Raw genomic sequence first — 115,343 nt, forward strand, 5'->3', positions numbered from 1 at the left:
CAGTGTCCAGGTGTCAAATGGGACGGCGCGTAGGAACTCGGGCAGGATACGGTTGTCGATTTGTCCAATGTTGTCGCTGTTCGGCTCAATGAGCCGGTGGCGCAGAAGCGTCGTCTTGAGTTCCTTGCGCACGGTCTCGGTGTCCACTTCCAGACCGGACACGGGCTGCTGGCGCAGTCGCTTCGCCGCGATGGTGTGGGGTTTGAAGTTCAGTTTGTAGCGCTCCATCACCGCCGTGTTGTCGGCTCCGACCCGGTAGGCGGTCTGCACAACGTCGCTGGTCGCCAGTTTGCTTAGCGAGTAGTAGGAGTCCTCGCGCACGCGCGTGGTGCGCGGGAACAGGAACGACACGTCGGCAAAGCGCTCCATGATTTCAACCACGGCGGGTGACGTCGGCGCGGGGTGCCACTTATCGGCCGGCGTGCCGTCACCGCCGAGTTCGCGCAGCGTGGCCACCGGGGCTGGGTCTACTGCTGGGGCTGGGGCTGGGGCTGGGGCTGGGACTGGGGCAGGGGACGAACCGGCACCGTCTCCGCCACCCGGCTGCGGCGCGGGGTCCGGGTCTGTTGTTGGTGCCGGGTCCACTGCGGGGGCCGGGTCCGGCTGCGGTGACGGGTCCGGCTGTGGCACCTGCACCTGCACCTTCTCCACGCCAAACGAGCGCAGCACCTTCTCGCTATCGAGCAGGCGACGGAACGACTCGTGTGCCACCACGTCGAGCGTGTCGATGGGTTCCTCGTCCGTGTACGTGCCAAACGGTAGTCGCAGGCCACGGCCCAGGGTCTGCTGGGTCAAAATGTCAGAGTCCATTGCGCGCAACGTCACCATCACCGCAATAGAGCGGGTATCCCAGCCCTCCTTGAGTTTGTTGACACTGACCACCGCGCGCACCGGCGAGTCCGGCGAGCCCAGTTCGTCCAACAACGTGGCCTTCTCGTCGGTCATCGAGTCCGAGTCCACGCGCAACACCGCGTACGGGTCGCCGAAGAAGTCGGGGGATACCAACATTTCCTCCACGTTTTTTGCGTGCGCAATGTCCTCGCACACCACCAGCATGACCGGCGTAATTGGTGCCTTATCCGGGTGCGTACTCGCATACGCCGCGTAGTGTCGGGCTTTGACGTCGAGCAGGGTGCAGGCGTCTTTGAGTTGCTGGTACCTGCCGTTGTCGCCGTAGCCGTCCTTGCGGTAGGCAATCACGGGCTGTTTGACCGACTTGTCGGCAATGGCCTCGCGCAGCGTGTAGCGGAAGACCACGTCGTCCCCATCGCCTGCCGACGCGGTAAAGCCCACGGACACTGCCGGTTTGAGGTCACGAATCGCGGCGTTGAACGCCTTGGCGCTGGCTGAATACAGGTGGTGTTCGTCCGCCAGAATCACGAGGTCGTCAAGTGCGGCAAGGTCGTCGTAGAGCACGCCGACGTACTCGGAGAACTTGCGGATACCACGCGCGGTGGCCTGCCTGCCACCGCTTTTCGTCTCACCCTCCAAGGTGTTCGGTGCAATGAGTTGCTGCACGTTAAACACGTAGATGTTGCTGGCGCCGGACTCGGTGAAGTCGGCCTGGGCCGTGTGCGTGGTGGTGTAGTTGTCCGGGGTAATCACGTTGGCTTCCACAGGTGCGCCCGCAATGTACTTGCGCGAGCCAGCGGTGAAGTTCGCCACGGTCTTCTTCTGCACCACAAGGCCAGGGGTGACAATCATGACGTTGCGGTGTCCCTGACGGCGCAGGTACTCGATGAACGCGGCCATGACATAGGTCTTTCCCGCACCCGTTGCCATGTCCATTACGACGGGTTCGTCCCTGGTGTCCTGGTGTTCGAGTCGCTTGGTCAGCGCGTCGAGTGCGCGGATATTTGCCTTGCGCAGCCCGAAACTTGCGGCCAGTTCAGCCACCAGTGCCGGGTCGTAGGTGAAGTTGGAAAGTGTCATTGTGTTCGTCCTTTACGCCTTGTCCGACAGTGTGGTGAGAAACAGCCCGTCCGGTATGACAATCACACGGGACCCGCGGCATTTCTTCGCCAGGTACTCCGCGACCTCGGGTGACGCCGACGTGGCCGCGACTGTGACCGCTTCATCTTCTGCAACGTAGCCAAGAATCTCGTCAATGAACTCGGTCGTGACCGGCTGGCGGGTCACGGTGAGGTACATGTTGGCGCGCTTCGCCGCGAACACCGGGTGGTCCGGGGTCATGGCAAACCGCAGGTGCGCGGCGACAGCACGCGCCAGGTTCGCAGCGGTGGCGTGGTCGGTGAGCATGGTGGTGCCGGTGTCCTCGTCCACGTCGAAACACGGCTCCGACAACCGCGCCACAGTAAACCCGCCACCGCCGCGCCAGTTGACTGTGTCCGGTGCCTTCTTCGTCTTGACTAGTTGCTTCACCGCGCGTAGGTCCGCAGACTTTTTCAACTCCGGTTCGTCCCTCATTGCCTTGTTCAGCAGCGACGTGAGTTTCTGCGCGTCCTCCGGTGTTAGCCCCTCCGGCAACCCGTCGGCGCTCGCGTCCACGCGCTCGCCCTTCGTCACCGTGATACCGCCTAAGTCCTCGCCGCGTACCACCTTCTCCAACCGTGGCCGGGTAAAGCGGTTGAAGGTGTCCTCCACCAACTCACACGTCACCCAACGCCTGCCCATCTTCTGCGCCACCGCCGCCGTTGTACCGGACCCGGCGAACACGTCCAACACAATGTCGCCAGGGTCCGTGGCGATGTGGATAATGCGCTCTAGCAGACGCTCCGGCTTCGGCGTGGCGAACGCGGCAGTGCCGGGGAACAGGGCGCGAATTTCCTTCGCGGCGGTGTCGGTGTGGCCGACCTCGCTATGGGGCAGGAAGTTCGTCGCAAGTCGTCCTGTGTCCACGTCCTTGAGGTAGGTCTTGCGCCTAAACCCACCCGTTCCACCGCGTGTTGGGTAGAACTGGGGCCAGTTTCCCTCCTTGTATCGCTGCTCCGCTTGCTTGCGGTTCGTCTCCCAATCACGCATGACAAGCGGTGGTACATCGGTACGTGCTTGCACGGTGTGTCCTGCAATTTCCTGCTGGGCCGCAATTTCTTCGTCGGTAATCTCGCCGCGTTCGTACGGCCCCCAGCCGGAGAAAATATCCAACATCTTGTCCTGTGAGTATCGCCAGCAATTTCCTTTGGACGGGTACATCATCTCGCCGGTGATGGGGTGTTGGATACCGTAAATCATGCCCAGGTGGGTTGCCGCGCCCGGTGCATTAGCGTTATCACTCGTCCAGGGGCCACGTGGGTCATTGTCGGGGTTTTTGTAGATGGAGTTCATCTCCGCTGTTCGCGCCAGCCGGTTAGGGACGAACCCGCCCTTGGAATACACCAAAATCACGTCGGTTACAGCAGGTATTCCCTTGGAGTCATTGCGCGGGGAGTACGTTTTCTGCCACACCACTTCCGCCACGAAGTTCGCCGCCCCGAACACCTCGTCCATCAACATGCGCATACGGTGGTTTTCCACGTCGTCGAGGTGGACCCAGATGGAACCGTCGTCGGACAGCAGTTTCTTGAGGTGCAGCAGCCTATCTCTCATCATGGTCAACCAGATTGAGTGCTCTAGGTTGTCCTCGTAGTTAGCGAAGGTCTGCGCGGTGTTGAACGGCGGGTCGATGTAGACACACTTGACTTGGCCGACGTACTTGTCTGCCAATTCCGGCACGCGGGTCAACGCTTCGAGTACGTCGCCGGACTCGCCCAGGATAAGCAGGTTGTCGTCTTGCGGGTCCAGGTCCGCGCGCTCGGAGTAGGTTCGTCCCTCTTACTTGGGCTGTTGTTCACCGCGTACCACGTCGCCGTACTCAAGGAAGTTGGTCTGGCAGTAGCGCGGGTCCGTCGGGTCCACCCACGTGTAGCCGTAGCGGCCGCGCGTGGTGGGAATGAGCGCCTTGTCCTTGTTGTGCCACGTAATTTCGAGTTTCTGCTTAGACATTGTGGTTGTTCTCGCTTAGTCGGTATCGGTGTCGCCGGAGCGGGCGGGGGAGGACAGTTCGGGGGACGTGACGGAAATCGGCCCGTTCCACAGCCGTCGGCCAGCCAGGTGCTCGAAGCGGGCGACGGTGACAGAATCGGGCCATACTTCGCCGCGTAGTACCTTGCTCAAGGTGGCTTTGGCGACGTCGGCGCGGCGAGCCAGTTCGGCCTGGGATACGCCGTGGCCTGCTTGTTCGTTCACGTATGCGGCCAGGTTGCGCACGAACACCTGCACCAGCGCGTGCGCACCAATGGCGGCGGGGTCCTCGGGCCATGCGGGGTACAGCGCGCGTGGTTTTTGCCGTGCCGCGCGCCCGTGAGTTGGCTTGGTTTCCGTCATGTCCCCAACACTACCGCTCGTGTCCCGAAAGAAACGGGGTGGCGGTTGTGGCGTGGCTGTGGGCAAGAGAAAACCCCGCTGCGTTGGGCGGGGCTGCGTTGCTCTAGTCGATTGGTGCTACTCGGAGGAGATTGCCGTCCGGGTCGGTCGCTACGAATGTAGTACCGAAAACTTCCTCGTACGGTTCGCGGACAATGGTGACTCCCTGCTCTTTCCATCGCTCGAACACGGAGGATACCTGGGCGGCCGGAACGTTCATGCACACTTCCGATGTGCGTCCTACCGCTCCCTCCAGGGCGTCTGCGTTGCCGGTCCACAACGCGAGCGACACACCATCGCCCAATGAGAACGTCACATAACGCGGAGAGACGAAGTCGGTCTTTAGTTCGAGTAGGTCGCTATAGAAACCGACGGAGGTGTCTATGTCTGATACGTAGATGATAAAGACGGTTTCGCGGTTCATGTTTTCCTTATTTGAGTGTCGGGGCCGTGGGTGAAACCCAGGATAGGTCAGTTATGTAGCACAATGCTTTCCGGCTCGCCGGAAGGTGGTCGTGTGTGCTAGTTATCTCGCGGCTCGGTGGTCACTGTGGAGGTATGCGAAGTTTCTTCTCCCGAACCCTCCACAGGCGCGTGTTGGTGCCGTGCTCCAACTTGGCAAGTGTGAGCGTGCTCGGCCACGCAGCGCCGCGTACTACGCTCGACACGGTGGCTACCGGCACGTTGCACTTGCGTGCCACATCACTTGTCGAGGTCTGTAGTGTCAGCCGTTCCACAGCGCGGGCAAAGCGCTGTACGACCTCGTGGGCGGGGTTGGTCACGTGCTCGTCATGCGGCCATGCCGGGTACAGGGCGCGGGGTGACTTCGGTGACTCTGGCACGGCCACTGATTATGCCTCGGGGGACACGAAAACGACTGCCAACACGCCGAATCGGGTGCGAGTATGTCAGAACTAGGAACCCTGGAACAACAGGCCCGTCGTTACCGGCCACGGCGCAACAAGGTCACCGATGATGTGGCCGAGGTGACACAGCACGTGCTGCTGTGTGGTGTGGCCTTCGGGCATGACGGACCAGTACGGGGGATTGATACCCGCAAGCGGTTGCAAACCGTCGGTGGTTTGCTTGCGCGCTATTTGACCAGCGTGAAGCAGGTCTGGGGCAGTGTCAATGAGGGCGACGTACACGACCTGTTTGGCCACGACCTCGTGGACTGGTGGGTGGCCGAACAAGTGCGAGAACACCCAGCGTCGCGGCACGAGCGCTCCCTGCTTCGGTTGTGTTGGGCGTGGACATCGCCGGACCCGCGCATGGCGGCACGCGAGTTGTCGGAACTGCCGCGAACACGACCGTTTCAGGTCCACAAGACTGTGCCAGAGTCGCGGCCGCTTTCGCCGGACGAGTTGCGCAAGGTCTGTGACTGGTTGGAAGTCGCACCGACGACACAGAGCCGCGAGCGGGCCACGTTTGCGGTGGCACTGACCATCGGCGCGGGCTTGCGGACCTCGCAGCGTAGAGCACTTAGGACCAGCGACCTCGACTCGCACGGCGAGTTCGTGCGCGTGGACGGCGAGCAGGTCCCGGTTCGTCCCGAAGCACGTGCGGCCGTGGCGAGTCTGTACGAGCGTGGGGTCAATGGTGCCAGCCAGGCGTTTCCATTTACAAACATGCAGCCACTCGGGTTCGACCCGAAACCGACAAGGCTCATTGACACGTGGGTGGTCATGCAGTTGCGCGATGGGGTGGAGGTTGCCGAGTTGGAACCGCGCTCGAACTACGCGCAGATTTGCCGGGCCGCGATTGTGGCCTTGCGATTCGACGCCGACTGCTCCGGCATTGTCGTCCCGCCGTTGGAGGGCCACACGCGGCCCGGTTATGGGCACCTTCGCGTGGTCTCCGACACAGGGGAGGTTGGCAAATGACCCCGTTGAGCAGGCATGTTCTAATCGGTGTTCGAGTAGTTCGTCCGGCGTCGGGGTTGCCGTGTAGTGTTTCTTTTAAGAAACGTTGCAGGGCAAGGGGAGTGACCAACATGGGAACTAGGGACGAACTACGCGACGCGGCGCTGCACTACACACCGCGCTCGATGAACAAGGACGACTGGGTACAGGTCCGCGACTTCACGCAGTCCGTGACCCTCGAACACGTGATACCAACCGAACCGGACCGGGCCACGCTGCGATTAACCATGCTGGCGGTGGCACAGGCAGCACACGTGACACTCAACCAGGTCGGTGGGGAACTGACCTACGCGGACGTGTTCGACCCGCTGGTGGTGGAATACGTCGTCTCGCAGACCGGATTGACCGACAGGGCCAAGGGCGTGCGCCGGTCCCTGCTGTACCGACTGGGCCGCGAACTCAACCCGAACTGGCCGTTTGACGACCGCACCACCAAGTACGGCTACAAGGCACCAGACGCGCCGTACACCGAGCAGGAGCAGGACTTCCTGCGCCAGTGGGCACAGGGGCTGTCCACTGACTACCAGCGCGCCGGTGCCACGCTCACGCTCGCGCTGGGGTTAGGTGCCGGGCTTCGCGCCGGTGAAATGGCACGACTGCGCGGGCGCGACGTCACCGTCCACAGCGACGGCGGTGTCACCATCACCGCCCACGGCTACCGCGACACCGCGCCGCGTGAGGTACCGGTGTTAGCCGAGTGGGAACAGGTTGTGCGCGACGCGGCGGGCGGTGCTGGGACGAACGGGTTGGTGCTTTGGCCTAACCGCGCACACGCCACCACGGAGTCCGTGGCCGCGATTCTTGGCCGTATTGGCAAACCGCACGCGGTGGCACTGGATACGCGGCGGCTGCGCACAACGTGGATTGTCGGCCACCTCCACCACAACGTGCCCGAGGCCGTGGTCTGCCAGGCAGCGGGACTGACGGACCTACAGCACTACGCGCGGTGGTACCACACCGCCGAGGTGCCAGCCGAGCAGGCGCGTGCGCTGCTGCGGCGAACGCCGTACCCAAGCCTCCGCATCGCCGAATAACCGAACACAGACCAGGGACGAACCACACAACCGAGGGAGGTGAACACCATGACAACGCACAACCCGGCAACCTACGAGGGCACCATTTCGCTCGATATGCTGAAAATTGCAACCGACGTGGTGGACACCTCCGGTGTGGTTGAGCAACTAGCCGAATGGGATAGCGCGGACCGCGCCGGGCGTGGCCTGGGTGGCCGACCCGCGCACATTCCGGTGCGCGCCGCGTTGATTCTGTTCATTCTCCCGGCACTGCTGGGCAAGCCCATGTATGTGCGTGAGGCCTCCGAGATTCTGCGCTACCGTCTCGACGGCAAGGCGTGGAATGCCCTCGACATTGACCTGCGCAAGTGGGACTCTCGCACTGCGACCACGTGGTACGACCGGCTCTGGCGGACCCTGCGATACCGCGTGCGCGACGTGATTGACCCGTTCCCGGAAACCCCACACTGGCGCCGGTTGACCAAGGAAGAATACGCCGAACTTGAGGCCAGTCGGGACCCCGAGTTTGTGGCGTCGCGCCACGCGCGTACCTCGATTTTCATGTCCATGCTGGCACTGGCGAGTGCGAAGGTCCTCAACGAGAACATGTTTGACGGCTGGGACGGGGATATTGCCATTGACGGCACACCAATTGAAGTCACCGGCTACGGGCGCACCGCTCGTTCTCGCCGTGAACCGTCTACGCCGGAAGCAGGGTGGTATATCCGCAATGGCGACCACAAGGGCGATGGTGTTAGCGGTGTTGAGAACATCAAGAAGTCTGCCTGGGCGTTTGAGGCCACCGCCGTTGTTGCTGTCGGTGGTGAGTTCGGCACAACCCTGCCAGCGCCGGTGGTTGGGTTGTCGTTGGATAGGCCGGGCTACAAGCCGGGCTACAACGCTCGTGTGGCGCTGGCCCACTTGGAAAGGACGAACCTGCCCCGGCGCTACGCTGTCACTGATATGGCCTATTATCCGCTGGCGAAGGCCGAGCACTACCAGGTTCCTATGAGGGAGAAGGGCTGGAAATTGGTCGGTGAAGTACCAGACAGGCCCGAAGCCAAGGGCGTGTCTGCTGCATATCGTGGCGTAACGCTGGTGGACGGCACTGGGTATTGCCCGGCGATTGCCAAGCGCAAGGACCTACTCGACCCAAAAGGCGAGTTCGATAAAGGACACATTACAGAGGAACAGTTTGCGCAAGCACTAGCACAGCGCAAGCGGTTGCAACTCGACATTAAGGAAGTCGAAAAAGACGGCACCGTGCGGTTTTCGTGTCCCGCATTATCTGGCAAGGTGGCGTGCCCGCTGCGTAAAAACGACGAGCAGGCGAAAAAGAACGCGGCGCGAAAAGGTGCTGTCGGCAACCCGGCGCTTCCATTGTCGGCGCGTCAGGTACCAAGCCAAAAGTCATGCGGTGATGTGTGCCGTCAAAAGTCTGTCTCCGTAGGTGTCAACGACCCAGACGCCACGCGCTTTAACAAGTACCACCAGCAAGGACCTGCTGCCTACACCGACGAGTGGCGGGCGCTGTACAAGCCCTACCGTGCAAGGAATGAGGCGGCGAACGCGTTTATCAAGGGCGAGTCGCACCTTGGCACAGGGGATAGAACCAAGAAGGCCATGCGTGGTTTTAACGGCGTGGCGCTGCGTACTGTGCTGGCGGTAGTGGCATCGAATGTTCGTCTTTACATCAACTACCAGCGCCGCCTTCGTGACGGGCTTATCACTCCGCCACCGACAAATCCGGGCGGTGGCAAACCGTGGAAGAAACAGGCGGTGGACTTTATCTCCATTGCCGGACCCAACGCTCCGCCACAGCCAGGCCACACGGCCGCTTAAGACCAGGACCGTCGCCCACTAAGGCCACGGTCTCGAAGTGCTGGCTAGGTACTGAAAATAGCCCGGTTCGTCCCAAAACCCGCCCCCGATTCCACGGCCAGCAACGGCGAAACCCCCGGTTTCCATGTTGGATACCGGGGGATTGCTGTTTCTGACCAGTTTCGCAAATAACACCAGGTCAGTTACGCAAAAGTCCCGTGAGCTTTAAACGTCGAAGTACAGCTCGTACTCCAGCGGCGTCGGGCCGAGGCGGGACGGGGCGATCTCGCGGTCGTGCTTGAGCTTGATGTAGGTCTCGATGAGGTCTTCGGTGAAGACGTCGCCTTCGGTGAGGAACTCGTGGTCCTCTTCGAGTGCGGCGAGGGATGCCTCGAGGGAGGTCGGTGCCTGCGGGATGGACTTGGCTTCCTCCGGTGGGAGCTCGTAGAGGTCCTTGTCCACTGGCTCGTGTGGCTCGATGCGGTTTTTCACACCGTCCAGGCCCGCCATCATCATGGCCGCGAAGCCCAGGTACGGGTTGCCGCTCGGGTCCGGGGCGCGGAACTCGATGCGCTTTGCCTTCGGGTTGGAGCCCGTGATCGGGATGCGGATGGCGGCGGAGCGGTTGCGCTGGGAATATACCAGGTTGATGGGAGCCTCAAAGCCAGGGACGAGACGGTGGTAGGAGTTCAGCGTCGGGTTGGTAAAGGCCAGGACAGCGCCAGCGTGGTGCAGGATGCCGCCGATGTACCAGCGGGCAATGTCGGACAGGCCACCGTAGCCAGACTCGTCGTAGAAGAGCGGCTTGCCGTCCTTCCACAGGGACTGGTGGGCGTGCATACCGGAGCCAGCCTCATTAGCCAGGGGCTTCGGCATGAACGTTGCGGTCTTGCCCCACTGCTGAGCGGTGTTTTTGATGATGTACTTGAAGGTCTGCAGATCATCCGCCGCGTGCAGGAGGGTGTTGAACTTGTAGTTGATTTCCTGCTGGCCGCCGGAACCGACTTCGTGGTGGAAGCGCTCAATCTCAAAACCAGCCTCAGCCAGTTTCAGCGTCATGTCATCGCGCACATCCAGCGTCTTGTCGTACGGCGGGACAGGGAAGTAGCCACCCTTCATGCGGGTCTTGTATCCCAGGTTCGGGGAGCCATCGAGCTCAGCCTCACGGTCGCGGTTCCACCAGCCTTCGATGGAATCAACCTCGTAGAAAGCGCGGTGCGGTTCGGAGGAGTAACGCACGGAGTCGAAGAGGTAGAACTCAGCCTCAGCGCCGAAGAAGCAGGTATCGGCGATGCCGGTGGAATCCAGGTACTCTTCAGCTTTGCGGGCCACATTGCGCGGGTCGCGGGAGAACGCTTCGTGGGTGAACGGGTCGTTCACAAAGAACTTCACGTTCAGGGTCTTCGCCTTGCGGAAAGGATCGATCTGGGCGGTGGCAAGGTCCGGCATGAGGATCATGTCGGATTCCTCAATCGTCGTAAAGCCACGAATCGACGAGCCGTCGAACGCCAAACCTTCTTCTACGACGTCCTCATCAAACATGGATGCAGGAATGGAGAAGTGATGCTCGGTTCCCGGCACGTCCGTGAAGCGGACATCTACAAACTCGACCTCCTCATCCTTGATGTACTTCATGGTGTCTTGGATGTTGTCGAAGGCCACGGGTGGATACTCCTTGAATACAGATCGTGTGCTCTTTTTTCGATCGTACATTGATTTTTCATTTCCCCGCGCAAACGCTTTCGAGCTTGGCAAAAAGTGCACTATCGTGAGGTCATGCCGAATAATGCTCGCGATGCTGCCTACCCCTACGCCCCACAGGAGTGGCCGGGCCAAAACCTGGGCCTTCCGGAATCAGGCCCTGGTGCGCAGGCAAGCGTGATGCGCCGTGCCATTGGAGTCCTCATTGATTGGTTTATCTGCTGGGGTCTAGCCGGATTCATTTCCATGTACACCCACGCTTTCGGCGGAACAGCGACGTTGACCTACTTGCTGTGGGTGGTGCTGGGCATCATCACCGGCTGGTTGTTTGCTCGCACGCCAGGCATGGCCATTCTGGGCATGGGCATTGCGCGTATCGACGAACCCGGCCACACCGTCGGCCTCTGGCGCGCCGCGCTGCGCACCGTCCTCACTGGCTTCGTCTTCCCAGCAGCAATCGTGGATGAGAATGGTCGCGGGATGCACGACCGTGCCACGGGCACGACAGTGATTATGAGCAGATAATAGGCTGATCAGCGAGGATGATGTGTCCCGCCGAGTTTCTTGTTGAAGTCAATGTGGTGCGCGAATGCCCAGGTCTTATCCGTAATCATGCGAGCAATGGCGAGCCCACCACCGATGTAAAGGACGACAAGAACCACATCGGTCATCCTTGTTAGTGCCAACGCAGTTTCACCGAGCGCAAAGTTGTACACGGAGGCATAAATTGCTGGCCTCGGGATCATCACCACTGATGCCGGAATAGTCACGCTGACACGGGGGATTCGGGCAGCGCGACCAGCCACGCTCCCCACGACGCCGATGAACAGTGCTGCGAGGAACGCAGCAAGAAACCCACGCACGCAAGCCCCGCCGCGAGCATGCTGGTGACAATTCCCCAGCGCGGTGAGGGGATACTCTCGCCCCAGTCGAGGTATGCATCAATCTCTTCGGCGGTGTGATACTCCTGCAGGATCCCGTGTGAGCCGGACTCCAAAGCCTCAATCCGCGAGGCATTAACGCAGGGTGGCCGTGGCCTCCGCGGCCATGTTGGAGTGTTGGTTCTGCCTCACAGATTCCTCACTCTAGGCCAGGTGGCGTACCCCTGCGAGGCCTGCGCGCTATTTACCTTGACGCTGCTGCATGCGGCGCATCCGGCGGTTCATGCCCGCCATGTTTTGCGCCTGGTGGGGCATTGGCCCCTTGGGCAATCCTGCGCGCTGTCCGCCACGGACGTTGTCCATGGCATCCAGCTTGGCGTTGAAGGCGTACACGTCATTCTTCTGGTAGTTCTTCGGCAGCTTGAGCAGGTGGCGCTGCAGCTTCTGTGGGGGCACCTGACCTTCGCCGGAACCGACGTACACCTCATGGATCGGCACACCGGCGAGCAGGCGGTCAACGCGCTTGCGCTCCTTATCCATGAGCGGCTTCAAACGCTTCGGGTCACCTTCGCCCACGAGGATGACGCCTGGGTTACCCACCACGCGGTGGACCGTGTCCATGTTCGTGTTAGCCGCCACCGCTGTTTTAGTCAGCCAGACGATGCCCATGGAGTTACGCATGTTCTCCAGCGTCCAACCGGCAGCACCCGGCGTGTCACCGATCTCCTCATACATAGAGCTTTCAAGGCGGCGGGTGAACAGGAACATAGCTAACAAGAAACCGAAGCCGATGCCCGGAACCAGCATGAACCACTGGCCGTTGAACAACAGACCAATGAGGAAGAACGCGAGGGCCACACCAACAATGGCCAGCAGCATGATCGGGATGAGCATCTTGTCCCGCTTGCGCTGCATGTTAAAGGCCTGCCACACCTGCGAGCGCGTCTGCTTACGCTTGGAGCGCTTAGCGGCGCGCTGTTCCTTCTTTGCGGCTGCCTCAAGGGCGCGTTCGTTTTTGTCCTTAGCCATGCCCACAAGACTACCCACCAGCACTGGGCCTTTCGAACTGGCACTCGCTCAAAGGGAAACCCCGCGCCGTATTTAGACGCGGGGTGAGCGGAGAAGGGAGCCGGGCTTAGAGCGGAGCGACCTCACCGTTGAGGTGCAGCTTCTCCGGCTTGGAGGAGCTACGCAGCTGGATGTCGTAGGATCCATCAGCTTGCTCGGTGGTCCACAGCGCCACGGAGGCCGGTATGACCACGGGCTTTACAAACTCCACGGAGTAGCGCAGTGCCGGCGGTAGCTTGCCTTCCAGCGGTGCCAGCACGGATGCTGCGGAGAGCATGCCGTGCGCGATCACTGCCGGGAAACCGAACAGCTTGGCGCCGATGTTGGAGGTGTGAATCGGGTTGTGGTCGTTGGACGCCTTAACGTACGCGTTGACGTCGCTGCGGGTCCAACGGAAGCGCGCGTTCGGCTTGAACTCCGGCAGCTCAGCGGGTGGCAGAACCTTGCCGGAATCTTCCGCCCGGGTGGTCACAGAAGTGTCCGCGGACTTGGCAAACTTCGCGCCCATGCCCAGGAAGCTCGAGGTCTGCTTCCATACCGGTGCGGATTCGCCTTCGGGGGTGACCTCCGTGATGACGTCCACAAGCAGGCCACGACGGTGCGGACGAACATTCGTCGCGTACGCGCGCACGCTGAACGTCTCATCCACAGTGAGTGGGCGAGTCTGCTCGATGACGTTGGAGATGTGCACCGCACCCACCGCCGGGAACGGGAAGTCCGGGCGGGAGAGCAGCTCCATGGTCAGCGGGAAGCCAAGCACGAAGAAGTAGGTCGGCGGCAACTCATTGCTCAGACGCAGGCCAGTCGCTTGCGCGTAATCAGCAAGATTTTGCTTATCGACGGTCACCCCGTCCACCTCAATCGCCGACGTCGGATCCTGCTTTGCTTCGCGGGTACCACCGAGGCCAGGGACGGCGCTGAGGAAGATCTTCCGGTTGATCGCGGACAGATCCGGGATCTGCTTCAGCTTCTCAAACTGACGCTCACCGGTAGCCTTGATTGGCTCAGCCTTGGGAGCTTCAGCCTTCGCGGCCTTTGCCTCCTTGGCCTTGCTCTTCACGTCGTCGACAGCGTCTTTGACCTTGTCCTCGACCTTGTCGGCGAGTTCCTCGATGGCGTCCTTCGCATCTTCGAAGGCGTCTTCGACCGTGTCTTCTACCTTGTCGGCGATCTCTTCAGCCTTCTTCTTCAAGTCTTTCGCGGTGTCCTTGGGGGATTTCTCGCTCATAATGCTTACGCCCCCAGGAGGTTCTGGCCACAGACGCGGACGGTGTTGCCGTTGACTGCCACGGAGGACGGTGCGGAGAAGAACGCGACGGTCTCAGCGACGTCAACTGGGCGACCACCCTGGTTGAGGGAGTTCAGGCGGCGGCCAACCTCACGCGGGCCGAACGGCATAGCTGCGGTCATGTCGGTTTCAATGAAGCCCGGTGCAACAGCGTTGATGGAGCCGCCCAGGGCAGCGACCTTCTCGGCCAGTGCGTCGACGAAACCAACGACACCAGCCTTGGTGGTGGCGTAGTTGGTCTGGCCGCGGTTACCGGCAATGCCAGCCATGGAGGACACACCGATGATGGCTGGGGTGTCAGCAAAAGCATCAGCCTCAAGCAGAGCCTCGGTGATGCGCACCGGTGCAACAAGGTTGATGTTCTGAACCATGTTCCAGCGGCCCTCATCCATGTTGACCAGCAGCTTGTCGCGGGTCACGCCTGCATTGTGGACGATGGTGTCAATCTTGCGGCCGTAGCGGTCCTGGGCGTGTTTGATGATCTCTTCGGCAGCCTTCGGATCCGTCACGTCGAGCGGGAGGGCAGTGCCCTTGACCTTGTTGGCGGTCTCCGCCAGACCTTCGCCTGCTTGCGGGATATCCACGCAGATGACCTTTGCGCCGTCACGTGCCAGGGTTTCGGCGATGGTTGCACCAATACCGCGAGCAGCGCCGGTCACAACAGCGAGACGGCCCTCAAGTGGCTTGTCCCAATTTTGGGGCAACTGAACGTCAGCCGGGGTGATGCGGATGACCTGTGCGTCAACGTAGGCAGACTTGCCAGACAGGAGGAAGCGCAGGGTGGACTCCACCTTGTCAATCTTGGAGCCATCGATGGACGGATCCACGTACACCAGCTGGACAGTGGCGGACTTCCGCATTTCCTTCGCCAGGGAACGAGTGAAGCCTTCGAGGGAGCGGGCGGTGATGCGTGCATCAGCATCGTCGATAAGCTCCGGCGTGGTGCCAATGACCACGATGCGAGCGTTGTCCAGGACCTTCTTCAGCTGCGGGTGGAAGAAGGCGTACAGCTCCTCCAGCTCCTCCGGCTTGGACAGGGAGGTCGCGTCAAACACAATGCCCGCGCGCTTCGTATCAGCTTCAGCCTTCAGGAGCTTGTATGGGCCCTCGAGGAGTGTGGTGAGCTGCTCCACCAGGCGACCATTGCCGCCAACCACGACGGGGCCGTGCAGAAGTGGCTCGCCCTGCTTGTAGCGACGCAGCGGGTAACCCTGCGGGACGCCCAGCTTTGCCGCGGCGGGGGAGTTGATGAACTGTTCGAGGAGGCCTTTAGATGCCACTATTTTCTCCTTATATAGATAGGCATTCTTGTCTGCAGCGCGCACCGCTTTCAAAGCGGTAGCTCTGTGTCGGATACTATTATAAGATCACTAAGGTGACGAACCTTACAAAGGATTAACTTTGTAAAGTACAGTACATACGTCCTCAGATAATCGCGGTGACACATCGGATTATCGCAACCATTCATCGGAAGAGCAGGAAAAACAAGCATGAATGTACCCCGTAAAGTAGCCATCCTTGGTGGTAACCGTATTCCCTTCGCGCGTTCCAACAAGGAATACGCAAACGCTTCCAACCAGGACATGCTCACGTCGGCCCTCAACGGCCTCGTGGCACGTTACGGTCTCCAGGATGAGGAGCTAGGGCTCGTCGTCGGTGGCGCAGTGCTCAAGCACGCCCGTGATTTCAACCTTGTGCGTGAGTCCGTGATTGGTTCGGAGCTTTCTTCCACCACCCCGGCATTTGATCTGCAGCACGCTTGCGGTACCTCCCTGACCTCCGCTATTCAGGTGGCTGACGCGATTGCCCTCGGCCGCATCGAGTCCGGTATTGCGTGTGGTGCGGACACCACTTCGGATGCTCCGCTGGCTGTCAACGACCGCCTGCGTAAGACCCTGATCCGTCTGTCCAACGCAAAGTCCACCAAGGATCAGCTCAAGCTCGTCGGCTCCATCCGTCCGAACCAGCTTGCTCCGGAGCAGCCGCAAAACGGTGAGCCGCGCACCGGCCTGTCCATGGGTGAGCACGCAGCGATCACCGCGCGCGAGATGGAGATCACCCGTGAAGCACAGGATGAGCTCGCAGCAGCATCCCACCAGAACCTGGCTAAGGCGTATGAGGAAGGCTTCTTCGACGACCTGCTGACTCCGTACCTGGGTGTCAACCGCGACACCAACCTCCGTCCGGATTCCACGGTGGAGAAGCTGGCTGGCCTCAAGCCGGTCTTTGGCAAGAAGGACGCAGAGCAGCACGGTGGCACCGCCACCATGACGGCTGGTAACTCCACCCCGTTGACTGACGGCGCAGCATCCGTGCTGCTCGCTTCCGAGGAGTGGGCAAAGGAGCACAACCTGCCGGTTAAGGCGTACTTGGTTGACTCCGAGCTGGCTGCAGTTGACTTCGTGTCCGGCAAGGACGGCCTGCTCATGGCTCCGACCTACGCTGTCCCGCGTCTGCTGGAGCGCAACGGTCTGACCCTCCAGGACTTTGACTTCTACGAGATCCACGAGGCATTCGCTTCCCAGGTGCTGGCCACCCTCAAGGCATGGGAAGACGAGACCTACTGCCGCGAGCGCCTCGGCCTGGATAAGCCGCTCGGTGCCATCGACCGCTCCAAGCTCAACGTCAAGGGTTCTTCCCTCGCAGCTGGCCACCCATTCGCAGCAACCGGTGCACGCATCCTTGCTTCCGCAGCGAAGATGCTGGAGGAAAACGGTGGCGGCCGCACCCTCGTATCCGTCTGTGCTGCAGGTGGCCAGGGCGTCGTAGCAATCCTCGAGCGCTAAGCACCTCGAAATAACTTCATCCCCGTCAATCTCTTCGTCAGTAAAGGAATGAGAACCTATGACCTCTCCTGAAGAAAAAGGTGGCCGTAAGGCCAAGCCGGAGTCCCGCTCACCGCAGACTCTTCCGGAAACTCCAGACACCGCTGTTGCGGGCAAGCTGAAGTCGCTTCTCGACGGCGCGTGGGAGACCGAGAAGGACAACATCCGCGAGCAGCTCAACCGCGAAGAAGCTCTGCCGATGATCGAGGGCTCCATCGAGGAGATCCGCGCAGCGCTGCTGGAGAAGGTCAAGATGGTGGCCACCTCCGGCATGATGCAGACTGCCTTCTCCAAGGCCAACGGTGGCTCTGGTGAGGCCCACGTGGGTATCTTGGGCCTGGACCTGCTGGGCCAGTTCAATGGCTCCCTGGCTATTAAGTCTGGTGTGCAGTTCGGCCTGTGGGGTGGCGCTGTTGACGTGCTGGGCACCGAGCGTCACCGCGAATACGCGCAGGGCGCGATGGACCTGTCCAAGCTTGGCTCGTACGGCATGACCGAGCGCGGCCACGGCTCCAACGTTCAGGATTTGGAGACCACGGCTACCTATGACCCGGAGACCAAGGAGTTTGTCATCAACACTCCGACTCCATCCGCCACCAAGGTCTACATTGGCAACACCGCGCGTGATGGCCGTTGGTCCGCTGTCTTTGCTCAGCTGTACACCCCGGGCGAGGAAGAGTCCCACGGCGTGCACTGCTTCGTGGTGCGCATCCGCGAGGATGATGGTTCCCCGGTTGAAGGCGTTGTTATCGGCGACCACGGCCACAAGGGCGGCCTCCTCGGCGTTGATAACGGCACCTTGACCTTCGACAATGTCCGCATCCCGCGTGAGGCGCTGCTCAACCAATTCGGTGACGTCGACGAGGAAGGCAACTACACCTCCCCGATCGAGTCCAAGAACCGCCGCTTCTTCACCATGCTGGGCACCCTGATTCGTGGACGTATCGCCGTGGGTGCTGCTGGCGCAGGTGCCACTAAGTCCTCCCTGGCTATCGCAGTGAAGTACGCACACCAGCGTCGCCAGTTCGACTACGGCGACACTGGTACTGAGGACAAGCTGATTGATTACCGCGCGCACCGTCGCCGCCTGATCATTCCGCTGGCTCGCACCTACGCCATCCAGATCCTGCAGAATCAGCTGACCCAGCGTTATGCGGATCAGACTTCCCGCCAGGCAACGGGTGAGTGGTCTGTGACCAACCCGACCAAGCAGCAAGAGCTCGCCTCCCGCGAGATGGAAACCTTGGCTGCAGCCTTCAAGGCAATGGCAACCGAGCACGCAACCGACACCATCCAGGAGTGCCGTGAGGCATGTGGTGGTGCCGGCTTCATGTCGGAGAACCTCCTGACCACCTTCCGCGCAGACACAGACGTGTACAACACGTTCGAGGGCGACAACACCGTTCTGCTGCAGCTGGCCGGCAAGAACCTGCTCACCGCGTACACCAGTGAGCTGGCTAACCCATCCGCCATGGACATTGTGAAGTTCGCTGCCACCAACGTCAGTGACATCGTCCGCAGCCGCGCTGGCCTGGGCTCGACTGTTCAGACCGTGGTGGACACCTTCTCCGGCGAGGAAGCATCGCTCTTCGACGCTGACTACCAGCTCAAAGTTGTCCAGCTCCGCGAGCAGCTGGTCATGCGCTCCCTGATCCGCCGTATCCAGGGCGCACGCAAGCTGTCCCGTGAAGAAGGCGCAAAGGTCATTGACAAGGCTCAGGACCACATGCTCAACGCCGCATGGGCCTACATTGAGAACCTCATGGTTCAGGCAATGATCGAGGCTGAGCGCTCCCTGCCGGTCGGCTCTCCTGAACGCGCAGTGTTTGAGCAGGTGCGTCACCTGTTCGTCTTCGACACCATCATCCGAAACGCTGGCTGGTACCAGGAGCAGAACGTTCTCTCCTCCGGCCGCGTCAAGGCTGCTCGCGCCGCGATCAATGACCTGGTCGACTCCCTCGGCCCATGGTCTGAGGTCCTCGTGGACGCCTTTGATATCCCGTCTGTGGTTTTGGACCGTCCGCTGTTCAAGGACGGCGGCACGGACATCAGCCGCGACAACCCGGATGCCTGGAAGATCGGCTCCAACATCCCGGTGTCTAAGAAGTAAGGCTTACCGCTAGCCTCTACTAACGCAGCAGCCCCCACCCGAGAAACTGAACTGCTCTTGGGTGGGGGCCGTTCTGTGTAAAACCCGCTTTTTAGATCCAGCTTTTGACCCGTTTTGGGCCGATAAGCTGGTTCTTAAAAGCTAGATTTGGCGCTGAAGGAGGCTCGCTAGACCCTACTTAGCACCGATGCCCGGCAAGCCAAGCCCGACAGCCGGGCGACCAGCGGACACGACGGGGGTGTCCTGGGACGGACCGTACTTGTTCAGCAGGGTCTCGGCTTCCTGGTCGGCAGCGCCCTGGGAGGTCTCCGCGAGGTGCTTGAGGTTCTTCGGCAGTTCGCGGCCGTGGAACTTCATGGCCTCGACGTAGAGCTTGCCGGCGCGGTAGGAGGAACGCACGAGCGGGCCGGACATGACGGCGGCGAAGCCCATGTCATAAGCAGCATCGCGGTACTCGATGAACTCCTCCGGCTTCACCCAGCGTTCAATCGGGTGGAACTGCGGTCCGGGGCGCAGGTACTGGGTGATGGTGATGATGTCAGTGCCGGCATCCTGCATGTCCTCCAGCGCCTGCAGGACCTCCTCACGGGTTTCACCCATGCCGAGGATGAGGTTGGATTTGGTGATCAGCCCGTAGTCACGCGCTGCACGAATGACCTCCAGTGAACGGTCGTAGCGGAAGGCAGGGCGGATGCGTTTGAAGATGCGCGGGACTGTCTCCAGATTGTGGGCGAACACCTCCGGCTCGGCTTCGAAGACCTGAGCCAGCAGATCGGGCTTGCCGGAGAAGTCCGGGGTGAGGTTTTCCACGCCGGTGTGCGGGTTGAGCTCGTGGATCTTGCGTACAACCTCGGCGTACAACCAGGCGCCTTCATCTTCCAGGTCATCGCGGGTCACGCCGGTGATGGTGGAGTAGTTCAGCTGCATCTCGCGCACGGATTCCGCGACGCGCTGCGGTTCTTCCACGTCCAGCGGCTCCGGCTTCGCGGAGTTGATCTGGCAGAAGTCACAGCGGCGGGAGCAGTTGGCTCCACCGATAAGGAAGGTGGCCTCACGGGATTCCCAGCACTCATGGATGTTGGGGCAGCCAGCTTCTTGGCACACGGTGTGCAGCGAGGCACCCTTAACCTTGCGGCGCATGTCCTCGTATTCGGGGCCGGTTTTCACCGCGTTGCGGATCCAGCGTGGCTTGGATTCGATCGGGGTTTGCGCGTTGCGCTTTTCTACTCGGCGTAGCTTGCGTCCTTCATTTGCTGCAGTCACGCGGTCCACCTTATCCCTTGGCGTTGCCAGAAGCGATTGTGTGGTCCGTTACCTGCAGCTTGCCACTAAAAGCGCTGGCCAGCTTATCGACGACATTCGGCGCCACATCCCCCGGCGTCACCTCCCGCCCCGTTTCGAGGCTAAGCGTGGTCACGTCTGCGTCGTTAATGCCACAGGCCACGATGTGCCCGAAGTAGTCCAGAGTGTTATTGCAGTTGATGGATAGACCGTGCATGGTCACTCCGCGGGTGATGCGGATGCCAATCTGGGCGACTTTGCGGTCGCGGCGGTATTCGTCGGCGGGGACCCAGACGCCGGAGCGGCCGTCGACACGCCCGGCCTTTTCCACACCAAACTCGCGGATGGTGGCGATCATGGCTTCTTCGATGCGACGGACGAAGTCAACGACATCGACTGGATCGGCGAGTTTGATGATCGGGTACACCACTAGCTGGCCCTCACCATGCCAGGTGATGCGCCCGCCACGGTCAACCTGGACCACAGGCAGCCCATTGTCCGGCATGTCTTCCGGTTGTGTGCGCTTTCCGGCGGTGTACGTGCTGGGGTGCTGGAGCACGAGCAGAGTGTCACCGATGGCGTCATCGGCGCGTTGAGCGGCGAGTTCGGCTTGGAGGTGCCACGTTTCCTCATAATCAACAAGCCCCAGTTCCCGCACGTCAAGTGGGGAATCTGAGGCTCGGATTGACCTATCGGCCGGAAAGAATGGTTCGCGGGGGGCTGTCATGCACTACATGGTAGCCCCCGCGGAAACTTACACGCCGTTAGCGGCAGCGTACTCATCCGCAGTCAAGAGCGGACCAGCGGACTCGACCTCAACCTCGAACAGCCAACCTTCACCGAAGGGGTCGTTGTTGATGATCTCGTAGTTGTCCTCAATCTCCTCGTTGACTGCGGTGACGGTACCGGTGACAGGGGAGTACAGGTCGGAGACGGACTTGGTGGACTCCACCTCACCACACGTCTCACCAGCCTCCACGGTGTCGCCGACGGCCGGTAGCTCAGCAAAGACAATCTCACCGAGACGCTCCGTAGCAACAGACGTGATGCCGATGCGCACGGTCTGGCCTACCACTGCATCAGCAGCAGCATTGATCCATTCGTGGTCCTCAGAGTAGGAGAATTCCTGGGGCAGATCAGACATAGTTACTTGTCCTTTCGGGAGTAGAAGGGGGTGTCGCTGATGGTGTAGGCATACCGCTTACCCCGGATGTCCACATCCACCTTAGTTCCCACAGTGGCATGGTTGGGCGCAATGTGCGCCAAAGCTACCGGGTGGCCCAAAGTGGGGGAGGGCTGACCAGAGGTGACGGTGCCAATCTGCTCGTCCGTACCGGCGAGGAAGATTGCCGCGCCTTCACGGGCTGCACGGCGTTCCTCCGAGGTTAGGCCAGCAATGACCACGGACGGCTCGCGGCCAGTCAGAGCGGCCTTGCCCACGAAGTCAGCTTCTTTCTTGGCAAAGGCACGGCTCATGCCGGCTTCCACTGGAGTGATGGCCAGGGAGAGTTCATGGCCGTAAAGCGGCATGGAAGCCTCCAAGCGCAGGGAATCACGCGCTGCCAGGCCACAGGGGGTGCCGTGGTCGATGACAGAATCCCACACGGCCTGAGCGTCGTCGTTCTGGCAGAACAGCTCGAAGCCGTCCTCACCCGTGTAGCCGGTGCGGGCAACGAAGACCTCAACGGTCTGACCGTTAGTTGCGTTCAGGTTCATCCAGGCGCCGGAGTAGTAGGCGAGGTCGGCCGGGGAGCCGTCGAGAAGCGGTTCGAGCACCTCGAGTGAGCGCGGACCTTGCACTGCGACGAGCCCGATGGCCTGAGAATCATTGCGGATCTCCACATCGAAGCTGTCTACGCGCTCCTGGAACGCAGCCCACACCACATCCGAGTTCCCTGCGTTGGGGACAACGAGGTAGTGGTCATCAGCGAACTTGTAGGTGATCAAATCATCCAGGATGCCACCATCCTCGTTGACGATCATGGAGTACTTCGCCTTGCCAACCTGCAGGTTGGACATGGAAGAAATCAGTGCGTAATCCAGGAACGCGCCTGCTTCAGGGCCCTTCACATCAATCTCGCCCATGTGGGACAGGTCGAAGATACCCACGCCCTCGCGCACAGCGCGGTGTTCTTCGAGCTCCTTGCCGTACTTCAGCGGCATAGTCCAGCCACCAAAGTCAGTGAAGTGTGCCCCCAACTTTTCATGGGTGGCAAACAAAGGTGATTGCGGCATATCAGTTACTCCTTGTCTTAATCCGTGTTCAACAGCGGTGGTTAGGCTTCGGGCTGCTCAATGTCGAAGGCTTCCGGCGGCGGGCAGGCGCACACGAGGTTGCGGTCACCATAAGCCTCGTCGATACGACGCACTGGCGGGAAGTACTTGTTGGTCAGCAGGGTGTCCACTGGGTAGGCGGCCTTTTGGCGGCTGAACTGGTAGTCCCAGTCACCCGCGATGAGGCTGCGGGCGGTGAATGGTGCGTGGTGGACCACGGAGTTCTCGTAGGCAACCTTGCCGTCGATGATCTCCTGGATCTCCGCGCGAATGGAACGCATTGCGGTGATGAAGCGGTTGAGCTCCTCCAGATCCTCCGACTCAGTTGGCTCAATCATGAGAGTGCCGGCCACCGGGAATGCCAGGGTAGGGGCGTGGAAGCCGTAATCCACCAGACGCTTAGCCACATCAGCGGCAGTTACGCCAGACTGCTCGGTGATCTCGCGCAGGTCAATGATGCACTCGTGGCCCACCAGGCCAGCGTTGCCTGTGTAGAGGACCGGGAAGGGCTCATTGAGCTCATGTGCTACGTAGTTGGCGTTGAGGATGGCGTTGCGGGTTGCAGACGCCAGGCCGTCAGCGCCGGACATGGCGATGTACGCCCAAGAAATCGGGAGTACACCAGCCGAACCGTAGGTGGTTGCTGCGATCGGCACACCAGCACCCTGCGGGGCCTCATCGCCAGCATTGCTGCCATCCACTGCCTGCGGGTCAGACGGCAGGAACGGTGCCAGGTGGGCGCCCACACCAATCGGGCCAACGCCCGGGCCACCACCACCGTGCGGGATGGTAAAGGTCTTGTGCAGGTTCAGGTGGCTGCAGTCACCACCGAAATCACCCGGACGGGCCAGACCAGTCAGTGCGTTCATGTTGGCGCCGTCGATGTAGACCTGGCCACCAACAGCGTGGACCTTGTCAGCCACCTCTTTCACCGTGTCCTCGTACACACCGTGGGTGGACGGGTAGGTGATCATGATGGCAGCAACGTGGTCGCCGTACTGCTCCAGCTTCTTGTCCAGGTCCTCCATGTCAATAGAACCATCCGGTGCGGTTGCCACAACCACGACGCGCAGGTTTGCCAGCGTTGCGGACGCCGCGTTCGTGCCGTGCGCGGATGCCGGGATGAGGCAGATATCGCGCTCGGTGTCGCCGTTTGCCACGTGGTAGCGACGCATAGCCAGCAGACCAGCGAGCTCGCCCGTTGCGCCGGAGTTTGGCTGGACAGACACTGCGTCGTAGCCGGTGATTTCCACGAGCCAGCCCGTCAGCTCATCGATGAGCTCGCGCCAGCCCTCCGTGTACTTGTCCGGCGTGAACGGGTGGACATTGGCAAAGCCCGGCCAGGTGATGGCCTCCAGGCCTGCAGTCGGGTTGAGCTTCATCGTGCAGGAGCCCAGCGGAATCATCGTGCGATCCAGCGCCAGATCCTTGTCACCGAGCGAGCGAATGTAGCGCATCATCATCGTCTCGGAGTGGTGGGTGTTGAACACCTCGTGCGTGAGTAGATCCGTGGTGCGCTCCAACTCCTGTGGCAGGTGCGAGCCCGCTTCAGCAGTCGGCGCATCCTTGATGCCAAAGCCAGCGAGCAGTGCCACCAGATCAGCCTCATCAGTGTCTTCGCCAAAGCTCACGCCGACGGTATCTGCATCAATCGCGCGCACCAGGTAGCCGTTTTCTGCCAGCTCATCCACAATCTGCTGCGCACGGCCAGGCACGGAGACAGCTACCGTGTCAAAGAACTTCTCGTGCTTCACGTCAAGGCCGCCGGCGCTTATCGAGCGCGCAAAGCGCCCCGCCCACTCATGTACCGCTTGCGCAATCTCCTTGAGGCCTTCCGGGCCGTGGTACACGGCGTACATGGAGGCAGTGACCGCGAGCAGCGCCTGGGCGGTACAAATATTGGAGGTCGCCTTCTCACGGCGAATGTGCTGCTCACGAGTCTGCAGGGACAAGCGGTAGGCAGGGTAACCCTCCGCGTCGACGGACACACCGACCAGGCGGCCAGGCATCTGGCGCTTCAGCTTGTCCGTCACAGCCATGTATGCGGCGTGCGGGCCACCGTAGAACAGTGGCACACCGAAGCGTTGCGTGGTGCCCACAGCAATGTCTGCGCCCATCGTGCCCGGGGCTTCCAAGAGCAGCAGCGCCAACGGATCCGCCACAACGGTGGCCAGACCACCGCGGGAATGGATGGCCTCGATCACCGGGCGTGGATCAGCAATGTCGCCCTCCGTGCCCGGATATGCGATCACAACACCAACAAAGTCCTCTCCCACGAGGTTGGAATCCAGTGCGGTGACCTCAACCTCAAGGTCGAGTGCGCGAGCACGCTCCGCAGCAACATTGATCACCTGCGGGTGCAGGCGAGAATCCAGCAAGACACGGCGGCCCTTTTTCACCGCACGTGCCATGAGACCAATGGCTTCAGCCACCGCGGAAGCCTCATCCAGCAGCGACGCATTCGCCATCGGCAGACCAGTCAGGTCCTGCACCATCGTCTGGAAGTTCAGCAGTGCCTCAAGGCGGCCCTGTGAAATCTCCGGCTGGTACGGCGTATAGGCCGTGTACCAGCCAGCATCTTCCACCACGCCACGGCGAATCACCGGCGGAGTCACAGTGGAGGAGTAGCCCTGGCCATGGAAGGCGCGCAGCACCGTGTTCTTAGCAGCCAGCTCACGCAGGCGGTTCTGCGCTTCCTTCTCCGTCAATGCGGGCGGAAGGTTCAACGGCTGTTTGGCAAGAATCCCTGGCGGCATCGCTGCGTCGACAAGCTCCTGAATCGAGCCGTACCCCACGATGTCGAGCATCTTTGCGCGTTCGCTATCCGTCGGACCGATATGGCGAGAGATGTAATCCACGCTGACTGCACTCCTTGCATGTAGTTAGTTGCGATCACTGAACAAGTGTAGAGACTCTCTCATGCGAGCGTGCAGAGAACCTCAAAGGGAGTTCACAACATGAAAAGTGCCGGCCCCACGACGGGGAACCGGCACTTACTTAGGAGAAAGCGAAACCCTAGAGATCCAGATCAGCCTCGAAGTCGCCCACCTCAATGCGGTCCACGATAGTGGACACGAAGCGACCTGCATCCGCACCATCAACCAGCTGGTGGTCGTAGGTGAATGGCAGGTAGCACATCTGGCGGATAGCAATCGAGTCGATGCCCTCCTCCGTCACAATCACCGGACGCTTCTGAATAGCGGCGGTGCCCAGGATGCCGGCCTGCGGCGGGGTGAGGATCGGGGTATCTAGCAGTGCACCCTCGGAGCCAATGTTGGACACCGTGAAGGTTGCGCCGGCCAGGTCAGACGGACGCAGCTTCTTGTTGCGTGCACGCTCAGCCAGATCCGCAATGCCCTTGGCAATATCAGCCAGAGACATGTCCTGAGCATTCTTCAGCACCGGAACCAGCAGGCCCTGCGGGGTATCCACAGCGATGCCAATGTTGACCGTGTCGTGGTAGGTGATCTCCTTGGTCTCCGCGTTGTAGGACGCATTGACGTTCGGGTGCTGCACCAATGCCTCGGCCGTGGCCTTCACAAAGAAGTGCAGGTACGTGATGTTCACGCCATGCTTATCGACGAATGCCGGCTTCACACTCTTCCTCAGCTCCGCCACGCGAGTGACGTCTGCCTCCTGGACGTGGGTGAGCTGTGCAGTGGTCTGCAGCGACTCAACCATCTTGGAAGCCGTGATCTCACGGATACGGTTGACCTTCTGCGTGGTGCCAATGAGCTCAGCCTTGGCCGCGTCCACGGACTTGGTGGACCAACGTGCACGCGGACCAGAATCCTTAGCCTCAGCAGCACCAGATGCAGCAGTTGCGCCACCCTCAGCAGCAGCGATGACATCCTGCTTACGGATGCGCCCGCCAACACCGGTGCCCTCAATGCTGTTCAGGTCCACGCCATGCTTCTCTGCGAGCTTGCGCACCAGCGGAGTGACGTACGGAACCTTGCCACCGTTGTCCACGGTCTTCGGCGCTTCAGTCTTCGGTGCCTCTGCCTTCGGTGCCTCGGCAGGCTTCTCTTCCTGCTTCGGAGCTTCTTCCTTCGGTTCCTCTGCCTTCGGCCCTTCCTCGGCAGATTCGTCGGCCTTGGGCGCGTCTGCCTTCGGCTTTTCCTTGGTGGGTGCTGCGTTGGCGTCGCCGATGCGGGCGATGACTGCGCCGACTTCGATGGTGTCGTCTTCCTCGGCGAGGATTTCCACGATGGTGCCTGCAACCGGGGATGGGATTTCGGTGTCGACCTTGTCGGTGGAGACCTCGAGCAGCGGTTCGTCGACCTCGACAGTGTCACCAACAGACTTCAGCCAGGTGGTGATGGTGCCTTCGGTGACCGATTCGCCCAGCTCTGGCATCTCCACATCGGTGGCGTTGCCGGAGCCGGCAGACGGAGCTTCTTCCTTCGGTTCCTCTGCCTTCGGCTCTTCCTCGGCAGGTTCGTCGGCCTTTGGCTCGTCTGCCTTCGGCTTTTCCTTGGCGGGTGCTGCGTTGGCGTCGCCGATGCGGGCGATGACTGCGCCGACTTCGATGGTGTCGTCTTCCTCGGCGAGGATTTCCACGATGGTGCCTGCAACCGGGGATGGGATTTCGGTGTCGACCTTGTCGGTGGAGACCTCGAGCAGCGGTTCGTCGACCTCGACAGTGTCACCAACAGACTTCAGCCAGGTGGTGATGGTGCCTTCGGTGACCGATTCGCCCAGCTCTGGCATCTCCACATCGGTGGCGTTGCCGGAGCCGGCAGACGGAGCTTCTTCCTTTGGTTCCTCTGCCTTTTGCTCTTCCTGCTCCGGCTCTTCCTCGGCAGGTTCGTTGGCCTTGGCGGAATCGCCGGAGTCATCGGAGGACGGCTTCTCATCCGCGTCCCCCACGATGGCGATGACGGAACCCACCTCAACGGTGTCATCTTCCTCTGCCTTAATCTCAAGCAGAACACCCGATACGGGGGAGGGAATTTCCGTGTCGACCTTGTCTGTGGAGACCTCGAGCAGCGGTTCGTCGACCTCAACAGTGTCACCAACAGACTTCAGCCAGGTGGTGATGGTGCCTTCGGTGACCGATTCGCCCAGCTCGGGCATCTCAACTGAGTGAGCCATTATGTTTGAGTCTCCTCTACAACTTTGCAGACGTTTATCCGCACCTAGCGTACCCGCTTCGCCATTTTCGTGTTCGAATAGTGAGGGGTTGGGAATCACGTGGCATAAGATGTGGTGCGTGTTTAATCTCTTTGGCTCCCGCAAGAAGCCCTCTGCTTTCAAGCCGCCGCGTGGTCCGGGGGAGACCGTGCGCCCGGAAGATGCCCAGTATCTGAAGGCGTGGGTGGCGGATAAAGGGTTCGTGGAGGGGTTTGTTGAGCCGGAGACGATGGTTAATGAGATGTCTGTCGTGCTCGTCGCTGAAAATGGGGAGTACACGCGCCGCAAAATTGGGGGTCCGAAGGGAATTGATGCGGTGAGCAAGTTGCTGGGCATTCCGCTTTACGACGTCGAAGAGACCGGCTACCCCGACCGCATGCGCAAACGCATTGAACAGGAGCGCATCCTGCGCAAGAGGGCTGAACAAAGGGAACGTCGCGCTAAGTTTGAGCGCGGCGAGGACCCTAATTCATAGAGGTTCTACTCGGCAGAAAGCTGGGGTTAGGTAGCAAAAAGTGCATCTAACCCGCTGGAGACACACTTGCAAACAACTAGGGCCTGGCGCTCCTGTGCCACGGTTAGCCTTGGGTGCCCATTCCCGGTGTAAAATCTTACATTGCGCCGGAAACTATTGAGCTATAGAAATTGTCTACCAGGGGTTTCATTCGAGCCGATTTTTCGCGTTGTAAATTTTTACACACCCCCGGAGAAGGAAAGCGGCCAAGGATCCCCTGGTCCCCTTCATCCTCCACGGTGGCCACGGTGGCAGACACACTTTTTACTTCTTAGCGGCCAGCTGCGTGAGCGTATCCACGATGGTGCGGACTGGTACACCCGTTGCGCGGGCCGGCGTGAAGCCGTAGGCGCCGCCGGTGTTCCAGGCGGGGCTGGCAACGTCGATATGCGCCCACTGGATACCTTCACCCACGAACATGGCTAGGTATGTGGCGGCGAACTCCATCCCGCCGAAGCGGTCCGGGTTGGTGTTCTTGATGTCAGCGACGGCGGACTTAATCTCCTCATCGTGCTCTTCCAACATCGGCATTGCCCATCCCGGCTCGTCTAGTTCACGGGCAGTTTCTGCGATGGCATCGCGCAACTCGTCCGAACCCATGACGCCGAAGGTGCGCTTACCCAGCGCCACCATCTGCGCACCGGTGAGCGTGGAGGTTTCGATGAGGTAGTCCGGGTTGTCCTCACTGGCCCGCGCAATCGCATCGGCCAGAACCAAACGGCCCTCCGCATCGGTATTGATCACTTCGCTGGTGATCCCCCCGTAATGGGTAATCACATCGCCGGGGCGCTGGGCCGAACCAGACGGCATGTTCTCCGCCATGGCCATCCACGCATCAATACGGACCGGTACATTCAACGCAGCGGCAGCACACGTGGCGGCAAGCACAGCAGCAGAACCGCCCATGTCCATGACCATCTGCTCCATGCCGGACGCCGGCTTCAGGGAGATACCGCCGGTATCAAAGGTGATGCCTTTGCCGACGAGCGCCACCGACGTCTCAGCACCCTCCGGTGCCCAGGTCAGGTGTACCAAGCGCGGTGGGTTGTCCGATCCCTGGCCCACGGCCGTGATGCCGCCGAAACCCTTGTCCTCCAGGTCCTTCTCGTCGAGGACCTCCACTGTCAGACCAGCTGCTTCACCCACGGTGCGTGCGAGCTCTGCATAGTTGGCGGGGTAGAGCAGGTTGGAGGGGGTGTTCACTAGATCACGGGCGAGTGCCACTGCGTGGCAGATGCTCACAGCAGCCTCGAAGTCAGCGCGGTCCTCTTTTTTGCCCACGACGGTGACGAGCGTGGAGTTGTTCGTCTCATCCCCGTCTGTGTTGTCCTTGGTTTTCAGGCCCTCGTAGGCGTACCCGCCCAGCAGGAGACCCTCCACCACGGGACGGACACCAAAATCGGCAGTCACAACAGCGTGCTCCGAGCCCTTGAGTGCACGTGCAGCAGAACCCATCGCGCGGCGCACGGCAGTTTCGGTGGAATGCGGCCCATCGGTATCACCCAGACCCACAGCAATGAACAGAGTGCCGTCCACCACAGTCTTGGTCACTTCACCTGCGGAACCTTTCGCGCCAAGAGCCTCCAATGCATCAAGGAGACCCTCCGTGGTCAGCTGGGAGACTGGCAGCTCCAGGCCCTCACCGGCTGACACCGGGATGATGCGCGCGGCGCCCTCGGGAACGTCGATAGCAAACTCGATCTGTGCGAGACGGCCGTGCGAGGGCAAGACGTCAGTGAAATGGGGCAAAACAGTCATGGGGTGCTGGATCCTCCTTGTAATAAAGGTCTTTCTTCTTGGCCCCGATACTACTGACGCTGGTGGTATTCACCCGCGGAGTATGCTTCAAAGGCATGACACAGCTGGAATTCACCGTGACCAAGAATGAAAACCCGGCCACCGCTGAAGAGCGCGCCGCTATCCTTGCCAACCCTGCGTTTGGCAGGCAGTTCACCGACCACATGGTCACCATTGACTGGACCGAAGACAAGGGCTGGCACAACGCGCAGGTCCGCCCCTATGAAAATCTCTCTTTTGACCCGGCCAGCATGGTGTTCCACTACGGCCAGGCCATCTTCGAAGGCCTGAAGGCATACCGCCATGCCGATGGCACCATTGTGACCTTCCGACCGGAGCAGAACGCGCAGCGCATGCAGCGCTCCGCAGAGCGCCTGGCCATGCCGGAGCTGCCGGAGGATGTGTTTATTGAGTCCCTGCGTCAACTCGTGGACATCGACCAGGACTGGGTGCCCGCCGCTGGTGGGGAAGCATCCCTGTACCTGCGTCCGTTCATGATTTCCACACAGGTAGGCCTGGGCGTTCACCCGTCAGATAGCTACACCTATATCCTCATCGCTTCGCCGGCGGGTGCCTACTTCTCCGGTGGTGTGAGCCCCGTCAAGGTGTGGATCAGCGAGGACTATGTTCGTGCCGCGCCGGGTGGAACCGGTGCTGCCAAATTCGCTGGTAACTACGCTGCTTCTCTGCTTGCTCAGGCGCAGGCAGAGGAGAAGGGCTGTGATCAGGTTGTGTGGCTTGATGCGATTGAGCGCAAGTACATCGAAGAAATGGGCGGCATGAACCTCATGTTCGTATACGGCTCCGGCGATGACGCCAAGGTGGTCACTCCAGCCCTGTCCGGCTCCTTGCTGCCCGGTATTACACGCCAGTCCCTGCTGCAGGTCGCGCAGGACCTTGGTTACGCCACCGAAGAAGCCCGTATCTCTGTTGAGGACTGGAAGAACGACGTGGCCTCCGGCGCCATAACCGAAACCATGGCGTGCGGTACCGCCGCAGTGATTACCCCGGTGGGGCACGTTGTGGGCAATAACGTCGACTTCACTATCAATGGCAACGAGGCAGGGGAGATCACCATGAAGATGCGTGAGCGCCTGACCTCCATCCAGCGTGGTGAATTCGAAGACACCCACGGGTGGCTGCACATCCTCGTTCCTGCGAAGTAGGCGGAACGCTTAGGGGGTTTCGCTGCGCATCTCATCGCCGACCAGCTCAACGGCGGAGATGATTAGTGGCAGAACCGCCGCAGCGCCAGCACCTTGGCCGGTGGACATGTTCAGCGTGGCCACCGGTGTCAGGTCGAGTGCCTGCACACAAATAGTGGTGCATGGCTCGGGGCTGACCTGCCCCGCAATGAGCCACTGTTTGGTGCCCGGTGCAACACGTTCGGCGACGTAGGCGGCGAGGGCGGTGTAGGCGCCGTCGATAAGCACGGGTGTACGCCGCACCGCGCATTGCGCAATGAACGCGGTAAGCGCAACGAAGTCCGGCGCGGAGATGGCTTGCAGAACGCGGGCAACATCATCCCGGAAACCACGTGCGCGGAACATGGCGTCGCGCACCGCAGCAACCTTGACCTTCCACACCTCATCATTGATCCCGCTGCCGCGTCCCACAGCGACAACCGGTTCAGTGAAGGTGAGCGTGCCTAAAACGGCGGCGGCGACCGTCGTATTGGCTACGCCGAGGTCACCGGCGACCAGCAGGTCAACGCCAGAATCAATCTCCCGATCCGCCGTGGCGGCACCGAGCTCCGCGGCGGCAAGGAATTCTTCTTCCGTCATCGCATCGGTGACATCAATGCCGCCGGAACCTGAACGAATGGCTGCGGCGTCATGGTTCAGACTCACATCAACCAAGTGCACCGACGCGTCTGCGCGCTGCGCCAAGGTGTTGACGGGGGCCGCGCCAGAGTTAATTTCCTCCGCCTGGACAAGAGACGCCTCCGGGGTAAACGCGGACACACCACGCTCAGCTATCCCGTGATCACCGGCGAAAATGATGACACGTGACGTTTTGATTGGGCGTGGAGGAGCCTCACCCTGGCACCCGGCCATCCACGCGCCGATGCTGGCCAAACGCCCAAACGATGCACCGCGTGGGTTGAGCGTCATCGCTTCCTTCGCACGTGCTTGTGCAGACAGATCCGGGGAGGGGACCGGAGGGAAAGTGAAGCCGTCAGTGAAACGCACGGTGAGTCCTAGACGTTGTCGCCGATAGCCACCTGCGGTTTCGGTGTGCGCCAGTTACGCGGCTGGAAAGCGCGTGAAACGGCATACATGCCCAAACCGAAACCAGTCTCCGTGGAATCCGGGAACTTGGCGCGCACTGCCTTGTTAGCGCGCTTGCCAATGAAGATGCCTTCCGTGAAGGTGGCAAGAATGAACACCATCGCAGCCACTGACAATGCCGCTGCAACCTCCGGGAAGAACTGGCCCAATAGCATGATCACCAGCATGATAAGCGCACCCGGCATGACAAAGTTGGACAGGAAGCGCCTGGAATCAACCCAGTCACGCACGTAGCGGCGGACCTCACCTTTATCGCGGTCCAGCAAGTAGCGCTCATCGCCAGCATCCATCTTCGCCTGGATGTCCTTGTTCTGTGCACGGCGCTGCGCGCGCTCCTGCTTCTTGTATTCCTTCCACTCCTCCTTGGACATGGAAGCTTTCATTTCCTTGCGCTTCTGGGAAGCCTGAGCTCGACTCATCGCGTTCGGATCACGCACAACACCACGCTTGATCTCCTGCTCATGGCGCTTCGGTGTCGGGCGTCCCTTCGGTGGGGTGTAGCCCTTCGGCAGCTTCTTCTCCGACTCGCTAGCTGTGGTGGGCTCAGCGGTAGAGGAGCTGTTAGTCGCGGGCGCCTCGGGCGCATCAGATTTCTGCCAGGGGAGTTTCACGCTCTCTAGGCTACAAAATCAATTCATCCGATTGGGAATACGGGGCAGGGACCCGTGCGTTATGGGGTACAAAGGGGTCTCACCTGGACAAATTAGGGTGGACTAGCATCCGAACGGGAAGCCAGCGTAGGCTCGGGACCCAACACGATAAAGGCAAGGAGAGACGATCCATGACTGCACCGACTTCCGCCACTGGCGTAGAGCTCACCGAGGCCGCAGCAGCCAAGGCTAAGGCGCTGCTTGATCAGGAGGGCCGTGATGACCTGTCTTTGCGCATCGCCGTCCAGCCTGGTGGTTGCGCCGGCTTGCGTTACCAGCTGTACTTCGACGACCGTGACTTAGACGGCGACAAGTCCGACGTTGTCGGTGGTGTCCGTCTTGTCGTGGACAAGATGAGCGTGCCTTACCTGTCCGGCGCGAAGATCGACTTCGCAGACACGATTGAGCAGCAGGGCTTCACCATTGATAACCCGAACGCCGGCGGTTCCTGCGCCTGCGGCGACAGCTTCAACTAAGCAATAGCTTGTCGACGCCAACACCCCGCGCCCACCTCATTATTGAGGGGAGTGCGGGGTGTTTTGTCTGCGTGGATTATTGGCAGCCGTGCTTGGTCGCAAGCCACTGCTTCGCTTGCTCTAACGACGCATCGGTTTCGACGTCCGGCTGCACCGGATCTTCAGCGAACTCCTCACCAGTGCGTGCCTTGTCCTTCGCGATGGTGAGCATCAGCAGGCTGCCATCCGGGAAGTCGTACACCATATTGGCCGAGGCGTAGCCCGCGGTAGGGGAGCCGAAACTCTGTGAGCGCTCAAGTCCCCGGAACGACAGCATCGTGGCCTCGCCCGACGAAGCGGTGTCACCATCGACCAAGACTGCCACCGGCGCCTCCCACTTCCCGCCAGTTGTCGTGAGCGGCGTGCCCCCGCCGCTCACCGAGTTTCCCTCGACCGTGACCTGGCTGGTGTTCGTCCGCGATACGAACTCGAGCACCGTGCCATCCGGCAACAGCGACGAGAGTCCAGCGACCATCGGCCCCATGTCGCCACCGTCGTTGCCACGCAGATCAACGACCGCAGCACAGGCCCCGCCATCACGCGCGGCGGCAAGACCTGTTGCGAGCGAGTCTGCGTACCCCTGCACATCCGAGTGCCGATCGACGCCAGGCACCGTTGCCACCGCGACACTGCCTTCGACGCTGACTGCGGGCTCCGTCTTCTGCCCGATAGCCCAGCCGAGGTTAGGGTTATCAGGTTCAATCAGCCGGGAGTGCTTTCCTCCAGCAGCTTTGACGGCGTCCTCCAGGGCGGGATAGACGTCGTAAAGCGTGTCTGCCTGCTTGGCAGCCTCCTTTGCGCGGGCTTTCGCTTCCTCGAACTCCTCCGAGTCGGCGTAGATGCCCTGTTCGGCGAGCGCGAGCACCGTCGTGCTATACCGCTTCGGCGTCTGCGTCCCTGCGAAACGAGCGGTGCCCGTCAGCATCGCGGTGAGCGTCGGCCCATAGACGAATACCAGGGCAGCCACTGCGAGGAGCAGCGCACTGAGCATCGCGACGATGATAGTCAGTACTCGTTTCTTGGTCCACATGAGCAGGTCCTCCTTAGAGCTGGACCGGGTAGTCCTTGTGCTCAATGCCCGGATCGATGCGGTGCTCGACAAAAATGCCGTGCCAGACCATGAAGGCCAGGACGGTCCACAGACGGCGTGAGTGGTCAGAGACACCGTCACGGTGCTCCTTGAGCATTTCTAGTACCTGGTCCTTGGCAAAAATGTCCTCGGTCTGGGACTCGTTGATAGTGTCCTGCGCCCAGCCGTACAGTTCATCGCCTGCGAGCCAGTGGCGCATGGGCACCGGGAAGCCGAGCTTCTTGCGGTGGAGGACATGCGGGGGAACGATCTGCTCCATGGCCTTGCGCAGCGCGTACTTCGTCGTGCCGTGAGCGATCTTCAAATCTGCTGGGATGGTTTCAGCGACGGCGAAGACCTCCTTGTCCAGGAATGGGACGCGTAATTCAAGGGAGTGCGCCATGTTGATCTTGTCGGCCTTGACCAGGATGTCGCCACGCATCCACGTGAACAGGTCGAGGTGCTGCATCCGCGCAACCGAGTCCATGTCCGTCGACTCAGCGTAAATCGGGGCGGTCACCTCACGGTGGTCCCATTCCGGCTTCGCCCACGGCAGAACTCGTTCTAGCTGCTGGTAGTTAAAGGAGCGTGCGTTGCCGTAGTAGCGGGTTTCCATTGGGGTCGTGCCACGCTCGAGCAGGGACTTGCCCTTCATTCCTTCCGGCAGGACCTGGCTGAGCTTGTTGAGCCCCTTCAGAAGAGGGGAGGGGAGCTTCTCAAACGGTGCGAGTGAGAGTGGCTCCTTGTAAATGGTGTAGCCACCGAAGAGCTCATCCGCGCCCTCGCCGGACAGCACCACCTTCACGTGCTTACGGGCCTCCTGTGCCACGAAGTACAGCGGTACCAACGAGGGGTCAGCCACTGGGTCATCGAGGTACCACATGATTTTCGGGATCGCGTCAGCATATTCTTCGGGCGAGACGATTTTGACGATGTGCTCCACACCAATCGCGGCCGCTGACTCCGCAGCCACGTCAACCTCGGAGTAGCCCTCACGCTCAAAGCCAGTGGTGAAGGTCAAAAGGTTTGGGTTGTGGCGTTTGGCTAGCGTTGCAATCGCTGTCGAATCGATGCCACCAGACAAGAAAGAGCCCACAGTCACATCAGCACGCATGTGCTTTTCGACGGAATCCTCCAACACCGCCGCAATCCTGTCGAACAGCTTCTGCTCCTCGCCGGACTTCACCGGAATGACGTTGAACTTCGGGGCGAAGTAGCGCTTCGCCTCGACGGTGCCACCGGGTGTGAGGGTGACGGTGCAGCCGGACTCGACGCGTCGAATAGCAGCGTGCAGACTTTCTGGCTCCGGCACGTATTGAAGGTCGACGTAATGCTCAATGGCGCGGTAGTCCAAGTCAAGGTTCAGGCCGAGTTCCGGAGCCATTTCTAGGATGGACTTCTTTTCGGAGGAGAAGACTGTGCCGGCTTCCGTGGTGGCGTAGTAGAGGGGCTTGATGCCGAACTGGTCGCGCGCGGCGAACATGACCTTGTCTTGGGTATCCCAGATGACAATGCCGAACATTCCACGCAGGTGGTTGACTACCTCCTCTCCCCAGTGGTGGTAGCCCACCACAATGGTTTCGGAGTCACCCTCAGTATTAAAGGTGTAACCGTAACCAGATAGCTCCTCGCGCAGCTCAACGTAGTTGTAGATCTCACCGTTGAAGGTCAGCGCATAACGCTCCGGATTATCGGCCGGCCCCCAACGCAGTGGCTGGTGGGAATGCTCAAGATCAATGATGGCCAAGCGGTTAAAACCAAAGACCGCGTCATCATCATGCCATGTGCCCGCAGCGTCCGGGCCGCGGTGACGGAAGCAGGGGAGGGCCCTCTGTGCAGCGTCGACAAAGCGGGGCGCATCTGAGTTGCTGGTCAGCATTGCGAGTAGACCGCACATGGGTGGGTAGCTCCTTAACTCACGGAAGAATTGGGTGATTAGCTCCCCCAACAATAGAAGCCAGATAGGCGGGTAGCAGAATCACCGCGCGGGTGGCGCATGAATGGTAATGATCGCCCCACCTTTAGCCCGTCCCCGATAGGGGTGCAACTTCCGGTTGATCTTATTGAAGGCATTTGTGATCACGGTTACGTAATGGCCTGTAAAGTGCGCCATCTGTCCATGTCGGGGGTGTGCTTTGGCCTTAAACTTCACGGGGAAAGCGTGGGCGGGGGCAACGCGCTTATGGGGCAGGTTAAACATGCGCGAATGATCAACTATTCTGACTGGGTAGGAATATTCTGTTTTGCTGCATGCAGCTCTTCTTACGAAGGGGTGAACGGAGCATGGAGGGTATTCACAGCTTTAATTAGCTTTCATACAGCGTTCAAAAGCGTTTAACAGCGTTCATCAGTGTGGACAGGAAGGCAGACACACGTGGAAACGGTAAAAAACCGCGGTCTAGCTAAGAAGTTCGGCGTCGCCGGTCTTCTGGCTGTGGCTGGCATTGCTCTTACCGGCTGTGAGGTCGCACCGCCGAGCTCCATGTCGAAATTGCTCGACATGGGCTTCCCGGATCCGGTGACCCCAGAGGCTCACAGCATGTACAACTTCTGGGTCTGGGTCTGGCTCGCAGCCTGGATCATCGGCATCATCATGTGGGGCATCTTCATCTACGCGATTTTTGCCTGGAACGGCAAGCGTCGTGAGAAGAAGGGCCACGGGGAGTTCCCGAAGCAGCTGCAGTACAATGTGCCACTGGAGCTCGGACTCACCATTGTTCCGATCATCATCGTCATGGTGCTGTTCTTCTACACGGTTCAGGCGCAGACCAAGGTTGTCGCACTGGACAAGAATCCAGAAGTGACGGTTGACGTCACCGCGTACCAGTGGAACTGGAAGTTCGGCTACGCACAGGTTGGTTCCTCGCTGTCGCCGACTGGCTCTGACTATGACGGTCAGGATGTTGAGCGCCAGAAGCTCGCGGACGAATCCAAGTTCGACGACGAGTCGATCCACAACGCAAACCCGATCCACGGCCGCTCCATGAGTGACCAGTCGTTCCTGCGTTACAACCTAATTGAGACGATTGGTACTACCGAGGAGATTCCGGTTCTGGTTCTGCCGACCGAGACTCCGGTGGAGTTCCGTCTCGCTTCTGGTGACGTCTCCCACTCCTTCTGGGTTCCGGAGTTCCTGTTCAAGCGCGATGCTTATGTCCACCCGGAAATCAACCAGCAGCAGCGTAGCTTCCAGATCGAGCAGATTGAGAAGCCAGGCGCCTACGTCGGTCGCTGTGCTGAAATGTGCGGTACCTACCACGCAATGATGAACTTTGAGATCCGCGCGGTCACGCCGGACCAGTTCCGTGAGTACATGCGCTTCCGTAATGAGAACCCGGAAGCCTCAAACGCTGACGCCCTTGAGGCGATTGGCGAAGCTCCGTACGCAACGTCCACCCGTCCGTTCAACTCTGACCGCACCGGCACCCGCGATGGCAACAATGCTGTCGACAACAATGCCGTGCAGAACGTCTAAGAGAGGCTAGGGAAAAGAAATGGGAACTGGAGCAAAGATCTTCTACGCGCTCGGCACCTTCTTTGTCATCGTGGCTGTCATCTACGCAGTGGCAACCAGCTACATCGGTGACGATGCTTACCTCTCGGGTTACGAGTGGGCAGGCGGTGTCGCTCTCGTCCTGGCCACGGCACTGGCCTTCATGCTCGGCGGCTACCTGCACTTCACCGAGCGCCGCATCGATATCCTTCCGGAGGATTGGGAGGAAGCTGAGATTGAGGACGGCGCAGGTGTCCTTGGTTTCTTCTCGCCGGGTTCCATCTGGCCGGCCGCCATGACTGGTGGTGTTGGCCTCATGGCTCTGGGGATCGCCTTCTGGCAGCTGTGGCTGCTGGCTCTCGGCGCAGTCGTGCTCATCTGGGCAACGACGATGCTGAACCTGCAGTACGGTATCCCCCGCGAAAAACACTAACGCTGTACTGGAACGCTGGCCCCCGCACCCCTTGTGGTGTGGGGGTTTTCCTTATTAAATAGGGCGAGGCCCAACAAAAGATGGTGCGAAGAGGGGTCAACCGAAAGTTCGCACCGAGCGGGGTTTTGCCAGGCAGAAAATGTGAATCCCATCACACTTGGGAACTACTTTGAATTTCTGGGAACTCCAATTCTGGGAAGAGGCGTAATGCGAAAAATGGGCTGAGGGAAATCAGCCAATATTTGGCGCGCCATGACCTGCAGGGATGTAAGGAAAAAACTCGTGCCAGCAAGTTCTTCATCGAAAGTTGGACACCAACACGCCAAATTTGCAAAGAAAATCGGGAGGTTAACTGCCGTGTTCACATGAAAAACTCGGGGGTAAACAAGGTGACTTTAGGCTTCAAAAGGGAGATACTAGATTCCGTGACGACTGCAACAACTAACCCAGGTATGGCGACTTCACCCGAGCGTCTCCCTGCGCTGAACCGTCCGAACATGGTCAGCGTGGGAACGATCGTGTTCCTCGCCCAAGAATTGATGTTCTTCGCCGGACTCTTCGCGATGTACTTCACGTCGCGCGCGAACGGCATGGAAACCGGCGATTGGGCCAACCAGACGGCCAATCTCAACGTGGTCTTCGGACTCATCATCACTATCGTGCTGGTGACGTCTTCGGTGACCTCACAGTTGGGCGTGTTCGCCGCCGAGAAGGGCGATGTCTTCGGACTTCGTAAATGGTTTACGGTAACCATCCTTCTTGGTGTGGTGTTCCTGGGCCTCGTCGCCTTCGAGTGGGCCGAAATGATCATGCACGGCGTTACCGTGCAATCGAGCGTTTACGGTTCGGTGTTCTACATCATCACCGGCTTCCACATGGCTCACGTGACTGCCGGCATCATCGCCTTCATCGTGGTGATGCTCCGCGTGGCTAAGTCGAAGTTCACCCCGGCGCAGGCAACTGCCGCCATGGTGACCTCGTACTACTGGCACTTCGTCGACGTTATTTGGATCGGCGTGTTCGTTACTCTCTACCTCGTTCAGTAGTCGCGCCCAGCGTGCAGATGAAGCTGAACACCGATTTTCGCTAAGGGATCAACATGGATAACACCCCAAAGAAGGCGCGGAACCGCCGCAAGTTGCGCCGGTCCGCAGCTGGCGCCATGGCGCTGACCTTCGGTCTCACGGGTGCTGGCCTTTTGGCCGCAGCCCTGACTCCGGATGCTCAGGTTGCCACCGCACAGCGCGACGACCAGGCGATGATCCAAGAGGGCAAGGATCTTTACGATTACGCCTGCATTACCTGCCACGGTGCAAACCTGCAGGGTGTCAAGGATCGCGGACCGTCGCTGATCGGCACCGGTGAAGGTGCTGTCTACTTCCAGGTCAACTCCGGCCGTATGCCGATGAAGTCCAACGACGCACAGGCTGAGCGTAAGAAGCCGCGTTTCACTGAGGCGCAGACCCTCGCTATCGCCGCGTATGTTGCAGCTAACGGCGGTGGCCCAGAGCTCGTGTACAACGAGGATGGGTCGATTGCTATGGAGGAGCTCCGTGGTAAGAACTACGACGGCACGATTCAGGCTGCCGACGTCGCCCGCGGTTCAGAGCTCTTCCGTCTGAACTGTGCCTCCTGCCACAACTTCACCGGTCGTGGTGGCGCACTGTCCTCCGGTAAGTACGCGCCGGTGCTGGACCCTGCTAACGAGCAGGAGATCTACCAGGCCATGCTCACTGGTCCGCAGAACATGCCTAAGTTCTCCGACCGTCAGCTGACCGCTGATGAGAAGCGCGACATTATCGCCTTCATTAAGTCCGCTAAGGAAACCCCGAGCCCGTCGGGCTGGGCACTTGGTGGCATCGGCCCGGTTGCTGAAGGCCTGGCAATGTGGATTATCGGTGTCACTCTTGTTGGCGCCGCTGCTATGTGGATTGGATCGCGCTCATGAGCAATGAAGTGAAGAAGAACTACACCAAGGCTGAGCTCGATAAGATGAGCAATGCCGAGCTCGCTGCTCTGGGCACCGAGCTCGATGACGTGACGGTTGCGTACCGCAAGGAGCGCTGGCCGATCGAAAACGACCCGGCTGAGAAGCGTGCTGCCGCAGGCGTCATGGCTTGGCTGATCATCTCCATTGTTATGGGTATCGCCTTCTTGGGCGTCTACCTGTTCTGGCCGTGGGAGGCAAAGTTCCATGGTGATGAAGGCCTGCTCCTTTACTCGCTGTACACCCCGCTGTTGGGTCTCACCTCCGGTCTCTCTCTTGCTGGTCTTGGCTTCGCCATTATCCAGTACGTGAAGAAGTTCATCCCGGAAGAGGTCGCAGTCCAGCGTCGTCACGATGGTCGCTCCTCCGAGTTGGATCGTCGTACGACCACTGCTCTGCTTAATGATGCATGGCAGACCTCCACTCTTGGTCGCCGTAAGGTCATGAAGGGGCTGCTTGGTGGCGCTGGCCTGATGGCTGGTTTGGCTATCATCGCTCCGATGGGTGGCCTGATCAAGAACCCGTGGCGTGTGCGTCATGACATGAACTACCTGGGTGACGGCACGCTGTGGACCCAGGGTTGGTCGATGGCCCGCAACGGCACCAAGCTGTACCTCGGTCGTGACACCGGCGCTATTGCGGAGCTGCATGAGACCGGTAAGGGCGACCACTACAGCACCGCTGGTGTTTCTCGCCTGGTGCGTATGCGTCCGGAGGATCTGGATGCTGCTTCGATGGAGACGGTGTTCCCGCTTCTCGAGGAAGACGTCAACGATGGCGACAAGTACGACGCTGAGCGTGACGTCTACGAGCAGCACATGCACTCACTGCACGGTCCGCGTAACGCCGTCATGCTGATCCGCCTGCGCTCCGCTGATGCCGAGAAGGCAATTGAGCGTGAGGGCCAGGAGGACTTCCACTACGGCGACTACTACGCGTACTCGAAGATTTGTACTCACATCGGTTGTCCGACGTCTCTGTACGAGGCGCAGACCAACCGCATCCTTTGCCCCTGCCACCAGTCGCAGTTCGACGCGTTGCAGTACGGCAAGCCGGTGTTCGGCCCGGCAGCACGCGCTCTGCCGCAGCTGCCGATCGACATCGACGAAGACGGTTACCTCATCGCCCGCGGGGACTTCATTGAGCCCGTTGGCCCGGCATTCTGGGAGCGTAAGTCCTAATGAGCACGAAACTCGCAAAAGCCGCGGACAACGCTGATTCGCGGTTCACAATCGCGGGCGTTCTCCGCCCACAGCTGAACAAGGTTTTCCCGACCCACTGGTCCTTCATGCTCGGTGAGATGGCGCTGTACAGCTTCATCATCTTGCTGCTGACTGGTGTCTATCTGGCCCTGTTCTTCGACCCTTCCATTACGAAGGTTATCTACGAAGGTGGCTACCTGCCGCTGAACGGCGTTGAGATGTCTCGCGCCTACGCAACTGCCTTGGACATCTCGTTTGAAGTCCGCGGTGGTCTGTTCATCCGCCAGATGCACCACTGGGCCGCGCTGATGTTCATGATGGCGATGTTCGCCCACATGATGCGCATCTTCTTCACTGGTGCGTTCCGTCGCCCACGTGAGGCTAACTGGATCATCGGTTCCACCCTGATCCTGCTTGGTATGGCCGAGGGCTTCATGGGTTACTCGCTGCCGGACGACCTGCTCTCCGGTGTGGGTCTCCGTATTATGTCCGCCATCATCGTGGGTCTGCCGATCATCGGTACCTGGCTGCACTGGGCTATGTTTGGCGGCGACTTCCCGTCCGACCTCATGCTGGATCGTTTCTACATCCTGCACGTGCTGATTCTCCCGGGCATCATCCTCGCGCTCATTGCGGCGCACCTGCTGCTCGTCTGGTTCCAGAAGCACACCCAGTTCCCGGGTCCTGGTCGCACCGAGAACAATGTCGTGGGCATCCGTATTATGCCGGTGTTCGCAGTCAAGGCAATTGGCTTCGGCATGGTGGTCTTCGCAGTGCTGGCTTTGATGGCAGGTGTTACCACTATTAACGCCATCTGGAACATTGGTCCGTACAACCCGTCCCAGGTTTCCGCTGGTTCACAGCCTGATATCTACATGCTCTGGACTGACGGTGCTGCTCGTGTCATGCCGGCATGGGAGCTCTACCTTGGCAACTACACCATCCCTGGTGTGTTCTGGGTTGCGCTCCTGGCAGGTGCCATGGTCGTCGCACTGATCGCGTACCCCTTCATTGAAAAGAAGGTCACCGGCGACGATGAGCACCACAACCTGCTGCAGCGTCCGCGCGATGTTCCGGTTCGCACGGGCATTGGCGTTATGGGCTTGGTCTTCTTCCTGCTGCTCACGCTGTCAGGTGGTAACGACCTGTTTGCCTACCACTTCCAGATTTCGCTGAATGCTATGACCTGGATTGGTCGCATCGGCTTGCTGGTGCTGCCGCCGCTGGCATACTTCATCACCTACCGCATCTGCATCGGTCTCCAGCGCTCTGACCGTGAGGTCCTGGAGCACGGTATTGCAACCGGTGTGATCCAGACCCTTCCGAACGGTGCGTTCGTGGCAGTTCACCAGCCCATCGGTCCGGTGGATGAGCACGGCAACCAAATTCCGCTTGAGTACGGTGGCGCACGAGTACCGAAGCAGCTCAACGAGCTTGGCTACGCAGACTCCGAGACCTCCGGTATCTTCAAGGCTGACGATCCGGAAATCACAGCACGCCGTAACGAGATTGCCCGCAACAACCACCATGAAGAGGTGGAGACCCTGCGCGCACTTGAGGCGGAGAAATCCGCAACTGACCGCGACGCCGGTAAGTAAAAAACGGTTTAGCAAAGGCCCCTTTCCCCGAGTGGGAGAGGGGCCTTACGCGTATAACAAAACGATAAACACGATAATGTGACTAGAATCACAGTAAGTTTTTCTTCAGGTTGACCATTTCTAAAGTTCGCATTGAGAGTTTTGGGAGAAGGGAAGATAACTGCAGGTAGGAATAGGTAGGTTGTTGATTCGTGTTGGCACTGCATTAAAGGGGGGCAACGGGCGTTCGCGGTGTTTTCGGTAGATTTTTTAAATAACGAGAAAATAACGGGCGCGCCGTTAGACAATCATCGTGTCCATTTCGTAACCTATTCGAGACCTTGCAGCCACCAGGCGGCAAGCGAAACCTAGACATCGTAAATACATACAGCCGAGTTCCTTTTGTTTCACCACATGACATGAGGAAGCCGGGGAACCGAAAATTTCCCTGGGGTGAACGGGAAACAAGGAGCGCCACCTCGGCGCCGGAGTTTCTTGTAGGTGATCTCTAGCACCGAACCCGACAGCTAACCCGGTAGGCGACTGGAAGATATGGAGTTACATAGTGGCTAAGCATCGCCGCCAGACCACGTCCGCGTCCAAACGCGGTCTTACTGCTGCATCCGCCGTTATCGCTGGCGCTACCCTCGTTAGCCCGGCCACTGCTGGCGCTGCTGAGGTGCGTGTCCCGAACACTAACCTTTCTGCATACGTCCCGGGCATTGACACCGTGCCGGGTATTGAGAACGTGCCGGGTATTGATCAGTGGGTTCCGTCCCTCGCTGGCAAGGCTGCTCCGGGCGCGAACTTCAACGCTGCTGTGAAGGGTGCTGTTCCGGCCCCAGTTCAGCCGCAGGGCCAGCGCATCGTTGAGATTGCCAAGTCGAAGATTGGTTCCCCGTACGTCTACGGCGCTGCCGGCCCGCAGGCTTTTGACTGCTCCGGCTTCACCTCTTGGGTTTACGCCCAGGCGGGTAAGTCTATTCCGCGCACCTCCGGCGCTCAGGCTTCCGCTGGCCAGCGCGTGGACATCAACGCTCTGCAGCCAGGCGACATCGTGGTGTACTACGGTGGCGCTTCCCACGTTGGCATCTACGCTGGCAATGGCCAGATCATCGATGCATTGAACTCTGGTACCCCCGTGGGTTACCGTCCGCTGAACTACATGCCGATCCACTCGGCAGTGCGCTTCTAAGCGGTAGAGATTTCGAACCCGGCTTCGGTCGGGTTTCTCAATTTTCACACCTGTAACAACCAGTGGATTTGTACTTATTCGCTGCTTGACCGCAGAGTTCTAGCGCTGTACCTTTGTTTAAGGTTCTTGAGCTACAGGCTTGTTATTTTTGACCGAAAAGAGGTCGCTTTAAGTGGACATGCGTCGCGCTTCCTTCCGTTTCCGCCCGATGGTTGTGGCGGGTCTCATTGCTGGATTTTCAGCGGTGAACCTGGCGGTGCCAGCGCAGGCTGATGAGATTGAAACGATCATCAAGGAGCTCAGCGACATCTCTGAGGAAGCGACTGCGAAGTCGGAAGAAGTAAAGAAGATCGAGGACGAGATCACCAAGGGTGAGGGCGAGGTCTCTGCGCTTCGTGAGTCTGCAGAGGATGCACGTCGTGATGCTGAGGAGGCCAAGGCGGCGCGCTCTGGTGCTCAGGGCGAGGTCGATGGTACGGCTCGGACCCAGTACCGGAACCTGTCTAATGATGCGCATTTGAACGCACTGCAGTCTGCTAACCCGCAAGAGGCGATTGACCGTTCTTCCTATCTTGGTTCCTTGTCGCGTTCCGCGCAGCGCACGTTGGAGGAATCCCAGCGTTTGAATGAGGTCGCTGCTTCGCGTGCGACGGACGCGGACATCGCGGTCGCTGTAGCTAACTTCCGTCAGAGTGAGCTGGAAAGCAAGCGCGACAAGCTTCAGCGTGAACGCGAGGAGCTGGATGACAAGGTTAAGGAGATAGAGGCCAAGGTTGATGGCTTCACGCCGGAGCAGCGTGCGCGCTGGGAGGCGAAGAACGGCCCGGTTGCTCTCAATGTGCCAGCCTCGGCGCATGCTTCTGGTGTTGTGTCGGCTGCTTTGGCTAAGTTGGGTTCGCCGTATGGCTGGGGTGCAGCTGGTCCGAGCCAGTTCGATTGCTCTGGTTTGATGGTCTGGTCCTATGCTCAGAACGGCAAGTCGATCCCCCGTACGTCCCAGGCGCAGCTTGCGGGTGGTACACGCGTGTCCATGTCGGAGCTTCAACCGGGTGACATCATTGGTTACTACCCAGGCGTGACGCACGTGGGCATGTACATCGGTAACGGCCAGGTGGTTCACGCGTCGGATTACGGTATTCCGGTTCAGGTTGTTCCATTGAATTCGATGCCGGTGCAGGGTGCAGTCCGCTACTAGCCGGGTCCTGCTTGTTACGAATGATTTCCCGCCGACAGTTGGTGGGATTCAGTCGTATCTAGAGCAGTTTGTTTCAGAGGTCGTCGCGCGTCGGGGCCGCGATTCGATAGTCGTATTCGCGTCGACGCAGGATGTGGAAGCTGCGAAGCTTTTCGACGCTGCCCAGGAGTACCTCGTTCACCGCTGGCCCCGCACGGTGATGCTTCCTACGCCGGCCGCAGCCCGTGAAATGAAGCGGATCATCCGGGAACACAAGATTGATACCGTGTGGTTTGGTGCGGCGGCGCCGCTTGCACTTTTGGCCCAAGAGGCACGCAAGGCTGGTGCCATGCGGATCGTGTCCACGACACATGGGCATGAGGTTGGCTGGTCCATGCTGCCCGTGGCAAGGCAAATGCTGCGCCGCATTGGGAAAACGACAGACACGTTGACGTATGTGTCGGAATACACGCGACGTCGATTTTCTTCTGCATTTGGTGCTCATCCGGACTATGTTGCTTTGCCTTCCGGTGTGGACACGGAGTTTTTCCGCCCTGCAACCTCAGCGCAAAAAGTGGGCACGCGCAGTGAGTTCGGCTATGGGGATGAACCACTCGTTGTGGTGGCCTCCCGATTGGTCGCACGTAAAGGCCAGGATCAACTGATTCGCGGGTGGGGCACAATACAAGAGGCTTTCCCAGATGCCCGTCTTGCCGTTATTGGGGAGGGGCCGTATCGGAAGAAACTTGAGCAGCTCGCGGTGTCTTATGCGCGGGCAGTGACGTTTCATGGGCGTCTGCCACGGACAAGCATGCGTGACCTTGTCGCAGCGGCAGACATTATGGCCATGCCGGCGCGCACCCGTGGAGGCGGGTTGGACGTGGAAGGTCTTGGCATCGTCTACCTTGAAGCTCAGGCATGCGGAGTTCCAGTCATTGCAGGTACCTCAGGCGGAGCACCAGAGACTGTTACTCCAGACACTGGCATTGTCGTCGATGGATCCCGAGCTCAGACGGTCGCGGAAGCGGTGGTGGAGCTGTTGGGGGACGGGGCACGCAGAAAAGCAATGGGCCTCAATGGGAGACAGCATGTGTCTGAGATTTTCTCCTGGCAAGCCTTGGGGGACAGGCTCGAGGGCGTGCTATTCGGAGAGCAGGGCTAGAATAATGCCCTATGTCTGAGACAAAGCTGACCATCGGGTTCGATATCGGGGGCACAAACACCCGCGCCGGTGTCGTCGATGAGGGGGGCCGCGTCCTTGATGTTGAGTCCACGCGAACCCCGCACACGCCTGAAGGGTTACGCCATGCCATCGTGGGCATGGTAGATACGCTGCGTCATCGCAGCCCAGCTGGCGCGATTGGCTCTGTGGGGCTTGCTGTCGCTGGATTCCTCGATCCCGAGTGTGAAGTGGTTCGCTTTGCCCCTCATCTTCCGTGGCAGGACAACGAGCCGGTAAGGAAGATCCTGCAAGGTGAGCTCGGGCTGCCCGTGAGATTGGAGCATGACGCGAACGCGGCTGCCTGGGGTGAGTACCGTTTTGGGGCTGCGCAAGATGCGAAAACGTGGGTGCTGTTTGCGGTTGGTACTGGGATCGGTGCAACGCTCATGCATAACGGTGAGATCTACCGTGGTGCTTTTGGTACTGCCCCAGAATTCGGTCACGTGACTGTGGTTCCTGGTGGGCGCGCATGCTCATGTGGCAAACAGGGCTGCTTGGAGCGCTACGCATCGGGCACTGCGCTGGTAGATACCGCAGTAGAGATTGCCACTAAGGGTGGTTTTGAGTCCTGTGAGCTGTACCGCAAAGCCGTGGATAAACGGGCAACGGGCAATGATGTCGTCGCGGCAGCGCGCGCCGGCGACGCATTGGGCCTAGCCACGATGGACCATTTCGCCATGTGGCTTGGTCAAGGTCTTTCCTTGGTGTGCGATGTGTTGGATCCGGAACTCATCGTCTTGGGTGGGGGAGTGAGCCGCGATGCGGATTTATTCCTAGATACAGCACAGCAGACCATGGCACGTTCAGTGGTAGGCGCTGGCTTTCGGCCCTTGCCGGCACTTCAAACAGCCGTTTTGGGCTCGCAGGCAGGTATGATCGGCGTTGCTGATTTGGCCCGACACCAGATGTAGAGGAAATATGAACAACAAGTGGTACAAGTTCTTTAAGTACATCCTGATTGGGCCGTGGCTGCGTTTGTGGAACCGCCCGGAGACCCAAGGTTTGGACAATATCCCGCCGGAGGGCACCCCGGCGCTCATGGTGTCCAACCACCAGGCAGTCATGGATTCCTTCTACTTCCCGCTGGTGTGCCCGCGCCAGCTGGTTCATCCAGCGAAGAAGGAATACTTCACATCCCCGGGTTTTTCTGGTGCTGTGCAAAAGTTTTTCATGACGGCGGTGGGGCAGGTTCCCATTGACCGTGAGTCCAAGGACGCGGGTTCGGCGTTGTTGAAGGTGACCAAGGAGGTCTTCGGCAACGGCGATTTGTTCTGCATCTACCCGGAGGGCACGCGTTCGCCGGATGGAAGGATCTACAAAGGCAAGACGGGTATGGCTCGCGTTGCCATGGAATCGGGTGTGCCGTGTATTCCGGTAGCCATGATTGGTACCCGTAATGCGAACCCGATTGGTTCATGGATACCCCGTCCGACGAAGGTGCGCGTAAAAATTGGTGAGCCAGTTGACCCGCACCAGTGGGCGCGTGACAACGGTTTTGAGCCAGATGATCCAGCCGTGTGGCGTCCGTTCACGGATTTCTTCATGGAGCAGCTCGTTGAGCTGTCCGGCTACTCCTATGTGGATGCGTACGCCGCCGATGTGAAGAAGTCTCTTGAAGCCGGCAAGGGGTACCCGAAGGGCACTGAGCCCACGGGGAACACGCTGGATTAAGGCTATTTGTGCGGTACTTCTACGACACTGAATTTATTGAGGATGGTCAGACCATCACGCTCGTGTCCATTGGCATTGTTGCGGAGGATGGGCGCGAGTACTACGCGGTTTCAACCGATTTTGATGGGACACGCGCGAACCGGTGGGTGCGCGAAAACGTGCTAGCTAAGCTGCCTAATCTGGATAATCCAGTGTGGAAGCCGCAGCGCCAGATCCGGGACGAGGTTTATGAGTTTCTGACCTTTGGCGGGCACCGTCCGGAGCTGTGGGCGTGGGTGGGGGCTTACGACCACGTGGTGTTTGCTCAGCTCTGGGGGGATATGACGAAGCTGCCCAAGGATTTGCCGCGCTTCACCCGTGAATTGAAGCAGTACTGGGATATGGCTGGTCGCCCGTCCTTGCCACGGACGCCGAAGGATAACCATGATGCACTCGTGGATGCACGCCATAACCTTCACAAGTTCCGGGCTTGTCAGCGTGCTCTCCCCCTCGATCGACGTGGCTTTGTATTAAATAGATAGGCATACCGTCTACGACGTGCTAGAACTTATAGAATGAGCTGGACAGTAGACATCCCCAAAGAAGTGCTCCCTGATCTTCCGCCTTTGCCGGGCGATATTTTTGAATCCTTCCAAGAGGTTGTGAACCTCCCTGCAAAGCAGCAGCCCACGTGGGATGAGAACGCAGCCCTTTATGTTCGTAAGATCCTTGAATCCGTGCCGCCGGTTGTTGTGGCGCCGGAGATTCACAAGCTGAAGCAGCAACTGGCCGAAGTTGCAGAGGGTAAGGCTTTCTTGCTGCAGGGCGGTGACTGTGCTGAGACGTTTGAGTCCAACACTGAGCCTCACATTCGCGCCAACATTAAGACATTGCTGCAGATGGCAGTTGTGCTCACGTACGGTGCATCCACCCCGGTGGTGAAGCTGGCTCGTATTGCTGGCCAGTACGCCAAGCCGCGTTCGTCTGATCTGGATGAGAATGGTTTGCCCAATTACCGTGGTGACATTGTCAATGGTGTGGACCCGACACCGGAGTCACGTGAACATGATCCGGCGCGCATGATTCGTGCGTACGCAAACGCATCTGCTGCGATGAATCTGGTCCGTGCGTTGACCACCTCTGGTACGGCTGACCTGTACCGAGTGGAGGCATGGAACCGTGAGTTCGTGGCTAATTCCGCTGCCGGTGCACGCTATGAGGCGCTGTCCCGTGAGATCACCCGTTCGCTGCACTTCATGGATGCCTGTGGGGTGAACGACCGTGAGCTGCGGACATCAGAAATCTACGCTTCCCACGAGGCGCTTCTCGTGGATTATGAGCGTGCGATGCTGCGTTTGGCCAAGGATGAGAATGGTGACACGAAGCTCTACGACCTCTCGGCACACCAGCTGTGGATTGGTGAGCGGACGCGTGGCCTGGATGACTTCCACGTTAACTTCGCAGCGCTCATTGATAACCCGATTGGCCTCAAGCTCGGCCCGACCGTGACCCCGGAAGAAGCTGTCCGGTACGCCGAGAAGCTCGATCCGAACCGCCAGCCGGGTCGCCTGACCTTTGTGGCTCGCATGGGCCACGACAAGGTGCGCGATGTTCTGCCGGGTATTGTCCAGGCAGTGGAGCGTGAGGGCCACAAGGTTATTTGGCAGTCTGACCCGATGCATGGCAACACGTTCACGGCATCGAACGGTTACAAGACCCGCCACTTTGACAAGATTATCGATGAGGTGCAGGGCTTCTTCGAGGTTCACCGTCACCTGGGCACCCACCCGGGTGGTATCCACATTGAGCTCACGGGTGAGCATGTCACCGAATGCTTGGGTGGTGCTCAGGACATTACGGATATTGATCTGCCGGGCCGCTACGAGTCTGCATGTGATCCGCGTCTGAACACCGAGCAGGCTTTGGAGCTTGCTTTCTTGGTAGCGGAGATGCTCCGTAACTAGAACGCCGGCCGGATGAGTGCGGGGATCTCCCCGTAGAATCCGGACCCGTACCACCAGCCGCCGACGGCAACAGCCGCGGTGGCTGCTGTCATGAGAAGCAACGTGAGCGCCAAGCGGAGTCCCGACCTGTTGGTCTCCGGCTCTGGGATGGGTTGTGGTCGGCGTGGCTCAACAACCTCTGGAACCTCGACGCGTTCCGGAACCACTGGAGCATCAGGCATGTCCTCCGGGACTTCAGTGATGCTCGTGGGAATAGCAGCAACGCGGTGCGCGGCCGACTGCGTGGGCAGGGGAACCACAAAGTGGGGGAGGCGCAAGCTCGCGGAGACGTCCTCGATGGCGTCCAAAAACTCGTGGGCGCCGGTGAAGCGATCGTGGGGGTTGCGGGCGGTGGCGGTGGCCGTCAATTCGTCGAAAAGCATGGGAACTCCAGCAATTCGGCTGCTGGGTGGCGGTACGTCGTAGTTGAGGCGTGCCATGGCGTGGGCAAGCGGGGTGTCGCCGTGGAAGGGGACGGTGCCGGTGAGGAGTTCGAAGAGCACGATACCGGCGGAGTACACGTCTGTGGCCAGGTTTAGAGGTGAGCCATCAACCTGCTCCGGGGCGATGTAGGCCACGGTGCCCACGATCTGGTCGGTGGACCGGTTTGATTCACTCGCGGCGCGCACTAACCCGAAATCTGCCAGTTTCACGGTGTGATCACCGGCGATGAGGATGTTGTCTGGCTTGATGTCGCGGTGGACAAGGCCCCGATCATGCGCAACCGCAAGTCCGGTGAGCATGCCCCGCATGACTTCAGCAACTGCATGTGGTGGCATGGGGCCACGTTCAGCCAGGAGTTCGCGCAGGGTCCCGCCGGTGATGAGCTCCATGATGAGGAAGACATCCTCACCATCCGCAGAGAAGTCATACACGCCCACGAGATTCGGGTGGGAAAGTTGCGCCATCGCGCGTGCTTCGCGGGAGAAGCGGTTCAGAAACACATCATCATCGAGATAGCGCGCGTCCATGACTTTCGCCGCTACTTCACGGTCCAGGCGCGTATCTAAACAGCGGTACACGGTGGACATTCCGCCACGCGCGATGGGGCGGTCGATCACGTACCGGCCTTCCAGAACATCGCCGGGCTGAAGTTCACTCATGTCTTCCAAGTATGGTGCACGGGTGGAATGAAGTGGTAGCTGACGTAGAGTATTCACCGTGAGTACAGAGAATTACGACCTTGATGCACTGCTCGCCGGCGAGACACTTTTGACGTTCCCTGAGGTTGCGGAGCAGCTTGGTGTGCCCGTGACCAAAGTGCACGACTATGTCAATGCAGGCAAGCTTCTGTCCTGGAAGAAGGAAGGGGTAAAGGTCGTTCCTTCAACGCTTCTCGACGACGGGGGCCTATCCAAATTCATCTCCGGCGCCATCACCGTATTGCTAGACGGCGGTTTCACTCAGGATGAGATTTTGGGGTACCTCTTCACCGCTGATGAGAGTTTGCCGGGGCGGCCTATCGACGCGCTTCATGGGCACGGTGCGCGTGAGGTTATTCGGCGTGCTCAGGCAATGGCCTTCTAGCCGCTAGCCATGCAGCGATGGCGGTGAGCATCATCCACCAGCCGTCGTAGAAACGGTGGTTGCCACTACCCATGAAGGACAGTGCAACCACAACAGATGCCGCCACCGTGAGCTTGATTAGCCATGGCCGGGGTTTGAACGTGCCCACAAGGGTGAGAGATGAGGCGAAGTACCACGGCAGCGTGACGGCGTTGAACAGGAATGCGACTTGGTAGGCCAGCGTGATACCCATGATTGCGCGCCGGTCTGACTGACGGAAGATGGCCCACACTGCCACCAATCCGGCGAGCATGAGCAAAGAACCAACTGTGCGGGCGCCGGTGAGGATGGTGTTGTACCTAAAGGTTTCGTCGATAAGCTGAATGAACGGCGCGACCGCATCGGCCATGAGCGTGGCACCTGACAGGGGATTGACCACCTTGGAGTTGCCGGAGATCTGCGCCAACCAGCCCCACGATGTGCCAGATGCCCATGTGACGGCTGCAACAACTGCAACAGAGATGCCCACGGTAGCTGCCCCGCCGAGAAAGAACACGCCGCATCGTTTCGCCAGGGGAGTGCCCTTTGGTGCGTACCGGGCCAGCATCATCCACACGACGAAAGGTAGCGCGATAGCTGCGGTGGCCTTGAGCGATACCGCCACGCCGATGAGTGCAACGCCAAAACCGAACCGGTCGCGCAGGCAGGCCAGCAAACCAACGGAGACGAGCCCGACCATCACGGATTCGTTGTGCATGCCACCCACCATGTGGATGATCATCACTGGGTTAGCTACACCCAGCCACAGTGCAAGAGCGGGGTTCCCACCAAGGTGCTCCGCAATGCGTGGGACAGCAAGAGCGATGGCTACAAATCCTGCGAGGGAGATGATTTTGTACACGATGAGACCGGCTGTGACATTATCGCCAACCAGCGTGGTCACCCCATCCCCGATCCACAAATGCAGGGGGCCATATGGCGTTGTGGTGTTCCGCCAGTCGTGGGAGACCTCCAACAAATAAGGCCCAGGGTTGACGGCAGCGCCTTCCGAGTACGGGTCGAATCCGTCACGGACCATTGCCCCCTGCATCAGGTAGGAGTACACATCCCGTGACATCAGCGGCGCGGCAAGAACCAAAGGTGTTGTCCACGCCCACAGTGCTGTGCGAACAGCCTTCTCGCGACGTTCGCTACCCAGCAATACCCATGCCGCCACCAGCAGGAATATGCCCGTTGTCAGCATCACATCCATGAGGCCGCGCGCGTGACCATAGCTGAGTGATGACCAACCGAGGGCGTCTAGCACACCACCGCGGTTACGCGTCGCGCCAGCGCCAAAAGAACCCAACATCATGAGCACTGAGCCCACGGCGCCGAGCGGGATGATCCAGGAGCGTGCTGCCAACGAACAATCCTTTACATACGTCGTGCAGTGGCTTTCTCAGCCATTGTCTTCAATGCCTCTGCGGCACTGTGGTCCAGCTGCGCGTGGTCTAGGAAGGAAAGTCCGGACTCCGTCAGGTGCGCAATTCGCTTTTCGACGTCCTCCACCGCCCCCGTCCCCTCCACAATCGCCGCGAGCTCCGCGATATCCTTTGGGTCCTGTACCACTCCGATCCCAGAGCGTAGCTTCTCAGCGGACGCTGGATCAGTCCGATCCGCGGCCTGTAAAGCAAGCGAGTACAAGACAGTGCGCTTTCCTTCCCGCAGATCATCACCAGCAGGTTTACCTGTAATCTCCGGGTCTCCGAAGACCCCCAACAAATCGTCCCGCAGCTGATACGCCACACCAATGTCGCGACCGTACCCGCGCAATGCGGCAATCGTCGTCTCATCTGCACCGGCAACTGCGGCACCCAAGTGAAGTGGGCGCTCAATGGTGTATGCGGCGGTCTTATACACATTCACCGCGTTAGCCAGCTCCTCACTCTCTGAGCCCGCCGCCTCCAAGGAGATGTCCAGAATCTGGCCACCGATGACCTCACTGCGCATCCCACGCCACGGTTCATGCGCGCGGTCACGGGCAGCGGTGCTCAGCCCTGAGCCATGCCACATGTCATCTGCCCACACCAACGCTAGGTCCCCGATGAGGATAGCCACGTTCTGCCCGAAGACATCTGCGTCACCGTGCCACCCGCGTGCCCGGTGGTTAGCTGCCGCTGACCGGTGAACAGTAGGGTTGCCGCGCCGGGTATCGGAAGCGTCGATGATGTCATCGTGGATCAGCGCACATGCCTGGATGAACTCGAGCGCACTGACAGCCCGCAGGACAGCCAAGGGGTCTTCCGTGCCTCTGTCCAAGCCCCCAACAGCGGTATAGCCCACCCAGCCAAAAGTCGGGCGAATGCGCTTTCCGCCGCCCAGAACAAAGTCACGCAAAAGTCCCACGGCATCTGCGACAGGACCACCGATCTGCGCAACGGGTGGGGAGACCTCATTGAGAAAAGCGTCCAGTTGGCGTTCTACCGCCGCTGGAACATCATCGAGAGTGGGGACGGAACCGAAAGGGGGTTGTTCCACGAAACATGGCTCCTTTAACCAGTTGCGGGCGGTTAGCAATACCGCTCACTTTACAGCTAGGCGCGGGCGATCAGGCCAGAGGCAGTTTCCTGCCCAGGATGGCAAAGGGCCGACTGTCGCCGTCGTAGGTGAAATGGCGCAGAACGTCCAGGAACCCGAGGGAACGGTAAAGCCCAAACGCAGCATTATTCTCACCTGGCACCTCCGGTGTGGATAGCAATGCGTAGGGTTCCGTAGTTTGCTCCAGCAACAAGTGCATGAGTTTCCGGCCAGTTCCTTTGCACTGCAAATAAGGCGCAACATGAATTTCGGCGACCTCAAAATAGTTCCGTATCACCGTGATCATGGCTGGCGTCATTGCCTGTCGCTGAAACAGGCCTCTTCTCAATTGGAGGTCCCACCACCGGTCACGTGTGCCTTTGAAGCCATAAGCGATACCGGCTAATGAGTCGCCTTCATAGGCAGCCACGGCAACAAAGCCTGGGGAAGTGGCATCACGGCACCACACAGCGATGCGCTGCTCACGAATCGCGGGTGGATATTTCATCGCCGCGATGTATAGGTCCACGAGTTCCGGCACCATCTCAATGAACTGTGGCGCCGTTAGGTGGCGGAATGTCATAGGCACTCCACTATCGAACCATGACGTGATCTCGAGTGGAGTGAAAATATGAAACTTAGAACAGATGTTCGAATTTTGGGGGAGGGGTGTCGCACGGGCTTTCTAATGTGAAGGCAACAAAGCAGGTCACAGTGAGGTGTTAAAGATGAACAGCATTATTTCTGCCACGACAGGCGCTACATATGGCACGGTTCCGCGGCCTACACGCCACGATAAATTTCTTGATTCTGCACGGGAGCTTCTCGCGGATGCTCACTTGCGAATTGCGCATGGCGAGTACGACCTTGCGGTTGAGAGTGCTTATCGCGCGGCCTTGCGCACGGCGGGTGCGGTTATTGCGGAGTCAGTGGCCGTGGCTAAGCGCAAGAGGCTACCTACGAGTGCATGGGACAAGTTGCGTATTACTGGCCCCCAAGGCGAGATGTGGGCTGATGTTTTTAGTGGTTACTCCACGCTGCGCGGGCGGGTTGCGTCCGGCATTGAGCTTCGCCCAAACCCGCTAAAGGCGACAGCACTTGTTGCGGATGCTGCGGATTTCTACGCTGAAGTTGCGGGCGAAGATCAATCCTTGGCTGCAGCGTAGAAGCGATTTTTGGGCTGAACTGTTATCCTGAGGAACAAAACTGCCCACTGAATCGTTATATCCTCAAAGTGGACATCAAGTGCACGGCTGGAGGAATCGTGGCCCTTTCTGAGCAAGAACAGCAGCTGCTCCGCGAGATCGAGGAGTCGCTCCTTGCGGATGACCCGAAATTCGGGGCATCCGTCGCTTCCGCGTCCCGTTTCCAAGATGGCACTGAATCTGGGCGTCTAACAATGCGTTCTTTGGCCCTCATCGTGTTGGGGCTGTGCCTGCTTGTCGGTGGCGTGGCATTGGCAACGCAGAGCTTGTGGTTTGTCAGCCTGAGCATCATGGGCTTCGTAGTCATGTTCGCGGGTGGGGTTTGGGCCCTTCGCACTCCAGCTGAACCGAACGCACGTCAGGCGGGCCGCGCCAAGCATCCGTCGCAGCGCGGTGGCATGAGCTCCCGGATGGAAGAGAATTTCCGTCGCCGGTTTGAAGGCCAATAGGTAACGCATCAGTCCCCGCCAGTTGGCGGGGATTTTTTCGTGCGCTCATTTTTGGGAGTTAAGTGGCAGCAAGTGTACCTGGAGGGTGAAGGGGAAGCGAGGGGTGTCCTTGGTCGCTTTCCTTCGCTGGGTCCGTGTGGGAAGTTCCATTGCGACGAATCGGCCCGGATGAAATCCCGCGTAGGAAATTTCTCCCGTTTGGTAGTTGCCAGTGCAATGCAATCTTCTGCTTCGATGTGTGTAGGGGGGCGGCTTAGCCCCACTTTCACCCACTCGCGTCCCCCACTTTCACCCACCTCCACAATTTGCCTTAGGTTTCTTGGCTTTATTCTTGGATTTGGATTTGTGCGGATGGGGGTGATTTGCACTTGAGGGGGTTAAGTTAACTCTTGTTAATCATGTGTGCGGGTGTGTCCACCACTAATTTTTATGTGAGTTGACCTCGAAAAATATGAAACGCGGAAAGAAAGTTTCGCGTTAAAGTGGCGTTTGTGGGGGATAGTGGGATAAAGTGGGGCGCAGTGAGAGGTTAGTGGGACACTTCTGGCCTTTCGCGGACAAAAGTTCACAACCGGAGTCATTGAGCAAGAAAGGTGGGGCGCCGGATGTTTCTAGGCACCTACACCCCAAAGCTGGATGACAAGGGGCGCCTGACGTTGCCCGCTAAATTCCGTGAGGGTTTGGCGGACGGGCTGATGGTGACCAAGGGGCAGGACCACTCTTTGGCGGTCTATCCCCGCGAGGAATTTGCGGCACGCGCACGTAAGGCAGCCGCAGTTTCGCGCACGAACCCGAAGGCGCGTGCCTTCATTCGTAACTTGGCAGCAAGTGCGGATGAGCAGACGCTTGACGGATCTGGTCGCATCACGCTGTCGCCGGCGCACCGGGATTACGCGCAACTGACTAAGGAGTGCGTGGTTATCGGTTCAGTGGATTTCTTGGAGATCTGGGATGCAGAGTCCTGGGCGAAATACCAAGAAAATACGGAGGCCGCTTTCTCGGCGGCTGATGAGGACGATATTCTCTCGGGTCTGCTCTAAAGGGCGGGCGATTAGCGGAGAGCGTGTATGACCTCTGCTCGGGGCGCGAGTCGTTCTGGTGTACTTCCCCGATATCAGAATGACCGCCCCGGGTAGGGCTCTATACGTTCCCCGCGGATGCACGTAAGTGAACAACAAAGCCGCGATTAAAGGGGGTGGACCCGGTGGCAACGAGTACGGCACATGACGTCAGCCACGGGCATGTCCCTGTCATGCGTGATCGCATGGGTGAGTTGCTGCGTCCCGCGGTGGAGGCTTTCGGTGAGAACGCTGTCATCGTTGATGGCACGCTGGGGGCTGGGGGCCACACGGAATACTTCTTGGACATTTTCCCGCATGTTTCTGTGATCGGAATTGATCGCGATGGGGAAGCGCTGCGCAATGCCACGGAACGGCTTGCGCCTTTTTCACATCGGTTCCTGCCGGTGCAGGGGCGTTTTGATTGCCTTGAAGAGGCGTTGGTAACCGAGGAAGGGTCGATTGCGGATAAGGCACGGGAGTATGGGCTTGCCGGTGCTTTCTTTGACCTCGGTGTCTCCTCAATGCAGCTGGACCAAGCCGAGCGTGGTTTTGCGTACAAGGTTGATGCACCACTGGATATGCGGATGGATTCCAGTCAGGGGATCACTGCCGCTGATGTCTTGAACACGTACTCGCACGGTGATCTCGCGCGGGTGTTGAAGACGTATGGGGATGAGCGTTTCGCTGGCAAGATCGCATCAGCGGTGGTGGCTGAACGTGAAAAGGAACCGTTCACACGGTCGGGCCGTTTGGTTGAGCTGTTGTATCGGGTCATCCCGGCCGCGACGCGACGGACTGGCGGGCACCCGGCGAAGCGAACTTTCCAGGCGTTACGCGTAGAGGTGAACCGTGAGCTTGATGCGCTGCAGAACGTTCTCCCCATGGTGGCTGAAGCGCTCGGGCCGGGCGGGCGTGCGGTGTTTATGAGCTACCAATCCCACGAGGACAAGTTGGTGAAGAAGGCGTTCACCGAACTTACTACCTCCAAAACCCCGCCGGGGCTACCCACCGAGCTGCCGGGGATGGAAGCCAAGTTCAAAGCTGTCACTCACGGGGCGGAGAAAGCCTCTGAAGCGGAAATAGAACAAAACAGGCGAGCTGCCCCTGTCCGGGTACGCGCCATAGAAAAGATCAGCAACTAACCCCAACCAACGATGAGCACCGCGAAGGAAACAAGGACAATGGGAGCAAGCCGAGATCTCACCGCAGGCAACGCCGGCACTGCGCTGCTTGAACGTGGTCGTGGTCGTACTACGCTCACCCCGCCGAAGCCCCGTTTTGCGCCGCACGTTCCGCGCCCAAGCAGGTTGGGGTCGAAGCAGGTCGTGTCGGTGCGTGGGCGCCGAATTGCCACGACGGATACGAAGTGGAAGTTTTCACGGATGTCCATCTTGTCGCTGCCACTTTTGGTGCTGGGCATTTTCGGGGCGATGTTGTTGTCCGCATTGTCCACGCAGCAGACTTTCACTATTCAGCAGCTGCAGAGTGAAGAGCGCGTTTTAAAGAATGAGATTGAAACCTTGAGCCGTAACGTCGAGGATTCTCGTGCTGCTGCGGGAGTTGCTGCGAAGGCTGGGCAAGCGGGAATGGTTGTCCCGGGCCAGGCGGGCATTATCACCGTGAATGACCGCGGTGAGGCAACAGAGGTCGGCCCGGCTGATGCGGCGAAGACCCTGCGTGTGGTGGATGTCAATGGTGACACAATCCGCGTGGATCGTGCAACGAGTGACCGCCGCGAAACCGCTGATGTTGCTGATAATCTCTCGCCGCTGCCGGCACCTGTCGTGCTGCAGTCCCTGCCGGGTGTGCAGTAATCCGATTTGTTTTCCTATCGCCGTGTGGCGGTGAGCTTCCGGTGTGCGGTTGCCGGGCAAAATGAAGGGCGATTAAGCCTGAAAACTGAGAGGTAGGTGACCTGCGCCGTGACACGCATGGATCCGCAGCGGCGCCAACAACGTGGTGAGCCGCAGAAAGTCATCACGGCTAAACGCATGCAGTTGCTGACCGTGGTGTTTCTCGTGGTCGCTTTAGTTCTTGTTGGGCGTCTCGCTTGGGTGCAGCTGAAGTGGGGGCCACAGTTGCAGACTGTTGCGGCTGACCAACGGACGCGCACGTTTGTGGATCCGGCGCGGCGAGGGGAGATCGTCGATAGGCAAGGCAACGTGCTTTCGTACACGATGCAAGCACGTTCTCTGACTGTCTCACCGGTGATTCTGCGCCGTGAGCTGGGGGAGCAGGCGCGCAATGACATGGTTAATGAGGGTGCTACTCGCGCGGAGGTCGAAGCCCAGGAGGGCGCACGCGTGGAAGACATGCTCCGCCAAATGGCCAATGAGATCCCCCGCATGATTGGTCAAGGGGACGACGATAAAGATGAGTCGGAAGACAGCGACAACAGGGTCAAAACCCAGAAGGTGAACTCCAAGGACATTCTGGAGAAGTTGCATGCGTCGACTGACTACGAAGTGTTGGTCCGCAACGTTGATCCCGATGTAGCTGCTGAGGTGGCTAAGAAGTTCCATGGTGTTGCGGCTGATCACCAGGACATCCGCGAGTACCCGAACGGCGCTGTGGCGGAGAACATCATTGGACGAGTGTCCATGGACGGGCAAGGGCAGTTCGGCCTTGAAGCTTCGAGTGACTCCATCTTGACTGGTATTAATGGCCGTTCCACCCTGGATGTTTCTGACAAGGGGCAAGTGATTCCGGGCACGCTGCGTGATGTTGTGCCGGCAGTCAACGGTGCGAAGATTGAGCTCACCATTGATCTTGATTTGCAGGCATACGTCCAACAGTTGTTGGAACAGGCAAAGGAGAACTCCCGAGCCAAGGGTGCTGAGGCGGTTGTTCTGGATGCAGCTACCGGTGAGGTGCTGGCTATGGCCAATACGGACACGATTGATCCAAATGGAGATTTAGAGAAGCAGCTCAAGAACGGGCGCAGTTTTGACAACCCGTCGATCTCGCACCCATTTGAGCCGGGTTCCGTGGCCAAGATCATCACGGCGACTGCCGCGATTGAGGAGAGGCTGACAAACCCGGATGAAGTTCATCAGGTTCCTGGACAGATTGAGATGGCTGGCGTGACAGTGGCTGATGCTTGGGAGCATGGTGTGGTTCCGTACACCACCACGGGCATCTTTGGTAAGTCCTCCAACGTGGGCACACTCATGCTGGCGCAGCGCGTGGGGGAGGAACGCTTTGATGATTATCTGAAGCGCTTTGGCCTCGGACAGGCAACAGGAGTGGAGTTGCCCAATGAATCGGCTGGTTTGGTGCCCACCCGTGAGCAGTGGTCTGGCGGTACCTTTGCCAACCTGCCGATTGGTCAGGGTATGTCCATGACGACGCTGCAGCTGGCGAGTGTCTACCAGTCGCTGGCCAACGGTGGTGAACGGATTGAACCCCGCATTATCAAAAACGTGACCGCGTCGACAGGGGAGGAGATCCCACAGGAGGAGCCCCGTCGCACCCGGGTTGCCAGCGAGGAAACTGCCCGCACGGTTGTGAACATGTTCCGGGCACCGTTCCAGGAAGATCCCGCCGGCTTCAATAGCGGTACCGCCCAAGGGAACAACATTCCGGGCTACCAGCTTTCGGGTAAGACCGGCACGGCACAGCAGGTCAACCCGGATACAGGCGCGTATTCTAATTCGGATTACTGGATTACTTTTGCCGGCATTGCGCCAGCAGATGATCCGCGTTTTGTTGTTGCAGTGATGCTGGATGATCCGGAACGCGGCCCGCTTGAAGGCGGTGCTGGCGGCCAGTCTTCAGCACCGGTGTTCACCCAGATTGCTAACTGGCTAATTGCACGCGAAAACATTCCACCTAGCCGGGACCCGGGCGAGCCCATGGTCCTCCAGGCTCAGTAGAGGGGGAGAGAACATGACCAACCACATGTTTATCAGCACCATCGCGCAGATCGCGGGTGGTCGCGTTGAAAATGCTGCGGCCGTAGAGATCAGCGGTATCAGTCTGGATTCGCGTGCCGTGGGAACCGGTGCGATGTTTGCGGCACTGCCGGGAACCCGCACGCATGGGGCGACATTCGCGCATGATTCGACGGCCTCAGCTTTCCTCACCGATGAGGAAGGCTGGGTGCTTCTGCAGGATGCGGGGGAGACTCGCCCCGTTGTCGTCGTGAAGCGTGTGCGCGATATTTTGGGTGATGTCGCTTCAGCCATCTACGGAAATCCGTCGAGCAAGCTCACGGTTCTGGGGGTGACGGGAACGTCCGGTAAGACGACGACAACGTACATGCTCGAAGCGGGACTGACAGCGGCTGGCAAGAAGGTCGGGCTGATAGGCACGACGGGTACTCGCATCATGGGCGAGGATGTGCCTACGTCGCTGACCACGCCGGAAGCGCCGAAACTGCAAGAGCTTTTTGCTGAGATGGTCGCGCGCGGTGTCACGCACGTGGTTATGGAGGTGTCTTCGCACGCGCTCGTGTTGGGCCGCGTTGGCGGAACACAGTTCACTGCCGCTGGTTTTACCAACCTTTCGCAGGATCACCTCGACTTTCATCCGACGATGGAGGATTATTTCGAAGCAAAAGCATTGCTTTTCGACGATTCTTTGAAGGCCTCCGTCATCTGCATCGATGACGAATGGGGTGTGAAGATGGCGCAGCGCGCCCACAACGTGATCACCGTAGGAACCAAAAACCAGGATGGCGTTGATTGTTCTGCACGCCTGCTCAGCACGACTGATTCCGGCGCGCAGGATGTGGAGCTTGTTCTAAACGGCACCTCCCACCGCTTCCGCTTGCCGTTGCCGGGGGCGTTCAATGTTGCTAACGCTGCGTTGGCTACTGCGCTGGCTGACTCTGTTGGTGTGGATGTAGAGCGTTTCCTCGCAGGTATTGAAGGGGCGGCGGTTCCTGGCCGTATGGAACGCATTAACTCTGGCCAGGAATTTATCGCGGTGGTGGATTACGCACACAAACCCGCCGCGATTGCCGCTGCTTTAACCACGTTGCGGGAGCAGGTAGATGGACGGCTTGGTGTTGTTGTGGGGGCTGGTGGTGACCGTGATCAGTCAAAGCGCGCGCCCATGGGTGAAGAAGCTGCTCGTCGCGCAGATCTAGTGATCATCACTGATGACAATCCTCGCAGTGAGGACCCAGCGCTGATTCGTCAGGCTGTACGCGCCGGAGCAGAGAAAGTGGAAGGGCCAGAGATCCGTGAGATTGGTTCACGGTCTGAGGCTATCCGGGAACTCGTAGCGTGGGCGCAACCGGGTGATGCTGTCATTGTCGTGGGTAAAGGCCATGAGGTTGGGCAGATAGTCGGTGATGAAGTGCATCACTTTGATGACCGTGAGGAAGTCCGCGCGGCTTTGGCTAGCTTGGGTTTCAAGGAGGATCGACCATGATTCCAATGACACTGCGTCAGATTGCGGACGTCACCGGCGGGACCTTGAGTTCTTCCGCTGACCCGGATGCAACTGTGACCGGGTACGTCGAGTTTGATTCCCGCAAGATCACTGACGGTGGGCTGTTTGTTGCACTCCCTGGTGCGAATGCTGATGGGCATGACTTTGCGGATGCGGCAATGCAGCGCGGTGCAGTCGGTGCACTAGTTGCCCGCGATATCGGTGTGCCAGCTGTGATTCTTCCGCCTGTGCAGCAGGACGAGAATGACAATTCGGACCTCGCGGCGAGTGATCCGGATGGCACTGCCCGAGCAGTTGTGGCCGGTATGTCAAAGTTGGCGCAGTTTGTGGCGCAGGAACTGACGGATAAGCATGGCCTTTCTATTACCGGCGTGACGGGCTCTGCGGGCAAGACCTCCACGAAGGACCTCATTGCAAACGTCCTGGCGTGTGGTGGGGAGACTGTCGCACCACCTGGCTCTTTCAACAACGAGATTGGGCTGCCGTATACGGTGTTGCGCTGCACAGAGGAGACGAAATTCCTCGTGGCGGAGATGTCCGCGCGCGGCATTGGGCACATTGAAAAACTCACGCACATCGCCCCACCTGCGATGAGTGTGGTGCTCAATGTTGGTAGCGCTCACTTGGGTGAGTTTGGCTCGCGTAACAATATTGCGGTGGCCAAGGGTGAGATTGTTGAAGCGCTTCCGGCTGACGGTATTGCGATCCTCAATGCTGATGATGAGTTGGTTGCGGGCATGGCTTCGCGCACCAATGCCAAGGTCGTGACATTCTCCACACACACCAAGGCCGATTACTACGCCACGGGCATCGTGCTTGATGACGTGGCTCGTGCGACATTCACCATGCATACCCCCGGTGGGACGCACGAGGTCTCCTTGAAGGTTTTCGGTGCCCACCAGGTATCCAATGCTTTGGCTGCCGCTGCTGTAGGGATTGAATCTGGCATTGATGCGGCGACGGTGGCTCACGCTTTGAGTAATGCGCACAGCGTGTCCGTCAACCGCATGGATGTTTCCACCCGCGCTGACGGTGTGACAGTGATCAATGATGCCTACAATGCCAACCCCGACTCGATGCGGGCCGGTATCGCTGCTCTTGCATTTACGGCTGCTGCCCGCCCCGGTGTGCGCTCCATCGCGGTGCTGGGGGAAATGGGCGAGCTTGGTGAGGACTCTGTGGCTGCTCACACAGCGCTCGCTGACGATCTTGGGCGATACGGCATCACGCACCTCATCGCGGTGGGGGACACTCCTGAGATTCATGCGCTCATGACAGCCTCTGCCCGCCATGGAATCGCGGTGGCACAAGCCTTTGGTGTCGAGGATGCTGCGGAAACCGTGACCGGTATCCTGAGCTCGGCTCCGCCAGGTGAGGACCACTGGTACGAGCGGACTGACCGCGATGTCGTGCTTGTGAAAGCGAGTAATGCCGCAGGATTGTGGCGCGTAGCCGAGAAGCTGTTGAACACGGAAAGGTAGCAAAAGGTAATCACCATGACCCAGATCATTATGTCGGGGCTGATTAGCTTCCTAGTAGCGATCTTCACTACACCGCTGCTGATCCGTTACTTCACTTCAGCAGGCAAGGGCCAGGAGATCCGTGAGGATGGCCCGAAATCACACATCCGCAAACGCGGCACTCCGACGATGGGTGGCATTGCCATTTTGTTGGGCATCGTGGTTGCTTACCTCGCCGTCGGCTTTTGGGGCATGGCCACGGGGCACGGCGGGTTTACCGCGTCGGGTTTGCTTGTCTTGGGGCTCACCGTGGCTCTTGGCTTGTTGGGCTTTGCCGATGACGGCATCAAACTCTTTTTCAACCGCAACCTCGGTTTGAACAAGACGGCAAAGCTGGTTGGCCAGCTCGCTGTCGCCCTGTTGTTTGGTTTCCTGCTACTTCAGTTCCCAGACGAACAAGGCCTGACACCAGGTTCTACCCACGTGAGCTTCATCCGGGACATTGAGACGTTTGATATTGCCGTCGGTGGGGCAGTGGTGGGCACCATCTTGTTCCTCATCTTCATCTACTTCCTCATCGCCGCATGGTCCAATGCCGTGAACCTCACCGATGGGCTGGATGGCTTGGCTGCTGGTTCCACCGCGCTGGTGATGTTCGGGTACATGATCATGACGTTCTGGCAGTTCAGGAATTCTTGCTCTATTACCCCTGGCCCCGGCTGCTACGACGTCCGTGATCCGCTTGATCTGGCTGTTCTGTGCGCGGCTGGTCTTGGCGCCTGCGTTGGTTTCTTGTGGTGGAACGCTGCGCCAGCCAAGATCTTCATGGGTGATACCGGTTCTTTGGCGCTGGGTGGTCTGGTTGCTGGCGTGTCCATCACCAGCCGCACTGAGGTGCTCATGGTCATTGTTGGTGCGCTCTTTGTCATGGAGGCCGCGTCCGTGGTCATCCAGGTGGCGTCTTTCAAGACGACCGGCAAGCGCGTCTTCCGCATGGCCCCGTTCCACCACCACTTTGAAAACGGCGGGTGGGCAGAGACCACGGTGGTGGTTCGTTTCTGGCTCATCTGTGGCATTGCTGTTGCCCTTGGTCTGGCTATCTTCTACGGTGATTGGCTTTCTGCTACGGGAGTGAGCTTGGCATGACGCGCTACCTCATTGCCGGCGTTGGTGTTTCCGGCCAAGGCGCCACACATTTGCTCCAAGAAGCAGGGCTGTCTTTTGACATCGTTGATGATGATCCGGCTAAAACGGGCACGCTGCGTTCCAACGAGATTTCTTTTGCGGATTACGCCACGGTGGTGACATCCCCTGGGTGGCGTCCGGATTCACCGTTGCTTGTTGCAGCTAAGGAGGCTGGCTGCGAGGTCATCGGTGACGTTGAGCTTTGCTACCGGCTAGACCAACAAGGGGTTTTTGGCCCGCCCCGTGATTGGTTGGTAGTCACCGGCACGAATGGTAAAACCACCACGACCGGCATGTTGGCTGCAATCATGCAGGAGGCTTCGCACTACACGGGCAAGGATGCCGTTGCGTGCGGCAATATTGGTGTCGCCGTGGGCGATGCTTTGATCAGTGAGAAGCGGGCGGACGTCCTCGTCGCAGAGCTGTCCAGCTTCCAACTGCACTGGTCCGACCGCCTCACACCGGATGCTGCTGTGCTGCTCAATTTGGCGGATGATCACATCGATTGGCACGGCTCTTTTGAGGCCTACGCTGAGGCGAAGGCGAAGGTCTTCGCTGCATCCACGGCAGTTGCCGGGATTGACGACGAGCACGTGCGGGACTATGCGCCAGCTCATGCCATTGGGTTTACGGTGAATGAACCACAGGCAGGGCAAGTAGGCATTATTGACGGGAATATTGTCTCCCGCATCGGTGATACGCCAGTGAAGATCACTGCTATTGAGGGGATTGAACCTCCTGGACGTGCCGGGGTGCTCGACGCTCTTGCTGCATCTGCGATCGCGATTACCCGTGGTGCCACCCCGGAACAGATTGACCGGGCGCTGCATTCCTACGAGGTAGCAGGCCACCGCGGTGCTGTGGTGCTCGAAGACAGCGACAACAACATCGTCTGGATCGACAACTCCAAGGCAACCAACCCGCACGCGGCTGATTCCGCGTTGAAGGGCACGACCTCGAAGATTGTGTGGGTTGCTGGTGGACAATTGAAGGGGGCAGATATCTCCGACCTCATCAAGGACCACGGCGCGAAGTTTCGTGCGGTCGCCTTGTTGGGCGTTGATGGCCCAGCAATCAAAGAGGCTGTGGAGTCATACGCCCCGGATGTGCCTACCTTCTACACCGATTCGATTGATCCAGTTGAAGCGATGGAGCAGGTGGTGGATTTCGCCGCCACGCATGCTCGTCCGGGAGATGCGGTGATCCTTGCACCGGCTGCCGCAAGCTTGGATATGTACACCGGTATGGCACAACGCGGAAATCTATTTGCAGATGCTGCGCGCGCCACAAAGGAAAAAGCGAAACAATAGGGCAAAGTAGGCAACGATGACCACGACAGCCACATCAGCCACACGCGCTACACGGAACCAGTACTCCTCGGGCATGGCCCGCGCTCTGTCACGCCTTAACGCGTGGATGGACTCGCGCCCCCTCATTGATTACACGATGGTGCGCACCATCGTCCTTGTTCTCGCCGGTCTAGGCGTTGTCATGGTGACCAGTTCATCGATGACTTGGTCGGCGTTTAACGATGAATCAGTGTGGGCTCAGCCCCTCAAGCAAGCCATCGTTGTTGGAATGGGCCTATTTGCTTTTTGGGTTGCCCTGCAAATTTCGCCCGAAAAAATCCGTAACTTCGCTGCGGCATTCATGGGCGTGTCCATCCTCCTACTCATCCTCGTGCTTATCCCAGGTATTGGTACTGGCCGTGATGAAGTGGGCTCCCAGTCGTGGATCTACATCGCTGGTCTTCAGCTGCAGCCTTCTGAGATCGCCCGCGTGGCCATCTGTGTCTGGGGCGCGTCCATCCTGGCAAACAAGAACCCGCGGCAGATGCTCCAGCTGACCAATGGGTTTGCGCCATTCATTGGTGTGTCCATTGTCTGCATGGGCCTTATTGGTGCCCAAGGTGATCTGGGCATGATGGTGTCTTTTGCCATCGTGGTCGCATTCATCCTGCTGTTTGCTGGTGTGACGTGGAAGTTCATTGGTATCGTCGCAGGTTTTGGCGTGGCGTTGCTCATTCCCTTGATGGCTGCCGGTGGCTACCGTTCGGACCGTCTGCGGGTGTACGTTGATGCTCTCTTTGGACACTTTGAGGACACACGCGGTTCGGCTTTCCAGTCCTACCAAGGTTTCCTTTCCCTGGCTGATGGTTCTTTCTTTGGTGTCGGTCTGGGCCAGTCCCGTGCGAAGTGGTTCTACCTGCCGGAGGCAAAGAACGACTTCATTTTTGCGGTTATCGGCGAAGAGCTCGGCTTGTGGGGCGGTGCACTCGTTATCATCCTGTTTGCCCTTCTCTTGTTCTTTGGCTTGCGCACGGCACGCCGAGCACAAAATCAGTTCCAGGCTCTGCTGGCTGCGGCCATCACCACCGGTATCGTCTCGCAGGCGTTCATCAACATCGGGTATGTCATCGGTTTGCTGCCAGTGACTGGTATTCAGCTGCCGATGATTTCAGCCGGTGGTACCTCGGCCGTGATTACCCTTGGTGCGATGGGCTTGGTGGCATCTGTGGCGCGCCATGAGCCGGATGCAGTGTCCTTCATGCAGAACTACGGTCGCCCGCTGTTTGACCGTATGTTCTTCCTCGCGGAGCCCAAGGCGCCACGTCCTGCTGTGCGCCGAGGCCCGCGTCAAGCACCGCGCCGTGTCCGTGAAGCTCCAGTGCCGACCCCAGTCACCGCTCGCCGCCGTACGCAATACACTGACACCCGACGCGCAAGCTAGCTACGTAGAGGAGAAACGTGTCTTTCAACGTTGTTGTTGCTGGTGGTGGGACAGCTGGGCACATCGAACCGGCACTCGCTGTGGCAGAGGTGCTGCGTGATGAGTTCGGTGCTTCCGTCACTGCTCTAGGCACAGAGAAGGGATTGGAAACATCCATTATCCCCGCCCGTGGTTTTGAGCTTGATCTAGTGGACCCGGTGCCTATTCCACGGGAGCAACCCCTCAAGCTTCTTGGTGTTCCAGCCAAGCTAGTGAAGTCGGTGAATCAAACTCGTAAGGCGCTGAAGCAACGTCAGGCCAATGCGGTCTTTGGTACCGGCGGCTATGTTTCTGCTTCTGCCTACCTGGCAGCGAAGTCCCTAGGTATTCCTTTTTATGTTCTGGAAACCAACGCGTTAGCCGGCATGGCCAACAAGTTGGGTATCCGTCTTGGCGGAGTGGGCTTCAACGCGGTGCCCAATTCCGGTATGCCTGGCCAGGTCGTTGGCGTTCCTGTTCGTCCCGGTGTGGGCAAGGATGCAGATGGTGTGAAGGCGGAGCGGGGCTACAAGACGTGGAACCTTGATCCGCACAAGCCAACGGTGTTGGTCACCGGTGGTTCCCAAGGGGCCCGCAGTATTAATGAGGCGCTCTCCGGTGCCGTCGGCCGACTCACCGCAGCCGGATATCAGGTGCTTCATGCGTATGGCCGCAAGAATGATGCACCGGAACCACACAAGGGCTACACCGCGGTGCCGTACATCGAAGATATGGAAGCTGCGTATGCGGTGACCGATGTGGTTATTTGTCGCTCTGGTGCCATGACCGTCGCAGAGAATTCCGCTGCTGGCGTGCCTGCGATTTACATTCCGTTGCCGCATGGCAATGGTGAGCAAGGCCTGAATTCTGCGCACCTTGTCGAAGCAGGCGCTGCTATGCGTATCGACGACGCCGTGCTCACCCCCGATGCTCTCGTCGCCGCGGTCACGGAGATTCTTGGTGGCAAGGGCGAAGAAATGAAGCAAGCACTTTCCGGCACACAAGCTGGCAATGCGGCGCAAGCTATTGCCCGCCGCATCATGGGAAAGGATTCGTAGTGAGCGACCCAGTTGATCTTTCGCGCGTCCATTTGATTGGTATCGGTGGCGCTGGCATGTCCGGCGTGGCCCGCATCCTCCTTGATCGCGGAAGCGTGGTCACGGGTTCTGATGTGAAGGACTCACGCCCGGTACGCGCACTACGCACCCAAGGGGCGCTGATCGCCGTGGGCCATGATGAACAGAACTTGAATCTCGCAGGGGATCCGCCCACCGTTGTGGTGACCAGTTTTGCTGCCATTCCGAAAGACAATCCGGAACTTGTCAAAGCAGCTGAGCTAGGGATTCCGGTGATTCGTCGCTCAGATCTTCTGGGGAAGCTCATGGAGGGCTACACCCAGATGCTCTTCGCGGGCACGCACGGAAAGACCTCTACTACCTCTATGGCGGTTGTTGCTTTGCAGGCGGCAGGGGAGGACCCGTCCTTCGCCATTGGTGGGCAGCTCAATCGCGCCGGTACGAATGCTCACCACGGCAGCGGCAGTGTTTTCGTGGCTGAAGCAGATGAATCAGATGCGTCGCTGCTGCGCTACACGCCGGACATCGCCGTGATCACCAACATTGAACCGGATCACTTGGACTACTTCGGCGATGAGGCGTCCTACTTTCAGGTTTTTGATGATTTCGCCGACCGCATCACTGAGACCGGAACCCTCGTTGTGTGTCTGGATGATGAGGCGACGGCACAATGCGGTGAGCGTGCACTCGAGCGCGGGATCAACGTTGTTGGGTATGGCACGGTCACGCACCCACGGATTCCTAACCATGCTCGTGTGACCAGTGAGCGCTTGGAAAGCACCACGACGTTTGTCACTGTGGAGCTGAACGGCACTCTTTTCGAGTACTCGCTATCGATTCCGGGGCGCCATATGGTGCTCAATTCAGCCGCTGCACTGTTGGCAGGAAGCATTGCTGGAGCGGATCCAGTCAAGCTAGCTGAGGGGTTGTCTGGTTTCACCGGCGTGCGTCGTCGTTTTGAGTTCCGGGGTGAACTGCCTAGTGGCACGCGTGTTTATGACGATTATGCGCACCACCCAACAGAAGTCGCCGCGGTGCTCTCTGCAGCGAAGGCTGCACATGACCGCGTTGTGGTGTGTTTCCAGCCGCACTTGTACTCGCGGACTATCAATTTTGCACAGGAATTCGCTGATGCGCTTTCGCTCGCTGATGCGGCGGTTGTCCTTGATATTTTTGGTGCCCGCGAAACTCCAGTGGAAGGTGTTGATTCCCGCATCATCACCGACAAAATGAGCATTGAGGCTATCTATGATCCGGACTTTTCCCACGCACCGATATCGGTTGCGCAGGTGACTCGCCCTGGTGATGTGGTGATCACCATGGGTGCTGGCAGCGTAACTATGCTCGCAGAGCCACTTCTGGCTGCCCTCGCGGAGGCAGAACAGTGAAACGCGTAGTAGCAATCAGCGCTGCGGTCTTCATCACGCTCGCGGTGCTGTGGTCGGTGGTGTATTTCACCCCGCTCATGTCGGTGAAGCACATTGAGGTCGAAGGCAACATTCACATCAGCGAGGAGGATGCTGTTGCTGCCTCTGGTGTTCAATCAGGAACTCCACTTGCCCAGGTGAAACTTCGGGACGCCGCAGCGGGCGTTGTCTCCTTGCCTTGGGTGAAATCTGCTACCGCATCCCGAGGCTGGCCATCCACGATCAAGCTGACGGTGACGGAGAATGACGCAGTGGCGTTTTTCAACCAGCCAGACGGATCGCATTTGCTCGATGCGGAAGGCCGTGAGTTTGCAGTGGATGTCCCACCGGAAAATGCAGTGGAACTAACAGGCGCTGCCGGCACTGATGAATCGGTGCGTAAAGGGGCGGTTGACATCGCTGGTGTACTGAGTGATCAGGCGCGAGACAACGTCGAGTCGATCGAAGCGCGTGGGAAACATGATTACGTGCTGCACGTGAAGGAACGCCGGACTGTCACGTGGGGTGCGTCCGAAGACAACCGGAATAAGTCCCTGGCGCTTGACACTGTGCTGCAACGCGAAGGGACAGAGTTCAACATTACGAACCCTCAGTTGGTCACTGTCCGCTAAACCCCAGGTCACAAACCCTAAAGTAGAGGTTGAGGGTACCGACACGCCGGAAAAATTCGCCGAATTTTGCATTCGGTTGGTCATGATGGGAGGCGTTGTCCGAATTTTTGAGAAAGAACCCTGAAAGGCGAGCCCCATCCATGACCTCTCCTAGCAATTACCTCGCCATGATCCGCGTCGTCGGTGTCGGTGGCGGTGGCGTCAACGCTGTTAACCGCATGATCGAGGAGGGCCTGAAGGGTGTTGAGTTTGTAGCTATCAACACTGATTCCCAGGCACTGCTGTTCACTGATGCTGATACGAAGCTGGATATCGGCCGTGAAGCAACCCGTGGCCTTGGTGCTGGCGCTAACCCGGAGGTTGGCCGCACCTCCGCTGAGGACCACAAGCAGGAGATTGAAGAGTCCCTGAAGGGTTCCGACATGGTGTTCGTCACCGCTGGCGAAGGTGGTGGCACCGGTACGGGTGCTGCGCCGGTTGTTGCTGGTATTGCGAAGAAGATGGGTGCTCTCACCATCGGTGTTGTCACCCGTCCGTTCTCCTTTGAGGGCAAGCGCCGTACCCGCCAGGCGCTGGAGGGCATTGAGAACCTGAAGGAAGTTTGCGACACCGTCATCGTCATTCCGAATGACCGTCTGCTTCAGCTGGGTGACGCTGAGCTGTCCATGATGGAAGCGTTCCGCGCTGCGGATGAGGTGCTGTACAACGGTGTCCAGGGCATCACCAACCTCATCACCATCCCGGGCATGATCAACGTTGACTTCGCTGACGTCCGCTCTGTTATGGCTGATGCTGGTTCCGCTCTCATGGGCGTTGGCTCCGCACGTGGTGATAACCGTGTGATGGCTGCTACTGAGCAGGCCATCAACTCCCCGCTGTTGGAGACCACGATGGAGGGCGCCAAGGGTGTGCTCATTTCTGTCGCGGGTGGTTCGGACCTGGGCCTCATGGAAGTCAACAACGCCGCGTCTATCGTCGAGGAGAAGGCCGACGATGACGCCAACATCATCTTCGGCACGATCATCGATGACAACCTGGGTGATGAGGTCCGCGTGACCATCATCGCGACTGGTTTCGATGAGAAGGCAAATGCCCGCCCCGAGGAGGAAGCGCCGGCACCGTCCACGGGCAGCTCCCTCTTTGATGCTGAGCCAAAGTCCGAACTGAATAGTGACGACGAGGACGATAAGGCAGAAGAGAATCCTGCGGACAAGCGAGTGGAGTACACGCCGCGCCACCGTTATGACGACAAGCGTGGCGGCCTGTTCACCAACTCGGAGAGTGAGTCCCGCGAGTCCCGTGACTCCGAGCCGTACCGCTCAGCTCGACGTGATGTGGAGGACCTTGACGTCCCAGACTTCCTGCGTTAATGAACACCACTGATACCTCCAAGCGCCCCGTCCGCATGGCTTTTACTAACCGTGCGGCGGGGAATCTTGCTTCTCACGTTGGGGATGATCCGGCCACGGTCGCAGCGAACCGCCAACGTCTCGCGGATGTGTTCGGGCTCAAGCCAGAGCAGTTCGTGTGGATGGAGCAGTTGCATACGAATGCGGTAACCGTCGTCGATAAGCAACAAGATGCTCCGGTTGCAGCGACCGATGCCATCGTGACCACCGCGGAGGACCTTGTTTTGTGCGTGCTCGTCGCGGACTGCGTGCCGGTTCTCTTGGCTGATCCGCACGCAAAGGTCATCGCCGCAGTACATGCTGGCCGCATTGGTGCGCGCAACGGCATTGTGAAAAACACAGTCGAAGAAATGGTGAAGCTGGGCGCCACCCCGGGAACTATCAACGCGCTGTTGGGCCCGGCTGCCGCGGGGGAGTCCTACGAGGTGCCCTGGCAGATGGCCGAGGATGTGGAGAAACATCTGCCTGGCTCGAAAACCCGCACTAGGAAGGGCACGCCCGGAATTGACGTTCGCGCGGGGATTATCCACCAACTCATGTCACTCGGCGTGATGCATGTTGAAGTGCATCCGGCTGACACGATTACAGATGACACTTTTTTCTCCTACCGGCGCGAGAAAGAAACTGGCCGCCAGGCAGGCATTGTCTGGTTGGCAGGGGATAAATAATGGATCGTTTAACGGAACTGAAAACCAACCTGGACACCATCACGCGCGAAGTGCGTGAAGCCGAGCAGAAGGCTGGCCGCGAACCCGGCAGTGTCACTATTTTGCCGGTGACCAAGTTTCATCCCGCGGAACATATTGCTCTGCTTGCGCAGCTCGGTGTCACCATGGTGGGGGAGAACCGCGAACAAGAAGCGAAGCAGAAGAAAGCAGAGCTGGGCGACCTCATTGACATCGCCATGATCGGCCAGATTCAAACCAAGAAAGCGAATTCTGTGACGCGGTGGGCCAGTTCCGTCCACTCACTCGACTCCATCAAACTTGCGCGCGCACTCAACCGTGGCATGGATAATGCGGAGCGCACCGAACCGCTGCCATGCCTCATTCAGCTCTCCTTTGACGATGATGCCAACCGTGGCGGCGTCGCACGGGAAGATCTTCCCGCGCTCATCGAGGAAGTCGCGGAGCTAGAGAATCTGCTTATCGACGGCTTCATGGTCGTCCCCCCAATCGGCGAGGATCCGGTGCCGGTCTTTGAGACGTCGAAAAGCATTGCGATGCATTACGAAAACGAACTTGGCCGAACGATGAAACTATCCGCCGGCATGTCCGCAGATTTTGTGGATGCGATTGCGTGTGGGTCTGACATCGTGCGTGTCGGAACCAAGCTGCTTGGAACACGACCCGTACTCTAAAAATCAACCATAAACCGCCCGCGAACAGGAGACCTAACCCCCATGTCTTTCTCCAACAGCCTGAAGGAATTCTTCGGTCTCGGCCAGTACGATCCGTCAGTCGACCCCTACTACGACGACCCAGCATACGAGGAGGCCGGCACTTCTTACAGCCGTACTCCCCGCGACTACTCCGCAGCCATCATCAGTGTCCGTCCGCGCGATTACAACGACGCGAAGGAGATCGGCGAGCCGTTCCGCGACGGTGACGCAGTGGTCATGGACCTGTCTTCTGTGGATCGTCCGACCGCGATGCGTCTGATCGACTTTGCTGCAGGCCTTTGCTTCGCGGCACGCGGCAAGATGCACAAGCTGTCGCGCACCGGGGATGATCAGCTGGTCTTCGCTATCGTTCCGGAAAACGCACGCACCACTGTGGGTGAGCTGGAGCGTGCAGCTCACCTGCGTTAGGGTGTATTGCCGTGACTATGATCGGCGCTATTCTTTATGCTCTCATTGGGCTGTACACCTTCATGGTGATTGTCCGGCTCATCATTGAGATGATCCAGTCATTCTCCAAACATTTTTCTCCGCCACGCTGGTTCATGGTTATCGCGGAATTCTTCTTTGTCACCACGGACCCGCCACTCCGACTCCTTCGTCGCTTCATCCCGCCGCTCCCATTGGGCGGGGTGGCGCTCGATGTCAGTGTGATTGTGCTGTTCATCGCACTGATGCTGTTGAGTGCCGTGGTGCGTCTCAGTTTTGGAATCTAGACTGTTTGGATGATTCACCCTCGGGTTCACGTTGAGGGTGAGTATGCTGTGGGCTAAGATTTACCTAGCTATTTCGTAGCCATCGTCCATCTACCAATGAAAAGACGTGCTTCAAGCACATCTATCCGAAGGGAACTCACATGCCGCTGACACCAGCAGACGTGCACAATGTCGCTTTCAGCAAGCCGCCAATTGGCAAGCGCGGTTACAACGAGGACGAGGTTGATCAGTTCCTGGACCTCGTGGAAGACACTCTTGCCCAACTGCAGGACGAGAACGATGAACTTCGTGCTCGCCTGGAAGAAGGTGGGGCTCCGACGGCAGAGAAGGTAGATGAGGCTGCTATCCGCCGTGAGGTGGAGGAGAAGCTGCGCAAGGAGTATGAGGCCCGCATTGAGCGCGCTGAGAACGAGGCAAAGAAGGCCAAGGAAGCTCAGCCGAAGGTCGCTGCAGCTGCAGCACCAGCTCCGCAGGCTGACACCAGTGACGCCAACGTCCAGGCCGCGCGCGTCCTTGGTCTGGCGCAGGAGACCGCTGATCGTCTGACCAACGAGGCACAGGAAGAAGCCCGTCGCCTGGTTGCGCAGGCACAGACGGACGCGAATTCTCAGGTAGCAGAAGCAGAGAAGAATGCAACTGTTACCACCAAGAACGCTGAGCAGAAGGCCAACCAGCTGGTGGCTGAGGCACAGCGCAAGGCTGAGGAGACCACGAACGAGGCTAACTCCCGTGCTGAGGCTTCCATCCGTAAGGCCGAAGAACAGGCGGCACAGCTGCGCTCTGACGCTGAGCGCAAGCACACCGAAATCATGACCACGGTGAGGCAGCAGCAGTCTGCCTTGGAGGCACGTATCGCTGAGCTGCGTACCTTCGAGCGTGAGTACCGCACCCGTCTGAAGACTCTGCTGGAGTCCCAGCTGGAGGAGCTGGAGACGCGAGGTTCTTCCGCACCGTCTGGTGAACAGAAGTAACACAATGTGTTTGACCCGCCCGAAAGGGCGGGTATTTTTTTGTGCGCTACACTGTCTACTGTCCAACTATCACGCAGTGATCCGGCTATCACCGGGGAGCGTTCCGGAAGAACGGCGCAAGCTCATTAGAACCGGAAAATCCACTAATGAAGTGGGGGACTTTTATGTCCCCAAGCGGGGTGGTACCGCGCGAGTGATCGCGTCCCCGCGGCTGAAGTGGAGGATTCATGGAAAACACAGCCCGCGTGTACCCGAAAGTGGACATGACCGGGGGGTCGCAGAAGTTCCCTGAAATGGAGCAAATCGTCCTTGATTACTGGAAGCAGGACGATACGTTCCAGGCCAGCCTGAAAAACCGTGAGGGCAAGGAGGAATACGTCTTCAATGACGGCCCGCCTTTTGCTAACGGTCTGCCGCACTACGGCCACCTTCTGACGGGCTACGTGAAGGACATTGTTCCGCGTTTCCGCACCATGACCGGCTACCATGTGCCGCGCGTGTTTGGTTGGGACTGCCACGGTCTGCCTGCTGAGCTGGAAGCAGAGAAACAGCTGGGCATCACCGACAAGGCTCAGATCCAGGACATGGGGCTGGCCAAGTTCAATGAGTACTGTGCCCAGTCCGTCATGCACTATGCCGGCGAGTGGGAGGACTATGTCACCCGCCAGGCACGTTGGGTTGATTTTGAAAACGGCTACAAGACCATGGACATCGAGTACATGGAATCCGTCATGTGGGCGTTCAAGACTCTCTATGACAAGGGGCTGATCTACCAGGGTTTCCGTGTGCTGCCGTATTCGTGGGCTGAGCACACTCCGTTGTCCAATCAGGAGACGCGTCTGGATGATTCCTATAAGGAACGCCAGGACCCGACGGTGACGGTGACGTTGCCGCTCACCGGCGCACGTGAGGGCTTCCCGGCGGTAAAGACGTGGGAGAACCACCCGGAGCTCCATACTGCTGAGGCACTCGCTTGGACGACGACCCCGTGGACCCTGCCATCCAACCTTGCTCTGGCCGTTGGTCCGGAGATTGAGTACACCTTGCTTCGCGTCACGGACGGTGACTTCGCTGGCCGTAGCTTCCTCATCGCCACTTCCCTCATCGGGTCCTACGCGAAGGAACTGGGTGAGCATGAGGTTGTGTCCACCTTCCAGGGCAGCGAACTCGAGGGCCTGACCTACAAGCCGGTCTTTGACTACTTTGCTGATCAGCCGAACGCGTTCATGGTCCTGGTCGCTGATTACGTGTCTACGGAAGACGGCACCGGTATCGTCCACCAGGCCCCGGCCTTTGGTGAGGACGACATGATCACGTGCGAAAAGTACGGCATTGACCTGGTCATCCCCGTTGACGCTGATGGCAAATTCACCAGCCTCGTTCCTGATTACCAGGGCAAGCTCGTCTTCGATGCCAACCGCGACATCATCCGTGATCTGCGCGCAGCTGACCGCGTCCTGCAGGACAAGGTCATTGTTCACTCCTACCCGCACTCCTGGCGTTCGGGTGAGCCGCTGATCTACATGGCGCTGCCAGCATGGTTTGTCAAGGTTGTGGACATCCGTGACCGCATGGTGGAGCTCAACCAGACCATCGACTGGATTCCTAGCCACGTGCGTGACGGCCAGTTTGGTAAGTGGCTTGAGGGCGCACGGGATTGGAATATTTCCCGTACCCGTTACTGGGGTTCGCCGGTTCCGGCATGGGTGTCTGACAACCCGGAGTACCCGCGCGTAGATGTGTATGGCTCCCTCGATGAGCTGGAGAACGACTTCGGTGTTCGCCCTGAATCCTTGCACCGCCCGTACATCGATGAGCTGGTGCGCCCGAACCCGGATGATCCGACGGGGCAGTCCATGATGCGCCGCGTACCGGATGTCCTGGACTGCTGGTTTGAGTCCGGCTCCATGCCGTTTGCGCAGTACCACTACCCGTTTGAGAACGCGGAAGAACATGATGCTCGTCAGCCGGCAGACTTCATCGTGGAGTACTCCGGCCAAAGCCGTGGTTGGTTCTACGTCCAGCACGTGCTGGCAACCGCCCTGTTTGACCGCGTGGCTTACAAGCAGGTTGTTGCTCACGGCATAGTGCTGGGCTCGGACGGCCAGAAGATGTCCAAGTCCAAGGGCAATTACCCGAACGTGAATGAGGTCTTTGACCGCGATGGCTCTGATGCGATGCGCTGGTTCCTCATGTCCAGCCCGATCCTCCGGGGTGGCAACCTCATTGTGACGGAGCAAGGCATCCGTGATGGTGTCCGCCAGGCAATCCTGCCACTGTGGAATGCGTACTCGTTCCTGCAGCTGTACGCGGACAGGGAGGCGGAGTTCTCCACCGAGTCCACGAATGTGCTTGACCGCTACATCCTGGCCAAGCTGCATGACATGGTGGATAACATCAAGAAGGCGCTCGATGCCACGGACATCTCCGGCGCATGCGAGGAGGTTCGACTGTTCGCGGACACCCTGACCAACTGGTACGTGCGCCGCTCCCGTGATCGTTTCTGGGCTGGCCAGGACGAGCACCCGGAGGCCTTCAACACCTTGTACACGGTGCTGGAGATCCTGTGCCGTGCAACCGCACCGCTGTTGCCATTCATCTCTGAGGTGATGTGGCGTGGTCTGACCGGTGGGCGAAGCGTGCACCTGCAGGACTACCCGGAGGCACAGAACATTCCGGCTGATGATGCTCTGGTGGCATCCATGGACGCCACCCGCGCGGTGTGCTCCGCAGCATCGTCTGTGCGTAAGTCCAACAAGCTGCGTAACCGTCTTCCGTTGCCACAGCTCACGGTTGCTTTGCCGGATGCGGACTCCCTGGAGAACTTCCAGGACGTCATCCGTGATGAGGTCAACGTGAAGAATGTGGAGCTCACCACCGATGTGGACGCAGCTGGGTCCTTCGAAGTTGTGGTCAACGCTAAAGTCGCTGGACCAACCCTGGGCAAGGACGTGCAGCGTGCCATCAAGAACGTCAAGGCTGGCAACTACGTCCGTGAGGGCGACAACGTGGTAGTCGATGGTGACATTGTTCTCACCCCGGAGCTCTACACCGAGCGCCTCGTGGCGGAGAACCCCGATAGCACCGCCCGCGTGGACGCTGGTGAGGCCGTGGGTCTGGTTGTCCTGGACACCAACGTCACTGAGGAGCTCGAATCCGAGGGTTGGGCAGCGGATGTCATCCGTGGCCTGCAGGATGCCCGCAAGCAGGAAGGCCTTGAAGTCTCCGACCGCATCTCCGTGGTCCTGTCCGTTCCGGCGGACAAGGAGCAGTGGGCACGCACTCACGCCGATCACATTGCTGCGGAGACCCTGGCCACATCCTTCGAAGTGGTCACCGAACCGGTCGCTGGCCACGACGTGGTCGACGGTGTGACTGCGAGCGTGCAGAAGAACTAGAGGTATGTCTCGCTGGGTGTTGCACATTGACATGGACGCGTTCTACGCGTCCTGTGAGCAGCTCACCCGGCCGACTCTCAAGGGCCGCCCCGTGCTCGTCGCTGGTGTGACGGGCAGGGGAGTGGTCGCTGGTGCTTCCTATGAAGCACGCAAATACGGCGCGCGTTCCGCGATGCCCACGTATCGGGCGGTGAGATTAGTAGGTTCCAAAGCCGTCCTTGTCGCCCCGCGTCGTGCTGTGTATTCCACGGCGTCGCGCCGGGTGTTTGAGATCATTGCCCGCCATGTTGATGTGGTGGAGCAGCTCTCCATCGATGAGGCGTTCATGGAGCCCGCACACCTCCAGGGTGCTGCCCCGGAGGATGTTGAGCAGTGGGCGAATCAGCTCCGTGAAGCAATCCGGGAGGAAACAGGCCTGCCCAGTTCCATCGGGGCAGGCACGGGCAAGCAGTACGCAAAGATTGCCTCTGGCCTGGCTAAACCGGACGGTGTCTTTATTATTCCGCGCAGCCGACAGAAGGATATTCTGCATCCACTTCCCGTCAATGAACTGTGGGGCGTTGGCCCCGTCACGGGCGCGAAACTCACCAACGCGGGTGTTGAAACCATTGGGGACTTCGCACAACTCACGGAGAAAGAGGTGGATATTGCGCTTGGGGGTGCCGTGGCAAAGCAACTCTGGCAACTCGCGCGCGGTACTGATGAACGGCCCGTCGCCCCACGTGCGGAAGCCAAGCAAATCTCCGCGGAGCACACGTATCCGACTGATCTGACCACCACTGCGGAAGTGGAGGCCGCTATCAGGCGCGCGGCGAGTGAGTCTCATCGTCGATTGCTTATCGACGGTCGCGGCGCCCGCACCGTCACCGTCAAACTCAAACTGACTGACTTCCGGATTGAATCCCGTTCTATGACGTTGCCGTATGCGACGGATGATGCAGACACTCTCACCGCAGCCGCTTTCAAAATCGCCCGTTACCCGGATGAAGTAGGCCCGATCCGCCTGGTAGGAGTAAGTTTCTCCGGCCTTGAGTCCATCATGCAGGACACTCTTTTCCCGGAACTGGACCAGGAGATCACACCCCACCAAGTGATCCCGGAAGAAACCGGTGTGTCTGACCTGCCTGATGTAGTCGCGCCCATACCTGAACCGACACAGACAGAACAGACAGAATCGGGTTGGCGCGCTACCCAAGATGTCATCCACTCGGAGTACGGCCATGGTTGGATCCAGGGCACGGGCCACGGCTTTGTCACCGTGCGCTTTGAAACCCGCGCGACAGGCCCCGGCAAAGTGGTCAACCTGCGCGTGGACGATCCGGACCTTAAGCCGGGCGACCCGATTGATTCGTTGGCGTGGGACGACTGGTTGGAACGCTAAAACGAGCGATCAAACCGCCGTCATTCCGCGGGGCCAGCTCTAGTTTCCCGCCATGTGACGTCGCAATACTGTCCGTCAGCGTGAGCCCCAAACCATGACCAGATCCAGTGAAGGGCTCTACAAACGTGGCCACATCCTCCGCCGTCAATACTGACCCGGAACTCTCCACCGTCACGGTGGCCATCCCATCACACACATTCAGCGCACCCGCGACATACTCCCCGTGCGTGTGCGCATTACGAACCAGGTTGGACACAGCGTGCTGCAACAACACCGGATCACCCGTGACGGTGACTGACTCCGCATCAATCCCACAGTCACGACAAATAGCGCCAAAATCAATCGCATCAACCGTGGGCATTTCTGCACGGGCGAGGTCCAGAAGCGCGGTCACAGTCTTCGCGCTACCGGCATTGACCTCACGGATTCGTATTAGCGCTTCCCGCAATTCGCTGTCATCGTTGCCGGACAAAGCTACATCCGCGATGGTTTGAATAGTGGAGATCGGGGTTTTCAATTCATGGGAGGCATTCGCGGAGAAACGTTTCTGTGCGGTGATGGAATCAGCCAGCGTATCCAGCATGGTGTCCAGTGCCTTCGACACATCCCCGAGCTCATCAGACGCACCGGAATAACCTGTGCGCTCCTTCATGTCGCCGGCGGTCACTTTGCGCGCAGTCGAAGCAATCGAGGACAGCGGCGTGATCACCCATCCGGCCACGAACCATCCGATGACGCCGGCAAGCACCGTCAACACCAGCAGACTCACCAAGGAAGCGGTCAGCATCGCGCGCAGAATTTCACTGGTGACCGGCACCGCACCGTCGATCACCGCTGAGTCCGGGAACTCAGCACGGAAGGGGACCGGCGTTAGTTTCAGGTAGCCGTAGACCAGCGCGATGAGCGCGAGGCCCACCGAAGCCGTAGTGGCCACGAACATTGCTGTGATGCGGGAACGTAGACTCATTTGACGTAGTACCCCTCACCAGGTCGAGTGAAAATTACTTGTGGCTCGCCGAGTTTCTTCCGCAGATAAGAAATGGTCACGCGCGGTGAATTAGTAAACGGATCTGCATTCTCATCCCAGGCCTGCTCCAACAGTTCCTCCGCTGAGAGCACCGCGCCACCGGCTTCCATGAGCACTTCCAACACCGCGAATTCTTTCGGACTGAGGGCAATCTCTGTTTCTCCCCGCATCACGCGCCGTCGCACGGTATCCATCCGGACATCACCAGCCACCAAAACAGAATCACGCTTCGGGGAATTCCGCCTACCCAGTGCAGCCACGCGTGCGATGAGTTCGGGTAGCTCAAACGGCTTTGGCAGATAGTCATCCGCGCCCAAGTCAAACCCACTCAGCCGATCATCGAGGGTGCCAGACGCCGTCAACATCAGCACACGGATGTGAGGGTAATCGGACACGATGCGCGCACAGACCTCATCACCGTGCACGCCTGGCAGGTCGCGGTCCAGCACCACGACGTCGATGCCGCCGCCGGAACTTTCAAGTTTTTCTACGGCCGCGGTGCCGTCGTAAAGCACCTCCGCCCGCATTCCCTCCCTGGTCAGAGCGGTGTGCAATGCGTCGGCGAGATAAACCTCGTCTTCAACGATGAGTACATGAGGGGACATGAAAAATGATCTTAACGCTCTCGCAACATCGCTCTCCGTAACGTGCGAAGCATGCGGATAGTAGGAATTGATGTGGCACGCGCAATCGCGCTCATTGCCATGGTGGCCGCGCACCTCACATTCACTGGTGCGAACACTCTGGGCATTATGGGCCAGCTGCTCTACGGGTTCCCGGCGGCGCTGTTTGCGTTCCTGGCAGGAATTTCCATGAGCTTGATGCGCCCGCACCCGGTGACCTTCTTGGTGCGTGGGCTGATCCTCATCATCCTTCACTTCGCGCTGGTTCCCTTCGCCGGAACGATCGAAGTGGTCCTACTACCGCTGGGCCTTGCAATGATGCTTCTCGCCTTCATTCCTTCCTGGAGCACACCTCGGCTGGTCGCTGTTGGCATTGCTGCCATTGCTCTCAGCGCGACGACGAGTCAGCTGGGAGGAATCTTCGGCGCACCCTATCCACTGGCCATGTGGGTCGCCCTCATGGTGGCCGGCATGCTGTTCAACCGGGTAAAGCACCTCAGTCTCGCTGCGGTTATCGGAATGGGGTTAGCAATCGCGGACATCTACCTCCGCCTGCATGTTGTGCTGCCGGTATGGCTCGACGCCAATGGCCACACGGGAGGAGTCATGGATGTTCTTGGCTCAATCGGGATGTCAGCAGCAGTGGTCGGTGTGTGCCGCTTGCTGTACTCCATCATCCCGGCGTCCCCGGTGCTTCAACCGATGGGCTCGATGACGCTCACCCTGTACTGCCTCCACATCGTGACTTCGGAGTATCTGTCTTTCGTTGTCACGGTGGCAGTGGCAGCAGTCATCGCTGTGGCGTGGAAGCACTTCTTCACACGCGGCCCGCTCGAAGCCGTGGTCGCGAGCATTACTAAAACCGCTAAGGAGAAATATGAAACTCGCACGCACAGCAGCGCTCGTAGCAACAGCTAGCCTGCTCAACCCGACCCTTGCTCTTGCTATGGAGAGCAAGGACATGGCAGGGAACACCGCTGAAGCCAACACGGTTGTCTCGCTGCGTATGCAAGACGATGAGCCAGAAGACGGCACCTGCACCGGCACCGCGATTGCTCCGCACTGGGTGCTCACCGCACGCCACTGCATGGAAATGTTTGACAAGGCCGGCGGCAGCGTCCGCACCTTGCAGGGTGAAGACCAGCGCGTTTACGAGGTTGACCGCTGGGAGAAGGCACCGATCGGCGACATCGGCCTGGTTCACACCGTCCAGGACATGCAGCTGGACTACTACGCGGAGGTGTCCAAGGAAACCCTCGCTGACGGTGACGTCACCCTCTACGGCTGGTCCTCTGACGGTTCCGGTGGTTCCACGCAGCTGCCAATTGCTCAGGGTACCTCCAAGACAAGCGATGAAGCACCCGCGCTTTTCGACGCCCCCAATGCCGCCGTCATCGACCTTGCGGATGAAGCTCGCATCCAGCCCGGTGATTCCGGCGGACCGATCTTCCAGGACGGTCGTGTCTCCGCAGTGATGTCCGCGAGCCTGTTCAGCGACCCGGATAACCCGTCCGAAGAGGAACTGCTCAGCACTCCGAAGGTGGCTGTTGCCCCGGTGGCAGCTCAGTACGAGTGGATCGACAACATCATCCAGCAGCCGGAACCAGACATGGTGACGGAGAGCAACGACAGCAAGACCTGGTGGATCGCTGGTGTTCTTGGCGTGATCGCCCTGATCGGTGCCGGGGCACTTCTGCTCAAGCGCCGATAACTTCTGCCGGATCGATCCCAGCCCGCAACGCCACCGCCAAAGCGATGCGGGCTTGGCCGGCACGGAGCCAACCGGAGGGAATCACCCCGAACTTTCCCAGGGTGTTTCCTCCGCCGGGGCCGCCGTAGGCGAAATCGACCTTGCCGAAGGGCACGGAAGTCGACAGCACAATCGGCATCGATAGATCTGCCAGTGCTTCGCCCACCTCCGGAGAGACATTGCCCCCGCCGAGTCCTTCCACAACGATGCCGTCTGCGTTCTCACACCCGTCGAGAATGCTTGTCGGCGCCCCGGGATAGCAGGTGATGATGGGCACGTTCAGCCCTGCCAACGACACTGGCGGAAGATGGTAGGGGTAATACGGAACATCACCGGTAGGAACAAACGGATTCAATGCCCCCGTATCTGCCTTGATCAGTCCGCGAGCAGACAAAACCTCACCGGCAAACACCACGTGCGCGCCGGGAGACAACGATTGCACTGCAGTTCGCAGATTCTCAAAACCATCCGGTTCCTTGTGGTCCGCTGGCCGCATCGCACCAGTGATCACTATGGGGCGTTCGAAGAAGAGATCCAGTGCAAATGCGGTATCTACCAGCGAGTCAGTTCCGTGTGTCACCACAACCCCTGAATGGTCTGCCAGTTCCTCTTGCACGGCTGCGACCACTGCGTCAATATCCGCGAATGTCATCGCCGATGAATCGAGCGCAGTGATGTCACGCGCCGAGACACCTGAAAGGCCCGCGCGCTCCACCAAGTCCGTCGCGGAAAGGGTTGGCGTTAACCCGCCATCACCATCGCGAGTACAAGCGATGGTCCCACCAGTGGAAATTACTGAAACATGCACCATATTCCCAAGAGTGCCACAGGCGCGCCGGTTGGACCTACGTGACCAAACCGGTAACGTGAAAACGGTGAAAACACGCAAATTTGTAGCTATTATGACCGCCTTCGGTGCCGCAGTGACTCTCGCGGCGTGCTCGAACGACGACTCAGGTGATAACGGGACCACCGGAACCACAGCGAATAGTGGGGCCGAGCAGGCACCGGTTGCGGAGACACCCACCGCGGCAGAACTCAATGAGATCCTTGCCCGCGCGACCAACCCGGACCTTCCCATGGAGGAACGCACCCGCACCGTTCAGGGGGGCGAGAACGCGGTTGAAATCTTCGATGTGATGACGCAGGCGAAGCATGAATCTGGAGCTGACTTCCAGGTAGTGGAGCCAATCTTGCCGGGATACACTCCGACTGAGGTGCTCGCTACCGTGAACTTCACCCAGCCAGATCAGGGCCCGACCACGGCAGAAAACGTTACCTTCGTCTACGAGGACGGAACCTGGAAGCTCTCCCAATCCTGGGCCTGCACCCTCATCCGCAACACCGTTGCACCTGAGCAGGTTCCTGCCATGTGTGAAGCAGAAGCGCCGGAACAGGCACCAGAGCAGGCGCCGGAAGAAGAGGTCCAGATCGAGGACCAAGCGCCAGCGCTCTAGTTTTCTTCTAGGCATCTTCGCGCCACACCTCTTCTGTCCACAACGTGGACAGAGTGAGGAGCGTGGCGCGTTGATCTTTTTCAGCGATACGCTTGCGCCATTGGCGGCGTACCCACCGGTCGTGGGACGTGATGACGACGGTGCCTTCGAAGTCCAACAACGCTTCCTCGAGCTCTTCAGCAAGGGCGAGGGAGAGGTGGTTCGTGGGCTCGTCGAGAAGCAGCAGATCCGGCGGCGAGGACAAGATCAACCCCAAAGACACGCGGCGACGTTGACCGAGGGAAAGATCCTGCAGCGGTTGTTCTGCCTGCTCCTGCGTCATCAGGCCCATCTCGACGATCTCCGGGAGCATGTCCAGCGCCGTTACTGAGAGATCCGTCCAGGTGTCATCTTGCTCGAGGCGCGCCACCGTCATCTCTTCAGGCATGTGCAATTCGCCGGAATAGTCGGTGAGTTCACCGTCCAGAATTTTCAGGAGTGTGGATTTGCCAGCGCCATTCGGACCCTCCACGAGGAGTTGCTGGCCGGGCTGCACCTTGATGGTCAGCGGTGCTAACCGATCTTCAACCGCGAGATCCTTCGCCACCACAGCCGGCACGCCGAGGGAGGTAGCCGGGTGTTTCGGCAGGCCTTGGAAGTGCAGCCGCTTTGGAGGGGCGGGAATCTCACGGCGCTCGAGTGCTTCGAGGCGGTTCTCCGCGGACTTGCGGCGGCCACCGATGGTCTTGGCAGCGCGGTCGGCATAGAACTTGGCTGCCTTGCGTGTTTCGGTTTTGTTCTCAAAGGAGTGGAACACGTCCTCGTCGGTGATAGCAGCGGCCTTCTCCAGCCGGGCGCGTTCGTGTTCTTGCGCGGCATAGTCGGTGGCCCAGCGGTTTCGTCGGGCTTCACGAGCAACCAGGTAATCAGAGAAGGATCCGGAGAAGCGAGCACCCTGGCGGGTTTCTTCACCGAATCCGCCCTCCGCACCCAAACCAGGATCGAGGTCAACCAGCCCGTCGCAGGCGCTATCCAAGAAGAAGCGGTCGTGGGATGCGGCCAACACAGGCCCCTTGAAAGCGCGCAATTCCTCGATGAGGAAGTCCACCGCTTCATCGTCGAGGTGGTTCGTGGGCTCGTCTAACACCATCGCATCCACCGGGCGCAGCAGCAGTGCTGCGAGTGCGAAACGGCGGCGCTGGCCACCGGACATTTCGCCCAGGGGAGTGCCCAACTCAACGTTCGCCAGACCAAGACCAGCCAACACAGCAGCAATGCGGGCATCGAGTTCCCACACTCCGGAATTCTCCGCGCGAGCCAAGGCTGCATCGAACTGGTCAGAGTACTTGTCTGGATCTTCCGCCATCAGTCCCGACAGTTCGGTGATAGCGCGTTCGACGCCGCGGAGTTCGTGCACGGATTCGTCGATAAGCGATTGCGCAGGAGCACTGAACGGCAGTGACGTTTCTTGGGCAATGAACCCGGTCAACTCGGGGGTGATGATCGTGCCGGCGGTTGGCTTCAGATCACCGCTGATGAGTGACAACAACGTGGACTTGCCGGCGCCGTTCTCCCCGATGAGACCCGTCACTGATCCGGCAGGAACCGCAAAGGAGACGTCGGTGAGGACGCGGTGTCCATCCGGATAGCTAAAGGAAACTCCGTCTAAACCAATGTGGGTGTGCCGCATGTGAGATCACTTCTTGTACGTCGTTGCAGTGGTCATGTCTTGGACCACCTTGAAATCAGGGTTTGGGCCAGCATAAACAGTGCGGGTGGTGGCAGCGTTTTCGCCGGCGATGGGGAGAAGTTTGGTCAGATTCACCGTGATCGTGCCTTGTGATGTGGTGGACCATTCTTCAGCAGTCAGGTTATCCTCACCATCCAGCTCCAGGGTTTTCTTCGCCGGCTCCTCGTTGACTTCCACGTCCAACACCGCTGTGTCTCCGTCGCGGGAGGTCAACGTGTAGGTGGTGGTGCGGCGCATGTTTGTCTCACCCAGCGTCCGCGTTTCCACCGTCCACTGAGCGCCTACGCCCACCGGTTCCACGGGGAATACTGGGTTGGTGGAAATGATCTGCAGCAGCGCGCGCTCAATGACGGCGCGCCCCTCATCGGAACTGCCTTCTGGCGGCAATAGCTTGATGTCCTCAATCTGTCCCTGCACATCGGTGGTCCAGCGCATGCGGAAACCTTCAGCGGTCAGCGCCTCGGTACCGGTGTCCAGGTTGGAATGCTTCGGCTCACCCACCGTGAACTCAGCAACGTTGCCGTCAACCACAGAAACAGACAGGGGCAGGGTTACCTGCTCCACATCGCCGCCAGCGGGGGCATCCACGCTCACCTTGTCCGTTGCCACGGCACCTTGGTGTGCGGCGTAGGACACAGTGATCTCGGATTCTTGTGGGGAGAAGGAATAGACGAGCTGTTCCTTGGGTCCCTCACCTGCTGAGATGAGGGACACTTCGGGGCTGTCCACGGCAAAAGCCGGGATCTCCTCGATCGGATCCGTGCTGGAACAACCCGCGACAGTCAGGGCACTGGCCACAAGAAGAGTGGCGGTGATTCTACGCAAACTCACTCCTTGAACCTACCGCCGACTAGAGTTAGGGGCCAATGACCTCCCTCACTCATAAGCGCACGTATCTGGCCCTCATCATGGTCGCCGTGGGAATCATCGATCAGATTCTCAAACAGATCATGGTGTCTTCGCTGACACCAGGGGAACCTTTTTACCTGATCGGGGACTGGTTCCGGCTTCTTCTTGTGTTCAATCCGGGTGCGGCCTTCTCCCTCGGCAGTAATTCCACGTGGCTGTTCACCACTATTCAGCTCGTGTTTGTGGTGGGCGCGCTCATCGCGGCGCCACGCTTGAAAACACGATGGGAACTCGTCGGCCTTGCCCTCATCGCTGGTGGTGCGTTGGGGAACCTGATCGACCGTCTCTTCCGGGACCCAAGTTTTTGGTTTGGGCATGTGGTGGATTACATCTCCATTGGCTCTTTCGCGGTGTTCAACTTTGCGGATATGGCCATTAACGTGGGCGTTGTTGTATTCATCATCGCGCTGTTTTTCACGGGGGAGAAATGAGCAAGTACAGGTCGCTCGTCGTGCCGGAAGGCATTGACGGCATGCGCGTTGATGCCGCTGTGGCCAAAGCATTCGGCGTCTCGCGCACAGTCGCGGCCGAGCTCGATGTGCTTATCGACGGCTCCTTGGCCACCAAATCCACCCGCCTTGCCACCGGCCAAACCTTGGAAGTGACCCTACCGGAGCCGAAGGCACCCCCGATGCCGAAGGAAGAGTTGGTCGAGGGGCTGACCATTTTGTATGAGGACGCGGATGTCATCGTCGTCGATAAGCCAGTCGGCGTTGCTGCGCACCCAACCTTGGGGTGGGAAGGGCCGACTGTGGTGGGCGGGCTGTATGCGATAGGGTTTCAACTGCCCGATGCGGGCCCACCTGAACGCAAAGGCATTGTGCAGCGCCTGGATGTGGGCACGTCCGGCGTGATGGTGGTGGCCAATTCCATTCCGGGATATTCGGTGCTCAAGCGCGCGTTCAAGGAACGCACCGTGGATAAGACCTATCACGCGGTGGTGCAGGGCCTTCCAGATCCGATCGTGGGCACGATTGATGCCCCGATTGGCCGCCACCCCTCCTCCGGGTGGAAGTTCGCCGTGACGTCGGACGGACGCCATTCAGTGACACACTATGAGGTGCTGGAGGCTTTCCGCGAGGCGAGCCTGCTGGAAATTCAGCTGGAGACTGGCCGCACGCACCAGATTCGCGTGCACATGTCATCGGTGGGGCACCCGTGCGTGGGGGACCCGATGTATGGTTCCGACCCGAAACTTGGCGCACGCCTTGGTTTGAACCGTCAGTGGTTGCACGCCACCAAACTGGGATTCATGCATCCCGGTAAAGGCACATGGATGGAGGTTGAGTCCCCTTATCCAGCGGACCTTCAACATGCGGTGGATGTGCTCCGCGGGTGAAACAGGTAATCGCTGCCCTCGGCTGCCTAGCTTGTCTCGCTGGTATCTATCTACTGGGGCTGAACACCGGAATAGACCCGCACCCCATGGGGGACCAGCTGGGCCCTGATAACGGTGAGTCTGCGAGGGAGTATGAACAGCGTGCCCAGGCATCGCTTGAGGAAGCCGATGAGCCCGCTTTTGCTTTGATCACCTTTGCTTCGCCCCTCGATCCGGCTGATGCAGCTGACCTGCTGGAGGATGTGCGCCGCGTTAACCAGATCATCGTTGCTGATAAGGCGCCGATCTCCGTGGGGGAGATGCCGGACCGGACTCAGGTTTTCGGTTCCGAGCCACTCATCGCCGTCGTGGTGTGGGAAGGCGGGAACACTTTGCGTTCGCTTGTGACCGACCCCCGCATCGCCACCATCGACGTACTTCCACCCGATGCTGCGTGGGGCACTTTTGGTGTGCGTACTCCTTCGAACGTTTAGACGTAAAGATATTTAAAAATGTTGTTTTAGCCCTTGCGTATCGAACGCCCGTTCCTGTATGATTGTGTCTAGGAAACAATAAGGAGAAGGGGGTGAGATCGTGTCAGCTTCTGACAAGCGAAAGCGATTGGAACAGATCATAGGAGACGGGGAGGACTCCCGGCCGGAGCAGGAAGAGGCATTCTTTGCCACCGAGTGTCCGGACAGTCAAATTGCGGAATACGCATTGCTGTTGCGGCAGTGTCAGTTCGGCATCTTCGGGCTGTATGCCGAGGATGGTCAGGACTTTGCCGGCTCGAGTGATGACATTCATGTGGAGATAGCCAAGTTGAGTGCAGTCACGGGGATGGGCAAAAAGGCGGTGGAGAACGCCATGTGTGCCTACATGCGCCTCCAGGAACTGCCGATGCTGCGGGATCTTCAAAGGAGAACTCAACGGCTGGATCTGTCCCGCTTGATCACCATTGATAATCAGTTGGCGCGATTGGGTAATGACATCACCGATGAGATGCTGGCGGCGTTTGATGAGCTTTTGGCGGGGCTTTTTAGCCCAACGTCGGCAAACCAGCAGTTGCCTACGCCATGGATGATTAAAAACAGGATGAAGAAGCTCCTGGCATCGTTCGATCCGAATATTGATTACTGCTCAAAGAAGAAGAAAGAACGCGAGCAGAAGGAGGGGGCCGTGCCACCGGGGCACTGCAATGTCTCATTCAGTGCTGAGAACGAAGAGGTTGGCAATGCACGTATGAACGTCGTCGGAGATTCCGCAACGATGGCCTCTGTTCGCGCATTCGTGGAAGAAACTGCGCGCGAACACAAACTCAGCTTGGCTGATGCAACCCTGAAGCTACTGACGGGGGAGATTGCTCCTCCTGCTAAGGCTGTGATTTACGGCTACGCGCCCAAAGGCACCGATGGATCGATCGATCGCTCTGCCTCGGTTTACATTCCCCGCTTTGGCTGGACCACCGCACCAAGCACCGCGATGTTCCACTTCATGGCGGATGCGGACAGCACGGTCGTGGACTTGGACAGTGAGAAACTGGACCGTGCAGTGGCGGGATACGTGGTGCCGGAAGACATCAAGGCGAAGGTTCGGTGGCGTGACGGCACGTGCGTGTGGCCGGGCTGTCACGTTCCGGCGGAAAACTGCCAGATGGAACACCGAATCCCTTACGGTGAGGGCGGGCAGACGGAAATAGATAATTTGTACTGCCTGTGTCAGCACCATCACAACATAAAAACCGATAAACGTGCGTACTACCTGCCAGATCCCGTGACGGGAGAGGTGATCTGGCTCCTGCCGGATGGGACCTACATGAAGTCGGAGCCAGAAGGGTTCATCCAAGAGCAAGTCTTGGCAGAAAAACCTCGGTGGAAGACAACATTGCGTGGTCTTCTTGCGCTGCGGCGGAATTCCGCACGGTTCTTTGCCTTGGCTCACACGATCATGGATAAGTACGAATCGGGTGGGAGTTATGACGAGTGTGTGAGCGCACTGGAAGAAATCGAAGCGAAGTACGACATGTCCTTCCCCTTCCACCCAACGCCAACACCGCCCGCGCCGGACCCAGACTTTGAGGCACCGCAAGACCCCATGGATGATCGGCCCACGGTCCAAGACCTCAGCATGGAGCGACGAATGAGTCTTCCATCTTAAGTTTGGTGGCGTGTAAAGTCTCTTCAGTAAGTTTGTTCACACCCCCTGAAGTGGAGAATCATTTTGTCATCTCAACGCACCATGTGGGCACGTCGAGCTGGGTTGTCCCTGGCTATGGCTTCGTCTCTGTTCTTGGCCACCGCTTGTGGTGCGGGGGACATGGACGCAAAGGAGGGTGTCTCTGCTGGCGATTACTCAGTGGCCACACACGAAGCCGTAGTGAACAGCATCGTCGTCGATGGCACCGTCGAGCCGGTACGCACAGCGGCGATTTCCAGCACCCTGTCAGTTCCGGTGGGGACCGTACATGTGCAGGTCGGGGACCGCGTGAAGCAGGGACAACTGCTGGTGACCATGGATACTTCCTCCATTGAACGCCAGCTGAATGCCTCCGGTGAACCAATCGCGATGACGGCTGCTGTCGGTCAGGTCCAACGTGCGGTTCAGGATGCCGGCCAAGCCATCCATGACAGCATTAGCTCCATCTTCCCGCAGGGAGCTCCACTACCACCGCCGCCGGCACCGGCACCTGCACCAGGGCCAAGCCGGGAGGAGATTGAACAAGCTCTCGTGGAAGCACATGAGCAGGGCCGTATAGAAGGCCAGAACGAGGCTCAGGCTGCTATTGAAGAGCAGTTGGCTGCGCAGCAAGGTATGCCTCCTGGCATGGGGGAAAACATGAGCTCCCTTGAATACCAGATGGAAGAGCGTGAGATCTACGCACCGATGGATGGTGTTGTGACCAAGATCGAGGCGCAGGAGGGCGCTCCGGCGGGTGGAGCTTTGCTGACTATTGCGGACGCTTCACGCCTGCTGATTAAGTCGAACGTGCGTGAGACTGACGTGGCACGGGTGAAAGAAGGCAATCGGGTGGAGTTCACCACTCCGGTGACCGGCGATAAGAAGTTCGAGGGGCGCGTACGCAAAATTGCGCCGATGGCTGAGGGGGAAGATCCGGCGGCGCGTGCGATGCAGCAGGGGCAGGGGAAATCGAAGAACTCTGGAATTTTGTTCCCGGTAGAGATTGAGGTCACCGGTGACATGAATGATTTGCGCCTGGGAGGATCAGCACGCGCTGAGATCATCACGGATGAAACTCGGGATGGCCTGAGCATTCCACGCGATGCGGTCTATGACGATGGCAAGGTGCTGGTGTTGGTACCTAGCGACGATGCGACGGCGACCGTCGAGGAACGCACGGTGAAAACCGGAGTGAAGAATGACACGGACATCGCGGTGACGGGCGGTGATTTGAAGGAAGGCGACATCGTTGTTGCCTGGCCCGATGACTACAAGGACAAGGTGGGCGAGACAGTTCAGATCGCCGATGAGAACTTCGGCCAGGGCAAGCAAGACAAGCAGGACAAGAAGGACTAAACAGTGAGCAGTTCTGTTCACGGCGCCCCGCCAGAGTTGGTCGAGATTGATCCTGACCAGTTGGTGTACATGCGCGGAATCGTCAAAACCTATAACCAGGGCAAAGACACTGAGCTGACGGTGCTGCACGGGATCGATTTTGATACCAAGCATGGTGAGTTCGTATCCATCGTTGGCCCTTCGGGCTGTGGTAAGTCGACGTTGATGAACCTGATTGGGATGTTGGATAAGCCCACTCATGGTGGCTACGCATTCAATGGTGAGGATGTCTTCATCAAAAACGACAATGAGCTGGCATCGTACCGCTCCCAGAACATCGGGTTCATCTTCCAGAACTTCAACTTGGTTGGACGCATTAACGCGTTGCAGAATGTGGCGATGCCGATGATGTACGCGGGCGTCGGCAAGCAAGAACGCGAGGAGCGCGCGGCTGAGCTTTTAGAGATGGTCGGGATGGGGGACCGGCTAACGCACGCGCCGAATGAGCTTTCTGGTGGCCAGAAACAGCGTGTTGCGATTGCGCGCAGTCTTGCGAATGATCCGGATTTGTTGCTGGCGGACGAGCCCACAGGTGCGTTGGATTCGAAGACGGGCCGCATGGTGATGGATCTGTTCCACCAGCTCAATGAGGAATATGGCAAGGCAATCGTGTTCATTACTCACAACCCGGAGCTTGCGCAGGAGACGCAGCGGATTGTGGAGATGAAGGACGGTCGGATCGTCGATGCGCATGCGGGAGGTGGGCGCTAGATGGAATTGCGTGAATCAATCAACCTCGCCGCGGGGAGCCTGCGCACAAACAAAATGCGCTCGGTGCTGACGCTCCTGGGCATCATCATCGGCATCATGGCCGTGATCATCATCATGACCTTGGGCCGTGGCCTGCAGAACCAGGTTCTCAGTGGCCTGGAAGATATTGGTGCGTCGCAGCACATTGTGCTGATCACGGAGAAGCCTGAGGAGTCCGAACAAGAAGAAGATACGTTCTCCTTTGGCTTCAACATGCCGGTTACGGATGAGCAAGACATGGTCTCTTTGGAACAACTCCAGGAGATTAAGGATCATTTTGGGCCACGTATCGAGGGCGTGGATATCCAGGAAACGCTCTCCGCAGACTCGGTTTACGGTGACAAAACAGCATCAGTTGACGTGATGCCGGTGTTGGCGGATTCGATGAAGGTCCGCAATGTCGAGATTTCTTACGGGCGCGGTATTACAGAGCAGGACATTGCCACTCAGCGCCCAGTTGCGGTTGTTTCGCAGGAGCTTGTCGACGCATTCTTTGACGGCGATGCCGCATCCGCCATCGGCGAACGCATTGATGTGAGCACTGATTCCACGAGCGTATTCACCATTATTGGTGTCGCCGAGGGCGAACAGCAGAACGCGGATGACTTCGGCCAGGAGACCGCATACGGGCAGATGTATATCCCCGTCAGCGTGACTGACCGGGTGGGCGAAAAGATTGAGAATGTCTTCAACTTTGTTGTGATGACGCGGGGTGATGAGGACCCAGCAGCGTTCCGTGAGGAACTCCAGGCATATCTTGACAGCTGGTACGAGCATAACGATGAGGCTCAAGTTGAAGTCATTGATATGCAGGCGTCGCTGGAGGCCTTCACCAGCATCTTCGGGATTATCAGTACGGTACTCGCTGCCATCGCAGGTATCTCCCTGCTCGTCGGCGGTATCGGTGTGATGAACATTATGTTGATCACGGTGACGGAGCGCACCCGTGAGATCGGTGTGCGTAAGGCGCTCGGTGCAACGCAGCGAGATATCCGGACACAGTTCATCGTTGAGGCTGTCATGGTTGGCTTGCTGGGCGGTGTCATCGGCGTGGTGCTCGGTGGAGGCTTGGGCATTTTCGCTAGTGGCTTCATCGGGATGATCGACGGTGAGTCTTATGGCCCGGTGGCTTTCCCGCCGATCGGCGCAGTGTTGTTCGCGCTGTTGTTCTCGATGGCGATTGGCGTGTTCTTCGGTGCGTACCCGGCGAATAAGGCAGCAAAGATGCAGCCCATTGACGCGCTGAGGTACGAGTAGACAAGCGGGCTAGACTAGGCAGCTATGGCCAAGAATTCCTCCTTCGTCCACCTGCACAACCACACCGAGTTTTCCATGCTCGACGGCATGGCAAAGGTGGATCTGTTGGCGGAGGAAGTGGACCGTCAGGGAATGCCTGCCGTGGGCATGACGGACCACGGCAACATGTTTGGATCCAATGCCTTCTACCGCCGCATGACGGAAGCGGGCATCAAGCCGATCATCGGTATTGAGGCCTACATGGCCCCGGAATCCCGCTTCAACAAGAAACGTGTTCTGTGGGGCACCCCTGACCAGAAGAGCGACGATGTGTCCGCTTCCGGTGCGTACTTGCACCAGACGATGTTGGCGGAGAACGCAGACGGTTTGCGTAATCTGTTCCGCTTGAGTTCCCTCGCCTCGTATGAGGGCCAGCTGGGTAAGTGGCCGCGCATGGATGCGGAGCTGATCGCGGAGCATGCAGAAGGCATCATTGCCACGACGGGTTGTCCCTCGGGTGATGTGCAGACGCGTTTGCGTCTCGGGCAGTATGACGAGGCGCTTGAGGCAGCCGCGATGTGGCAGGACATCTACGGTAAGGACAATTACTTCCTTGAGTTGATGGATCATGGTCTGCACATTGAGCGTCGCGTGCGCGATGATCTGCTACGCATCGGTCAGGCACTGGATTTGCCGCCACTAGTGACCAATGACTGCCACTACGTCCTTGAATCCCAAGCACCAGCCCACGAGGCAATGCTGTGTGTCCAGACCGGCAAGACGCTGTTGGACCCAGACCGCTTCAAGTTTGATGGCACCGGCTACTACATCAAGTCGGCGCAGGAGATGCGTGAGATCTGGGATGACATGGTCCCAGACGGCTGCGACAACACGTTGTGGATTGCGGAACGCGTGGGGGACTACGGCGAACTGTGGGAAGAACACCCGCATGACCGTATGCCGCTGGCAACCGTGCCGGAGGGGGAGACCCCGACGACATGGCTGCGGAAGGAAGTGCATCGTGGGCTGCAAGAGCGCTTCGAAGGTGCGACTGTGCCGGAGGAGTACTACAAGCGTGCGGACTATGAGATCGATGTCATTGACATGAAGGGCTATCCGTCCTACTTCCTCATCGTTGCGGAGCTGATTAAGCATGCGCGTTCCGTTGGAATTCGCGTTGGTCCGGGTCGTGGCTCGGCGGCAGGTTCCTTGGTTGCGTACGCGCTGACCATCACGAACATTGACCCGATTGAGCACGGGTTGCTCTTCGAGCGATTCTTGAACCCGGAGCGTCCTTCCGCACCGGATATTGATATTGACTTTGATGATCGGCGCCGCGGCGAAATGATCACTTATGCGGCGGAGAACTGGGGCGAGGACAAGATTGCCCAGGTGATCACCTTCGGCACAGTGAAGACCAAGCAGGCGATTAAGGACGCGGCGAAGGTGAACTTCGGCCAGCCAGGTTTCCAAATGGCGGACCGGATTAACGCTGCTCTGCCACCGGCGATCATGGCGAAGGATATTCCGCTGGCCGGCATCATGGATCCGGAGCATGAGCGTTACTCAGAAGCCGCCGAGGTCCGTTCGATGATTGAGACGGATCCTGATGTCGCCAAGATTTATGAGACTGCGCGAGGCCTGGAGGGCGTGGTCAGGCAAGCAGGCGTGCACGCGTGTGCGGTGATTATGGCGTCAGTGCCACTCATGGACCACATTCCAATGTGGAAACGTCCCGCTGATGGCGCGTTGATCACTGGTTGGGATTACCCGGCATGTGAGGCCATTGGTCTGCTGAAGATGGACTTCTTGGGTCTGCGTAACCTGACGGTGTTGGGTGATGCGATTGAGAACATCCAGAAAAACCGCGGTGAACATATTCATTTGGACACGCTGGAAACCGATGATGAGGCGGTCTATGAGCTGCTCTCACGCGGTGACACCTTGGGTGTGTTCCAGCTGGACTCCGGTGGTATGCAAGAGCTGCTGAAGCGCATGAAGCCGACGGGCTTTAACGATATTGTCGCGTCCTTGGCTCTGTATCGTCCGGGCCCGATGGGAGTGAATGCGCACTGGGACTATGCGGACCGTAAGAATGGGCGTAAGCCGATCACCCCGATTCACCCAGAGCTGGAAGAACCACTGCGGGAGATCCTAGATGAAACGTATGGTCTGATCGTTTACCAAGAGCAGATCATGAACATCTCCCAGAAGGTGGCTAACTACACCGCTGGTGAAGCAGATGGCTTCCGTAAGGCAATGGGTAAGAAGAAGCCTGAGGTGCTGGCTAAGGAGTATGAGAAGTTCTCCGAAGGCATGTTCAGCAACGGCTATTCCAAGGCCGCGGTGGACGCACTGTGGGGAACGATTGAGCCCTTCGCGTCCTACGCGTTCAACAAATCGCACGCTGCAGGCTATGCGCTCGTGTCCTACTGGACGGCCTACCTGAAGGCGAATTATGCGGCGGAGTATATGGCGGCCCTGCTGACGTCGGTGGGCGATAAGAAGGACAAGTCCGCGATCTACCTTGCGGATTGTCGCCACCTTGGCATTTCCGTGCTGCCACCGGATATTAATGCGTCGGAGGAGAACTTCCTCGCTGTGGACAAGGACATCCGTTATGGGTTGGCCGCTGTCCGCAACGTGGGTGTGGAAGTTGTGGAATCGATCCGGGAGACCCGCCGAACAAAAGGCGATTTCACGTCGTTTTCTGATTACCTGGACAAGATTGATCTGCTGCCGTGCAATAAGCGCATCACGGAATCCCTGATTAAGGCTGGCGCGTTTGACTCACTCGGGCATGCGCGCAAGGGCCTCATGCTCGTCTCTGACGATGCGGTGGATTCCGTTCTGACCACCAAGAAGGCCGCGGATAAGGGGCAGTTTGATCTATTCGCCTCGCTTGGCGACGCAGAGGCGTCCTCCGCATTCTCCATCGAGGTCCCTGAAGATGAGTGGGAGAAGAAGCACAAGCTCGCACTCGAACGTGAAATGCTCGGACTTTATGTGTCCGGGCACCCGCTCGACGGTTTCGAAGAAGCGATTGAAGCGCAGACGGACACACCGTTGCCGAAGATCCTCGAAGGTGGCATGCGTCACGGCGATGAGGTGACCATCGGTGGGATTATTTCAGCGGTGGACCGGAGATTCTCCAAGAAGGATGGCTCCCCATGGGCGATTGTCACGCTGGAGGACCACAACGGCGCGCAGGTGGAGGTGCTGTTGTTCAATAAGGTGTACGCGCTCGTTGCCCCGCAGATCGTGGAGGACAACATCATCCTGGTCAAAGCGCATGTTTCCATCCGTGATGAGCGCATGAGTCTCTTCGGCGATGACGTGAAGGTGCCGGAGCTGGGGCCAGGCAATGGTGCTGGTCTGCCACTGCGCCTGACGTTGCGCACGGAACAGTGCACGATGGACAACATCCAGAAATTAAAACAGGTTCTGACAAACAATCCGGGTGATTCGGATGTTTACCTGAACCTGGTGAATGGGGACCACTCCCAACTGATGATTCTGGGGGATCACCTCAGGGTGGAGCGGTCCGGCAGCCTCATGGGCGACCTGAAGGCCGCGATGGGCGCTGGGGTGTTGGGCTAACTTTATTTCCCGCCGAGTCGAGCCCGCAGGTCAGGGTTGAGCAGGAGAACAATCTCCCCAACCTTGGCCAGCATGGTAATGGCCGCTGCGACAGTAGCAACGATCAAAGAGAGCATCTTGAAGTGGTTGCTCTGCATGTAGGCACCAACGCGGTTCAGGGTAGAAGAGTTCTCGGGAAATCCCCCGTTTGGAGCCGGGTCGCTGGAAGCGCCGTTCGTATCCCACCGGTCCTTGGTGGGATCAAGCTCGTTCTTGTCTTTCTCTTCCTTCTTTTCAGGAGCCTCAGGAGCCTCCTTGTTGTCCTGAATGTCCTGGCTTTCCTTCACCTCCGCAGTGGTTTCTGCCAAGGCGGCGGGAGTGACAGAGAAAGCGGTGGTGGCCGCGAGCGCGGCGGCGATGAGGGTCTTCTTCACGGGGGCTCCTTCTTGAGATTTCTAACCGCGAAAAGTGTACGTCCTTGCCGGGGTAAAACCAAGAGATAAAGGGGGCTAAGATATGGGTCTATGACTTTCGCACCCGTCCACGCAGCCGATATCCAAGCAGCACAGGCGGATATTTCCCGCATTATTGCCCCGACTCCGCTGCAGTACTGCCCGCGGCTGTCCCAGCAGTATGGCGTGGAGGTGTACCTGAAGCGAGAGGACCTCCAGGACGTGCGGTCGTACAAGATCCGTGGTGCGTACTACAACATCTCCAAGCTTTCCGACGATGAGAAGGCCGCCGGCGTCGTTGCCGCATCAGCCGGGAACCATGCTCAGGGCGTGGCCTACGCATGCCGGTCGATGGGCATTGACGGCAAGATCTTCGTGCCTAAGCGCACTCCGAAGCAGAAGCGAGACCGGATCTTGGTGCACGGTGGGGATTCCGTTGAGCTCGTATTGACAGGCAACAACTTCGATGAAGCAGCTGAAGCCGCACATGAGGATGCACTCGCGCGCGGTGCAACCATGGTGGAACCATTTAACGCCCGTAATACCGTGATCGGCCAAGGCACTGTGGCAGCGGAAGTTGTGTCACAGCTGTCGGCGCTGGGTAAATCCCTGGATAACATTTTGGTGCCGGTCGGTGGCGGCGGGCTGATCGCTGGTATCGCCTCGTACCTGGCTGATATGTCGCCCCGCACTGCCATCGTGGGGCTGGAACCAGCAGGAGCGGCGTCGATGGCAGCGGCGATGAAGGCGGGGGAGCCGGTCACGTTGAAGGACGTGGATCCTTTCGTTGATGGTGCTGCTGTGAAGCGTGTCGGTGACATCAACTACGAGATTGTGGAGCAAAACCAGGGCCGGATTCATCTCACCGATGTGGATGAAGGTGCGGTGTGTACGAACATGCTGGACCTGTACCAGAACGAAGGCATCATTGCGGAGCCGGCCGGCGCGCTGTCAGTAGCAGGGCTCGCAGAGGTGAACCTCGCGCCGGGTAGCACCGTGGTGTGCGTGATCTCCGGTGGCAATAACGACGTGCTGCGGTATGCCGAGATCATGGAGCGTTCCCTTGTCCACCGCGGTCTGAAGCACTACTTCCTGGTCAACTTCGCGCAGGAACCGGGCCAGCTGCGCCGTTTCCTCAACGACGTGTTGGGCCCGGACGATGATATTGCGCTCTTCGAATATCTGAAGAAGAACAACCGTGAAACGGGTGCTGCTCTGGTTGGCTTGGAGCTGGCACGGGCAACGGACCTAGAGCCACTGTTGCAACGCATGGAAGACGCATCCTTCGACTGTGAGCGTCTCATGCCGGGTACACCGGAGTATGACTACATCGTCATCGGCTAATCACCGCGAAACCCCACGGATCTAGAACGGTTGACGTTTCCGTAACTGTCGGCTGCGTGAAGGAGTAGACCAGTTCGCCGCCAACGGGCACGGTGACGGGTTCACTGGAGAAGTTTGCGGCGAGCACGACATCGTCGTACCCCATGGTGAGCCATTCTTCACCGCGCTCAACGTGCAGTTCCCGGAGATCATCACGCGCGAGGTTGAAGTCTTTGCGGAGTGACAACAGCTTCTTGTAGGCAGAGAGCATCTGTGTGGAAGCGTCCCCAAAAACCCAATTGAGCTTCGCCGAATCGAAAGTGGCGGGGTCAGCTGGGTCGGGCACAGTGTCCACGTCCCAGCCGTAGCGCGCGAATTCGTGGGCGCGGCCCTCGCTGGTCAGGCGCAGCAGATGGTCATCAGTATGGGACACGAAGAAGGGGAACGGGGTCTGCGCGAAGGTCTCTTCGCCCATGAAGATCATGGGGGTGAAAGGGGAGAAGAAGATCACCGCTGCTTTGAGAGCATGCTGAGCGGGCGTCAGATTCTGCGAAGGGCGATCGCCTTGCGCGCGGTTACCCACCTGGTCATGGGTGGTGGTGTAGGTAATCAGTTTCCACGGAGCGATGCGGGATAAATCCAGTTCTTTGCCGTGGGTTCGTTCGCGGAAAGATGAGTACGTGCGCCGGAAGCGGTAGCCGTGGCGCAGGGTGTCAGCCAAGATGTCCAGGCTGCCGAAATCTTCGTAGTAGGCGTTGTTCTCACCGGTGATGAGGGTGTGGAGGGCATGGTGGACGTCGTCAAGCCACTGCGCGTCAAGGCCGTATCCACCGTGCTCATAGGCACTGATGATGCGCGGATCATTCAGGTCAGACTCAGCGATGATGATGGCGTTCGTCTCATCCGCGATCCGGTTGATGTCTTCCATGATGGAAAACGCAGCGCGGTCATCATAAGAATGCACCGCATCAAGGCGCAGACCATCCACGTGGAATTCTTCGAACCACTGGCGTACAGCATCGAGGACGTAGGCGCGAACCTCATCCGAATTCGCCCCGGAAAGATTCACCACATCGCCCCAACCAGTCGAGCCCATGGTCGTGTACGGGCCGAAAAGACCGTTGTAGTTACCGTCGGGGCCAAAGTGGTTGTACACCACGTCGAGATAGACGGCGATGTTGTGGGCATGCGCGGCGTCGATAAGCTTCTTCAGCTCGTACGGCCCACCGTAACCCTCGTGGACAGCGAACCAGTCCACGCCGTCATAGCCCCAGTTTCGCTCTCCGCCGAAAGGTTGCACGGGCATGAGCTCGATGGCGGTCACGCCAAGATCAGTGAGGTAAGGAAGCTTTTCGACGACCCCCGCAAACGTCCCCTCCGGCGTAAAAGTACCCACGTGGAGCTCATAGATCACCTGGCCTTGGAGTTTCTTGGGGGACCAGGCCTGATCAGTCCACGGGAAATCTGTGTCGAAGACTTCCGATAACCCATGAACACCATCCGGCTGGCTGCGTGTGCGTGGATCGGGGAAGGGGCCTGTCCAGTTGTTCCCATCGTGAAGGAGGTAGCCGTAGCGCTGGCCGGGTTGCTTGGTGGTGTTGGAGACCCACCAACCCCTTTTCTCGGCTCGCTGCATCGGATAGTGCGCACCGTCTAGGACGAGCTGGACGTCATGCGCATGCGGTGCCCATACTTCAAAGCGTTCGGTGGAACTCATGGACTCCACACTAAGTAAAATGCGGGCACGATGTTTGTTTCTTTTGAGTTGCCCGCACGTGACCTGATCACGCACGAGATCACGATCAAGCGATCGCGCTTCATCACCTGGATCACCCGCGCGGAATCTGAAGAGGAAGCGCGGGAGGTCATCGCGGAAGCAAAAGCCACCTACCCGGATGCGAGGCACCACTGTTCCGCATTCATCCTGCACGGGCAGAACCCTGTTGAGCGCTCCAGTGATGACGGTGAACCATCCGGTACCGCTGGCAAACCCATGCTGGATGTGCTGCGCGGCTCCGGAATGCGGGACATCGTGGCAGTGGTGATCCGCTACTTCGGCGGTATCAAACTCGGGGCTGGCGGGCTGGTTCATGCCTATTCCGGGGCGGTGTCTGAGACCCTGGAACACGTCACGCGGGTGGAAAAACGTTTGAGGCAACTCGTATCAGTCGACCTGCCACATGCGGAGGCCGGACGGATTGAAGCCGACCTGCGTACCAATGGCATCGATGTCGTGGATGTTCAGTACGGTGCAATGGCCACGTACACGCTTGGTATTGAGCCCGGAGGTTTAGACGCCCTCAACGAACTACTCGCCGCACTGACCCAAGGCACGGCCGAAGCGTCAGAGACCGGAGAGACATGGGTGGAACGCTAAACTAAACGGCATGACTTTGCAGCCACGCCCACACAATCCAATTGAAGCGCGCAAGCAAGCCGTGCGAAAGTACTCACGCAATGGCGTGATCAGTGTTGGTGGAGGTGTCGTCGGCGGTGTCGCACTTGGCCTGATCTCCTCCTCCTTCTGGTTCTGGTTCAGCCTTGGTCTCGTCGTTGCAGTTGTCGGTGGCGTGTACAACTACGTCAAGGTCCAGCAGATTATTAACCACCGGGACGTGTACTAAGTGGAACCTGTCCGGATCGATGTGTGGATCTGGGCTGTACGCATGTACAAAACCCGGTCTGATGCCGCCAACGCGGTCCGCGCCGGGCATGTGAAACTCAACGGTAATGCGGTGAAACCGTCAGCCAAGGTGGTGCCAGGAGACCGCGTCAAAGCATGGAAGGACTACCGCGACCTTGAGTACGAGGTGGTAGAAACCGTGCGCAAGCGCGTCGGTGCTCCCGTTGCGAGGACCTGCTACGTGGACCATTCACCGCCCCCACCGCCGAAGGAATACTTCTACTCCATGCCCAAGCGTGATCGCGGTGCAGGCCGGCCCACGAAGAAAGAGCGGCGTGAGATTGACCGGCTGCTGGGCAGGGACCGCTAGGGTTCAACCACCAAAAGCGCTGTGGGGAAGGTCCCCAGCAGGTCACTGACTTGAACGGTGCCTGTAAAGCTTGTTTTCGTCAGCCGGTTGGTCCAAGTTCCTGCTGGCAGGGTGATCGTCGTTTCGCCCCAACCGCCACGGTCTTCCAGCCCGAGCGGAGAGCGGGTAGCTAGGGCAATAACACCTTCGTCGCGCGCGAGGCCCACCAGGTGGTGGGAGGTTTTACCTTCAGCAAAGACCGCGCGATAGTTGTTACCACTGAATACTTCTGGTCGTTCGCGGCGGAGGCGCAAGCCTTCGTATACCACCGCCTGTTTCATCCGGTCCGCAGAATCGGTGATGCCTTCTTCCAAGTACTGGTTGAGGGTTTGCGCACGGTGAACATAATCAACAAACCGGCGATTATCTGGATCAACGAGTGAGAAGTCAATGAACTCTTGGCCCTGGTATGTATCCGGAATGCCGGGGCCAATGAGCTGCAGCAGTTTTCTGCCCAGCGAAATCTGTACGGCGCCACGGTGGATCTCGTCGACGAATTCCTGGATCATGCTTGCAGCCGGGCCGTCCACCACGGCGTCGACCCAGTTAGAGATGGCGGTTTCAAACGCTGGGTCATTGTCGAACCAGGTGGTGTGAACACCAGCTTCACGCACCGCTTTTTGTGCGTACGCATGCAGGCGCTGTCGGACATCGTCGGTCATGCCATCGGCGGGCCACACACCAAGAATGTTCTGCATGAGGAAATGCGCGGTCGCCTGGTCCGGGGCGGGTACGAGCGCGCTGACGTGGTGGACCAGCTCGGCAAAGGCTTTCGGGCGTTCCGTGATCTCAATGATGCGTGCGCGAGTATCCTCGCTGCGTTTTGTGTCATGGGTAGTCAGCGTGGTCATCGCTCGTGGCCAAAGCATTGCCCTTTCTTGCTGCAGCAGGTGGAATTCCGCAGCGGAGACCCCAAAGCGGCCCGGTGCCCCACCGACTTCCTGCAAAGCGATGAGCCGGCATGCCCGGTAGAACAACGTATCTTCCACACCTTTAGCCATAACAGCGCCACACACTTGGGCGAAGCGGGTCTTGGCCTCATCGTTGGCAATGAGGGCAGCGGAGATGAGGTTGAGTGCATCACAGCGGGAGGGGAAGCGGCGAGCCATATCAGCGATGATCGTGGAAGTCGTCCGGGACAGGGAGATGTAGTCGGCGCGGTACACCGGCATCGCGGCGATGAGGTCAATGAGGGTGGCTTCTAGTTCCTCCGTCCCATCTGTGGAGATAGCGCGAGTGAGGCGACGGATTTCTGCGGCGAGTTCTGACTGTGCAACTTCGCGCTTCAACTGGTGCTCGGCGGCTTCAATGGCTGCTTCATCCCATGTAGAGCCGGACTGCTCGAGGGAAAGCATGCTCAGAGAATCCTCGGCTTCACGAGCAATGAAGACACCATCGAGTTCACGCAGCGCGTCATAGCCAGTGGTGCCGTCGACAGCGAGGCGGGGATCCAATGGCTCGGTCACGCCGAGGATCTTTTCCGCAATGAGGTAGCGGTCCGGCCCGATGAGTGTGCGGAGTTGGTTCAGGTAGGCAAAAGGATCAGCGAGGCCGTCTGGGTGATCGACGCGGACGCCGTCGATCACATCATCGCGGATAAGCTGGCGCAGCACTTTGTGGGTGTGCTCAAACACCACGGGGTTTTCTTGGCGGATGCCGGCGAGCCCGTTGACAGAGAAGAAACGACGGTAGGAGATGACGCCGTCACGCCAGTAATGAAGGCGATAGTGCTGCTTCTCGTACACCTCCCGCGGATCATCCTCCAAGCTGGTGAAAGAGCCGGGGGTGAGAGGAAAATGATGGTCGTAATAGGCGAGAACCGGTTCATCCTCCAACATGGTGAGGGTGAGTTTGTCCTCATCGCCGGGGTTGCCCAGAATGGGTAAACCAAGTTTGCCACCGGCGCCATTATCCTCGTGCCAGTCAATGTCAAAGTAGGGCTCAAACTGCGAGGACTTTCCGTTTTTAAGAACGTCCCACCACCAGGCATTGAGCTCCGGGGTTTCCACGCCCACATGGTTCGGGACGATATCCACGATGAGCCCCAACCCAGCGGAATGTGCAGTGGCGGCCAATTCTTTGAGGCCGCTCATCCCCCCGAGCTCCTCATTGATCGTCGTTGGATCTGTCACATCGTAGTTGTGGTTCGAATCCCGATACGAGGTGAAGATCGGGGAGAGGTACAGGTGAGATACTCCCAGATCAGCCAGGTAGGGGACGACAGCGGCAGCGTCGGTAAAACCGAATCCGCGCCCTGCTGGATCAGCGTGGGGTCCACGGAGTTGAAGGCGGTAGGTGGAAGTGATGGGCCGGTCCATGCCTTCACACGATAGTGCGTTTAATTGGGAAGCCGAGGGAGTACGTGAGCACCGTGGCGTACGGGAAGGTCGTTGTCGCATGTTCCGCGGTGCAGTCCAGAACGAAAAGTTCACAGTGGTCGCGGGTGAGATACGTGATCGAGTGTGCCGGTTCGAGCACCTTTAAAAAGTGGCGGTGCAGCATCTGAAAAGTTTTTGGGTGAGCCAACCAGGATGTGGCAGGGGCACCCTTCACCTCAAGGCCACGGGGCGATTTGGGGCCAAGGCTGAAACTAGAATTACGTACATCAAAATGCACCGTGTACGGATCTCGTTGCGTGGCCAATAACCTCAGCGCCGCTGAATCCCACGCCTGACGCATGGTCAGCCCACGGTGGCCAAGCCTCATGTGGTCTAAAGCGTTGCCGGAGGAGTCTAAGAGCACCGCAGCATGGTCGCGGGAGAGGTTAATGGTCACCGGCCCATCCCACTCATTGCTGATCACAGTGGGAGTGCGGGCGATGAGACGTACAGAGAGATCCGTCGCGGGGCTCAGAAGAGTGCGAGAGCGCTCAACGCTCTCAATGTCGTAAGAATCAGAAGCAGGAGCAGGAACAGCAGTAGAAGTAGTCATACTTCCTTAGACTGCTGCTAACCCCTATTCGGTTCCCTAACTTTCCAAATCAAGTACAGAAAAGAGCTTTTCCGCAGGCCAGATCTCAATATCCTGGCCTTTCTCCATGAGTTCGCGAGCGCGTTTCTCCTTGGATGTCATGGTTGCCCACGCGCCAGCGACCAAAATGGTGGTCTTCTTGGTCACGTTCTTGCCCACCTGGCCACCTTGGGCAGCAATGCCATTCCACAGTTCACCCTTGTCGTAGGGCTCAAACTCACCAGTGAGTGTGACGTTTTGGCCATACAGCGGTGCGTTCGGGTCAGCGTTTGTTGCTGGCTCCGGGATGGTGTCTGGGGTAGCCACGGCCTGCCACGGAGCTGGTTTTCGCTTCTTTTGTTGACCACGGAATTCCTTCAACACTGGAGTCACGTGGTCAGCACCGATGGACCCAAGATGGAACCCAGACTCAGTGACGTAATCATTGACCGGGCCTGAGTACTTCGCGCGACGCGCAAGCCCAACCATAATCCCTGCACACGCAGCTGCGTCCGCCACCGCATCATGGTGTTTATCCAGGGCAACGCCAAAGAACTCAGCAAGTGTGGGCAGGCGATGGTTAGGCACATCAAGCTCAACAGCACGCGCATGCGCCAGAGAGCAGGCAAAGTTGAGAGGGGGGATTTCAACACCGGATGCGAGCGCCGCATAGCGCAAGGCAGAAGCATCAAAATAAGCGTTGTGTGCAACGACGGTGTGATCGCCGATGTACTCAAAGACACGAGGGAGGATTTCGCTTATCGACGGCTCATCTGCCACATCCTCCGCCGTGATGCCGTGGCAGGCGACATTGGCTTCGTCGAAAAGCGCAAGCTGCTCCGGCGGGCGGCACAGCCAGCCTTGTTGGTCGGTGATGATTCCGTCGGTGACGGTGACAACGCCGATCTGACAGACCGAACCCCAGTTTTGGTTTGCGGTTTCTACGTCGAGTGCGACGAAGCTGAAGCCAGCGATCGCGTCGAGATTGATCGTTTCACCACGCTGTGCAGCATCGATGACAGCGCGTAGCTGTTCGGGGCCTTCCGTATCGCCGGGCGCGAAGCGGATGGACGTGGTGCCGATGGTGACAATGGATTCATCCCACTGGTCCCCCACATGAACGTCCACTCCTTCGATGTCGGCTAGCGGAATGATGGTCGGTTCAGAGGAACCAAGCAGGGCTGCTTCAAGCGGTGCAGGATGAATTTCTAGCGCGGTACCTGTTACCGCAAGGCTTGCGCCGTGCGCAGTAATCATGATGCGTCCTCCTCGAACAACGGTGGCTCAATTTGACGCAGAACAATCGTGGAACGCGCGGGAACATTCTTCGTTCCCAACGCCTCAATCTCCTCTGTTTCCGCCGGATAACCCAATGGTTCAGTGGTGTCAATGAGTACTTCCCACTTGGCGCCGAGATTCTTCGGCGGCAACGTGAACTCAATGTCCTCGTGGAAGGCGTTGAACATGAGCAAGAACGAATCATCAGTGACACGCTGGCCACGCTGATCGGGCTCGACGATCTGGTTACCGTTGAGGTACACCTGCAGGGCCTTGCCAAAAGCGAAGTCCCAATCCCCCTGCGTCATCAACTTGCCTGTAGGCACGAGCCATGCGATGTCGCGGTCCTGCACGTCGGTGCCCAGCGGGCCACCGGCAAGGAAACGACGGCGGCGGAAAACCGGGTGGTTCTTCCGAATCGTGATGAGACGACGGGTGAAGTCATGCAGATTCTCCGCCGCATCAAGGTGCTCCCAATTCATCCAGGCAATTTCATTGTCCTGACAGTAGACGTTGTTGTTTCCACCCTGAGTACGTGCCAACTCATCACCGTGGGAGATCATCGGAGTGCCCTGAGAAAGCAGCAGGGTGGTGAGGAAGTTGCGGCGCTGACGGGCACGTAATGCCAAGACCTCCGGGTCATCCGTGGGGCCTTCCACGCCACAGTTCCATGAACGGTTGTGGTTTTCCCCGTCCCGGCTGTCCTCATGGTTTTCCTCGTTGTGCTTCTGGTTGTAACTCACCAGGTCATTGAGGGTGAAACCATCATGGGCGGTGATGAAGTTAATGGATGCGGTGGGGCGACGACCATTGTGGTTGTACAGGTCTGAAGAACCTGTCAGGCGTGAAGCAAACTCGCCCAGCGTTGACGGCTCACCACGCCAAAAATCACGCACGGTGTCACGGTACTTTCCGTTCCATTCGCTCCACAGCGGCGGGAAGTTACCCACCTGGTATCCGCCTTCACCCACATCCCAAGGCTCAGCAATGAGCTTGACCTGGGAGACAACGGGATCCTGCTGGACCAGGTCAAAGAACGTGGCCAACCGGTCCACATCCGAGAACTCGCGAGCCAGGGTGGACGCGAGGTCGAAGCGGAAACCGTCGACGCGCATCTCTGTGACCCAGTAGCGCAGGGAATCCATGATGAGCTGCAGGGAGTGCGGGTCGCGGACATTCAGGGAGTTACCGGTTCCGGTGTAGTCCATGTAGTGGAGCTTGTTGTCGTCTACCAGCCGGTAGTACGCCTCATTGTCAATGCCGCGGAAGGCAATGGTGGGGCCCAAGTGGTTGCCTTCAGCAGTGTGGTTGTACACCACATCAAGAATGACCTCCATTCCCGCCTCGTGGTAGGCGCGCACCATGCCCTTGAATTCTGCTACCGCGTCACCTGGGTTTTTGCCCGCTGCATAGTCCTGGTGTGGGGCAAAGAAACCGAAGGTGTTGTATCCCCAGTAATTACGCAGGCCCAGATCGCGCAAGCGGTCATCCTGGAGGAACTGATGCACTGGCATTAGTTCAACGGATGTGATGCCCAGATCCTTCAAGTAGGCAATGACGCTCGGGTGCGCCAAACCGGCATAGGTGCCACGCAGATTCTCCGGCACATCCGGGTGAAGCTGTGTCATGCCCTTCACATGCGTCTCATAAATGACCATGTCATTGTCAGGGATGCGTGGCGCACGGTCATCTCCCCAATCAAAGAACGGGTTGACCACGACGGACAGCATGGTGTGGCCGAGCGAGTCCTCCTCATTCCGGCCGGACCCTGGTGGCTCCGCGGAAATGTCGTAAGAGAACAGGGATGAGTGCCCATCGAACTCACCATCAAAGGCGCGGGCGTACGGGTCAACCAACAACTTGGATGGGTCACACCGTTTGCCATTGTGCGGATCCCACGGGCCGTGGACACGGTAACCATAGCGTTGACCTGGCAAAACACCAGGCAAATAGGCGTGCCAGACGTGATTGTCCACCTCCTCGAGGGCAATCCTTTCCTCGTTTCCGTCCGGATCAATCAGGCAGAGCTCGACCTTGTCCGCCACGTTGGAAAAGATGGCAAAGTTGGTGCCCGCACCGTCATAAGTGGATCCCAGGGGATAGGCCGATCCAGGCCATACCTGGCTGTGCTCAGGAGGGGTTGTCATGAGAGTCGATGTTAACCGAATCTGTTTCGTGCTTAAGACCCAGGAGGAGGAGATCCACCGCAGTGTCCACCGACCCACCGCGTGGCGTGCCCGGACTGTGGGTGGCATCCTGCAGCTGAGCGCCTGACTGATAAATGTTGGCTGCCCCCAAAGTGAGGAAGAGGAGAGCCTCGGCCGCCGCATCCGCGCGCGGATCAGAGTGGGGGAGAGTATCCCGCAGATCACTGACCAACGAAGCGAAAAGTGGGGAATGTGGTTGAGATACTGCGGCGGTAACAACGTCCGCGCCATCCCGGTGGGCGAGAAGAGCAGCACGGATCTGCGCGCACATTTCCCGCGGGTCAGAGTTCTTCTGCACTGGGGCGAGAATCAGTTCCGCCATCGCGCTGACCAGGGCTTGTTTGTTCTCTACGTGCCAGTACAGCGCTCCAGGTGCCACTCCCAGTTGCCCGGCGACGCGCCGCATAGACACGTCGGCGAGGCCATATTCATCCAGGATCCCCACCGCCGCTTCGGCTATGAGATCCCGCGACAGTTGCATACCAGCTGACCATACACGCACTTGGTGGTCAGGTTTTCACAGCTTTCTCTCGGCAAGTTCATCGGAGATGTATTGATTTACCTGTTGAAAGGGTTGCTAAGATCTGCTGTGCACTGAAAGCTACACAAAGCAACAATCTCGCGCTTCCGCTAGCGAGTTGTGAGGAGAAACTTTTCATGACGATGACCATCACCCCGAAGAAGACCGTCGCAGCTGCCTGCCTCGTTGCCCCGTTGGCATTGACCGCTTGCGGCTCCGGGGATGAAGCTTCGAACGTTGTATCTGAGGTGGCCACCGTGACCAACATTGTCACCGCTGAGCCGGAAGCCGGGGAAGAGAAGACGGAAGAAGAGAAGAAGCCGGAGGAAGAGGAAAACCCGGAGGCGACTGGTGTGACCAATCCCTTCGAAAACGGCACGCTTCCGACCGCCGAGGTCCAGCCGGTGGACGGTGGCCAGCCGGCTAGCCAGGAGGACATCAACGCGATGACGGAGACCATGAACCGGATCTATAACCCGTCAGACATCGTCTCTTGGTCCCGCGTGATCATGAATAATTCCTGCCAGGCTGTGGTGGATCAGACCAACCAGCAGCTTGCTGCGCAAGGCACCAGCCTGGAGCAGACTGAGAATGAGATGCGTCAGGCTGTCGATGCGGCACGTCTGGCTGGCCAGCCGGTCCCGCCGGTGCCAGCCACGAACGCTTCTCTGACGGATGTGCGCGTCAACGGCAACACCGCTTCCGCCATGGTGACGGTGACCACCAACGGCCAGACTGAATCTGGTGTTCAGCGTTTCGCACGTGAAAACGGCCAGTGGAAGGTCTGCAACTAGGACGTTGGGCCGCCGGCACCATCTTCATTTCGGGTGCGCTCGGGGCAGTAGCAGGCGCAGTGTGGGGGATATTGCGTCCCTCTTATGTGCTCGTTGATGAAGGTGGGCATCCGGCGGTCGACGTTGTGGCAAGCCCTGACAATGTGGAGTTCGCTTCCTTTGCAGGGTTTGTTGTTCTGACTGGCATGTTAGGCATGATCATTGGTGCGTTGCCGGGAGCGAAAACCGCATGGCGGCTGCTCTTCGCCACTGTGGTGAGCCTGTTTGGCGCTTGGGCTTTTCTTGTCGTCGGAACAGTGACGGCAGCAGACGGAGTGCCACTTTTGCAACCGGGTGTTGGCTGGTGTGTTGCGCCGTTGTGCGCGGCGTTGAGCTATTGGATAGGCATGGTCGCCAGTATGGAGCGAAACCCGATCTAATAGGATGGTTGGCATGCTCAAAGTGACCGACCTCAGGGGCCAAACACCAACCACATCCGCGTTGCGGCGAGTATTGCCACGTGGTGGCATGGATGTCGCATCTGTTATTCATATCGTGTCGCCGATTATTGATGCGGTGAAGGAATCAGGGGGTAGCGCTGCCCTTGATTACGGGGAGAAGTTCGACGGGGTGCGTCCGGACGCCGTGCGCGTTCCATCGGATGTGATTGAGGCATCCGTAGACCAGCTTGATCCGAAGGTGAAGGCTGGCCTAGAAGAGGCAATCCGTCGGATCCGTGCTGTGCACGCGGACCAGAAGCCAACGGGCCAGACCACGCAATTGGCGCCAGGTGCTTCGGTCACGGAGGTCTTTTTGCCGATCTCTCGTGTTGGCCTGTATGTGCCGGGTGGCAAGGCGGTGTACCCGTCTTCTGTGTTGATGAATGCGATTCCGGCGCAGGAAGCTGGTGTTGATTCGCTCGTGGTGTGCTCACCCCCACAAGCAGAGCATGGTGGGTGGCCGCACCCTTCGATTTTGGCGGCGTGCGCGATGCTCGGCGTGGATGAGGTGTGGGCTGTTGGTGGTGCACAAGCAGTTGCGCTGATGGCCTACGGCGATGATGAGGCGCAGCTGGAGCCCGTGGACAAGATCACCGGTCCTGGCAACATCTTCGTCGCGGCCGCAAAGCGTGTGGTGAATGGCGTTGTGGGCATTGATGCAGAAGCCGGCCCCTCAGAAATCGCGGTGCTCGCCGATGATTCTGCAGATCCAGAGTTTGTGGCGCTTGACCTGATTTCCCAGGCGGAGCACGATGAGAACGCGGCTTCGGTGCTGATCACGGATTCGGAAGAATTCGCCCGTGCTGTGGATGCGGAAATTAAGGGGCGTGCAGCGGAGACGTTGAACGCGGAGCGTGCGGGGACGGCACTTGGTGGCGCCCAATCCGGCATTGTCCTGGTGGATGATCTGGAGGCTGGTATTGCTGTTGCGGATGCGTATGCCGCGGAGCACCTAGAGATCCACACACGCAATGCGGCTGAGGTCGCGCGCCGGATCACGCATGCGGGCGCGATCTTTGTTGGCCCGTATTCGCCAGTGCCGTTGGGTGACTACATCGCAGGATCGAATCACGTGCTGCCCACATCGGGGACGGCACGGTTTAATCCGGGTCTGACCACGCACACCTTCCTGCGCCCGGTGAACTTGATTGAGTATGACGAGGCGGCGTTGAAGGAGGTGGGCCAGCACATCATTGCCTTGTCAGAAGATGAGCAGTTGCCGGCCCACGGTGAGGCGATCAAGGCACGGACGGAGGAGAAGTAATGGCTGAGTTGTCTTATCTGCCACTGCGCGAAGAGCTGCGTGGAAAGTCGGCGTATGGTGCGCCTCAGCTTCAGGTGCCGTACGCGCTGAACACGAATGAGAACCCGTATCCGCCATCGCAGAAGCTTATCGACGATTTGGTGGCCGAAGTCGCCCGCGTCGCCGGTAGCCTGAACCGCTACCCGGAACGTGATTCGGTGGAGCTGCGTGAGGATCTGGCGGCTTATGTGAGCCGCCAGACCGGTGTTCAGGTGACAGCGGATAATCTCTGGGCCGCGAATGGCTCCAACGAGGTGTTGCAGCAGTTGCTGCAGGCTTTCGGTGGGCCGGGGCGGTCCGCGATGGGTTTTGTACCGTCCTATTCCATGCACCCGATTTTGAGCGCGGGTACGCAGACTGAGTTCATCGGTGTGGAACGTGGTGCAGATTTCCGTATCGATATTGATCGCGCCTTGGAAGCCATCAATGAGAAGAAGCCGGATGTCGTGTTTGTGACAACCCCGAATAATCCGACGGGTGATGTCACCTCGCTGGAAGACATTGAGCGCATCATTGAAGTCGCACCGGGCATTGTCATCGTGGATGAGGCCTACGCAGAATTTTCGCCGAGCCCGTCAGCAGTGACGTTGCTGGAGAAGTACCCAACCAAGCTGGTTGTGTCGCGCACGATGTCCAAGGCTTTTGATTTCGCCGGTGGGCGGCTTGGGTACTTCGTGGCCGATCCGGCGTTCATTGAGGCAGTGATGTTGGTGCGGTTGCCGTACCACCTCTCGGTGATTTCGCAGGCAGCAGCGCGCGTGGCATTGAGGCATGCGGAGGAGACGCTGGCGAACGTCGAAAAGCTTGCGTGTGAACGCGAACGAGTCCAAGCAGCCCTGATTGAGTACGGCTATGAGGTTGTGCCGAGTGAGTCGAACTTCCTCTTCTTTGGACACTTTGATGATGCGGCAGCCGCATGGCAGAAATTCCTTGATCGTGGGGTGCTTATCCGCGATGTGGGCGTCCAGGGTTACTTGCGTGTGACAATTGGGTTGGATGAAGAAAACGACGCCTTCTTGGCGGCGGCGAAGGAGATTAAGAACAATGGCTGATCGCATTGGTAAAGCGCAGCGCACGACGAGCGAATCTGATATTTCCGTAGAGATCAACCTCGACGGCACCGGCAAAGTGGATGTGGATACAGGCCTGCCATTCTTTGACCACATGCTCACCGCATTTGGTACGCACGGCAGCTTTGACCTCACCGTGAAGGCAAAGGGCGATATCGAGCTCGATGCTCACCACACAGTCGAGGACACGGCGATCACGTTGGGCTGGGCGCTTATCGACGCGGTGGGGGATAAGAAGGGCATCCGCCGCTTCGGTTCCATGGCACTGCCGATGGATGAGACCTTGGTCAACGCCATCGTGGATATTTCGAACCGCCCGTACTTTGTCATGAATGGCGAGCCACAAAACATGGAATGGCAGATCATCGGTGGCCACTACGCCACGGTGATCAACCGCCACTTCTTTGAAACCTTGGCGTACAACGCGCGCATTACTCTCCACATCAACGTCGAGTACGGCCGCGACCCGCACCACATCACTGAGGCCGAATACAAGTCTGTGGCGCGTGCGCTGCGTGCTGCGTATGAAATGGATCCGCGCGTCACCGGGGTGCCATCCACGAAGGGCGCGCTCTAATGGGTGTCGCTGGCAGCATCTCCGTGTGGATGCTGTTCATCGCTGCGGGTTTGCTCGCGGGCGGAACCTGGTCCTTTTACCAGCAGGGCATGAAGGGGCCCTCGATTGTCATGGGCATTCTTGCGGCTCTCGCCTTAGCTGGTGCATTGATTGTGCTCTTTGGGGCGATGCCGTAGATGACTGATGCGAATGTGAAATCAGTGTGGTCAGCGCCGGGATATATTCCGGCGCTTATCGCTGTCGCCGCTGCCTTTGGCTCATGGGCCATGCTGCTGCCGGTCATTCCGGTGGCTGTACTGGATTCTTCTGGATCTCCTGCATTAGCTGGCGGTTCCACCGGTGTGTTCATGGTTGCCACCGTGATCACGCAGTTGTTCATGCCGCGGGTTCTGCGTCGCTTCACGTACCGTTCCGTGATCGTGGTGTCAGCAGTGTTGCTGGGTGTACCAGCGCTCCTACTGTCCGTATCCATGTCACCGGTGATGGTCTTTGCTGTCTCCATCATCCGTGGCATGGGTTTCGGTGCGATGACGGTGTCTGAGGCAGCCATCATCCCGGAGCTTGTCCCACGAAAGCTGCTGGGCAAAGCCACCGGTATCTTCGGCGCATCAGGTGGACTGGCGCAGATGCTCACACTGCCCGTGGGCCTGGCAGTTGCGGAACGCTTTGGATACCTCCAAGTGTGGATTCTGGCCCTGCTGGTTGCAGCGTTGGGAGCGGCTGCCTGTTTCAGGATTCCGGCGCTCAAGGGTGCACCAGCTGAGCCCAAGATACGTGGTGCGGCGCCGGGATGGATCGTCCTGGTGCTACCCGCGTTGGCCCTAGTGCTTATGTCGGGCGCGTACAGCTTGATCTCTAACTTCCTGCCCGCTGCAATCCGTGAATCTGGGGTTGCGGAGACCGCTGCTCTGGGTGGCATCGTGCTGGCAGTGGTCAACCTCGCAGTGATGTTTGCGCGTCTTGCTTCTGGCGCGATCGCAGACCGGCGTGGAG

General features: G+C 59.0%; 103 protein-coding genes, 1 pseudogene and 1 riboswitch (2 of these 105 running past the window's edge). Of the genes and pseudogenes, 67 read left to right on the top strand and 37 right to left on the bottom strand.

Annotation, left to right across the window (positions count from 1 at the left end; all coding sequences use genetic code 11):
• The 5 genes and pseudogenes from QP968_RS00920 to QP968_RS00945 all read right to left on the bottom strand — a co-directional run.
• Positions 1 to 1,932: the 5' portion of a DEAD/DEAH box helicase gene (locus QP968_RS00920; protein WP_284854462.1), read on the bottom strand. Its footprint begins 621 nt before the window's first position; the window shows 1,932 of its 2,553 coding nt (coding positions 1–1,932); its start codon is at positions 1,930 to 1,932; its stop codon lies beyond the left edge, outside the window.
• 12 nt (positions 1,933 to 1,944) lie between these two features.
• Positions 1,945 to 3,942 (bottom strand): annotated as a pseudogene (locus QP968_RS00925) (site-specific DNA-methyltransferase).
• A gap of 15 nt (positions 3,943 to 3,957) precedes the next feature.
• Positions 3,958 to 4,323 carry a helix-turn-helix domain-containing protein gene (locus QP968_RS00935; RefSeq protein WP_256005228.1) on the bottom strand — a complete coding sequence of 122 codons (366 nt, stop codon included), beginning with the start codon at positions 4,321 to 4,323 and terminating at the stop codon, positions 3,958 to 3,960.
• A 103-nt stretch (positions 4,324 to 4,426) separates the two neighbouring features.
• On the bottom strand, positions 4,427 to 4,786 hold the full coding sequence (locus QP968_RS00940) for a VOC family protein (RefSeq protein WP_110333021.1): 360 nt from the start codon (positions 4,784 to 4,786) through the stop codon (positions 4,427 to 4,429).
• A 121-nt stretch (positions 4,787 to 4,907) separates the two neighbouring features.
• Entirely contained in the window at positions 4,908 to 5,204 is a 297-nt protein-coding gene (locus QP968_RS00945) for a helix-turn-helix domain-containing protein (protein ID WP_284854464.1), read from the bottom strand.
• A gap of 63 nt (positions 5,205 to 5,267) precedes the next feature.
• Between QP968_RS00945 and QP968_RS00950 the strand changes: the two genes are divergently transcribed.
• The 3 genes from QP968_RS00950 (at position 5,268) to QP968_RS00960 (ending at position 9,139) form a co-directional block, all read left to right on the top strand.
• Positions 5,268 to 6,245, top strand: a complete 978-nt coding sequence (locus QP968_RS00950) for a site-specific integrase (protein WP_284854466.1) — start codon at positions 5,268 to 5,270, stop codon at positions 6,243 to 6,245.
• A 110-nt stretch (positions 6,246 to 6,355) separates the two neighbouring features.
• On the top strand, positions 6,356 to 7,318 hold the full coding sequence (locus QP968_RS00955) for a site-specific integrase (protein WP_284854467.1): 963 nt from the start codon (positions 6,356 to 6,358) through the stop codon (positions 7,316 to 7,318).
• Positions 7,319 to 7,366: 48 nt separating this feature from the next.
• Positions 7,367 to 9,139 (top strand): hypothetical protein, encoded by a 1,773-nt coding sequence (locus QP968_RS00960; protein WP_284854468.1) that lies wholly within the window; start codon positions 7,367 to 7,369, stop codon positions 9,137 to 9,139.
• Between the two features lie 204 nt (positions 9,140 to 9,343).
• Here QP968_RS00960 and glnA read toward each other — a convergent pair whose 3' ends face one another.
• Complete coding sequence (gene glnA, locus QP968_RS00965; protein ID WP_502870898.1) at positions 9,344 to 10,753, bottom strand: type I glutamate--ammonia ligase; 1,410 nt, start codon at positions 10,751 to 10,753, stop codon at positions 9,344 to 9,346.
• 141 nt (positions 10,754 to 10,894) lie between these two features.
• On the opposite strand from glnA, the gene QP968_RS00970 reads away from it, so the two are divergent.
• Positions 10,895 to 11,344, top strand: a complete 450-nt coding sequence (locus QP968_RS00970; RefSeq protein WP_284854470.1) for an RDD family protein — start codon at positions 10,895 to 10,897, stop codon at positions 11,342 to 11,344.
• An 8-nt stretch (positions 11,345 to 11,352) separates the two neighbouring features.
• On the opposite strand, the gene QP968_RS00975 is transcribed toward QP968_RS00970, so the two are convergent.
• The 4 genes from QP968_RS00975 to QP968_RS00990 form a co-directional block, all read right to left on the bottom strand.
• Complete coding sequence (locus QP968_RS00975; protein WP_284854471.1) at positions 11,353 to 11,682, bottom strand: threonine/serine exporter family protein; 330 nt, start codon at positions 11,680 to 11,682, stop codon at positions 11,353 to 11,355.
• Positions 11,683 to 11,940: 258 nt separating this feature from the next.
• Positions 11,941 to 12,729: a DUF4191 domain-containing protein gene (locus QP968_RS00980; protein ID WP_284854472.1), complete on the bottom strand. Its 789-nt coding sequence runs from the start codon at positions 12,727 to 12,729 to the stop codon at positions 11,941 to 11,943.
• 106 nt (positions 12,730 to 12,835) lie between these two features.
• Positions 12,836 to 13,996 carry a MaoC/PaaZ C-terminal domain-containing protein gene (locus QP968_RS00985; protein WP_284854473.1) on the bottom strand — a complete coding sequence of 387 codons (1,161 nt, stop codon included), beginning with the start codon at positions 13,994 to 13,996 and terminating at the stop codon, positions 12,836 to 12,838.
• 5 nt (positions 13,997 to 14,001) lie between these two features.
• A complete protein-coding gene (locus QP968_RS00990) occupies positions 14,002 to 15,336 on the bottom strand; it encodes a 3-oxoacyl-ACP reductase (protein ID WP_284854474.1) in 1,335 nt (444 codons plus the stop codon).
• A 210-nt stretch (positions 15,337 to 15,546) separates the two neighbouring features.
• Between QP968_RS00990 and QP968_RS00995 the strand changes: the two genes are divergently transcribed.
• The gene (locus tag QP968_RS00995) at positions 15,547 to 16,842 is read left to right on the top strand and encodes an acetyl-CoA C-acetyltransferase (RefSeq protein ID WP_284854476.1); all 1,296 of its coding nucleotides are present in this window, start codon (positions 15,547 to 15,549) and stop codon (positions 16,840 to 16,842) included.
• A gap of 58 nt (positions 16,843 to 16,900) precedes the next feature.
• Positions 16,901 to 18,991 carry an acyl-CoA dehydrogenase family protein gene (locus QP968_RS01000; RefSeq protein ID WP_284854477.1) on the top strand — a complete coding sequence of 697 codons (2,091 nt, stop codon included), beginning with the start codon at positions 16,901 to 16,903 and terminating at the stop codon, positions 18,989 to 18,991.
• Between the two features lie 174 nt (positions 18,992 to 19,165).
• Here the strand turns inward: QP968_RS01000 and lipA are convergent, their stop codons facing one another.
• The 6 genes from lipA to sucB all read right to left on the bottom strand — a co-directional run bounded on the left by lipA (position 19,166) and on the right by sucB (position 27,643).
• Entirely contained in the window at positions 19,166 to 20,254 is a 1,089-nt protein-coding gene (gene lipA, locus QP968_RS01005) for a lipoyl synthase (RefSeq protein WP_284854478.1), read from the bottom strand.
• 10 nt (positions 20,255 to 20,264) lie between these two features.
• Complete coding sequence (lipB, locus tag QP968_RS01010; RefSeq protein WP_284854479.1) at positions 20,265 to 20,999, bottom strand: lipoyl(octanoyl) transferase LipB; 735 nt, start codon at positions 20,997 to 20,999, stop codon at positions 20,265 to 20,267.
• 27 nt (positions 21,000 to 21,026) lie between these two features.
• Positions 21,027 to 21,416 (bottom strand): glycine cleavage system protein GcvH, encoded by a 390-nt coding sequence (gene gcvH, locus QP968_RS01015; RefSeq protein ID WP_102723907.1) that lies wholly within the window; start codon positions 21,414 to 21,416, stop codon positions 21,027 to 21,029.
• A gap of 2 nt (positions 21,417 to 21,418) precedes the next feature.
• Positions 21,419 to 22,507, bottom strand: a complete 1,089-nt coding sequence (gcvT, locus tag QP968_RS01020; protein ID WP_284854480.1) for a glycine cleavage system aminomethyltransferase GcvT — start codon at positions 22,505 to 22,507, stop codon at positions 21,419 to 21,421.
• A 41-nt stretch (positions 22,508 to 22,548) separates the two neighbouring features.
• Positions 22,549 to 25,404: an aminomethyl-transferring glycine dehydrogenase gene (gene gcvP, locus QP968_RS01025; protein WP_284854481.1), complete on the bottom strand. Its 2,856-nt coding sequence runs from the start codon at positions 25,402 to 25,404 to the stop codon at positions 22,549 to 22,551.
• A gap of 157 nt (positions 25,405 to 25,561) precedes the next feature.
• Positions 25,562 to 27,643 carry a 2-oxoglutarate dehydrogenase, E2 component, dihydrolipoamide succinyltransferase gene (gene sucB, locus QP968_RS01030; protein ID WP_284854482.1) on the bottom strand — a complete coding sequence of 694 codons (2,082 nt, stop codon included), beginning with the start codon at positions 27,641 to 27,643 and terminating at the stop codon, positions 25,562 to 25,564.
• A 118-nt stretch (positions 27,644 to 27,761) separates the two neighbouring features.
• Here sucB and QP968_RS01035 point away from each other — a divergent pair, with 118 nt between their 5' ends.
• Positions 27,762 to 28,157, top strand: a complete 396-nt coding sequence (locus tag QP968_RS01035; RefSeq protein WP_284854483.1) for an oxidoreductase — start codon at positions 27,762 to 27,764, stop codon at positions 28,155 to 28,157.
• A gap of 303 nt (positions 28,158 to 28,460) precedes the next feature.
• Here the strand turns inward: QP968_RS01035 and QP968_RS01040 are convergent, their stop codons facing one another.
• A complete protein-coding gene (locus tag QP968_RS01040; protein WP_284854484.1) occupies positions 28,461 to 29,954 on the bottom strand; it encodes a leucyl aminopeptidase in 1,494 nt (497 codons plus the stop codon).
• Between the two features lie 95 nt (positions 29,955 to 30,049).
• Between QP968_RS01040 and QP968_RS01045 the strand changes: the two genes are divergently transcribed.
• On the top strand, positions 30,050 to 31,159 hold the full coding sequence (locus tag QP968_RS01045; RefSeq protein WP_284854485.1) for a branched-chain amino acid aminotransferase: 1,110 nt from the start codon (positions 30,050 to 30,052) through the stop codon (positions 31,157 to 31,159).
• A 9-nt stretch (positions 31,160 to 31,168) separates the two neighbouring features.
• On the opposite strand, the gene QP968_RS01050 is transcribed toward QP968_RS01045, so the two are convergent.
• Both QP968_RS01050 and QP968_RS01055 read right to left on the bottom strand, forming a co-directional pair.
• Complete coding sequence (locus QP968_RS01050) at positions 31,169 to 32,185, bottom strand: nicotinate-nucleotide--dimethylbenzimidazole phosphoribosyltransferase (protein ID WP_284854486.1); 1,017 nt, start codon at positions 32,183 to 32,185, stop codon at positions 31,169 to 31,171.
• Between the two features lie 8 nt (positions 32,186 to 32,193).
• On the bottom strand, positions 32,194 to 32,895 hold the full coding sequence (locus QP968_RS01055; RefSeq protein ID WP_284854487.1) for a DUF3043 domain-containing protein: 702 nt from the start codon (positions 32,893 to 32,895) through the stop codon (positions 32,194 to 32,196).
• Between the two features lie 170 nt (positions 32,896 to 33,065).
• Between QP968_RS01055 and QP968_RS01060 the strand changes: the two genes are divergently transcribed.
• Complete coding sequence (locus QP968_RS01060; RefSeq protein ID WP_034661932.1) at positions 33,066 to 33,410, top strand: HesB/IscA family protein; 345 nt, start codon at positions 33,066 to 33,068, stop codon at positions 33,408 to 33,410.
• A gap of 76 nt (positions 33,411 to 33,486) precedes the next feature.
• Here QP968_RS01060 and QP968_RS01065 read toward each other — a convergent pair whose 3' ends face one another.
• Complete coding sequence (locus QP968_RS01065; RefSeq protein ID WP_284854488.1) at positions 33,487 to 34,479, bottom strand: S41 family peptidase; 993 nt, start codon at positions 34,477 to 34,479, stop codon at positions 33,487 to 33,489.
• 13 nt (positions 34,480 to 34,492) lie between these two features.
• Positions 34,493 to 36,415, bottom strand: a complete 1,923-nt coding sequence (gene asnB, locus QP968_RS01070; RefSeq protein ID WP_284854489.1) for an asparagine synthase (glutamine-hydrolyzing) — start codon at positions 36,413 to 36,415, stop codon at positions 34,493 to 34,495.
• Positions 36,416 to 36,892: 477 nt separating this feature from the next.
• Between asnB and ctaC the strand changes: the two genes are divergently transcribed.
• From ctaC to QP968_RS01135, 13 genes are all read left to right on the top strand, one after another.
• A complete protein-coding gene (gene ctaC / locus QP968_RS01075; protein ID WP_284854490.1) occupies positions 36,893 to 37,993 on the top strand; it encodes an aa3-type cytochrome oxidase subunit II in 1,101 nt (366 codons plus the stop codon).
• Positions 37,994 to 38,012: 19 nt separating this feature from the next.
• On the top strand, positions 38,013 to 38,444 hold the full coding sequence (gene ctaF / locus QP968_RS01080; RefSeq protein WP_284854492.1) for an aa3-type cytochrome oxidase subunit IV: 432 nt from the start codon (positions 38,013 to 38,015) through the stop codon (positions 38,442 to 38,444).
• A gap of 425 nt (positions 38,445 to 38,869) precedes the next feature.
• Positions 38,870 to 39,490 carry an aa3-type cytochrome oxidase subunit III gene (gene ctaE / locus QP968_RS01085; RefSeq protein WP_284854494.1) on the top strand — a complete coding sequence of 207 codons (621 nt, stop codon included), beginning with the start codon at positions 38,870 to 38,872 and terminating at the stop codon, positions 39,488 to 39,490.
• Positions 39,491 to 39,543: 53 nt separating this feature from the next.
• The gene (gene qcrC, locus QP968_RS01090) at positions 39,544 to 40,392 is read left to right on the top strand and encodes a cytochrome bc1 complex diheme cytochrome c subunit (RefSeq protein WP_034661921.1); all 849 of its coding nucleotides are present in this window, start codon (positions 39,544 to 39,546) and stop codon (positions 40,390 to 40,392) included.
• Entirely contained in the window at positions 40,389 to 41,612 is a 1,224-nt protein-coding gene (gene qcrA, locus QP968_RS01095; protein ID WP_284854495.1) for a cytochrome bc1 complex Rieske iron-sulfur subunit, read from the top strand. Before qcrC ends, qcrA begins: the two co-directional genes overlap by 4 nt.
• The gene (qcrB, locus tag QP968_RS01100) at positions 41,612 to 43,231 is read left to right on the top strand and encodes a cytochrome bc1 complex cytochrome b subunit (RefSeq protein WP_284854497.1); all 1,620 of its coding nucleotides are present in this window, start codon (positions 41,612 to 41,614) and stop codon (positions 43,229 to 43,231) included. The genes qcrA and qcrB overlap by 1 nt, the downstream gene beginning before the upstream one ends.
• 358 nt (positions 43,232 to 43,589) lie before the next feature.
• A riboswitch (cyclic di-AMP (ydaO/yuaA leader) is annotated at positions 43,590 to 43,767 on the top strand.
• An 8-nt stretch (positions 43,768 to 43,775) separates the two neighbouring features.
• Positions 43,776 to 44,405, top strand: coding sequence for a C40 family peptidase (locus QP968_RS01105; RefSeq protein ID WP_284854498.1), 630 nt, complete (start codon positions 43,776 to 43,778; stop codon positions 44,403 to 44,405).
• A gap of 178 nt (positions 44,406 to 44,583) precedes the next feature.
• Positions 44,584 to 45,600 (top strand): C40 family peptidase, encoded by a 1,017-nt coding sequence (locus QP968_RS01110; RefSeq protein WP_284854499.1) that lies wholly within the window; start codon positions 44,584 to 44,586, stop codon positions 45,598 to 45,600.
• A complete protein-coding gene (locus tag QP968_RS01115) occupies positions 45,584 to 46,741 on the top strand; it encodes a glycosyltransferase family 4 protein (protein WP_284854501.1) in 1,158 nt (385 codons plus the stop codon). The genes QP968_RS01110 and QP968_RS01115 overlap by 17 nt, the downstream gene beginning before the upstream one ends.
• 11 nt (positions 46,742 to 46,752) lie before the next feature.
• Positions 46,753 to 47,712, top strand: a complete 960-nt coding sequence (locus QP968_RS01120; RefSeq protein ID WP_284854502.1) for an ROK family protein — start codon at positions 46,753 to 46,755, stop codon at positions 47,710 to 47,712.
• 7 nt (positions 47,713 to 47,719) lie between these two features.
• Positions 47,720 to 48,472 carry a lysophospholipid acyltransferase family protein gene (locus QP968_RS01125; protein WP_284854503.1) on the top strand — a complete coding sequence of 251 codons (753 nt, stop codon included), beginning with the start codon at positions 47,720 to 47,722 and terminating at the stop codon, positions 48,470 to 48,472.
• Positions 48,473 to 48,480: 8 nt separating this feature from the next.
• On the top strand, positions 48,481 to 48,993 hold the full coding sequence (locus tag QP968_RS01130; protein ID WP_284854504.1) for a polyadenylate-specific 3'-exoribonuclease AS: 513 nt from the start codon (positions 48,481 to 48,483) through the stop codon (positions 48,991 to 48,993).
• 33 nt (positions 48,994 to 49,026) lie between these two features.
• A complete protein-coding gene (locus QP968_RS01135) occupies positions 49,027 to 50,415 on the top strand; it encodes a class II 3-deoxy-7-phosphoheptulonate synthase (RefSeq protein WP_284854505.1) in 1,389 nt (462 codons plus the stop codon).
• Here QP968_RS01135 and QP968_RS01140 read toward each other — a convergent pair.
• Positions 50,412 to 51,557 (bottom strand): protein kinase domain-containing protein, encoded by a 1,146-nt coding sequence (locus QP968_RS01140; RefSeq protein WP_284854506.1) that lies wholly within the window; start codon positions 51,555 to 51,557, stop codon positions 50,412 to 50,414. The genes QP968_RS01135 and QP968_RS01140 overlap by 4 nt on opposite strands.
• A gap of 58 nt (positions 51,558 to 51,615) precedes the next feature.
• Here QP968_RS01140 and QP968_RS01145 point away from each other — a divergent pair, with 58 nt between their 5' ends.
• Positions 51,616 to 51,981, top strand: a complete 366-nt coding sequence (locus QP968_RS01145) for an Rv2175c family DNA-binding protein (RefSeq protein WP_284854507.1) — start codon at positions 51,616 to 51,618, stop codon at positions 51,979 to 51,981.
• On the opposite strand, the gene QP968_RS01150 is transcribed toward QP968_RS01145, so the two are convergent.
• The 3 genes from QP968_RS01150 to QP968_RS01160 form a co-directional block, all read right to left on the bottom strand.
• Positions 51,950 to 53,365 carry an alpha-(1->6)-mannopyranosyltransferase A gene (locus tag QP968_RS01150; RefSeq protein ID WP_284854508.1) on the bottom strand — a complete coding sequence of 472 codons (1,416 nt, stop codon included), beginning with the start codon at positions 53,363 to 53,365 and terminating at the stop codon, positions 51,950 to 51,952. The genes QP968_RS01145 and QP968_RS01150 overlap by 32 nt on opposite strands.
• An 11-nt stretch (positions 53,366 to 53,376) precedes the next feature.
• A complete protein-coding gene (locus tag QP968_RS01155) occupies positions 53,377 to 54,480 on the bottom strand; it encodes a polyprenyl synthetase family protein (protein ID WP_284854509.1) in 1,104 nt (367 codons plus the stop codon).
• Between the two features lie 70 nt (positions 54,481 to 54,550).
• Positions 54,551 to 55,102, bottom strand: coding sequence for a GNAT family N-acetyltransferase (locus QP968_RS01160; RefSeq protein ID WP_284854510.1), 552 nt, complete (start codon positions 55,100 to 55,102; stop codon positions 54,551 to 54,553).
• A 145-nt stretch (positions 55,103 to 55,247) separates the two neighbouring features.
• Here QP968_RS01160 and QP968_RS01165 point away from each other — a divergent pair, with 145 nt between their 5' ends.
• The 22 genes from QP968_RS01165 (at position 55,248) to QP968_RS01270 (ending at position 80,415) form a co-directional block, all read left to right on the top strand.
• Positions 55,248 to 55,685, top strand: coding sequence for an SAV_6107 family HEPN domain-containing protein (locus QP968_RS01165; protein ID WP_284854511.1), 438 nt, complete (start codon positions 55,248 to 55,250; stop codon positions 55,683 to 55,685).
• 98 nt (positions 55,686 to 55,783) lie between these two features.
• Entirely contained in the window at positions 55,784 to 56,173 is a 390-nt protein-coding gene (locus QP968_RS01170; protein WP_284854512.1) for a DUF3040 domain-containing protein, read from the top strand.
• A gap of 605 nt (positions 56,174 to 56,778) precedes the next feature.
• Positions 56,779 to 57,213: a division/cell wall cluster transcriptional repressor MraZ gene (gene mraZ / locus QP968_RS01175; protein WP_269964698.1), complete on the top strand. Its 435-nt coding sequence runs from the start codon at positions 56,779 to 56,781 to the stop codon at positions 57,211 to 57,213.
• 164 nt (positions 57,214 to 57,377) lie between these two features.
• Entirely contained in the window at positions 57,378 to 58,376 is a 999-nt protein-coding gene (gene rsmH / locus QP968_RS01180) for a 16S rRNA (cytosine(1402)-N(4))-methyltransferase RsmH (RefSeq protein WP_284854513.1), read from the top strand.
• 39 nt (positions 58,377 to 58,415) lie between these two features.
• Positions 58,416 to 59,048, top strand: a complete 633-nt coding sequence (gene ftsL, locus QP968_RS01185; protein WP_284854514.1) for a cell division protein FtsL — start codon at positions 58,416 to 58,418, stop codon at positions 59,046 to 59,048.
• A gap of 117 nt (positions 59,049 to 59,165) precedes the next feature.
• Entirely contained in the window at positions 59,166 to 61,109 is a 1,944-nt protein-coding gene (locus tag QP968_RS01190) for a peptidoglycan D,D-transpeptidase FtsI family protein (protein WP_284854825.1), read from the top strand.
• A gap of 13 nt (positions 61,110 to 61,122) precedes the next feature.
• A complete protein-coding gene (locus tag QP968_RS01195; RefSeq protein WP_284854515.1) occupies positions 61,123 to 62,613 on the top strand; it encodes a UDP-N-acetylmuramoyl-L-alanyl-D-glutamate--2,6-diaminopimelate ligase in 1,491 nt (496 codons plus the stop codon).
• Positions 62,610 to 64,115 carry a UDP-N-acetylmuramoyl-tripeptide--D-alanyl-D-alanine ligase gene (locus QP968_RS01200; protein WP_284854516.1) on the top strand — a complete coding sequence of 502 codons (1,506 nt, stop codon included), beginning with the start codon at positions 62,610 to 62,612 and terminating at the stop codon, positions 64,113 to 64,115. The genes QP968_RS01195 and QP968_RS01200 overlap by 4 nt, the downstream gene beginning before the upstream one ends.
• 15 nt (positions 64,116 to 64,130) lie before the next feature.
• Positions 64,131 to 65,240, top strand: a complete 1,110-nt coding sequence (gene mraY / locus QP968_RS01205; RefSeq protein WP_284854517.1) for a phospho-N-acetylmuramoyl-pentapeptide-transferase — start codon at positions 64,131 to 64,133, stop codon at positions 65,238 to 65,240.
• The gene (gene murD, locus QP968_RS01210; protein WP_284854518.1) at positions 65,237 to 66,589 is read left to right on the top strand and encodes a UDP-N-acetylmuramoyl-L-alanine--D-glutamate ligase; all 1,353 of its coding nucleotides are present in this window, start codon (positions 65,237 to 65,239) and stop codon (positions 66,587 to 66,589) included. Before mraY ends, murD begins: the two co-directional genes overlap by 4 nt.
• Before the next feature lie 16 nt (positions 66,590 to 66,605).
• Positions 66,606 to 68,009: an FtsW/RodA/SpoVE family cell cycle protein gene (locus QP968_RS01215; RefSeq protein ID WP_284854519.1), complete on the top strand. Its 1,404-nt coding sequence runs from the start codon at positions 66,606 to 66,608 to the stop codon at positions 68,007 to 68,009.
• A 17-nt stretch (positions 68,010 to 68,026) separates the two neighbouring features.
• Positions 68,027 to 69,085: a UDP-N-acetylglucosamine--N-acetylmuramyl-(pentapeptide) pyrophosphoryl-undecaprenol N-acetylglucosamine transferase gene (locus QP968_RS01220; RefSeq protein ID WP_284854520.1), complete on the top strand. Its 1,059-nt coding sequence runs from the start codon at positions 68,027 to 68,029 to the stop codon at positions 69,083 to 69,085.
• On the top strand, positions 69,085 to 70,491 hold the full coding sequence (murC, locus tag QP968_RS01225) for a UDP-N-acetylmuramate--L-alanine ligase (RefSeq protein WP_284854521.1): 1,407 nt from the start codon (positions 69,085 to 69,087) through the stop codon (positions 70,489 to 70,491). The genes QP968_RS01220 and murC overlap by 1 nt, the downstream gene beginning before the upstream one ends.
• Positions 70,488 to 71,141, top strand: coding sequence for a cell division protein FtsQ/DivIB (locus QP968_RS01230; protein ID WP_284854522.1), 654 nt, complete (start codon positions 70,488 to 70,490; stop codon positions 71,139 to 71,141). The genes murC and QP968_RS01230 overlap by 4 nt, the downstream gene beginning before the upstream one ends.
• Positions 71,142 to 71,281: 140 nt before the next feature.
• A complete protein-coding gene (gene ftsZ / locus QP968_RS01235; RefSeq protein WP_284854523.1) occupies positions 71,282 to 72,511 on the top strand; it encodes a cell division protein FtsZ in 1,230 nt (409 codons plus the stop codon).
• A complete protein-coding gene (pgeF, locus tag QP968_RS01240; RefSeq protein ID WP_284854524.1) occupies positions 72,511 to 73,218 on the top strand; it encodes a peptidoglycan editing factor PgeF in 708 nt (235 codons plus the stop codon). Before ftsZ ends, pgeF begins: the two co-directional genes overlap by 1 nt.
• The gene (locus QP968_RS01245; RefSeq protein WP_284854525.1) at positions 73,218 to 73,910 is read left to right on the top strand and encodes a YggS family pyridoxal phosphate-dependent enzyme; all 693 of its coding nucleotides are present in this window, start codon (positions 73,218 to 73,220) and stop codon (positions 73,908 to 73,910) included. The genes pgeF and QP968_RS01245 overlap by 1 nt, the downstream gene beginning before the upstream one ends.
• A gap of 42 nt (positions 73,911 to 73,952) precedes the next feature.
• Entirely contained in the window at positions 73,953 to 74,360 is a 408-nt protein-coding gene (locus QP968_RS01250) for a cell division protein SepF (protein ID WP_284854526.1), read from the top strand.
• Positions 74,361 to 74,377: 17 nt separating this feature from the next.
• Positions 74,378 to 74,665: a YggT family protein gene (locus QP968_RS01255; protein ID WP_284854826.1), complete on the top strand. Its 288-nt coding sequence runs from the start codon at positions 74,378 to 74,380 to the stop codon at positions 74,663 to 74,665.
• A gap of 140 nt (positions 74,666 to 74,805) precedes the next feature.
• The gene (wag31, locus tag QP968_RS01260) at positions 74,806 to 75,636 is read left to right on the top strand and encodes a DivIVA-like cell division protein Wag31 (RefSeq protein ID WP_284854528.1); all 831 of its coding nucleotides are present in this window, start codon (positions 74,806 to 74,808) and stop codon (positions 75,634 to 75,636) included.
• 227 nt (positions 75,637 to 75,863) lie between these two features.
• Positions 75,864 to 79,034: an isoleucine--tRNA ligase gene (ileS, locus tag QP968_RS01265; RefSeq protein ID WP_284854529.1), complete on the top strand. Its 3,171-nt coding sequence runs from the start codon at positions 75,864 to 75,866 to the stop codon at positions 79,032 to 79,034.
• Positions 79,035 to 79,038: 4 nt separating this feature from the next.
• Positions 79,039 to 80,415 carry a DNA polymerase IV gene (locus QP968_RS01270; RefSeq protein ID WP_284854530.1) on the top strand — a complete coding sequence of 459 codons (1,377 nt, stop codon included), beginning with the start codon at positions 79,039 to 79,041 and terminating at the stop codon, positions 80,413 to 80,415.
• On the opposite strand, the gene QP968_RS01275 is transcribed toward QP968_RS01270, so the two are convergent.
• Together QP968_RS01275 and QP968_RS01280 are read right to left on the bottom strand one after the other, a co-directional pair.
• Positions 80,360 to 81,382, bottom strand: a complete 1,023-nt coding sequence (locus QP968_RS01275) for a sensor histidine kinase (protein WP_284854531.1) — start codon at positions 81,380 to 81,382, stop codon at positions 80,360 to 80,362. The genes QP968_RS01270 and QP968_RS01275 overlap by 56 nt on opposite strands.
• Positions 81,379 to 82,047: a response regulator transcription factor gene (locus QP968_RS01280; protein ID WP_284854533.1), complete on the bottom strand. Its 669-nt coding sequence runs from the start codon at positions 82,045 to 82,047 to the stop codon at positions 81,379 to 81,381. The genes QP968_RS01275 and QP968_RS01280 overlap by 4 nt, the downstream gene beginning before the upstream one ends.
• A 51-nt stretch (positions 82,048 to 82,098) precedes the next feature.
• Between QP968_RS01280 and QP968_RS01285 the strand changes: the two genes are divergently transcribed.
• Together QP968_RS01285 and QP968_RS01290 are read left to right on the top strand one after the other, a co-directional pair.
• The gene (locus QP968_RS01285) at positions 82,099 to 82,983 is read left to right on the top strand and encodes a DUF418 domain-containing protein (RefSeq protein ID WP_284854534.1); all 885 of its coding nucleotides are present in this window, start codon (positions 82,099 to 82,101) and stop codon (positions 82,981 to 82,983) included.
• Positions 82,943 to 83,776, top strand: coding sequence for a trypsin-like serine protease (locus QP968_RS01290; RefSeq protein WP_284854536.1), 834 nt, complete (start codon positions 82,943 to 82,945; stop codon positions 83,774 to 83,776). The genes QP968_RS01285 and QP968_RS01290 overlap by 41 nt, the downstream gene beginning before the upstream one ends.
• Here QP968_RS01290 and QP968_RS01295 read toward each other — a convergent pair.
• On the bottom strand, positions 83,763 to 84,626 hold the full coding sequence (locus tag QP968_RS01295) for an asparaginase (protein ID WP_284854537.1): 864 nt from the start codon (positions 84,624 to 84,626) through the stop codon (positions 83,763 to 83,765). The two genes, QP968_RS01290 and QP968_RS01295, sit on opposite strands and share 14 nt — an antisense overlap.
• 64 nt (positions 84,627 to 84,690) lie before the next feature.
• On the opposite strand from QP968_RS01295, the gene QP968_RS01300 reads away from it, so the two are divergent.
• Positions 84,691 to 85,272, top strand: a complete 582-nt coding sequence (locus QP968_RS01300) for a WKL family lipoprotein (RefSeq protein WP_502869980.1) — start codon at positions 84,691 to 84,693, stop codon at positions 85,270 to 85,272.
• 7 nt (positions 85,273 to 85,279) lie between these two features.
• Here QP968_RS01300 and QP968_RS01305 read toward each other — a convergent pair whose 3' ends face one another.
• Together QP968_RS01305 and QP968_RS01310 are read right to left on the bottom strand one after the other, a co-directional pair.
• A complete protein-coding gene (locus QP968_RS01305) occupies positions 85,280 to 86,941 on the bottom strand; it encodes an ABC-F family ATP-binding cassette domain-containing protein (RefSeq protein WP_284854538.1) in 1,662 nt (553 codons plus the stop codon).
• A gap of 6 nt (positions 86,942 to 86,947) precedes the next feature.
• Complete coding sequence (locus QP968_RS01310; protein ID WP_284854539.1) at positions 86,948 to 87,832, bottom strand: DUF6263 family protein; 885 nt, start codon at positions 87,830 to 87,832, stop codon at positions 86,948 to 86,950.
• 35 nt (positions 87,833 to 87,867) lie between these two features.
• Here QP968_RS01310 and lspA point away from each other — a divergent pair, with 35 nt between their 5' ends.
• From lspA to dnaE, 8 genes are all read left to right on the top strand, one after another.
• Positions 87,868 to 88,341, top strand: a complete 474-nt coding sequence (lspA, locus tag QP968_RS01315; RefSeq protein ID WP_284854540.1) for a signal peptidase II — start codon at positions 87,868 to 87,870, stop codon at positions 88,339 to 88,341.
• A complete protein-coding gene (locus QP968_RS01320) occupies positions 88,338 to 89,249 on the top strand; it encodes an RluA family pseudouridine synthase (protein WP_284854541.1) in 912 nt (303 codons plus the stop codon). Before lspA ends, QP968_RS01320 begins: the two co-directional genes overlap by 4 nt.
• Before the next feature lie 86 nt (positions 89,250 to 89,335).
• Entirely contained in the window at positions 89,336 to 89,722 is a 387-nt protein-coding gene (locus tag QP968_RS01325; RefSeq protein WP_284854543.1) for a hypothetical protein, read from the top strand.
• Positions 89,723 to 89,822: 100 nt separating this feature from the next.
• A complete protein-coding gene (locus QP968_RS01330) occupies positions 89,823 to 91,385 on the top strand; it encodes an HNH endonuclease signature motif containing protein (protein ID WP_284854544.1) in 1,563 nt (520 codons plus the stop codon).
• 114 nt (positions 91,386 to 91,499) lie between these two features.
• Positions 91,500 to 92,762 (top strand): efflux RND transporter periplasmic adaptor subunit, encoded by a 1,263-nt coding sequence (locus QP968_RS01335; protein ID WP_284854546.1) that lies wholly within the window; start codon positions 91,500 to 91,502, stop codon positions 92,760 to 92,762.
• Between the two features lie 69 nt (positions 92,763 to 92,831).
• The gene (locus tag QP968_RS01340; protein WP_284854828.1) at positions 92,832 to 93,512 is read left to right on the top strand and encodes an ABC transporter ATP-binding protein; all 681 of its coding nucleotides are present in this window, start codon (positions 92,832 to 92,834) and stop codon (positions 93,510 to 93,512) included.
• A complete protein-coding gene (locus QP968_RS01345) occupies positions 93,513 to 94,808 on the top strand; it encodes an ABC transporter permease (RefSeq protein ID WP_284854547.1) in 1,296 nt (431 codons plus the stop codon).
• 24 nt (positions 94,809 to 94,832) lie between these two features.
• On the top strand, positions 94,833 to 98,387 hold the full coding sequence (gene dnaE / locus QP968_RS01350; protein WP_284854549.1) for a DNA polymerase III subunit alpha: 3,555 nt from the start codon (positions 94,833 to 94,835) through the stop codon (positions 98,385 to 98,387).
• 2 nt (positions 98,388 to 98,389) lie between these two features.
• Here the strand turns inward: dnaE and QP968_RS01355 are convergent, their stop codons facing one another.
• Complete coding sequence (locus QP968_RS01355) at positions 98,390 to 98,800, bottom strand: hypothetical protein (RefSeq protein WP_284854551.1); 411 nt, start codon at positions 98,798 to 98,800, stop codon at positions 98,390 to 98,392.
• A gap of 90 nt (positions 98,801 to 98,890) precedes the next feature.
• Between QP968_RS01355 and ilvA the strand changes: the two genes are divergently transcribed.
• Positions 98,891 to 100,162 carry a threonine ammonia-lyase IlvA gene (gene ilvA, locus QP968_RS01360; protein WP_284854553.1) on the top strand — a complete coding sequence of 424 codons (1,272 nt, stop codon included), beginning with the start codon at positions 98,891 to 98,893 and terminating at the stop codon, positions 100,160 to 100,162.
• Here ilvA and treZ read toward each other — a convergent pair.
• Positions 100,152 to 101,858: a malto-oligosyltrehalose trehalohydrolase gene (gene treZ / locus QP968_RS01365; protein ID WP_284854555.1), complete on the bottom strand. Its 1,707-nt coding sequence runs from the start codon at positions 101,856 to 101,858 to the stop codon at positions 100,152 to 100,154. The two genes, ilvA and treZ, sit on opposite strands and share 11 nt — an antisense overlap.
• A gap of 30 nt (positions 101,859 to 101,888) precedes the next feature.
• Between treZ and QP968_RS01370 the strand changes: the two genes are divergently transcribed.
• Genes QP968_RS01370 through QP968_RS01380 form a run of 3 tightly spaced genes read left to right on the top strand, consistent with a single transcriptional unit; the run spans position 101,889 to position 103,134 of the window.
• Positions 101,889 to 102,518, top strand: a complete 630-nt coding sequence (locus tag QP968_RS01370) for a YigZ family protein (RefSeq protein ID WP_284854557.1) — start codon at positions 101,889 to 101,891, stop codon at positions 102,516 to 102,518.
• 10 nt (positions 102,519 to 102,528) lie between these two features.
• Positions 102,529 to 102,765: a hypothetical protein gene (locus QP968_RS01375; protein WP_284854559.1), complete on the top strand. Its 237-nt coding sequence runs from the start codon at positions 102,529 to 102,531 to the stop codon at positions 102,763 to 102,765.
• Positions 102,766 to 103,134: an RNA-binding S4 domain-containing protein gene (locus tag QP968_RS01380; protein WP_284854561.1), complete on the top strand. Its 369-nt coding sequence runs from the start codon at positions 102,766 to 102,768 to the stop codon at positions 103,132 to 103,134.
• Here the strand turns inward: QP968_RS01380 and treY are convergent.
• The 5 genes from treY to QP968_RS01405 are packed head-to-tail and all read right to left on the bottom strand — an operon-like array spanning position 103,131 to position 110,088.
• The gene (treY, locus tag QP968_RS01385; protein ID WP_284854562.1) at positions 103,131 to 105,491 is read right to left on the bottom strand and encodes a malto-oligosyltrehalose synthase; all 2,361 of its coding nucleotides are present in this window, start codon (positions 105,489 to 105,491) and stop codon (positions 103,131 to 103,133) included. The genes QP968_RS01380 and treY overlap by 4 nt on opposite strands.
• Before the next feature lie 4 nt (positions 105,492 to 105,495).
• A complete protein-coding gene (locus QP968_RS01390; RefSeq protein WP_284854564.1) occupies positions 105,496 to 106,104 on the bottom strand; it encodes a hypothetical protein in 609 nt (202 codons plus the stop codon).
• A gap of 36 nt (positions 106,105 to 106,140) precedes the next feature.
• Positions 106,141 to 107,379, bottom strand: coding sequence for an exonuclease domain-containing protein (locus QP968_RS01395; protein WP_284854566.1), 1,239 nt, complete (start codon positions 107,377 to 107,379; stop codon positions 106,141 to 106,143).
• Positions 107,376 to 109,547 carry a glycogen debranching protein GlgX gene (gene glgX / locus QP968_RS01400; protein ID WP_284854568.1) on the bottom strand — a complete coding sequence of 724 codons (2,172 nt, stop codon included), beginning with the start codon at positions 109,545 to 109,547 and terminating at the stop codon, positions 107,376 to 107,378. The genes QP968_RS01395 and glgX overlap by 4 nt, the downstream gene beginning before the upstream one ends.
• On the bottom strand, positions 109,531 to 110,088 hold the full coding sequence (locus QP968_RS01405; protein WP_284854570.1) for a TetR family transcriptional regulator: 558 nt from the start codon (positions 110,086 to 110,088) through the stop codon (positions 109,531 to 109,533). Before QP968_RS01405 ends, glgX begins: the two co-directional genes overlap by 17 nt.
• A gap of 176 nt (positions 110,089 to 110,264) precedes the next feature.
• On the opposite strand from QP968_RS01405, the gene QP968_RS01410 reads away from it, so the two are divergent.
• The 7 genes in view from QP968_RS01410 to QP968_RS01440 are tightly spaced (at most 13 nt apart) and all read left to right on the top strand, a layout consistent with a single transcriptional unit that may run on beyond the window.
• Positions 110,265 to 110,921, top strand: coding sequence for a hypothetical protein (locus tag QP968_RS01410; RefSeq protein ID WP_284854571.1), 657 nt, complete (start codon positions 110,265 to 110,267; stop codon positions 110,919 to 110,921).
• The gene (locus tag QP968_RS01415; RefSeq protein WP_284854572.1) at positions 110,903 to 111,340 is read left to right on the top strand and encodes a hypothetical protein; all 438 of its coding nucleotides are present in this window, start codon (positions 110,903 to 110,905) and stop codon (positions 111,338 to 111,340) included. Before QP968_RS01410 ends, QP968_RS01415 begins: the two co-directional genes overlap by 19 nt.
• A gap of 13 nt (positions 111,341 to 111,353) precedes the next feature.
• Positions 111,354 to 112,664 carry a histidinol dehydrogenase gene (hisD, locus tag QP968_RS01420; RefSeq protein WP_284854573.1) on the top strand — a complete coding sequence of 437 codons (1,311 nt, stop codon included), beginning with the start codon at positions 111,354 to 111,356 and terminating at the stop codon, positions 112,662 to 112,664.
• On the top strand, positions 112,664 to 113,755 hold the full coding sequence (locus QP968_RS01425) for a histidinol-phosphate transaminase (RefSeq protein ID WP_284854575.1): 1,092 nt from the start codon (positions 112,664 to 112,666) through the stop codon (positions 113,753 to 113,755). The genes hisD and QP968_RS01425 overlap by 1 nt, the downstream gene beginning before the upstream one ends.
• Positions 113,748 to 114,350 (top strand): imidazoleglycerol-phosphate dehydratase HisB, encoded by a 603-nt coding sequence (gene hisB, locus QP968_RS01430; RefSeq protein ID WP_284854577.1) that lies wholly within the window; start codon positions 113,748 to 113,750, stop codon positions 114,348 to 114,350. The genes QP968_RS01425 and hisB overlap by 8 nt, the downstream gene beginning before the upstream one ends.
• The gene (locus tag QP968_RS01435; RefSeq protein ID WP_284854579.1) at positions 114,350 to 114,526 is read left to right on the top strand and encodes a CG2302 family histidine operon protein; all 177 of its coding nucleotides are present in this window, start codon (positions 114,350 to 114,352) and stop codon (positions 114,524 to 114,526) included. The genes hisB and QP968_RS01435 overlap by 1 nt, the downstream gene beginning before the upstream one ends.
• On the top strand, positions 114,527 to 115,343 hold the 5' portion of the coding sequence (locus QP968_RS01440; RefSeq protein ID WP_284854582.1) for an MFS transporter. 368 nt of this gene lie beyond the right edge of the window; only the first 817 of its 1,185 coding nucleotides appear in the window; the start codon lies at positions 114,527 to 114,529; its stop codon lies off the right edge, out of view.

It is taken from the genome of Corynebacterium sp. MSK041 (genome assembly GCF_030232265.1).
GTDB lineage: Bacteria > Actinomycetota > Actinomycetes > Mycobacteriales > Mycobacteriaceae > Corynebacterium.

What these genes read in the sequence shown, in the direction of transcription:
- QP968_RS00935 (WP_256005228.1), bottom strand. Translation starts at nt 4,323, where the DNA reads ATGACGGAAACCAAGCCAACTCACGGGCGCGCGGCACGGCAAAAACCA.
- QP968_RS00940 (WP_110333021.1), bottom strand. Translation starts at nt 4,786, where the DNA reads ATGAACCGCGAAACCGTCTTTATCATCTACGTATCAGACATAGACACC.
- QP968_RS00950 (WP_284854466.1), top strand. Translation starts at nt 5,268, where the DNA reads ATGTCAGAACTAGGAACCCTGGAACAACAGGCCCGTCGTTACCGGCCA.
- QP968_RS00955 (WP_284854467.1), top strand. Translation starts at nt 6,356, where the DNA reads ATGGGAACTAGGGACGAACTACGCGACGCGGCGCTGCACTACACACCG.
- QP968_RS00960 (WP_284854468.1), top strand. Translation starts at nt 7,367, where the DNA reads ATGACAACGCACAACCCGGCAACCTACGAGGGCACCATTTCGCTCGAT.
- glnA (WP_502870898.1), bottom strand. Translation starts at nt 10,753, where the DNA reads ATGAAGTACATCAAGGATGAGGAGGTCGAGTTTGTAGATGTCCGCTTC.
- QP968_RS00970 (WP_284854470.1), top strand. Translation starts at nt 10,895, where the DNA reads ATGCCGAATAATGCTCGCGATGCTGCCTACCCCTACGCCCCACAGGAG.
- QP968_RS00980 (WP_284854472.1), bottom strand. Translation starts at nt 12,729, where the DNA reads ATGGCTAAGGACAAAAACGAACGCGCCCTTGAGGCAGCCGCAAAGAAG.
- QP968_RS00985 (WP_284854473.1), bottom strand. Translation starts at nt 13,996, where the DNA reads ATGAGCGAGAAATCCCCCAAGGACACCGCGAAAGACTTGAAGAAGAAG.
- QP968_RS00995 (WP_284854476.1), top strand. Translation starts at nt 15,547, where the DNA reads ATGAATGTACCCCGTAAAGTAGCCATCCTTGGTGGTAACCGTATTCCC.
- QP968_RS01000 (WP_284854477.1), top strand. Translation starts at nt 16,901, where the DNA reads ATGACCTCTCCTGAAGAAAAAGGTGGCCGTAAGGCCAAGCCGGAGTCC.
- lipB (WP_284854479.1), bottom strand. Translation starts at nt 20,999, where the DNA reads ATGACAGCCCCCCGCGAACCATTCTTTCCGGCCGATAGGTCAATCCGA.
- gcvH (WP_102723907.1), bottom strand. Translation starts at nt 21,416, where the DNA reads ATGTCTGATCTGCCCCAGGAATTCTCCTACTCTGAGGACCACGAATGG.
- gcvT (WP_284854480.1), bottom strand. Translation starts at nt 22,507, where the DNA reads ATGCCGCAATCACCTTTGTTTGCCACCCATGAAAAGTTGGGGGCACAC.
- sucB (WP_284854482.1), bottom strand. Translation starts at nt 27,643, where the DNA reads ATGGCTCACTCAGTTGAGATGCCCGAGCTGGGCGAATCGGTCACCGAA.
- QP968_RS01040 (WP_284854484.1), bottom strand. Translation starts at nt 29,954, where the DNA reads ATGACTGTTTTGCCCCATTTCACTGACGTCTTGCCCTCGCACGGCCGT.
- QP968_RS01045 (WP_284854485.1), top strand. Translation starts at nt 30,050, where the DNA reads ATGACACAGCTGGAATTCACCGTGACCAAGAATGAAAACCCGGCCACC.
- QP968_RS01060 (WP_034661932.1), top strand. Translation starts at nt 33,066, where the DNA reads ATGACTGCACCGACTTCCGCCACTGGCGTAGAGCTCACCGAGGCCGCA.
- QP968_RS01065 (WP_284854488.1), bottom strand. Translation starts at nt 34,479, where the DNA reads ATGTGGACCAAGAAACGAGTACTGACTATCATCGTCGCGATGCTCAGT.
- asnB (WP_284854489.1), bottom strand. Translation starts at nt 36,415, where the DNA reads ATGTGCGGTCTACTCGCAATGCTGACCAGCAACTCAGATGCGCCCCGC.
- ctaF (WP_284854492.1), top strand. Translation starts at nt 38,013, where the DNA reads ATGGGAACTGGAGCAAAGATCTTCTACGCGCTCGGCACCTTCTTTGTC.
- qcrC (WP_034661921.1), top strand. Translation starts at nt 39,544, where the DNA reads ATGGATAACACCCCAAAGAAGGCGCGGAACCGCCGCAAGTTGCGCCGG.
- qcrA (WP_284854495.1), top strand. Translation starts at nt 40,389, where the DNA reads ATGAGCAATGAAGTGAAGAAGAACTACACCAAGGCTGAGCTCGATAAG.
- qcrB (WP_284854497.1), top strand. Translation starts at nt 41,612, where the DNA reads ATGAGCACGAAACTCGCAAAAGCCGCGGACAACGCTGATTCGCGGTTC.
- QP968_RS01110 (WP_284854499.1), top strand. Translation starts at nt 44,584, where the DNA reads ATGCGTCGCGCTTCCTTCCGTTTCCGCCCGATGGTTGTGGCGGGTCTC.
- QP968_RS01120 (WP_284854502.1), top strand. Translation starts at nt 46,753, where the DNA reads ATGTCTGAGACAAAGCTGACCATCGGGTTCGATATCGGGGGCACAAAC.
- QP968_RS01125 (WP_284854503.1), top strand. Translation starts at nt 47,720, where the DNA reads ATGAACAACAAGTGGTACAAGTTCTTTAAGTACATCCTGATTGGGCCG.
- QP968_RS01135 (WP_284854505.1), top strand. Translation starts at nt 49,027, where the DNA reads ATGAGCTGGACAGTAGACATCCCCAAAGAAGTGCTCCCTGATCTTCCG.
- QP968_RS01140 (WP_284854506.1), bottom strand. Translation starts at nt 51,557, where the DNA reads ATGAGTGAACTTCAGCCCGGCGATGTTCTGGAAGGCCGGTACGTGATC.
- QP968_RS01160 (WP_284854510.1), bottom strand. Translation starts at nt 55,102, where the DNA reads ATGACATTCCGCCACCTAACGGCGCCACAGTTCATTGAGATGGTGCCG.
- QP968_RS01165 (WP_284854511.1), top strand. Translation starts at nt 55,248, where the DNA reads ATGAACAGCATTATTTCTGCCACGACAGGCGCTACATATGGCACGGTT.
- mraZ (WP_269964698.1), top strand. Translation starts at nt 56,779, where the DNA reads ATGTTTCTAGGCACCTACACCCCAAAGCTGGATGACAAGGGGCGCCTG.
- ftsL (WP_284854514.1), top strand. Translation starts at nt 58,416, where the DNA reads ATGGGAGCAAGCCGAGATCTCACCGCAGGCAACGCCGGCACTGCGCTG.
- QP968_RS01190 (WP_284854825.1), top strand. Translation starts at nt 59,166, where the DNA reads ATGGATCCGCAGCGGCGCCAACAACGTGGTGAGCCGCAGAAAGTCATC.
- QP968_RS01195 (WP_284854515.1), top strand. Translation starts at nt 61,123, where the DNA reads ATGACCAACCACATGTTTATCAGCACCATCGCGCAGATCGCGGGTGGT.
- QP968_RS01200 (WP_284854516.1), top strand. Translation starts at nt 62,610, where the DNA reads ATGATTCCAATGACACTGCGTCAGATTGCGGACGTCACCGGCGGGACC.
- mraY (WP_284854517.1), top strand. Translation starts at nt 64,131, where the DNA reads ATGACCCAGATCATTATGTCGGGGCTGATTAGCTTCCTAGTAGCGATC.
- murD (WP_284854518.1), top strand. Translation starts at nt 65,237, where the DNA reads ATGACGCGCTACCTCATTGCCGGCGTTGGTGTTTCCGGCCAAGGCGCC.
- QP968_RS01215 (WP_284854519.1), top strand. Translation starts at nt 66,606, where the DNA reads ATGACCACGACAGCCACATCAGCCACACGCGCTACACGGAACCAGTAC.
- ftsZ (WP_284854523.1), top strand. Translation starts at nt 71,282, where the DNA reads ATGACCTCTCCTAGCAATTACCTCGCCATGATCCGCGTCGTCGGTGTC.
- pgeF (WP_284854524.1), top strand. Translation starts at nt 72,511, where the DNA reads ATGAACACCACTGATACCTCCAAGCGCCCCGTCCGCATGGCTTTTACT.
- QP968_RS01245 (WP_284854525.1), top strand. Translation starts at nt 73,218, where the DNA reads ATGGATCGTTTAACGGAACTGAAAACCAACCTGGACACCATCACGCGC.
- QP968_RS01250 (WP_284854526.1), top strand. Translation starts at nt 73,953, where the DNA reads ATGTCTTTCTCCAACAGCCTGAAGGAATTCTTCGGTCTCGGCCAGTAC.
- QP968_RS01255 (WP_284854826.1), top strand. Translation starts at nt 74,378, where the DNA reads ATGATCGGCGCTATTCTTTATGCTCTCATTGGGCTGTACACCTTCATG.
- wag31 (WP_284854528.1), top strand. Translation starts at nt 74,806, where the DNA reads ATGCCGCTGACACCAGCAGACGTGCACAATGTCGCTTTCAGCAAGCCG.
- ileS (WP_284854529.1), top strand. Translation starts at nt 75,864, where the DNA reads ATGGAAAACACAGCCCGCGTGTACCCGAAAGTGGACATGACCGGGGGG.
- QP968_RS01270 (WP_284854530.1), top strand. Translation starts at nt 79,039, where the DNA reads ATGTCTCGCTGGGTGTTGCACATTGACATGGACGCGTTCTACGCGTCC.
- QP968_RS01275 (WP_284854531.1), bottom strand. Translation starts at nt 81,382, where the DNA reads ATGAGTCTACGTTCCCGCATCACAGCAATGTTCGTGGCCACTACGGCT.
- QP968_RS01280 (WP_284854533.1), bottom strand. Translation starts at nt 82,047, where the DNA reads ATGTCCCCTCATGTACTCATCGTTGAAGACGAGGTTTATCTCGCCGAC.
- QP968_RS01285 (WP_284854534.1), top strand. Translation starts at nt 82,099, where the DNA reads ATGCGGATAGTAGGAATTGATGTGGCACGCGCAATCGCGCTCATTGCC.
- QP968_RS01290 (WP_284854536.1), top strand. Translation starts at nt 82,943, where the DNA reads ATGAAACTCGCACGCACAGCAGCGCTCGTAGCAACAGCTAGCCTGCTC.
- QP968_RS01295 (WP_284854537.1), bottom strand. Translation starts at nt 84,626, where the DNA reads ATGGTGCATGTTTCAGTAATTTCCACTGGTGGGACCATCGCTTGTACT.
- QP968_RS01305 (WP_284854538.1), bottom strand. Translation starts at nt 86,941, where the DNA reads ATGCGGCACACCCACATTGGTTTAGACGGAGTTTCCTTTAGCTATCCG.
- lspA (WP_284854540.1), top strand. Translation starts at nt 87,868, where the DNA reads ATGACCTCCCTCACTCATAAGCGCACGTATCTGGCCCTCATCATGGTC.
- QP968_RS01320 (WP_284854541.1), top strand. Translation starts at nt 88,338, where the DNA reads ATGAGCAAGTACAGGTCGCTCGTCGTGCCGGAAGGCATTGACGGCATG.
- QP968_RS01325 (WP_284854543.1), top strand. Translation starts at nt 89,336, where the DNA reads ATGGGGGACCAGCTGGGCCCTGATAACGGTGAGTCTGCGAGGGAGTAT.
- QP968_RS01335 (WP_284854546.1), top strand. Translation starts at nt 91,500, where the DNA reads ATGGCTTCGTCTCTGTTCTTGGCCACCGCTTGTGGTGCGGGGGACATG.
- QP968_RS01340 (WP_284854828.1), top strand. Translation starts at nt 92,832, where the DNA reads ATGCGCGGAATCGTCAAAACCTATAACCAGGGCAAAGACACTGAGCTG.
- QP968_RS01345 (WP_284854547.1), top strand. Translation starts at nt 93,513, where the DNA reads ATGGAATTGCGTGAATCAATCAACCTCGCCGCGGGGAGCCTGCGCACA.
- dnaE (WP_284854549.1), top strand. Translation starts at nt 94,833, where the DNA reads ATGGCCAAGAATTCCTCCTTCGTCCACCTGCACAACCACACCGAGTTT.
- ilvA (WP_284854553.1), top strand. Translation starts at nt 98,891, where the DNA reads ATGACTTTCGCACCCGTCCACGCAGCCGATATCCAAGCAGCACAGGCG.
- treZ (WP_284854555.1), bottom strand. Translation starts at nt 101,858, where the DNA reads ATGAGTTCCACCGAACGCTTTGAAGTATGGGCACCGCATGCGCATGAC.
- QP968_RS01370 (WP_284854557.1), top strand. Translation starts at nt 101,889, where the DNA reads ATGTTTGTTTCTTTTGAGTTGCCCGCACGTGACCTGATCACGCACGAG.
- QP968_RS01375 (WP_284854559.1), top strand. Translation starts at nt 102,529, where the DNA reads ATGACTTTGCAGCCACGCCCACACAATCCAATTGAAGCGCGCAAGCAA.
- treY (WP_284854562.1), bottom strand. Translation starts at nt 105,491, where the DNA reads ATGGACCGGCCCATCACTTCCACCTACCGCCTTCAACTCCGTGGACCC.
- QP968_RS01390 (WP_284854564.1), bottom strand. Translation starts at nt 106,104, where the DNA reads ATGACTACTTCTACTGCTGTTCCTGCTCCTGCTTCTGATTCTTACGAC.
- QP968_RS01395 (WP_284854566.1), bottom strand. Translation starts at nt 107,379, where the DNA reads ATGATTACTGCGCACGGCGCAAGCCTTGCGGTAACAGGTACCGCGCTA.
- glgX (WP_284854568.1), bottom strand. Translation starts at nt 109,547, where the DNA reads ATGACAACCCCTCCTGAGCACAGCCAGGTATGGCCTGGATCGGCCTAT.
- QP968_RS01405 (WP_284854570.1), bottom strand. Translation starts at nt 110,088, where the DNA reads ATGCAACTGTCGCGGGATCTCATAGCCGAAGCGGCGGTGGGGATCCTG.
- QP968_RS01410 (WP_284854571.1), top strand. Translation starts at nt 110,265, where the DNA reads ATGACGATGACCATCACCCCGAAGAAGACCGTCGCAGCTGCCTGCCTC.
- hisD (WP_284854573.1), top strand. Translation starts at nt 111,354, where the DNA reads ATGCTCAAAGTGACCGACCTCAGGGGCCAAACACCAACCACATCCGCG.
- QP968_RS01425 (WP_284854575.1), top strand. Translation starts at nt 112,664, where the DNA reads ATGGCTGAGTTGTCTTATCTGCCACTGCGCGAAGAGCTGCGTGGAAAG.
- hisB (WP_284854577.1), top strand. Translation starts at nt 113,748, where the DNA reads ATGGCTGATCGCATTGGTAAAGCGCAGCGCACGACGAGCGAATCTGAT.
- QP968_RS01435 (WP_284854579.1), top strand. Translation starts at nt 114,350, where the DNA reads ATGGGTGTCGCTGGCAGCATCTCCGTGTGGATGCTGTTCATCGCTGCG.